This window comes from Shewanella maritima, assembly GCF_043643735.1.
In the GTDB taxonomy this organism is placed as follows: domain Bacteria; phylum Pseudomonadota; class Gammaproteobacteria; order Enterobacterales; family Shewanellaceae; genus Shewanella; species Shewanella maritima_A.
This window is the reverse complement of sequence record NZ_JBHZSM010000012.1, coordinates 57,672-141,630: the sequence shown is the minus strand read 5'-3', so window position 1 is coordinate 141,630 and position 83,959 is coordinate 57,672. Positions and strand designations below refer to the sequence as shown.

The 83,959-nt window shown below is 41.8% G+C and carries 64 protein-coding genes (1 of these 64 running past the window's edge); 35 read left to right on the top strand and 29 right to left on the bottom strand.

What is annotated here, in order from left to right; genetic code table 11:
* Positions 1-263: 263 nt before the first annotated feature.
* Both ACHUGF_RS13580 and ACHUGF_RS13575 read right to left on the bottom strand, forming a co-directional pair.
* The gene (locus ACHUGF_RS13580; protein WP_394131984.1) at positions 264-512 is read right to left on the bottom strand and encodes a type II toxin-antitoxin system RelE/ParE family toxin; all 249 of its coding nucleotides are present in this window, start codon (positions 510-512) and stop codon (positions 264-266) included.
* Between the two features lie 6 nt (positions 513-518).
* Entirely contained in the window at positions 519-761 is a 243-nt protein-coding gene (locus tag ACHUGF_RS13575) for a type II toxin-antitoxin system Phd/YefM family antitoxin (protein WP_394131983.1), read from the bottom strand.
* Positions 762-944: 183 nt separating this feature from the next.
* On the opposite strand from ACHUGF_RS13575, the gene ACHUGF_RS13570 reads away from it, so the two are divergent.
* Positions 945-1,274, top strand: coding sequence for a hypothetical protein (locus ACHUGF_RS13570; protein ID WP_394131981.1), 330 nt, complete (start codon positions 945-947; stop codon positions 1,272-1,274).
* A gap of 102 nt (positions 1,275-1,376) precedes the next feature.
* Here the strand turns inward: ACHUGF_RS13570 and ACHUGF_RS13565 are convergent, their stop codons facing one another.
* The 5 genes from ACHUGF_RS13565 to ACHUGF_RS13545 all read right to left on the bottom strand — a co-directional run bounded on the left by ACHUGF_RS13565 (position 1,377) and on the right by ACHUGF_RS13545 (position 12,804).
* The gene (locus ACHUGF_RS13565; RefSeq protein WP_394131980.1) at positions 1,377-1,751 is read right to left on the bottom strand and encodes a hypothetical protein; all 375 of its coding nucleotides are present in this window, start codon (positions 1,749-1,751) and stop codon (positions 1,377-1,379) included.
* Between the two features lie 89 nt (positions 1,752-1,840).
* Complete coding sequence (locus tag ACHUGF_RS13560; protein WP_394131978.1) at positions 1,841-2,626, bottom strand: alpha/beta fold hydrolase; 786 nt, start codon at positions 2,624-2,626, stop codon at positions 1,841-1,843.
* Positions 2,627-3,137: 511 nt separating this feature from the next.
* Positions 3,138-6,710, bottom strand: a complete 3,573-nt coding sequence (locus ACHUGF_RS13555) for a S8 family serine peptidase (RefSeq protein WP_394131976.1) — start codon at positions 6,708-6,710, stop codon at positions 3,138-3,140.
* A 55-nt stretch (positions 6,711-6,765) separates the two neighbouring features.
* Entirely contained in the window at positions 6,766-10,551 is a 3,786-nt protein-coding gene (locus ACHUGF_RS13550; RefSeq protein ID WP_394131974.1) for a S8 family serine peptidase, read from the bottom strand.
* Between the two features lie 186 nt (positions 10,552-10,737).
* Positions 10,738-12,804: a winged helix-turn-helix domain-containing protein gene (locus ACHUGF_RS13545; protein WP_394131972.1), complete on the bottom strand. Its 2,067-nt coding sequence runs from the start codon at positions 12,802-12,804 to the stop codon at positions 10,738-10,740.
* A 594-nt stretch (positions 12,805-13,398) separates the two neighbouring features.
* On the opposite strand from ACHUGF_RS13545, the gene pdxY reads away from it, so the two are divergent.
* On the top strand, positions 13,399-14,253 hold the full coding sequence (gene pdxY, locus ACHUGF_RS13540; protein ID WP_394131970.1) for a pyridoxal kinase PdxY: 855 nt from the start codon (positions 13,399-13,401) through the stop codon (positions 14,251-14,253).
* Between the two features lie 51 nt (positions 14,254-14,304).
* On the opposite strand, the gene ACHUGF_RS13535 is transcribed toward pdxY, so the two are convergent.
* The 3 genes from ACHUGF_RS13535 to ACHUGF_RS13525 all read right to left on the bottom strand — a co-directional run bounded on the left by ACHUGF_RS13535 (position 14,305) and on the right by ACHUGF_RS13525 (position 19,101).
* Positions 14,305-14,748: a hypothetical protein gene (locus ACHUGF_RS13535; protein WP_394131968.1), complete on the bottom strand. Its 444-nt coding sequence runs from the start codon at positions 14,746-14,748 to the stop codon at positions 14,305-14,307.
* Between the two features lie 82 nt (positions 14,749-14,830).
* Positions 14,831-17,947 (bottom strand): multidrug efflux RND transporter permease subunit, encoded by a 3,117-nt coding sequence (locus ACHUGF_RS13530; RefSeq protein ID WP_394131966.1) that lies wholly within the window; start codon positions 17,945-17,947, stop codon positions 14,831-14,833.
* The gene (locus ACHUGF_RS13525) at positions 17,947-19,101 is read right to left on the bottom strand and encodes an efflux RND transporter periplasmic adaptor subunit (protein WP_394131964.1); all 1,155 of its coding nucleotides are present in this window, start codon (positions 19,099-19,101) and stop codon (positions 17,947-17,949) included. The genes ACHUGF_RS13530 and ACHUGF_RS13525 overlap by 1 nt, the downstream gene beginning before the upstream one ends.
* Before the next feature lie 635 nt (positions 19,102-19,736).
* On the opposite strand from ACHUGF_RS13525, the gene ACHUGF_RS13520 reads away from it, so the two are divergent.
* On the top strand, positions 19,737-20,162 hold the full coding sequence (locus ACHUGF_RS13520) for a DUF4339 domain-containing protein (RefSeq protein WP_394131962.1): 426 nt from the start codon (positions 19,737-19,739) through the stop codon (positions 20,160-20,162).
* 64 nt (positions 20,163-20,226) lie between these two features.
* Positions 20,227-21,198 carry a DUF4339 domain-containing protein gene (locus tag ACHUGF_RS13515; RefSeq protein WP_394131960.1) on the top strand — a complete coding sequence of 324 codons (972 nt, stop codon included), beginning with the start codon at positions 20,227-20,229 and terminating at the stop codon, positions 21,196-21,198.
* Between the two features lie 158 nt (positions 21,199-21,356).
* Here ACHUGF_RS13515 and ACHUGF_RS13510 read toward each other — a convergent pair whose 3' ends face one another.
* Positions 21,357-23,003: a putative bifunctional diguanylate cyclase/phosphodiesterase gene (locus ACHUGF_RS13510; protein WP_394131959.1), complete on the bottom strand. Its 1,647-nt coding sequence runs from the start codon at positions 23,001-23,003 to the stop codon at positions 21,357-21,359.
* A gap of 598 nt (positions 23,004-23,601) precedes the next feature.
* Between ACHUGF_RS13510 and ACHUGF_RS13505 the strand changes: the two genes are divergently transcribed.
* The 7 genes from ACHUGF_RS13505 to ACHUGF_RS13475 all read left to right on the top strand — a co-directional run bounded on the left by ACHUGF_RS13505 (position 23,602) and on the right by ACHUGF_RS13475 (position 34,870).
* Complete coding sequence (locus ACHUGF_RS13505; protein WP_394131957.1) at positions 23,602-25,659, top strand: TonB-dependent receptor plug domain-containing protein; 2,058 nt, start codon at positions 23,602-23,604, stop codon at positions 25,657-25,659.
* Between the two features lie 19 nt (positions 25,660-25,678).
* Positions 25,679-26,194 (top strand): YfiR family protein, encoded by a 516-nt coding sequence (locus ACHUGF_RS13500; RefSeq protein WP_394131955.1) that lies wholly within the window; start codon positions 25,679-25,681, stop codon positions 26,192-26,194.
* Between the two features lie 2 nt (positions 26,195-26,196).
* Positions 26,197-28,284 carry a putative bifunctional diguanylate cyclase/phosphodiesterase gene (locus tag ACHUGF_RS13495; RefSeq protein WP_394131953.1) on the top strand — a complete coding sequence of 696 codons (2,088 nt, stop codon included), beginning with the start codon at positions 26,197-26,199 and terminating at the stop codon, positions 28,282-28,284.
* A gap of 224 nt (positions 28,285-28,508) precedes the next feature.
* Complete coding sequence (locus ACHUGF_RS13490) at positions 28,509-29,921, top strand: DEAD/DEAH box helicase (RefSeq protein ID WP_394131951.1); 1,413 nt, start codon at positions 28,509-28,511, stop codon at positions 29,919-29,921.
* A gap of 535 nt (positions 29,922-30,456) precedes the next feature.
* On the top strand, positions 30,457-33,855 hold the full coding sequence (locus ACHUGF_RS13485) for a hypothetical protein (RefSeq protein ID WP_394131949.1): 3,399 nt from the start codon (positions 30,457-30,459) through the stop codon (positions 33,853-33,855).
* A gap of 155 nt (positions 33,856-34,010) precedes the next feature.
* On the top strand, positions 34,011-34,253 hold the full coding sequence (locus ACHUGF_RS13480) for a YdcH family protein (RefSeq protein WP_394131947.1): 243 nt from the start codon (positions 34,011-34,013) through the stop codon (positions 34,251-34,253).
* Between the two features lie 389 nt (positions 34,254-34,642).
* Positions 34,643-34,870 carry a hypothetical protein gene (locus tag ACHUGF_RS13475; protein ID WP_394131945.1) on the top strand — a complete coding sequence of 76 codons (228 nt, stop codon included), beginning with the start codon at positions 34,643-34,645 and terminating at the stop codon, positions 34,868-34,870.
* 181 nt (positions 34,871-35,051) lie between these two features.
* Here the strand turns inward: ACHUGF_RS13475 and ACHUGF_RS13470 are convergent, their stop codons facing one another.
* On the bottom strand, positions 35,052-36,023 hold the full coding sequence (locus ACHUGF_RS13470; protein ID WP_394131943.1) for an aldo/keto reductase: 972 nt from the start codon (positions 36,021-36,023) through the stop codon (positions 35,052-35,054).
* A 562-nt stretch (positions 36,024-36,585) separates the two neighbouring features.
* Here ACHUGF_RS13470 and ACHUGF_RS13465 point away from each other — a divergent pair.
* Positions 36,586-36,876 (top strand): putative quinol monooxygenase, encoded by a 291-nt coding sequence (locus tag ACHUGF_RS13465; RefSeq protein WP_394131941.1) that lies wholly within the window; start codon positions 36,586-36,588, stop codon positions 36,874-36,876.
* A 158-nt stretch (positions 36,877-37,034) separates the two neighbouring features.
* Here the strand turns inward: ACHUGF_RS13465 and ACHUGF_RS13460 are convergent, their stop codons facing one another.
* Positions 37,035-37,649: an energy transducer TonB gene (locus ACHUGF_RS13460; RefSeq protein WP_394131939.1), complete on the bottom strand. Its 615-nt coding sequence runs from the start codon at positions 37,647-37,649 to the stop codon at positions 37,035-37,037.
* A gap of 561 nt (positions 37,650-38,210) precedes the next feature.
* On the opposite strand from ACHUGF_RS13460, the gene ACHUGF_RS13455 reads away from it, so the two are divergent.
* From ACHUGF_RS13455 to ACHUGF_RS13440, 4 genes are all read left to right on the top strand, one after another.
* A complete protein-coding gene (locus ACHUGF_RS13455) occupies positions 38,211-38,387 on the top strand; it encodes a PA3496 family putative envelope integrity protein (protein WP_394131937.1) in 177 nt (58 codons plus the stop codon).
* Positions 38,388-38,849: 462 nt separating this feature from the next.
* Complete coding sequence (locus ACHUGF_RS13450; RefSeq protein WP_394131935.1) at positions 38,850-40,919, top strand: M13 family metallopeptidase; 2,070 nt, start codon at positions 38,850-38,852, stop codon at positions 40,917-40,919.
* Positions 40,920-41,380: 461 nt separating this feature from the next.
* The gene (locus ACHUGF_RS13445) at positions 41,381-41,524 is read left to right on the top strand and encodes a hypothetical protein (RefSeq protein ID WP_394131934.1); all 144 of its coding nucleotides are present in this window, start codon (positions 41,381-41,383) and stop codon (positions 41,522-41,524) included.
* On the top strand, positions 41,517-42,116 hold the full coding sequence (locus ACHUGF_RS13440; RefSeq protein ID WP_394131932.1) for a hypothetical protein: 600 nt from the start codon (positions 41,517-41,519) through the stop codon (positions 42,114-42,116). The genes ACHUGF_RS13445 and ACHUGF_RS13440 overlap by 8 nt, the downstream gene beginning before the upstream one ends.
* A 163-nt stretch (positions 42,117-42,279) precedes the next feature.
* On the opposite strand, the gene ACHUGF_RS13435 is transcribed toward ACHUGF_RS13440, so the two are convergent.
* Positions 42,280-43,929, bottom strand: a complete 1,650-nt coding sequence (locus ACHUGF_RS13435) for an AMP-binding protein (RefSeq protein ID WP_394131930.1) — start codon at positions 43,927-43,929, stop codon at positions 42,280-42,282.
* Between the two features lie 796 nt (positions 43,930-44,725).
* On the opposite strand from ACHUGF_RS13435, the gene trmH reads away from it, so the two are divergent.
* Positions 44,726-45,430 (top strand): tRNA (guanosine(18)-2'-O)-methyltransferase TrmH, encoded by a 705-nt coding sequence (gene trmH, locus ACHUGF_RS13430; protein ID WP_394131928.1) that lies wholly within the window; start codon positions 44,726-44,728, stop codon positions 45,428-45,430.
* 15 nt (positions 45,431-45,445) lie between these two features.
* Here trmH and ACHUGF_RS13425 read toward each other — a convergent pair whose 3' ends face one another.
* Together ACHUGF_RS13425 and kynA are read right to left on the bottom strand one after the other, a co-directional pair.
* On the bottom strand, positions 45,446-46,636 hold the full coding sequence (locus ACHUGF_RS13425; protein WP_394131926.1) for an aminotransferase class V-fold PLP-dependent enzyme: 1,191 nt from the start codon (positions 46,634-46,636) through the stop codon (positions 45,446-45,448).
* A gap of 33 nt (positions 46,637-46,669) precedes the next feature.
* Complete coding sequence (gene kynA / locus ACHUGF_RS13420; protein ID WP_394131924.1) at positions 46,670-47,566, bottom strand: tryptophan 2,3-dioxygenase; 897 nt, start codon at positions 47,564-47,566, stop codon at positions 46,670-46,672.
* Positions 47,567-47,957: 391 nt separating this feature from the next.
* Between kynA and ACHUGF_RS13415 the strand changes: the two genes are divergently transcribed.
* On the top strand, positions 47,958-48,566 hold the full coding sequence (locus ACHUGF_RS13415) for a protein-disulfide isomerase (protein ID WP_394131992.1): 609 nt from the start codon (positions 47,958-47,960) through the stop codon (positions 48,564-48,566).
* Between the two features lie 509 nt (positions 48,567-49,075).
* On the top strand, positions 49,076-50,167 hold the full coding sequence (locus tag ACHUGF_RS13410) for a flavin-containing monooxygenase (protein ID WP_394131922.1): 1,092 nt from the start codon (positions 49,076-49,078) through the stop codon (positions 50,165-50,167).
* 101 nt (positions 50,168-50,268) lie between these two features.
* Here ACHUGF_RS13410 and ACHUGF_RS13405 read toward each other — a convergent pair whose 3' ends face one another.
* Positions 50,269-50,904 (bottom strand): LysE family translocator, encoded by a 636-nt coding sequence (locus ACHUGF_RS13405; protein ID WP_394131920.1) that lies wholly within the window; start codon positions 50,902-50,904, stop codon positions 50,269-50,271.
* 402 nt (positions 50,905-51,306) lie between these two features.
* Here ACHUGF_RS13405 and ACHUGF_RS13400 point away from each other — a divergent pair, with 402 nt between their 5' ends.
* Positions 51,307-53,349: a metallophosphoesterase gene (locus tag ACHUGF_RS13400; protein WP_394131918.1), complete on the top strand. Its 2,043-nt coding sequence runs from the start codon at positions 51,307-51,309 to the stop codon at positions 53,347-53,349.
* A gap of 459 nt (positions 53,350-53,808) precedes the next feature.
* Positions 53,809-54,366, top strand: a complete 558-nt coding sequence (locus ACHUGF_RS13395) for a hypothetical protein (RefSeq protein WP_394131916.1) — start codon at positions 53,809-53,811, stop codon at positions 54,364-54,366.
* A gap of 149 nt (positions 54,367-54,515) precedes the next feature.
* Here the strand turns inward: ACHUGF_RS13395 and ACHUGF_RS13390 are convergent, their stop codons facing one another.
* A complete protein-coding gene (locus ACHUGF_RS13390; protein WP_394131914.1) occupies positions 54,516-54,761 on the bottom strand; it encodes a DUF3297 family protein in 246 nt (81 codons plus the stop codon).
* A 154-nt stretch (positions 54,762-54,915) separates the two neighbouring features.
* Positions 54,916-55,890, bottom strand: a complete 975-nt coding sequence (locus ACHUGF_RS13385) for a LysR family transcriptional regulator (RefSeq protein ID WP_394131912.1) — start codon at positions 55,888-55,890, stop codon at positions 54,916-54,918.
* 203 nt (positions 55,891-56,093) lie between these two features.
* Here ACHUGF_RS13385 and ACHUGF_RS13380 point away from each other — a divergent pair, with 203 nt between their 5' ends.
* From ACHUGF_RS13380 to ACHUGF_RS13370, 3 genes are read left to right on the top strand one after another with little or no spacing between them, the layout of a single operon-like run.
* Positions 56,094-56,504, top strand: a complete 411-nt coding sequence (locus ACHUGF_RS13380) for a DoxX family protein (RefSeq protein WP_394131910.1) — start codon at positions 56,094-56,096, stop codon at positions 56,502-56,504.
* Positions 56,505-56,556: 52 nt separating this feature from the next.
* Positions 56,557-57,429 (top strand): pirin family protein, encoded by an 873-nt coding sequence (locus ACHUGF_RS13375; RefSeq protein ID WP_394131908.1) that lies wholly within the window; start codon positions 56,557-56,559, stop codon positions 57,427-57,429.
* Positions 57,430-57,463: 34 nt separating this feature from the next.
* The gene (locus ACHUGF_RS13370; RefSeq protein WP_394131906.1) at positions 57,464-58,441 is read left to right on the top strand and encodes a glutathione S-transferase family protein; all 978 of its coding nucleotides are present in this window, start codon (positions 57,464-57,466) and stop codon (positions 58,439-58,441) included.
* A 573-nt stretch (positions 58,442-59,014) separates the two neighbouring features.
* Here the strand turns inward: ACHUGF_RS13370 and ACHUGF_RS13365 are convergent.
* Both ACHUGF_RS13365 and ACHUGF_RS13360 read right to left on the bottom strand, forming a co-directional pair.
* On the bottom strand, positions 59,015-59,440 hold the full coding sequence (locus tag ACHUGF_RS13365) for a CBS domain-containing protein (RefSeq protein WP_394131904.1): 426 nt from the start codon (positions 59,438-59,440) through the stop codon (positions 59,015-59,017).
* Between the two features lie 221 nt (positions 59,441-59,661).
* Entirely contained in the window at positions 59,662-60,552 is an 891-nt protein-coding gene (locus ACHUGF_RS13360) for an AraC family transcriptional regulator (protein ID WP_394131990.1), read from the bottom strand.
* Between the two features lie 226 nt (positions 60,553-60,778).
* Here ACHUGF_RS13360 and ACHUGF_RS13355 point away from each other — a divergent pair, with 226 nt between their 5' ends.
* The 9 genes from ACHUGF_RS13355 to ACHUGF_RS13315 all read left to right on the top strand — a co-directional run bounded on the left by ACHUGF_RS13355 (position 60,779) and on the right by ACHUGF_RS13315 (position 68,818).
* A complete protein-coding gene (locus ACHUGF_RS13355; protein ID WP_394131902.1) occupies positions 60,779-61,729 on the top strand; it encodes an SDR family oxidoreductase in 951 nt (316 codons plus the stop codon).
* 35 nt (positions 61,730-61,764) lie between these two features.
* Entirely contained in the window at positions 61,765-62,478 is a 714-nt protein-coding gene (locus ACHUGF_RS13350; protein ID WP_394131900.1) for a fibrobacter succinogenes major paralogous domain-containing protein, read from the top strand.
* A 36-nt stretch (positions 62,479-62,514) separates the two neighbouring features.
* Entirely contained in the window at positions 62,515-63,267 is a 753-nt protein-coding gene (locus ACHUGF_RS13345) for an alpha/beta hydrolase (protein ID WP_394131898.1), read from the top strand.
* A 224-nt stretch (positions 63,268-63,491) separates the two neighbouring features.
* Positions 63,492-64,379: a dienelactone hydrolase family protein gene (locus tag ACHUGF_RS13340; protein WP_394131896.1), complete on the top strand. Its 888-nt coding sequence runs from the start codon at positions 63,492-63,494 to the stop codon at positions 64,377-64,379.
* Positions 64,380-64,408: 29 nt separating this feature from the next.
* Positions 64,409-64,783 (top strand): DUF6363 domain-containing protein, encoded by a 375-nt coding sequence (locus ACHUGF_RS13335; protein ID WP_394131894.1) that lies wholly within the window; start codon positions 64,409-64,411, stop codon positions 64,781-64,783.
* 329 nt (positions 64,784-65,112) lie between these two features.
* Positions 65,113-65,661, top strand: coding sequence for a BUD32 family EKC/KEOPS complex subunit (locus ACHUGF_RS13330; protein ID WP_394131892.1), 549 nt, complete (start codon positions 65,113-65,115; stop codon positions 65,659-65,661).
* Positions 65,662-65,747: 86 nt separating this feature from the next.
* Positions 65,748-66,440 carry a transposase gene (locus ACHUGF_RS13325; RefSeq protein WP_394131890.1) on the top strand — a complete coding sequence of 231 codons (693 nt, stop codon included), beginning with the start codon at positions 65,748-65,750 and terminating at the stop codon, positions 66,438-66,440.
* A 380-nt stretch (positions 66,441-66,820) separates the two neighbouring features.
* Positions 66,821-67,840, top strand: coding sequence for a hypothetical protein (locus ACHUGF_RS13320; RefSeq protein ID WP_394131889.1), 1,020 nt, complete (start codon positions 66,821-66,823; stop codon positions 67,838-67,840).
* Between the two features lie 339 nt (positions 67,841-68,179).
* The gene (locus ACHUGF_RS13315) at positions 68,180-68,818 is read left to right on the top strand and encodes a DUF3313 family protein (RefSeq protein WP_394131887.1); all 639 of its coding nucleotides are present in this window, start codon (positions 68,180-68,182) and stop codon (positions 68,816-68,818) included.
* A 55-nt stretch (positions 68,819-68,873) separates the two neighbouring features.
* Here ACHUGF_RS13315 and ACHUGF_RS13310 read toward each other — a convergent pair whose 3' ends face one another.
* Both ACHUGF_RS13310 and ACHUGF_RS13305 read right to left on the bottom strand, forming a co-directional pair.
* Positions 68,874-69,026: a hypothetical protein gene (locus ACHUGF_RS13310; protein ID WP_394131885.1), complete on the bottom strand. Its 153-nt coding sequence runs from the start codon at positions 69,024-69,026 to the stop codon at positions 68,874-68,876.
* A 352-nt stretch (positions 69,027-69,378) separates the two neighbouring features.
* Entirely contained in the window at positions 69,379-70,887 is a 1,509-nt protein-coding gene (locus ACHUGF_RS13305; protein WP_394131883.1) for a DUF3360 family protein, read from the bottom strand.
* A gap of 480 nt (positions 70,888-71,367) precedes the next feature.
* Between ACHUGF_RS13305 and ACHUGF_RS13300 the strand changes: the two genes are divergently transcribed.
* Complete coding sequence (locus ACHUGF_RS13300) at positions 71,368-72,033, top strand: GAF domain-containing protein (protein ID WP_394131881.1); 666 nt, start codon at positions 71,368-71,370, stop codon at positions 72,031-72,033.
* Positions 72,034-72,601: 568 nt separating this feature from the next.
* Positions 72,602-75,511: a hypothetical protein gene (locus ACHUGF_RS13295; protein WP_394131879.1), complete on the top strand. Its 2,910-nt coding sequence runs from the start codon at positions 72,602-72,604 to the stop codon at positions 75,509-75,511.
* A 370-nt stretch (positions 75,512-75,881) separates the two neighbouring features.
* Here the strand turns inward: ACHUGF_RS13295 and gcvP are convergent, their stop codons facing one another.
* From gcvP to ACHUGF_RS13265, 6 genes are all read right to left on the bottom strand, one after another.
* Positions 75,882-78,785, bottom strand: coding sequence for an aminomethyl-transferring glycine dehydrogenase (gcvP, locus tag ACHUGF_RS13290; RefSeq protein ID WP_394131877.1), 2,904 nt, complete (start codon positions 78,783-78,785; stop codon positions 75,882-75,884).
* Between the two features lie 197 nt (positions 78,786-78,982).
* Entirely contained in the window at positions 78,983-79,372 is a 390-nt protein-coding gene (gene gcvH / locus ACHUGF_RS13285) for a glycine cleavage system protein GcvH (RefSeq protein WP_394131875.1), read from the bottom strand.
* Between the two features lie 117 nt (positions 79,373-79,489).
* The gene (gene gcvT, locus ACHUGF_RS13280) at positions 79,490-80,584 is read right to left on the bottom strand and encodes a glycine cleavage system aminomethyltransferase GcvT (protein WP_394131873.1); all 1,095 of its coding nucleotides are present in this window, start codon (positions 80,582-80,584) and stop codon (positions 79,490-79,492) included.
* 282 nt (positions 80,585-80,866) lie between these two features.
* A complete protein-coding gene (locus ACHUGF_RS13275) occupies positions 80,867-82,090 on the bottom strand; it encodes an FAD-dependent oxidoreductase (protein WP_394131871.1) in 1,224 nt (407 codons plus the stop codon).
* A 29-nt stretch (positions 82,091-82,119) separates the two neighbouring features.
* Positions 82,120-83,385, bottom strand: coding sequence for a 2-octaprenyl-6-methoxyphenyl hydroxylase (gene ubiH, locus ACHUGF_RS13270; protein ID WP_394131869.1), 1,266 nt, complete (start codon positions 83,383-83,385; stop codon positions 82,120-82,122).
* Positions 83,386-83,481: 96 nt separating this feature from the next.
* On the bottom strand, positions 83,482-83,959 hold the 3' portion of the coding sequence (locus tag ACHUGF_RS13265) for a UPF0149 family protein (protein WP_394131867.1). 92 nt of this gene lie beyond the right edge of the window; only the last 478 of its 570 coding nucleotides appear in the window; the start codon falls outside the window, past its right edge — the gene reads right to left on this strand; the stop codon is at positions 83,482-83,484.

Below are 83,959 nucleotides of genomic sequence, written 5' to 3'. Positions count from 1 at the left end.
TGCAGCTAAAGCCTGGGTCTCACATTACCCGAAATAGGGAATTAATTGTTAATTAGGTGGGTTTATTATCCATACAAGCGCATCAAGTGATGGGACTGCTAACAGTTTGCTCGATTCCGCTTCGCTACACATTTTAGCAAACTATTATCAGCCCCTTATGCGGGCGTTACCAATCCAACTCATCACCCTAGTGCTAATTTCAGTGTGATGTTTAAGTTATATATGGTTTTGTGGGAGTTGCGATTGTCCAAGTACAGCGACAACTAAAATGAAGCCATCTTCTTTTGTGAAATACGCCGTGTGTTGCCCACAGGAAAATAAAAACCACTTGGATAGATTTCATTGCAACTAAGGCCTACGGCTGGATTATCGGCAAGCATTTGAAATCCGATTAGTAATGTATCTTTGTAGTTGCGCCACTGAGCTTCAGAGAAATTACTGACGGTATATTTTTTGATTTTTCTTAAATGAGCCTGAGCTAATTTACCAAGTTTGTAGCTATTCTTTTGCATAACAAATTATAAGTTGCTCAAGAAATCTTCACCATCAACTGCATTGCCTTGTGCTAAGTCTTGTTTGGCAGTCTCGAAACAATGTTTAAGGTGTTCAGCTTTCAATGCCTCTAGCTCCTCGTAATCCTTGATAGACATTACGACCAAGGCATCTTTACCGTTTTTGCTAATCTTCACTGGCTCACGTTGGGCGCTAAGAAGCAGCTCACCAAAATTACGTTTGGCGTCATTTGCTGTTAGTGTATGCATAATCAATCTCCAAACTTGGAATCACGTATGATTATAACTTGCCGTGCTAAATGGTCAATATGATTAAATCGTGCGATTTAACTAAAAGATAAGCTAACAATTGGTTTGTCTGCATTCTTAGGTCGTTTAATTGGTCATCGAGATGTCGATGGAGCCCATAGATAGCACTTAAAAGGAAATGAGATGTCTTCAGTACCAGAAAGTGATTGGAAACTATTTAGAAAGATACAACCGGCTTTATTATCAAAAGCTTGTAATGACATATTTGAGAAAGTTGATGTGTTATCAAAGTCTCGAGCAAGCTCAGAGCATGAGGCATATTTAAAGCTTTATGATTTGGTACAAAGTGGTAATGATTCAATCGCAGAAATGTTCGATAACCCAACAAGAAATAATCTATTTTTCAAAATTGTCGCGCTTCGGAAAAATCAGGTTTTTACTGATGAGCAGTTTGCACAATTTACAGAAGAAACGACAAGCAGGGTCACCGAACTCGTCAACTTACCGAGCTAACAAGTCAATAATAAAGTGAATGCAAAACGTTAGGCTTACATGACTTAGTCACAAATTATAGCTCAGCCTTTATGCTCATATTGGCTATTAGTCCATTTGCCCTTAATCCATTGGCGCTATCGTTAACCTTTCTTGATTCGACAATCGAATTTGCAGCCCATCTACTGTGGTGATTTGATTCACGTCGATGTCTTTTTTACGCACTAAATACGTATCAGACTGTCCTTCTAACGGCGATGCTATCGTGACTCTGACGATGGTATTACTGTCGTACCAATTCCAGCCCCAGTAGCTAATAGTGCCGACTAAACAGATGGCAATCAGGCCAAATACACTTAACTTGGCGGCAAAGGGCTTTTGCTGATATTGCTCGGTAACTACTTTAGCGGTATGACTTTGCTTTGACCGACGTTGATGACGTAGATAAGTCATAGCGACCACTATTACCAAAATCGTAATCAATATTTGTGTTAACACGCATCGCCCCATTGACCTGTAAAGAGGCTTATCTTACCTGTTATTAACCTAAAAAACTGTTACGTATCACAAGTATCCGCTACCCATTGCTAATTAAGTAAACGTTGTGCCACTTCATTTGGGTAATCCAGGCTCGCATCATGGCCACAATCTGAAATTTCTTCTAGAGGTGCTTGATAAAATTGCGCTAACGCGTAACTGCAATTTGCCGAGACTAATTTGTCGTTATTAGCCACAATGACCTGTACAGGGCATTCAATCGCTGGCGCGACAAACTTAGCGGAGGCATATAATTGTCTAGCACCATTGCCCATAGACGTGGTGTTTCGACGACGGTAGCGACTCCACTGCTCAACTAATTTCACATCATGTTGATGCTGATGCGACACTAATGCCAATGTATACGCTTCAAGGCGGCTAAAATGTGCAATATGAGATGGCACTTTAATACTGCTTACCCAGTTATGGGTGAGTGCAGATAACAAACCTGAAAATTTAAACCTTTGATACCAAGGCGATAAGTTTGCAGCGCTGCTATTGATCACACTAACCTTACTTACGCGTGCTGGGCGGTATTGCGCCAGTAGCAAAGCCAACATGCCGCCCATAGATAAACCAACCAGATGGACACTGATATGTTGAGCGCGATCCATACCAAAGTCGGCTTCAAGTTGAGCTTCAACTTGTTGCCATAAATGCGGACAGTAACTCTGTAAGCTTGTTGGGCTTGGTAAGTGATGCAAGCGTCCACTACCGGGCACATCCACCGTAATCACTCTGACGTCTTTAGAACGCAGCATATTGTCAAAACCTGCCCAGTGGCGGCTATCTCGCATCAAGCCTCGGATCAGTACAATTACTTTAGAATGCTCCATGACATTACCCTTTGTGTTCATCTTTACCAGTGTAGCAGCCGCAAAAATAACCGAGTCAAGGTGCTGAATAGGCTTATTACAACGCATTATTGAACAGATTAGAAAGCTGACATTGCAAAGCTGTGACTTGAATAAGACAAGTTGATGACACACAAACAAAAAAGGCTAGCATTGCTGAAAGGGCGTGTTTATCTTTGTTGATAAATTATGCAGTTGGCTATTTTTCTGACAGGCAATCACAAATGAGCGCTATTTAGCCCGCTAAATAAGTGAATTTGTGGGCAGTATGGCTGGAAAATAGCTACTGCCCGCAGGGTTGAGGCTAAAATGGCTTTATGCGGTGTTGGATAATCTCGACGTAGGAAAACTATGCCTGCAATTATCCGCCTTGCCTAAAGCCATTTTATCTCTCAACATAAAAAATAAACAAAGATAAACACGCCCTAACCAAAAGTGGTTTTACTTCCCCCTTATTTACAACTCACAATAAACAAAGGGGCGGGATTAGTATTTACATTAAGCGCTGACGCCTCGCCAAACCTAAGCCCACAAGCATTAACCACAAGCCACCTAAGGCACCACCGCTGTCAGTATCAGCCGGTGGCTCAACAGGATCTGTTGGCGTAACAACGGGCGCGGCTTCTACAGTGATTGTCATTGAATCGCTCACACTCAGTTCACCATCGCTGGCTGTTACGACGAGTTCGATTACTTGCTCACTGGTGACTGTGCCAGATAGCACGCCATCGGTGATTGAGAATAACTCACTACCCGTGACACTTAAGGTCAATTCATCACCTTCAGCATCACTAAATACGCCTTCAAGATTGACACTAAAGCTAGCCGAACCTGAGTCTGATAATTGCTGTGACATATCAGTCAATGGACTGGCCACCACAGGCGCAGTATTTGGCGTTATCTCAACTGGCGCAAGCCCTGTTACGTTAATGAGTGTTGCCCCTACATTACGTTTAAGATTGCTCTTAGTTCCAAGCTCTAGCAGGCCATAATATTGCTGACCTTCAACGAGTGCTTCCACTTGCTCATTGTCAGTTAAGTAACCGTTGATAGTGAGTTCAACATCAAACGCTTCATCTTGAGCAACAGCTGTCGGTGCTTCAATATCAAAGCTCGCTTCGTTGGTATAAGTTATTTGCGTTAAACGAATGGTCACGTCATCCGCTTCACCATCAGTTGTACCTTGATAGTTATGTGCGTAAATCCAGTAATTACCCGTTGGCGGCGTTTCAACAACACAACGTTCATTGGAATCAATCGCACCACTAATACAAATCAATGAGTAGTAGTTCTCTGTTGCATCTGGTAAACCGTCACCATTTTCATCAATGCCCACATATAAATCCATGTCAGGAGCGGTGGTGCCGACAATTTCTGCAATTAAGCGCTTGGTGTAAGGTTTTACCACTGTTGAGATACTGAAAATTGTATCTTGGTATAACCAGCTACTGGCACGTTCTGAATCGTTAGCTGCACCAACTGCACTGCCTTCATGCAAGGTTGACGGGTATAACCCAAAGCCTTTCACTTGTAGCTCATTGGTACCCGATGTGGTGATATCTTTAATGGTGATAGTGTTATCTAGGTTGTTCAAACTGGCTGAAGTCTCTTCGATAATTTGACCGGCTTTGAAGCCGACAGTAGCCTGCAAGTGGGTATCACTCATTGACTGATCACTGTTAACCAAATTGATATAACCATGCACCCACTCTTGCTCAAGGTCGATATTAGCTGTAGCCGTAATCGTTAACACTTGAGTTTCGCCTGCCGCTAAACTGAAGCTTGCAGGTGATACCTCAAGGGTGAAACCCGTATTAAGGTACTCATAGTTCGCCGCCCAGCTACTGGCTTGAGTCGCTGTTACTGTACGCTGCCAGCTACAGCTTGAAATACACTCAGTTTGCACCATTGAGGTTGAGTTCAATGTGCTTGGGTCACCACCTTCATCTGGTGATGCCGCCACATAATCAGCTTTGCTGATATCTAGAACCAAACCTGCGTTCACCGCTCTTGATACGCGTATACTACCAGCGCCTTGATCAAAGAAGTCTGAACGCAACTTATTACCTGAGTAATCGTCATCTTTGTAAGTGGTTTGATGTGCCGTACTCATGACTGCAGATTGCACCTCGGCTGGTGTCCAATCAGGACGTACCGCATGAATTAATGCTAATGCTCCCGCCACATGTGGACTTGCCATAGAAGTACCAGACATTGTCACATAAGGAATATGCCCTGCGCCTGCAACAAATGGACGGTCCTGCGCATTGGCTGCATAAATATCAACACCTGGTGCGGCAATATCTGGCGCAAAGATATTCGGAAACGGTAAGTTAGGCCCACGCGAGGTAAATACCCCAGCAATGTCACCCACGTCAGCATCAGTAGTTAACTCTGAACCACCTATCGTGGCTTGATGCCCTGTGCCTGACAATAACCAATCAACAACCAACTGACCGTCAGCTGCAGACAGGTGAATAGCAGGTAATAAATGGCTGTCAGCATCAACGGTTTCAGCGCCGCCTTCAACATTAATGAGTATCAGGCCACCAGCGCCACCTTCCAGCACGTTTAAGCCTTTACGCACACGGGCGATTTCGCCGCGCTCACACACCACAATTTCACCATTGAATGTGCCAGCTTCAAACGGAGTTAAACATTGGCCATCGCCATAGCTGTCGGCTAATACCACACTGGCTTGAATACCATCTGTAGCGCCTTTACCGGTTAAAGTAGCAGGCGCATTATCACCGCCAATAAAGTCACTGATTTGCTTGTCGGTAAATGCACGGTCATGGGTATAAGCGGCAACGGTGGTGATCCAAGGCGAGTTACCTGGAGAGCCAATTGTTTCAGCTTCTGGGCCACTATTACCAGCAGATGTTGCGACATGAATACCCGCTTCACGTGCATTCAAAAACGCTAATGAATCAGCACTGGTCCAAGGGTCACGAGCCGCGCCACCTACCGAGTAGTTCAACACATCAACACCATTGGCAATAGCGTGCTCAATGGCCAAAATAGTCAGCTCTGGGTAGCAACTACCATTGTAGTTACACACTTGGTACGACACGATATTGGCATGTGGCGCTACACCACTGATGTCGTCAAATACGAAATCGCTTTCGCCCGCAATCACGCCTTCTTCATCTTGAACCGCAAGGTAGTAATTCACATTGTGAACGATATTACCCGCTGCGGTTGATGCAACGTGTGAACCGTGGCCGTTAAAGTCATAACCGACTTTGAGTTTGTCATCGATATCATCATAAATATCTTCAACAATACTTGGGCGATAATCGACAATCTCAGGGTAACTCACTACGCCGATTAGCTTGTCATTACAGAATTTATTAAACGTTTGGCAGTCACCTAAATAATTGCCTTCGCCAAGCGGGTTGACATGCTCATAGCCATCATCACCTTTTGCGGCGAATGATGGATGTAATGCATTGATACCACTATCGATAATACCAACAATGACACCTTCACCTTTGGTGGCAACACCACCGCTAGTGCCATCCCATACTTGTTTTGAGCCGATAAACGCAGGGCCTGAAGAAGTGTGCAACTGATGCATGCCAACCGGTTCAACACCTGCGACTTCTGGATCTTGTGCAATCATCGCGGCTTCTGCTGCAGTAAGCTCTAAAGCAACCGCATTAAGCACAACTTTATATTGATGTGTAGGCTGTAGACTACGTTTAACTGTTTGCCCGAGCTTAGTTGTCATTCGTTGTTGTTGCTGCTCAAGGTATCGGCCGTAATTAATACTCACCGCTGACTTTAAATTAAGCTGGCCAGTACTGGTTTTATTATGCTTTGCGACTTGAATATTGGTTGCACTATAACCACTAACATCACCTTGGTAACTGGCGATGGGTGCTTGATTAAAGCGCACAAAGTACAAATTATCTTGACGTTGTTTTTGAGAATGGGCTTGTTTGATTTTTTCTTTGCCCGCAATGATGCTGTTCACAGGTGTGGCGTCATCAGCCATAACTGAACCGCTAAATGCAGCACTGACTGTCAAACCCACAAGTAAACTAATACGACTTAATTTCATTGGAATTCCTTATGAAATAAAAAGGGAAAGCCGCTAGCGACTTTCCCAACATCCATTAATGACGGCGACGAGCCGCAACAAAACCCGCTAACAATAGTGACAACCAGCCTAAGCTACCGCCATCATCATCTTCAGGTTCAAATTCAGCATTAACAGACACACTGTGGCTAGCTTCGAACTCGCCATCAGTGGCAGTGACTGTAAAGCTAAAGTTACCTTCTTCAGCCAATTCACCTACTACATTCATGCCATCCATTGCTAGCGAATTAAAACCTGTGCCAGTAACAGAGTAATCCAGAGCATCACCTTCTGTTTCGATGAATAATCCAGATACATCTACAGAGAACGAAGCTGTACTGCCTTTTTTGAAGGTCATTGCTGGTACCGAAATCGCGTCAGCAACAGCAGAGTTAACCATAGGCGCGATGTCATTGACATTATTCACCTTGATGGTAACCACTTCTGTTTCACCTACGCTGTTACCGGATTTAGCCACTATTTTCAGTTGGTATTCAGACATGCTCTCAAAATCAAGCGCATCAGGGTTAGTGACATAAATTGAGTTATCAGTGCTATCAATAGCAAAAGGGGTGCCCGGAAGCGTGTTGACAATGATCAACTCGAATTCTTCCCAATCCGACTCACCTAAACTAAAGAAGCCTTGAGTATCAAGTTCAAGCTGACCTAGATTAGTACCTGCTTCAGCATCTTCATCAACCATTAGCATTTGATCTACCGCCACTTTTGCTAAAATAGTGCCGTCATCATCGAGGTATGCGTTGTAACCGACTTCAAAGTAATCATCATTACTGCTCATCACCATGAATCCTTTTGGTGCTTGTGGTCCAGATAGACCAAACACCTCTGGTGCACTGACAGATGCAATGTAGATTTCTTCCCCAGGTTGAGCGGTGTAACTTTGAGAGAACATCATGGTGCTTAGATCATCATCTTCACCTTTTGCAGCAAAACCGGCATGAACTGAAAGATCGTTCACAATGGTTTCGCAGTACTGATTACCAAACCAATCCGTGCCACACACTTCTTCAGAGCTGTAATAACCATTTTTAACAGGGTTGAACTGTACGATAGGCTCGCCCTTTTCACGGCCAGAGTCTCTATCAGTTTCAATGTGGAAACCTAAGTTTTGGTCAAAGTCTTCAACTGAATCCAGTTCATGATGGTATAAATCTTCAACACATAACTGCGATACAATGTTACGACCATCATTGGCAAAGTAGGTCGGTAAGCTTGACTCGGTATAACGACCCGTAGGGTTATTCCAGTCATATTCTTTGTTGTAATCGATGTAATAGGTAGTTGGTTGGCCTTCATTGTTTAACGTCACAAAAGGCTGGTTAATCATTTCTGATTCAGCTACGCCGTAAGCGCCATAAAACCCTTCATCCCAACCTTCTGCCATCACGCGTTCTTCAGGGAATAAGTCATAGAAAAACAACAATGGACCAATTTTGTCACTGAAGTTTGCAATACTCATCTGTGCAGGTTGAAAGAAGTTCACCGCAACCGAGATTTTTTTGCCGGTTACCGTACACATGGCATCGTCAAACATACCACCGCCCACGGCGCGGATTTTATGACCCTTAACTTCCTCTTTGCCAACAGGCTCTGCACGGTTATGGATCAGTAATGGAAACGCTTGAAACTGAGTTTCTGTTTTTGATTCATTAACAAAACTAGCAACCAGACTGTAGTAACTCACATCTGACAGCTCTGTAGGTGGGTAAATGCTATGCCCCCAAGCTAAGTGGGTATACTCAGTTTGGAACGTTTCTGGGTTCCAACCTAAGTAAGTAGGAAACTCTGTGGCACGAGGCTTTTTAGTCACGCGAGTATTATTTCGCGCTTTGACCATCCAACCTAAATTAAGCTCAGGCTTACCTTCAGCCGTCAGCGTAATGTAACCATTTAATTCAGTTAGTTTCAGGTTTGCATCAGTATGCTGCGCACTCATCACAAGTGGCCAATCAGGCAAAGCATTACCATCAATCGTAACCGTCACAGGTACAACAACGCTTGAATTAGCCGGTACGCTTACCATTTGCGGTAAGTTGACAGATAATGCGGCATGGGCAGGCTTGTCACCGTTGAAATTAAACGCCACTTCATAGCTTTGGGCTGTATCTGACACGTTTTTTATCATCACTTGCTTGTGTAGCACTTTAACGTCGTTAACTTCGTGCATACCAAACTGTAAATAAGGCTGGTGATTTTCTGTGTCCCACATGACGACGGGTGATGCAATTGCCGCTTCTACATTTTCAACACCATGACCGCTGGCAATCAATTCTGCTAACGTTGCGCCATCGCTTTCTAATATGCCGTCATTGACAGCTGAGTTAGTCAGTAACGCCTTAATTTCTGTCGGGCCAAATGAAGGATGATGACTTTTAATCACTGCTGCAGCGGCTGCAATACGTGCGGCACCAGATATTGCATCTGAACGTGTTGCAGTTGTCGGTGCATCTGCATCGGCATTTGAAATAGTGATAACCGGTTGATTATCGGTATAAGTCAGTAGCTCTGGCTTAAGAGCTTTAGAACCACGAACAGGCCCCAATGGCGCCCAAGTTGGGATAACTAAACTCTCACCATCACGCTCAACTGCACCAACAGTAATCGCTGATGTTGGGCTACCTTCGTGAGAAATCCAACTACGGTGCTTCACATCTGTTTCATCATAAATACCGTATTCAGCTAGCTCACCGGCATGGGTCACAATCGTCATCCCTTGAGCAGAGGCTTTTTCAATCATTAACTGCATCAAGCTTGGGCTAGCAACACCATCTATATCAAAGAAAGCACCAGCTCCTGATGCTTCTAATAACGCAACGTCGATGCGGTCAGACATATCGCCATCTTGGTCAGGATCTAATGCGTGCTCCAATGCTTGTACGATTTTATCTAAAGTGGGTCCCTGAGCTGAAATATAAGTTGGATCCCAACTTGCGCCTGATACGTTGTAAACTTTATATGCATGCAGCTCTGCACCTGGTGCTAGTTGACGAACAATACTCGCAAGCTCTGTTCCCATGCCTGTTGGGTATTCCCAACCATTCCAGTGTACATATTCTAGGTTTTGATCAATTGGATTGGCATCGTTACCATAGTTTTCACTTGAAAAGTCCCAACCGCCCACAACGACATCATTTGGGAAACCACTATATTCAATTGCACCATTAGCTAAGGCATCAAGGTAACTACCTGCTGCAGGTGGTACTTCTGGATCGGAATTATCACCATAGACACCTGAGCCACCAAATTGCGTTAAGGTGTAATCAATACCTGTAGAGATAATGGCAACACTCACACCCGAGCCTGCCGTGGCTTCACCCGTGTATGGCGTCATTAGCTCAACAGCTTCAGCTTGAGAAACCGTAGTGGTATTTATGTCACTGTTTTTAAGCGCGAGATTATGCTCATTAGAAACCATGGAGCTCGCTGATGAATTAAACGTATGCTTAACCGACACCAAAGACTTAATCACATCGAGCTGCTGTTCAGAGATATCTAAAGTGACAATGTTTGCCAGTAAGTGAGAGCGAGAAATGACTTTCGCTTCAGGATCAATTTGTTTGATTTGGCTAATAAAGGCATCTTGCTCCGCTACAATCCGTTTCACTTTTTCTGCTTGTGAAGCCGAATTTGGCGTCAACGCGCTCGGTTGCTGCAAGTTGAATGTGTAGCTGCTTCTCTCGCTACTTTCTGCTTTAACAAGCTGATGTGCCGATTTTACTTCTGACTGAACACTGGCAAAGGCCGCGCCCGACAAAATTGCAGAAGTCACGCACATGGCGATGGTACATTTCCTGAATTTCATTTCTATTCCTTCTCATTATTGTTGTTAGCAAACCTCGTAACAAGGCTGTAACTAAGTAATAACGTTTGAAGAAACAGGTCACAATCAACTGAGTCTCAGTTAATCGTCAAATTTAAATCTAGGTATATCTAATTCACCTCTATTTTTTATCTAAAACAATTAATAACAATTACTTAGACTAATAAATCAAAATGTAAACTGATTAACGTCGGCCTCATTTGCTACCTTTAACGTGAGCAATAATGAATCATTTGTTGCTTGTGATAAGCCAAAGAATTTACGCACTGTGTTAGCAGGAAAACTCATTACAGTATCAAGTTCACCATTGATTGACTGTCGCTCAATTTTATCGAGATCATTTGTTCTGCTGATGAAATAAACATGATTATCTTGATAGTAAAAAGAACCAAAGTCGTATTTAGCCAATGCATTAGTAAACAAGCTGATTTGTTCCGTTTGCGTATCTAGCCGCCAAATGCCATTTTGATTAAAGCGAGACAAGTACAGAATATGCGGCGCTTCACCTTCTACTACATAGTTACCGTCACCCGCATAAACAAGCGTTTGCTGTTGAGTATCAAATTCATAGCGATAGATGGCGATGCTATCGCCTTTAGTGCCTTTAAAGTAGATAGCTTTTCCATCGCGACTCCATGACAAGTTTTCAGCTGAAATGCCACCAAGGTCGATTTCTTCAAATAATGAAGATTGTAAATCCCCCAAATATAAGGTGTGCTGATCATTGTTGTTTACCGATACAACAAACTCAGTGCTAACAGGTGAGACACTCGGAATACCTGCATTACCCATTTCTTTGGTGAGATTCTTACTACTCGCACCGTTATTTTTCCAAACTCCCCAGAGTTTTGCACGATTAGAAATAAATAAAATGTCATCAGTTTCTAGTGAGTAACGAGCATACATATCGCGCGAGGATGACGAGATAGCCCGCAGCTTTTGTCCGGTTTGAAGATCAAATTGTGCAATGTACTCTTTAGAAATGTGCATGCTGATATACAGTGCCTGATTAGTATCAGAGAAGCTTAAATTACTGGGCATGCCAGAATGAGGCACTTGATACAACACCTCACCCTGTGGGTTCATTTTGCTTACTAATAAATTTGAACCATCGAAATAATTAACATAAAAATGACCACCTTGGCGACTATAGTCAAAATCGACAATCGTGACGCGATTTTCCACCAAAGGGTGAGTAACTTGATTGACACCTTGCACCAACAAGCTCATTTGCATTGAGGCACTTTTCTCACGAATAAAGGCGATATCTTGTGCGCTTTGTAATTCGTGCGGGGCAAAATCCACTTCATTTTTACCGGGGAATGATATTTGCTGTGCTTCTCCACTTGCCAATGAATGGCTTACCAGTGCAACTCTATCGGGTAATTGTTTAGCGTAAATCAGTGTATCGACATCTTGATGTGACCAGCTAAGCACGCGTTTAAAGGGCAAGTAAAAACAATCAGATGCAATTAAATCATCAGTGTTATTGGTTAGATGACGCACCCTCACTTCACACACACCTGATGGCGCAACACGAACATACGCTAACTTGTCATCAGCAGCAGACCATGCTGGTGATGCTTCTTCATGGGCTTCCAGCGATATTTGATTTAGCGGCGCATTGGGGCGTGATAAATCTTTGATGTAAATTTTGCCGGGTAAATCCCCTGCTCGCCATTGCATGGCAAGCAACTGGCCATTATTAGACACGGCAGTATGTTCTTCAACACCTTCAAAGTTGGTCACTTTTTGTTTTAATAGCTGCTTAGCCGGTGTGGGGGTTGCAAGCGGTTGTGTTTGTTGTGAATAAAAAAACTGCCCTAAGATGATAGTGAATAATATTAATACCAGCGCCAAGGTTAACACTTGTGGGTTTGACATTGCAGGTACTGAGATATCTGTCGTTTCGGCGTGCTGTTGATTGGGTAAAATTAACTGATAGCCCACTTTTGGTAAGGTTAAAAAGATATCTTCTTCAATCCCCAACTCTTTAAAGTTTTTTCGGATCACCCATACTGCGTTAGTGAAGCCTTTTTCACCCACACCTTGGTTACCTTGCCAAACAGTTTCAATAGCATCTTGGCGAGAAACAATATTATCTGGGCTGTTGAGAAACAGAATTAGTAGTTCATAGACTTTAGCGGAGAGCTTGACGCTATTTTCACCACGACTAAGTGACATCAGTTTGGTGTCTAAAACACAGTTGCCAATCTGGTACTTTTCTCCCGCCATTAAGGTTCCTTGGTAAATATTAATGAATGGTAATAATAATAATGATTTTAATTTGAGCTCAACTAAACATGTTTCATCATGTTGCAATGTAAGCATAAAACACTGTTAAATAACACATTTGCAGAAGTTACAACTTGTATCATCGATTGTATATTCGATTTTTAAAAGAAAAACCAAGCTGCATTGTTAGCAATTTGTTAATGTCAGTTCAAGTACTGATGATGTAAAGCTGGGTAAAGAACCCAAACGGCTTGATGGTTTCTGTCGTCAATATCACTGTGTCCCCCCTATATTTGATTACTAATTCAACATGATTGACTCACTCTGACTTACTTCCCAAACTGATAAACCTGCCACTGACTGATTAGCCATGTCATTTGCGAAATAAATTAAATAGCCAGTAAAGCAAACTGCTCGCTTTCAAGTCATGACCGACAAGATTCATTTCACAGGGCGTATCACTGCAGCTAAGTGCATTCCTTTTTGCAGATCACAATCTATCGTTAGCAAGATTGCTATCTGTAGCAATAGGCACTATAAGCTACGGCAAAGTGCAACTTAGATGTAAAACAGCAAAATTAAGGTGGATAGGCAATGCAAGGTATTATTTCAATTCAATCTCATGTGGTTTATGGACACGCGGGCAATAGCTCAGCGGTATTTCCGCTACAACGTATGGGAATAGAAGTATGGCCAATCCACACTGTGCAGTTCTCTAACCACACTCAGTATCAAGCTGGCTGGAAAGGACGTGCTTTTGAAGCGGAAGACATCAATCAATTAATTGCTGGCCTAGAAAACATAGGTAAACTGAATGACTGCCAAGCAGTGTTGTCAGGTTATCAAGGCAGTGCAGCACAATGTCAGGCCATTATTGATACCGTTGCCAAGGTAAAAGCCAGCAACCCAAACGCAATTTATGTGTGCGACCCTGTGATGGGCGATCCTCAAAAAGGCTGTATTGTCGCCGAGGGGATCACTGAGCAGTTAACCGGATCAGTGATGCCAATTGCCGATGTAATTGTACCGAATCAGTTTGAACTAAGTCAGTTCACGGGAATGGCTATTACCGATCTTGAGCAGGCTAAAAAAGCCTGTGCTAAAGCATTATCACTTGGTCCTAAAATGGTACTGGTGAAGCATTTACATAGCCTGTCAGATGAACAGTTTTCTATGATGCTGGCCACTGAAGATGCATGTTACTTAATCCAACGCCCACACCTCGCATTTGATAAGCAGCCTGTCGGCGTCGGTGATTTGATTTCAGCTTTGTTCACAGGTGCGCTATTACAAGGTAATAGCCCTGTCGCGGCATTCGAACATGCTACTAATGCAAGCTTTGGGGTATTGACCTTAACTCAAAAGCTTCAGCAATGGGAACTGCAAACCATTGCAGCTCAACAAGAGCTGGTGACACCATCATCAAACTATCAAGCGCTAGAAGTGTAATGTTTAGTGTCTAGTATGTAGCGTGTATAGGAGGGGGTAACTGAAAAAGGATTAAATGCGGCCTAACTCTTTGCGCCAAAGCGCACGCTGCTGCGCTTCATTTAACTGCATCTGCCCTGAATAAAATCCAACAGCAAAAGTAATAGGTACTGTGAGCAGTGAAATGGCATCATCTTGTAATGCCATAACTAATAGGCAATGACTGACACTTGCGATTACTGCAGGGATCAACGCGTATTTTCGCTGATATAAACAACCCCATTGCCCGGCTAAGTGGCCAATAAACCACGCTGGAATAAAAAACATCCACACAAACATATAGCCATAAAACGCGATAAAAGACACTGACATCATTGCCAGCAGCGAACCAATCATCGAGCCAATAACGGCGCGCTTAGGCGATTGACGCTGCTGCATATCAGCAAACGCATTAATCGCTTGTCGAGTAAGGAAACGCTCATGCGCTTCACTATTGGCAGGTGCTGTTCTTGGCAAACCAAGTTCCTTGGTAACTTTTTAGGCTCTAAAAAGTTACCAAAAAAGCACGGAAAATACCACGTCAGCTAAGGGTATTGTGTTAACCCTTTGCCTGTTGAGATTTCTGCTCTTGCAACGCGATGGCATCTTGCAACTGCTGCTCAACGTACCCAGGAGAATGCGTCATACCAGAGATTAATCGGTACATAGCAGGGATGACTATCAAGGTCACCAAGGTGGCAAATGCCATACCGAAAAATACCACTGTACCCACTGCAATTCGGCTTTCAGAACCTGCACCTGTTGATAAAATCAACGGCAGCGCGCCAAATAATGTGGTAAATGCTGTCATCAAAATAGGACGTAACCTTCGGGCTGCGGCGTCTGTTACCGCTTGCTCCATCTCAAGGCCTTTATCGCGCAACTGGTTGGCAAACTCAACAATCAAAATACCGTTTTTGGTCACCATACCAATCAACATAATCATGCCAATTTGGCTGTAAATACTTAAGCCTTGCCCGGTTAAGTACAAACCTAAAAAGCCACCAAAAACGCCCATCGGGACAGTGAACATAACAACCAATGGATTGATGAAGCTTTCAAACTGCGCGGCCAAGACTAAGTAAGCCACTAATAATGCCAATCCAAATACAATAAACACACTGGATTGATTTTCTTTAAAGTCCTTTGATTCACCGGTATAGCCAATTGTGATATCACTCGGTAACAGTTCAATGGCTTGCTGGTCAAGAAAGTCTAACGCTTCACCAAGGGTATAACCTTCACCTAAGTTACCGCTGAGGGTAATCGCTTTTTGCTTGTTAACGTGACTGAGCTTTTGCGCCGATGCCACCTCTTCAATATGGGTGATTGCATCTAACGTAATCAGCTCACCTTTTGCTGTGCGCATGTATATCTGACTTAAATCAGAGACACTATTAAATTTATTCTCGTTACCACGCAGGTATACATCATACTCTTCACCACGCTCAATAAAGGTCGTTTCACTGCGGCCACCCAACATGATTTCAAGGGTATCTGATACTTCTGAGACACTGATCCCTAACTCGCCAGCTCGTTGTCTATCAACCGTCACGACTAGTTCTGGGGTGGTCTCAGCATAATCTAAATCCGCACCTTCAATGATTGGGCTTTCTATCGCTTTTTCTTTTAGAATCTGTGCCCATTTGAATAGCTCGTCATAGTTGCTGCCACCTAATACGAATTGAATAGCCTCACTTGAGCCACCTCTAAAACCTGGGAGCAAAGGACGCACCATGACATCAGGAATGCCAGCCAGTGCTTGCGAGACCATATTCAAAGCCTGTTGTGCATTGAGATCACGTTCCTTCCACGGTTCTAATTGAATAATCACAAAACCGGTTTGATCGCCTGCTCGCCCACCAAATGCTGGCGCTTGAGTGCTAAAGGCTTTAATCACACCATTACCTAATAGTGGCATGAGTCGCTGCTCAACAATGTCCATATTGGCTGTCATACGGTTATAGCTTGTCCCTTCAGCCCCTTTAACAAAGGCAAAAATGACGCCGCGATCTTCTTTAGGAGCAAGTTGCGCTGGTACTTGTTGTAATAACCAGCCCGATCCTAACACACAGGCAACAATGACTATCGGTGCAAGGTATCGCCACTTTAGAGCATGAGACAATACCACTCGGTATCGACGTTCCAAGCCATTAAAAATGCCATCGACAAATAGATTAAAACGATTCGGTTTAACATTGGCCTTCAATATTTTACTGCCAAGCACTGGCGTGAGTGTTAATGCAATCAGTGAAGAAAACATCACTGACACAGCCAGCATCACCGAAAACTCAGTAAATAGCAGGCCGACCATGCCTTCCATAAATGAAATGGGTAAGAACACCATTACCAGCACAGCTGTAGTCGCAACAACAGCGAAGCCCACTTCTTGTGCGCCTTTGTAGGCAGCGAGTAAAGGCGGTTCACCTCGCTCAATATGATGGAAAATGTTTTCAACCACCACAATCGCATCATCAACCACCAAGCCAATGGCTAAGATTAGCGCCATTAATGTCAGTAAATTAACCGAATAGCCAAGGCTATTGGCAGCAATAAATGCGGCGATTAATGATACGGGAACAGTGACAGCAGGAATGAGTGTTGCTCTTGCTTGCCCGATAAATACATATAAAACTAAAACAACTAAACCCGCGGTAATTAAGACTGTGTTGTACACCTCACTAATTGATTGCGAGATAAATACAGTGGAGTCATAGTCAACAATCAGTTCTGTACCTTCAGGTAAGAAGGCTTGTAAGCGCTCGACTTCTTGATGAACCAACTTGGCAACGTCTAATGGATTGGCGTCAGACTGCGCAACGATACCTAAGCTTAAATTAGGTACACCATTACTTTTAAAACTCGAGTTCTCATTTTGTGCCCCGATATAAACCTTAGCAACATCCTTTAGGTAAATAGGTGTGCCATCTTCAGCACTTCGGATCAGCAGGTATTCAAATTCATCCGCTTGATGATACAACCTTGCTGTACGAACAGTCATGACTGTGGTGTCATTACGCACCTCACCACCCGGTGTTTCTACATTTTCTAATCTTAATGCGTTAACAATGTCATTGGCCGATACGTTTCTCCCAGCCATTAACTCAGGGTTTAATTCAAGATACATCACTCTGTCTAGGCTACCAGTCAGAGTAATTGAACTGACCCCAGTCAACAGGCTGAACCTATCTTCAAGTACACGCTTGGAGTAATCTGTTAGCTGAGTGCGGTCCATAGAAGTAGAGCTTAAATTAACGTATACAGAAGGCTCACCAGTACCATTATCTTTTGACACAATAGGGTCATCAGCTTCATCAGGTAAACGACGTTGGCCTCTGGCAACAGCATCACGCACATCACTGACCGCTTCAGTTAGGTTCCACCCGAGTAAGAAAGTGACGGTAATACGTGACATACCATTACGGGTGACAGAGGTAATTTCATCAATACCACTGATCCCTGTCAGCTCATCCTCTAATACTGTGGTGATCTGACTTTCCATAATGGTGGCAGATGCACCTGAGTATGTGGTTGAAACCGTCACAACAGGGTTTTCTACATCAGGCATTTCCCTAATCGACAACTTTGATAATGACACAATGCCAAAAACAGTAAGCAGTAAACTCAGTACGATTGCGACTACAGGACGTTTTACTGAAAAATCAGATAACCACATTAGCTGCTCTCCTGCGCTGTGCTGGCTTGAGTATTAATGGCTGGGTTATTATTGGCTTGTTTACTACTAGCCTGATTGTTGCTCGTTGGACTTTGGATATCCATAGGTATGATATCCAGCGCTAAACCATCACGCATATTTACCAAACCTTGCACCACCAACTGGTCGCCAATATCAACACCTGATGAGATCAATACTTGATCGCCAATACGCGCGCCTAGGATAACTTCTGTACGTTTTGCATGGCCTGTTGAATCCACCAAGTAAACAAATCGTTTAGTACCAGAGTATTCAATTGCTTGCACTGGGATCATAGGCTCTGAGATTGGGGCAAATGCCAAAGTAGCCGACATCATCATGCCAGGCTTGAGTAACTGCTGCTGATTATCAAATACGATGCGAACTCTAAGGTGAAGCGTGTCTGGATTCACGCGAGAATCGATCGCTAAAATCGTGCCGGTAAATATTTTGTCAGGCCATGCCCGGCTTGAAGCAGAGACTTGCATATCAGTTTCAATCAACGACAAATATTCTTCTGGAACTTGTAGATCTAATCGCATTAAACTCAGATCGTCTAACGCAAGCAATTGACTGCCCTGACTCACCATTTTTCCAACACTAAAATCAACTAGGCCTGCTGTGCCACTAAATGGTGCGGTTAAACCATGATAATCTAAATCAGCTTGAGCTGAAGCTAATCTTGCTCTCGCCATATCGACACTGGCTTTTTGTGCCTCAATTTCAGTTTGCGTGATGGCATTTTTAACGATAAGCGCCTGATACTCATTAAGTTTACGTTCTTCATCTACCAGATATGCTTTGGCTTCAGACACTGCTGCCTTTGCTTTCGCATCATCAAGTTGAATAACCACGCTACCTTGCGAGACTTCATTATTAACCCCGAGGTTGATCTCACTGATCAATCCACTGACTTGGGGAGATAGATATACCGCGCGATCGGCTTCTAATTTGCCGATCAAGGAAAGTTCTTGTGACGCTTGATGCAATGCGACTTCTGAAGTGATCACTGGAACCACTCGACTAGCCGGTTTCTGTCCATTCTGGTTATCTCTACCTGCAAACAGATCGCGATTAACCAAAACGCTCAATAAGATAACACTGACGATAACAGTGAAGATGAATAACTTTTTCATGCGGTAAACCCAAGCCTTGAATGCATAACTTGGGGCTATTCTAACGAATAGCACAACTAACTAAAGTAAACCAAAGTAAAGGTTTGAAAAGGTAATTGTAACAGCAAGTTATTGAAACAAAACACTAACAAAACAACAAACACAAACCCACATTCCCCCTAATACCATCACAATTCACAATCCAATATCATTTTGGGTATAAATCAACCAATCGCTCCCACCTAAAATGGGGTAACAAAATACGATCAATTTTAACAAATACAATTTAGCTATGAATATTTTTGCAGCAAAATTCAAAATATGATCATTTTTTTGATCGCAATAAAGATCCAATATTAATAATTTACGATCTTTACCAATGGCAGTGTTTACCTAGGGTTGCGCCTATCGAGAGTTTCAAAGGTGTAAAACTAAAACTAAATTTTCATGAATTAACACAAAAAAAATTCACTTGAAAAGGCTTCAAGTGTAGATGTGTTAATAAATATGAGTTAATGTAATCAGCTGTATCGGTGCAATATGTGTGACCTTACCTAAATAGTTTACGTTATTCATAAATGTGTCATTCCAAAGCACCACAGTAACCTGATTTATTTAAGTTTTAGTAGAACACTATTAAGGATAAGAGTGGAACTATGAAAGAGTGGTATTTCTCAAATAATGGTGAGATTAGCGGCCCATTAGGGTTGGAAGAATCGAACAAATTTATTAAAGAACACCCTGAGAGCTACGCCTGGCATCAATCGTACGCACAATGGGTTCCTATCAGCGACGTGGAAGAGTTTGAGGTTGCCATTACCCCACCTCCTCCACCGATCGAAATTCCGCAAGAGCTAATCGAACGATATCTTGCAAAGGAACAAGACTTAAATTCAGCATTGAATCGAATTGAAGGCACACTGCAAACCATAACGGGTTCTTTGGCCGATTTAGATCGTGATACCAATCGTTGTAAAACCACGACGCAGAATTTAAATGAGCAAGTTAAAACAACTCTTCGCAGTGTTAATGAACAGTACGCAGCTTTGCAAAAGAACTTAGCTGGCGTATCAGAAAATTAATGTTCAGCAATATGACTGTAAAGGTTTAACACATACTGATTAACCCAAAATAAGAATTATGACTATGACTAAATGGTTTTTTTCAAAAAATGGCGATGTCACTGGACCATTATCAGAAGCAGAAGCAAAAGCTTTCGTTCAAAATGATCCTGAGTGCTACGGATGGCATCCATCTTTTACTCACTGGAAGCCAGTTGGTAAAATAAACGAATTTGCTGAGCTTGTGCCTGAAATTGCGCCACCAGCTCAAATACCTCAATCTTTAATTGATGATTTTGTTGCTAAAAAGCAAGATATAGCCAACAAAGTTGAATCAATGAATGACAGCATTAAGTTCACTAAAACTTACCTTTATGAACTTGAGCAAGAAATAAATATCTATAAGCGGTTAACAAACAGCTTAACTGATGAAGTGAAAGGTAATATCAGACCTTTTGAGCAAAAGTATGAAGCGTTCAATAGCACTTTTGAAGAACTCGCTAACGCCCTCGCTATTGCAAAGGGTGAATCTGAAGAAGTGATTGCAGAATTTGATAAGCGTGTTGCTGAACGTGAAGCTGAAGCACTTGCTAGTATCAGCGTGCCTCCAGCAGCAGTCCCGAGTATCGCAGATTTACATGATAATGTTGCTGAAATAAAACCTAAATCAGCTTCATCATTAGATAATGTCGCGGTAAGGGTTAAGCCAAAAGACGTGGCAGCCAGCCTAGATCCTGTTGCTGAAACGCCTAAAGCACCTTCATTGGATGCAACAGCGTCCAAGCCGAAGCCTAAAATTGATAAAATTGAGTTCACTGAAGAAACAACAGCAGAATCATCTAACAAAGATGACAAATTAGGAGTAAGTAGCATCCTAAAGTCTGTATTCAAAGGTGATGCAAAAAAGTCGGATAGCCACGTCGAGAGCAACGTCACTAAGTTAACGACTGGCAATGACAAAAAACCGACCCCTGAGAAAAATCAAAGCGAAGAAGTAGCTGAAGAAACGGAAGCGGAGCGCGAAAATCGTATGCGTCGCCGTAGAAGACGTCGTTAATTTTGCTTGTGCTAGTGACTAGTGTAAGGGCTAACCTAATGGGTTAGCCTTTTTTGTTCCGACAAGTGCTATTTACCGCTAAAACCGTTTGCTGAAGGAGAGAAGGAGATGTCAGAATTATTTTACTTACTAATCAATAAGTTTTGATACAGCGGGGATTAATCTAACTTTTTCAAACGTTGCTCAACTTGTGCTTTTGGTAAGGCTTTATCGAAATAATAACCTTGTGCAAAATGACAACCAAGCTGTGCGAGTAAGCTCGCTTGCTCAGCAGTTTCTACCCCTTCAGCCAATACCTTCAATTTCAATATCTTGCCCAAATCAATGATTTGAGCAACAAACAGGCGATCTATTTCAGTATTACAAATATGCTCGATCAAACTGCGATCTAACTTAACTACATTAAAGAAATCATGATAGCTACGAATAATATTGAGCGATGAGTATCCTGTTCCAAAGTCGTCAATCGCAATACGAAAACCTAACTGTTGTAGTGCAGCAATATTGTGTCTCATTGCTTGTTCATTATTGACCTGTGCAGTTTCTGTGATTTCAATTTCTAAACATTGCACGTCACAACCTGTTTTGAGCAATATATCCTGAAGTCGATCTACGAAGTTTACCATTTCTGCTGTCTTAAATGACACATTGATGGCGACCTTTTCAAACTGAAGCTGTTGTCTCTGCCACTCCATTACCTGCTGGCAAACCTGCTGAAACACCCACAAATCAAACTCAAAATGAAAACCAATATCTTCACCGATACCAATAAAAACATCAGGTGCAACAACCCCCAGTTGTGGATGTTGCCAGCGAGATAACGCCTCTAAACCAATTAACTGATGTGTTTGCAGATCATACTGCGGTTGATAATGTACTTCTATTTGCTGCTCAGCGAGTGCATTGGGGAACTCATCAATAATCAGCTTTTGTGCCATCAAGCTATTCGCCATTTTTTCATCAGCTAAAACAAAAGACGACACACTTTGTTTTTTGGCATTTTCAATGGCGGTTTCAGCAGCAACCTCCATTGCATGGTAATTGTCATAAACCACACGCGGGGCACTCACGCCGATACTAAAAGACTTTCGAATCACAATATCATCTGACAAATAAACAGGCGCATTGCCTAAGTCACACAAACTTTGGCAAACCGTGATGACTTGTTGCTCAAACTGTTTATTCGACAATCCAGCAGTATTTTCATAAAGCACACCAAACTTCGCATTTGAGAAACGAATAACGAGATGATCCTCTGTCACTGTTTGTTTGAGTAACTGCCCCACAATCTTCAAATACTGATCACCGATATCAAAGTTATAGCGATAATTGATGGTGGAAAAATTATCTACATTAATTGCAATCACAACAAAGTTACGTTGAACAGCGTCATAATGGTCAATGATATAGTTTGCACGAGAACTAATAGCCCAGCCGTTTGGCAGACCTGTAATCGGATCTCTGGATTTATTATTGAACGCTTGGAAATAAGCGATGAAGTCTTTTTTGTCATGGGAGGTAAATTGAATATGAATCGTCACTGGTAATTTAAACTGATTACCATCGACTAACACGGCTTCAAAGTACAAATCGTCTTGCACAGAAGCTTGTAGGCTGATTAATTGATACAATGATGCTATATGTTGTTCATTCCAAACGATATCACTCAATTTACTGGAAAAGCTACTACCCAACACATGCTTATCCACATAACCCGATAATTCTTTAAACGAGTTATTAATAGAGACAATCGAACCATCGACTACTTTTATTGATGGTAGAAAGGGATGCAAATGGGTATTCATGTATAAACGTCTCAATACTTAAGTTTGTCTTACATCCATATACAGACAGGGTAACAATAAATTATCACTGCCACAAAAGGCACTCTGCCTCGCAATTTATTCAGCTCAGCAACTTGAAACTTAATCAGCTTGCCAAGTATGAAGCACAATGTAAAAGCAGCTCACATACCATTTAGTCAAATGATAACTGTAACAACAGTGACATACGAGTTAATCAGCCATAAAAACACATCAAACAGCTACAAAATACATCGATAATAGACAACGCAAGCAGATATATAGACTACATAAGCCTATGTTGACTCACAATATTGTATCTGGCCAACTAGCAGAAAGATTGATTTAGCTGCTTTTCAATGAATGGAGTATGCAGCTAAAGAAACAGCCTCTTATCGTTAACTTATTACCGATGAATCACTACTTATATTTAGAGAGCATATAAATCATAGACTTACCTTGAGAAGCTCGCCAACTAATCGTTATCTATTATGCGACAGGTCAAACTTTAGCCATACAAAACATCATTTTTTTAACCTTGTGTTAAAATTACCCTTACAAAGTTCATTATCAAATTGAAGATGCTGTACTGGAGGCGTTAATGAAGCGAGTTATCTGTTTTCTTTGGTTAGCATACTGCTTTCCCAGCACATTGATGGCTTCAGCAGAATTTGCCGATCTCGATCTTGAATCTTTAATGGAAATGGATGTTCAGGTCACCTCAGCGATGCGTCGCTCTCAGTCAACATTCGACTCAGCAAGTTCCATCTATGTTATCACTCAAGAACGTATACAACACTCAGGCGCCGCAAGTGTTCCTGAGGTGTTAAAAATGGTACCTGGACTGATTGTAAGACAGTTAGACAACAACCAATGGGCCATAACCACACGAGGTATTGCATCACGGTTTTCCAGTAAAATGTTGGTGATGATCAATGGCCAAAGCCTTTACACCCCCAAATTTGCTGCGGTTTATTGGGAAACAATTAATGTACCGCTATATGATATTGAACGTATTGAAGTTATTCGAGGCCAAGGCGGCTTATTATGGGCAAGTAATGCTAATAATGGCGTGATTAATATTATCACCAAAAATAGCTTGGATAGTCGCGGCTTATATTCAGATGTCAGTACGGGGAATCAAACCAAGTTAAATGCCAACTTACGCTATGGTGATGTCATCGGTGAAAACAGTAGCTACCGAGTTTTTGGCCATTACAAAGAAGGTGAAGAGTCAGATCGCGGCATAGAATTCCCTCCCAATGACTCCACTGAGCAATACTCCTACGGATTTAGATTTGACTACTCACCCACAGACGACTGGTTTGGGTTTATACAAGCCGACACGACCCACTCGAAGTTAGGTCAAAACTTTCGCGGTGTGATAGATGACAGTAACGAAAATACTGAACTTGCGGGTTTATTTGAGCGCGAAGATTTCAGAGTAATGGGTCGACTGGAACACAGAATTAACGACCAAGCCAACCAAATGTTACAAACATCATTATTAAAACAAAAAGGTTCGCAAGCCTATCTAAAAGAAAAGTTTAGGTCGATTGATATCGACTACCAAATGAACTTTCTTCTGCAAAAATGGCAGTTAGATTGGGGTCTAAATTTTCGCGATAGCAAAATCCATTTTGAAGATTCCTCTTTTATCCACAGTGATAAAAACTTAGATGATTTACAACAATATGGCGGTTTCTTACAAGCTCAATATAGCGTGATTCCAGAGCAGCTACATCTTATTTTGGGTGTTCGTTATGAACATAATGATCTTACTGATTGGGAAAGTCAGCCCCTCGCCAAAGTCGTTTGGAAACCACTAGACAACCGCATTTTCTGGGGGTCTATTTCTAAAAGTGCTCGTATCCCTTCTTTAATAGAATTTAATGATAACTATGCCATACAAGGGGTACAACTGTCCGACCAATTACCTGCTCCAACTGGGGTCGAGCTGATAGACGAATATCACGTGAAAACCTTTCTCAATGGTAATGACGAAGTTAAAGCAGAGCAATCGACCTCATTTGAATTAGGCTATCGAGAAACAAAGCCTAATTGGAGCTTAGATGTCTCACTCTATTACACTGAATCAGAAGACGTAGCAGTCATTCAAGTCAACCCTAACCTACCCCAATTTGTGCCAGCATTTACTTTGCTACAACAAGGGCTTATTGCACAGGCTTTTCAAGCTCTGCAAGCGACAACAGTTAACTTTGACATAGTGTCGCAGGGAGAACTCACTTCCTACGGTGGTGATGCTGTTATAGCCTGGTTCCCTAATGACAGCTTCAATGCTGAATTTGGCTACAGTTACAATGATTTTGAATATACCTTGCCCGATGACACATTCCCAGCTATTGGCGATACTTCAACAACTGACCAGATTTTTGTCAAAACTGATTGGCACATATTCCAACAGCACAATATATTTGCTGTTTTAAGGGTTGAAGATGGTGAAGCTTATAATACCGATGATTTTACTTCATTAGACATCACATGGAATTGGCAGCTTAATGAAAACTTATCTTTGGCCCTAACAGGTACCAATCTATTTGCAGGTACCCACATTGAGTATAAAAATACAGGAGAGACCTATACCATTCCAAACTATATTGACGAAAGTTACAGCCTAAAATTCAAAATGCAGTTTTAGTCAGTGACATGAATTCACTATGAAACACTTCGTCAGAGCCTTCACTATCATCCTTACGCTCTTTGCAAGTGTGACGACCATGGCTGCTGAAAAAGAATATGCAATTAAAGCCGGATTTTTGTATAACTTCGCTCGCTATAGCCAATGGCAATCACTTGAAGACTCAGTCGACAATTTCAATATTTGCAGCCCTGATGCCACATTTATTGAGATAGCTGACGAAGTATTATCAAGCCAAACGATTAAAGGTAAACCAGTCACGACTCAGATTATCGCTCCACTCCCCAATGAGCCGACAAACCAATGTCATATCGTATTTATCACGGCAGAGACTTTTTCTCCTCCTCTTTCTGATTTTGGACACAATGCCATGCTAGTTGGCGAATCAGACGGATTTATTGAAAGTGGTGGGCATATTCGCTTTTTCCTATCAGGCGGAAAAATACGCTTCGAAGTGTCACCTGATCACTTAAAACACTCGGCAATCAACATCAGCTCAAAAGTACTTCGCCTCGGCAAAGTGGTAGGAAGGTGAGTATGGTGTCATTTTTTAACATAAACAGTATCAGTAAAAAGCTTTTATTCATTTTAATGAGTGTTGCGGTTTCATCCATTGCTACCATTACTTTCATTTTTAGTGCTTATGAATATACCACAGCGAAACGCGAGCATGCGGCAGGGTTAGACACCTTAATAAACGTACTTACGCCTCATATTACAGCCGCGGTATTATTTGATGATGCAGAAGCCGTTGAAGAGTTTATTCATCCGTTATTTCTTCGCACTGATGTGGTCGAGGTGATTGTAGAAGACAATGATGGCGCCGTTATTGCGCAAGTGACGAGAGAAGCAGAGAACTACGCAAAAACCATACACGAACATACGACTATGCAGGGTGACTATCCTGTAACTATCAATAGCGCAAACAAAGAATATACCCAGAGAGAGACCCTATTAACGCTAGATGGACAAACTTATGGAACTGTGGCCATAGTTACTGATAATAGCTACCTCAGCAATCGCATAACATTCTATAGCTACTTTATTGCGGTGCTTTTATTATTTACCATTGGATTTAGCTATTTCCTTTCACTATTTCTGCGAAAACGCTTTCTCACACCAATATTACATTTATCAGAAGTCGCTCAATCAGTGAGCCAATCGAACAATTACAGTCTCAGGGTTCAGAACTTACCCAATGATGAAGTTGGCGAGCTAGCAAGCTGTATTAATGGCATGCTTACTACCATCGAGCAGCGTGACAAACAGCTCGAGAACAAGGTGAAAGTTCGTACTCAAGAGTTACAGAATGCTAATAAGAAGCTACATGAGTTTGCTTATAACGATGGTCTCACACAGCTGCCAAATCGACGCTATTTTTATGAGCACTTACAACAGTTAATTGACAGAGGAAATAATAAGTTTTCATTAATATTTTTAGACCTAGATGGGTTTAAAGAAATCAACGATTCGCTGGGTCACGATTATGGTGATACTTTGCTCGCTCAAGTAGCCAAACGCTTACGCAATTGTGTACGCAGCCAAGATGTTGTCGCTCGCTTAGGTGGCGATGAGTTCACTTTAATTGTGGAGGGGGTTAACGATTTTGACCGAGCAGGGCAAATTGCTGAAATGATCCGTAAAGCACTTACGGGGCCATTTACCCTAAAAAATCAACAAGCCAATGTCTCCGCCAGTATTGGGATTACTTTTTATCCTCAAGACGGAAACGACATAGAAACACTGATAAAACACGCCGATCAAGCAATGTACTTGGCGAAAAACAAAGGCCGTAATTGTTTTGAGTTTTTCTCAAATAATATTGAACAGCAAGCGCTCGCTAAGCGCGAGTTGTTAGACGATTTACGTCAAGCGATTGCAAAACAACAGTTTGAGCTTTTTTACCAGCCAATATTCCGGGTCGCAGATAAGAAAATATGGAAATTAGAAGCACTGATCCGATGGCAACATCCAGTAAACGGCTTGATGTTACCCAACCAATTTATTGCTGCTGCAGAAGATAGCGGTTTAATCGCAGATATTGGCCAGTGGGTCAGGCAGCAAGCATTGAGCGATTGGCAACAATTTAGTCAGCTATCTCAAAGCGAATTACAAATCACGGTCAATACTTCTCCATTAGAAATAGAACTACTTGAAGATTGGTCACAAAGCTGGATTGATGCTATTTCGGATATCGATAATGATAATCAGCAAAAGCCAAACATACTGATTGAAATAACTGAAAATATCTTGATGAAACCAGGCTCTTCAGCCCAGCAGCAAGTTGCAAAATTGGGCAAAAATGGCATCCATGTTGCCATTGATGATTTTGGTGTGGGTTATTCATCATTGAGCTATTTGCAGCAACTTGATATTGATATTTTGAAGATTGACCGTTCGTTTATTACAGATATGCACAATAATGAACATAGCATCTCATTAATAAGTGCCATCATCAGCATGGCTCACAGTCTAGGCGTTGAAGTGGTTGCTGAAGGTGTAGAAACTCAGCAACAATTTGATTTATTAAGTCAGTTAGATTGCAACTATCTACAAGGATTTTTACTATCCAAGCCAATGAGTAAATCAGACTTGATTAAGCAATATTTCAATAACGCTACTTAATAGCATTAATCATGTATAATTTGGGCAATATATTTACGATCTAGTCTTTATTGGTAGTTTGATACTTTATCTATATTTTGAACTAGATAGATAAATACATGCCCTGCACTTTTTATTGAGTGATAGGCTACCCATTAGTTAACCTTGTGATGATGCCCTATTAACAGAATAGCGATTAAAGCTCATAAGATTAAGACTGAACACCGCCATTAATGAGAACCACTATGCCCTTTGCGCAACTCGGATTGAGTTCATCTATTACCAATAACTTAGCAAAACTAGGTTACCATTCTCCAACACCAATACAGCAGCAAGCCATTCCAGCTGCATTATCTGGGAAAAACATATTAGCCAGTGCGCAAACAGGTACAGGTAAAACCGCTGCATTTGTGCTGCCCATTATTGAGCAATTAAAGTCAATCGACCAAGTCAGGCCTAAACGGGCCAAAGCAATTATTATTGCGCCTACAAGAGAGCTGGTATCTCAGGTTGATAAAGCGATTCAGCAGTACTGTCTGGGAATGAATATCAACACCTTAGCTATGTATGGTGGCGTGGCATCTGGGCCACAAAAACAAGCACTGTTAAAAGGTATTCACATTTTAGTTGCCACCCCTGGCAGACTACTGGATATGTATACCCAAAGGGCCATTCGTTTCGATGAAACCCAAACACTCGTGCTAGATGAAGCGGATAAAATGCTCGACATGGGATTCATTGATGACATCAACAGTGTCATTGAGAAATTACCTGATGAACGCCAAAACCTGCTGTTTTCGGCCACTTTATCGCATCAAGTAAAAGCGCTTGCTAAATCAGCAATGCAGAAACCACTCGAAATTTCTGTTGTTCATCAAGCAGAGGCAAAGCCCGATATTGAGCAATGGTTAACCACCGTTGATAAAGACAAAAAGTCTGCATTACTGGCCCACCTGATTCAAACTAACCAATGGCCACAGGCACTTATTTTTATTGAGACTAAGCATGGCGCAGCTAAATTAGTCAGCCAATTAGAAAAACGTGGTATTGAAGCTCAAGCTTTCCATAGTGGCCGTAGCCAAGCCATAAGAGAACAGTTATTGGCGGAGTTTAAATCAGGTGACGTAAAATACATTATTGCCACAGGCGTTGCTGCACGCGGTATTGATATTGATGGCTTGCCAATAGTGATTAATTACGACCTCCCCTTCCCAGCTGACGATTATGTTCATCGCATTGGTCGAACAGGCCGAGCCGGAGCAAAGGGTGAAGCGATTTCTTTTGTGTCTAAAGATGATTTCAAAAATCTCATCGCCATAGAACGCAAATTAAATAAACTCATTGAACGACGTGTTATTGAAGGCTTTGAGCCCAAAAAAGTGGTACCTGACACCGTGCTAGATTATGTACCTAAAAAACCAAAACAAAAACCTCTGCAAAAGACAAGGGAAGAGAAACCCGCTTTATCAAGAGGAAAATCTGACGCCAAACCTTATAAATCTACGAATAAAAAGCAAACCATAAGTAATCGACAAGAACCACACTCAAGCGCACCACGTAAACCAACAGCCGTCAATAAACAGGGCCAGAATAAACCCGACACAAGTCAGCAAGCTATTCCTAACGGTGATGGCAGCTTCAACCCATGGAAAAAATAAGTCCATAACAGCTTATAAGTTGCTGTAAATAAGCGTCTACGTACCGTCTTATTACAGCAACTTTGCGTGAAAAACAGGATTAATCTCACTCAATATGAGCTAGCTAAACAACTCTAAATAAACGCCTTTTTATAAAATTAGACAACCCGAAAACCCAAATGCTATCAAATTGTTAAAAACATTTGATAGTTATCACCAAGATGGGTTATCTTGTAGCCAGCGAGGGAAGCGCTGCGCAGTAACCTCCAGGCCAAACTATCTCCGCAATAAAGCATTCCACGAGGTTACGGCGAAAAAAGCTTAAACAAGCATCTTTTGGCGAATACGCTTTTGCCCAATAAGAGCTCCAGTAATAAATACGGGTAGTATCCCTGCTGGGAAAATAACGATAATTATATTAGCTTTTGTTTTTAAAGGAATAAATAATGAAAACCAATTACAGTCTTTGCCGCTCTCCTGCTGCCAAATTAGCCGATAAAAACTAAAACCAACATCGCATCAGTTAAGACAAAAAATTAAGCAAGGAAGAACCGCAATGAATGCCGCAAGCGCTAACCAGAGTAGCCAACAGAATGCCATTGTCGATGAAATTAAAAACCGCGTACTAGAAATAGATGCATTGCGCCATGGCAACAAGCACCCTGAGCATATTGATTTGCCCCTCGATTACATTGAAGCGCTCGATGAAATTACAGTGCTCGATCGTCAAGAGATTGAAGAAATCGCCAGAAGTGTTATCGCTAAACACAAGAATATCGTGCGTCCTACGGCCAATAAGAAGAAAAATAAAACCAAGGAACGTGGGATAAATGAATGGCTAATAAACATCTCATTCATATTAGTTTTCTCTGTATTTGTAAAAGTCGTTTTCTTAACAGATGACACTCCAAGAGACCCCAATGAAAAGTCTCTGTTTACCCGCATCGCTTCATATGACTATAAAGGCACCTCTGAAAGTGTCAGTAACACTGTAAGCTCCGCCTTTACTTCGGTTAAATCCTTAATCCCTGAGTCCCCTCAAGACGAACCACTATTGGCAAATGAAGAGACAGAAGCACAAATTCAAAATATAGTTCAACAAGTCATAACTAAGGAAGAAAGTGTTGCGATTGTAATAGATGCAGAACAGGTTAACTCGCTTGCTTTCGAAGATGCGAGAGAGCTCCTTACAAAGCAATCTGAAACATATACACAGCCTTCATCTGAGTCTTTAGAAAATGATCAAATCAGCCAGACGCAACTTATTGCAAGCATTGATGACACGATAGCTGATGAATTAGTCGTTGTCGCAACTGATACAGATATCAATCAGCAAACCACTGATATTATGACTACTGACCAAATAGATACAGACAGTAGCATTACAAGTACTGCTACTGTCTCTGAAGCGGCATTATTCACCCAAGCTGATGTAAACCTTAGCAACTCAATTGATTCAGTGTCAGTTGAAACCGTTTTAGAACCTACACAAGAGGTGTCAGCAGAGCTCATTGCAGAACCGCTAATTGCAGAACCGCTCATTGCAAAAGAGGTTACTTCTACTGAAGCTGCTTCTGTTTCTAAAAAAGATCTTCAAATTGAAAACGACACTTCTGAGTTCGCATCAGCCCAAGCCACCAATGATATTGTTCAAGAAAGTACAAGCATTACAGCTGCTGTAAGCACAATAGCGACGTCTGACGTGGCTAACTTTAACGTTACAACCATTGAAGTCACAGACACTGATGTGCTTGGCGCAGAAATGACTGGTGCTGAGAGCATTACCTCAGAATTAGCACAAATTGACATTGACACAGCCCCATCAAACTCTGCTGAAACAAATGCAATTGAAGCAAGTAGCATTGAAACAAAGACCCCTGAATCAATCATTATTGCAGCAGAAACAGTAACAACCACACCTGCTGAATTAGCCACAATTAAAGCCGTTGAAAATGAAGAACCAAGCTTTTTCGAGCAACTAAAACAAGCTTACAATGAATTTATGGCCGATGAGCCTGAGGTAGAAATTGCACAGAACGAAACTAGCTTATCTCACTCTGAAGTCAATATAGAAGCATTAGAAATAGAGCTAAGTGCGATAGTCGCTGACGACGAAACCAGTATTAAAACAATTGACTCAGACACGGTTAACTCCAAAATAGCGACTTCAATCGTTGCATCTACTGAAGCCGAAGTACCAGAAGCAACAGCGCCAACAGATGTTGTCATTTCAGAACAATTAATCGCTGAAGTGATCAGTTCAGATGAGTTAAACACTATTGAAAGCAGCTCTGATGAAAGCGGTTTTGTTGAAAGTAGCTCACTTGAAAACAACTCAGATAAAATAGCCTCAATTGATCCTCGGCCTGCTGAAGTTAACGTTTCCGAAGTTGCCATTCCTGAAGACATCACACTTGATATGACAGCTCAAGCCAACTCTTCTTCAAACCAGGTAGAACCGAGTGTTGAAGAAATCATTGAACAGCAAACTGAAGAAGTCGTTGAGCTAGCTCAAGTGCAGTCTAACCCTACAGACCCTACTGAAACGGTAGAGCTTGATACATCTATTATTGGTGCGAACGACATTGCTCAAGTTAACAGAACTAATGATGCAGATGTCATCTCGGCTGAAGCTGAGGTCTCACAAGCTCTCACTCCTCAATTAGAGCAAGAGCAAATCTCTCAGTTAGCAACAGATTCAATAACAAATAGCAGCACAATTACAAGCACAACTAGCACAAGTGAGCCAGCCATTACTTCGGTAAACTCTGAATTGGAAGCTCAGCCTGAACTAACGGCAAGCCTTGAAAATTCAAATGATGTTTCAACTACTCACGCCTTAGGTAATGATTCAACAATCAGTGCCGATGACGAAATGTTGGCAATACTGTCCCCTTCAGCTGAAGAGCTTATTATTAATCAAGCGTCAAACGAAGAAATTGCATTACTTGAAGCGCACCAAGTCGCTAACAATCAAGTTGCTAACGATAGCCAACAAAAGTTACCTGACCCGAGCGCTGAGTATGAAGCCGAAATAACCAGCGATATAATGCAAGCTAGGTTGGCCCCTGAAGATAATATTGATGATGTAACCGAAACTATTATCGCGAGCGCTCTTGAGAAAGAACCTGCACCAGCACTTACGCCTGAAATAAATCAAACTGAGAGTGCATTAGTTGCCACATCAAACACTAAACCTGAACTGACACAAGCATATGCTCCTATATCAACCGCACCACCAGAGGTTGAGCAGCAGACTGCAGCAGTCGTTGCACAAGTAGCTGATAATCACCTAACAGAGGCGAAAGAATCTGATATTGAACAATCTGTTTCAGAAAATATCAGTGTGAGTAATACAGAAACAATGGTAGCGATGACGCCTACAACGACAGCAAGCCAGGAAACTCAAGAGCAATTTTTAGATGATGTACTCGCCATTGAAACTGCGAGTATCAACGCTACTGACAATGAACAGCTGCAGCCAATCTTACTTGAGCAGCCAAATAATGAACAACAGTTTAGCCAAGTACCACAAACTGATGATGAAGTTATTGCCAAGGATATGACCGATCAATTAGCCGCAATCGTTGAACTTACTCAATTAGCGAAGATGTCTGTATCAGAGTTTTATATGCAGCAAAGTCGCTTACCAACACCTGATGATCAGATTGTGCTACCTGTGAATTATTTCCGTGCTCACCCGATGATCACCGGTATTCACCTTGCTGAGAATAGTGAATTGATAGTTAAACTGGAAGATGAGTTTGGTATGGGCACGCAAGTGACATTGACTCCTTCAATCTCCAGCACAGGGAGCTTTGTTAACTGGCATTGTGGAACCAACGTTAATCCGAACATCATTGCACGTCCAAATGACTCCAATTGCGAGTTTTCAACCAATATTAAAGCTGCAAGTGCCGTAACCAGTGACAATCGCAACACATCATTGAAATGATAAGATAATCAGCGGTGTAAAAAACGAGGCCATAAGCCTCGTTTTTTTGTGCTTACTCGCAAAATTCATGCTCACGACTTGTCACTCCCCTCTTTAAGGTCTTTAATTACTTTTGTGTATAATTTGTACAACTATTTACATCACAAGGAGTGACTATGTTGGGTGAAAACCATTCTCTTACGCACGAATTTCCTGAGCACGAAAATAAAATATTATTACTATGTAAGCAAGACCCTTCTTTCGCTCAAGAAACCAATAAATACAATGCCTTAGATAAAGAAATACGCGAGCTTGAATTGAATAGTGCTCCCATTAGTGATGAAGATATGCACCAGTTAAAGCATGACAGAGCTGAGCTAAAAGATATGCTGTTCCAACGCTTACAATCAGAAGCGTAAGGTGTAACAAATAGCTGAATTAGCAAACTTTAGTCATTTTGTAATTCAATGCATATAAATATGATCTAGCTCTAATATTTAGTTTAAGTCTCTGCGTGGCTTCATAAAAAACTAGTGTTAAAATCATTTTTAAGGTTCAATTAAGCATTCTTGTTAAAAATTGCTTAAATGAGCCTTAAGTTTGATTGGATTGCTTTTTATTCAAGCAATACTTGTTAAACTTGTACGCTTTACCTTAAACTAATTTATTAAGTGCTAACCAAGATCCAGTGTCCATTGTTGCTAAATAACGGATTTATTTATTTGGATATGTTTCATGGCCCGCACAGATGATGAAGCTATTTGCTTTTGGACTATTCGTCCAACAAACTGATGAGACTGGAGTTACTATGAAATATTTAGCTATGATCGCAGCCCTAGCATTTGCAGGTTCTGCATACGCCGTTGACTGTACTGAATGTCACGAGAAGATCAATGTAGAAGAGCACGCTGAAATGGAAGCGACTATCGGTACTTGTAATGACTGTCATGACTTTGGCAGCATGCACGAGCCAGATCCAGAAATCCACACTCCTGAGCTATCTATCAAAGAGTGTGCTGATTGCCACGAGCTATAATAGCGCGTGATATCACTGATGCAAAAACCAGCCTTTAGGCTGGTTTTTTTGTGCTTGTAAGTTAAATCACTTGCTCTTTACTATGTTGCCACCGTATGTCTTGTATGCCCAACAACTCACCTCCTTCAACATCGAACGCTATAATGAGACTGAACAAATGCGGTTCACACTAACTCAGGCATTATGGTAGCTCTAACCCTTTAGCTGATACAAAAAGAGCATACCAATGCTCCCTTGATAGCTGTACTTTACTCGCTTGTGAACATGCGAGGATCCGCTGAGGTGAAGTGGTACCAATTACGGGTTGTATATTAGCAGGATGTCGCATTAGCCATGCTAGAACGATAGCTTCTGGGCTAACTTGATACTCATTTGATAGTTGTTCAACTAATTTAGCGGTTGCCTGAGTCGCCTGACTTTCACCTTCAAGACTGGCACCAGAGAATAAACCTTGGGCTAGACTCCCCCAAGATTGCAATTGCACCTTATGCTGGTTGCAATACTCAACAGTGCCTGGAGAGAAATGAATGCAGCTTCCCTGAGATTCTCCAGCATAAAGTGTCTCATCTACCCATGCATGATTGTGCAAGCTCATATGCATTTGATTGACAACGATGGGCGCATTAATCGCACGTTGTAACTGTTGTACTTGTGGCCAATGCATATTAGATACGCCTAAGTAACGCACCTTACCGGCTTGTTTTAGCGCGTTAAAAGCATCAGCGACCTCTGACACTTGCATTAAAGGGTCGGGTCTATGCAAGAGTAAAATATCTAAGTAATCAGTGCTTAATCTTTGTAAGCTTTGCTCAACACTGGAAGTTATCCAAGCTGCTGATAGATCATAACGTTTAGGCCCTAAATCATCATCGAATCGAATCCCACATTTACTTTGAATAAATATCGAACCACGATCGCCGCGCTGCTTAAGAGCCTCACCAAAGACGGTTTCAGCTTTCGAGCCTCGATATATATCAGCATGATCAAATAAATTAATACCCGCAGTTAATGCGCTATCTATCACTGTATTGGCCTGTTTTACATGACTGGCATCGTAGAGGTTATCATCCCAATTCCCTCCCAATCCCATACAACCATAAACGAGGTCACTGACCTCAGGTAAATATTCACCAAGCGGTAATTTACGCTTCATTTGGTCTTATCCTGCGTTGTTTTTTATAGGGCATGTTGGTCTTTCAAGATTATTTTTGCAGCGACTTATTGGAAATTTTTACAAGGCAGCGACTTTAATATGTGGTTATTCCACATGATAAGTCGTTAACGCAGTAGAAATGACAACAAGTGCAGCCTGTAAGGTTCATTTAAAAGTACCTACGCTCTTTGCAAAGAGTCCAGTTCGTTGGGAGCGGGTTTGTCTAAATGGCTAGACGTCATCGCTCACGCCTCGATTAAAGTGCTTTTAATTCGAACAAATTCTGCTCAGCAAAGATCAACAAGCCCTAGTCTAAAACAAGTTGAAAATAATAGAACCGAATATTTTAAAAATATTATTTGTTATAGCGAGCAACTGAACATGACGCAGGCACTTAAGTGTTGAAGTTCGCATTCAGGCCTACAGAAAATCATATAACCCGCAGCAGTTATTCAAAATATTTTTGATAATAATTCAATTATTACTCTGTTTATCTATACATGATTGCCCCGCTATACTTACTCCATCAATGACATACATAACCATTCAATAGGTAAATATTATGAGCAAGTTAACCATCATCGCGAACATCATTGCTAAACAAGATAACATTGAGCATGTGAAAGCTGAATTGATCAAACTCATCGCAATCACCCGCCAAGAGCAAGGGTGCATTAATTATGATTTGCATCAAGATAATGAAAATCCTGCTCATTTTACTTTCTATGAAAACTGGACAAGCAGGGAGTTGTGGCAAACTCACATGAACAACCAACACTTAGCAAACTATATGGCAGCGACAGACGGTTGTGTCGAACAATTTACATTGAATGAAATGAAACAAATTGGCTAGACGGTTTTTTGGTATAAAAGTAATAAGTGCTAGCGCATAATATTAGTGCGCTAGCACTTATTCATTCTCTATTAACACTCTGATTTATCACACATTTAACACACTGACTTAATCATCGTCACAGCGTGATGAAGTTATGATTGAAATAGCATCTAGCTTCAATTGGCTTTGTCTAGTTGAAAGTCTAATCTAACTTGTACACCAGTCTGATTGATTACCTTACCTTCAACCATTTTCGGTTTGTATTTCCAGTTATTGATTGCCTGAATAGCTGCTCGATTAAAGATCCGCTTTGGCTGTGCTTCTACTACTTGGGCGTTAATCACCTCACCTGAAGCAGCAATATCAAACATCACCACCACATAACCTTCTTTACCATCTCTAGCAGCATCCATAGGGTATTGCGGTGAGATTTGCACAACTGGCAATGCCTCTGCATTATTACGCGAACTATCTACCCACTCGTTTGTCGTGGGAATTTCTGGCGGAATAATGTCTATAGGTGAAAATGACTCCTCGCTTTCTGTTGCTGTAGGCGGCGCAACTCTTGCCACTTGTGGCACATCTGGCTTAGGTTTTATTCTGTCTTTTTTAATGACTTCAGCCTCTTTGGGAGGCTTAAAAAATAATTGCAGATCCCCTAGATGGTCAGGGGCATTTTGATAAACATGATCGGTTTTAATTAGCTGCGACATAAACACAAATAAAGCGAAGGTAATGCAGGCGCCCGTAAATACAATCGTAGATTGGCTTAACAAGTTTTGTTGGTTCATAGACAGTCCTTTTGTTTATGATAGGTGCCTTTTTAGCTTTAGCAGTGTTTCTTATAAAACAGCAAACATTTTGTTACATATAGCATCCACAGCAGCCACCTTTTACACCCAGCAAACTATTTGTTAACATTTTAAATACATATATATGCAGTTAAGCGATGCTATTCTGGTATAGCAACTTAGAGAGGCTTCTTGAGAAAAACAGAAAGTAATTAAATAGCCAAACCAATAAAGTGCTTTTAATCAGCGACCTATAATATCGAGCTAAGCAACTTAAGTAGACTGAGTGGTAAAAGTTAGAATTAAACGTGCGCCAAGTCTCAATTTCACCTGAAGAATATGCACTTTATATGCATTAGATACATTTTGTTACCCAGATCTCAAAACTGTCTATAACAGCCTGATAAATTACCAATTAAGCACTCACTAATTTAGCGTTTAGCCAGCATAGTGAGCAATTTAGGTGAACTAGAAGTATCAGCACATTTTCTTTCTTACCAGCTAATCAGTAGCAAGAAGTGACGAGCAAGAAAATGGATACTCAATTATGAGGAATTCGTTATGGCTCAATTACTCGACATGGTTCCAAATGATGCCGAAATCGCAGCATTTACTCAGCCCACCAACAAACAAAAAGCGGCTGAACTACAACAGCGTAAACAAGTAAAAAAGCGTCTCGAAGCACTACTCGAAAGGCAGCAATTGCAACGAGCCGTGGGTGATGACTTATTTGCCTAATCACCACTCACTTACCGGTGATAAGTCAATCACAAGCAAGCTAATTGCCTTAATGTGACGCAAAATATTTAGTTGAAATTAGCAAATACTTTCATCTAGGCGACACTGCACCTCTCCCCAAGCGAAAATAGCCACTATTTTCGCTTGTTTATCATTACAATCCTAACTGCTAATCATGGCATAATCACAACTAGGTTATGACTTAAAGAGTCGTGATAATTTGCCAGTAATAGTTAATATCACCCGGCAAAACTCAGCACCAAACCCACCATCAAGGTTGGTATGCAATTGAAATCTAGCATGTCGTTACAATTAAAAAGTTGACTTTTTTTTCAGGTCTAACAATATAAATCACTTAAAAATTATAAATGTAGATTCTGTACACTTTGCTTATTGTTGATGAATAACCCCCTTATATTGTCAATATAAAGCACACTTCAAGGATGCAAGGACCCCATAACAATGAAAAAATCACTAATAGCCATCGCCCTAGCCTCAAGTTTTTTGAGTGCATGTGGTACTTCTGATGTGGCACAAACTCAAAATGAAACTCAGCAGGCTGTCACCTCTGGCAAAGCAGAACTTGGCAGCTTTGGTATTGATCTCAGCGCACGCAACGAAGCGGTTAAGCCTGGCGACGACTTCTTCATGTATGCAAGTGGTACTTGGTATGACAATTTTAAAATGCCAGCCGACAAAACTCGCTACGGTGCATTTAATGCATTAGCTGAGCGCAGTGAAAAACAAGTTAAAGAGATTATTGATGACATCACCAGTCGCAGTGATTTAAATGCTGAAGAACAACTTATTGCTGACTTTTATCATGCATACATGGATGTTGAAACCATCAACAAGTTAGGTTTATCACCAATCAAACCCACTTTAGATGATATTAATGCCATCAAATCTACTGACGATTTAACTAAGGTATTTGGTCAAGCATGGCTAACAGGTGCATCTTCACCTATTGCTGGCGGCATGTGGTTTAACCGTCTTGACCCGAACAAGTATGAAATGTCATTAGGTGCCAGTGGTTTAGGTTTACCAGACCGTTCGTACTACCTTGAAGAAAGTGAGCGTTTTGCAAATATTAGAACCGCATATGTTGAACATATTGCTGAAATGCTGAAATATGCTGGTATTGAAGATGGTCAAGCACGTGCAAAAGCGATTGTTGATTTAGAAACTAAGATTGCTCAAGGTCAATGGCCACGTGAAAAACGTCGTAACCGCGATTTAACTCTTAACCAAATTGCACGCGGTGATTTAGCTAAGTCATACCCTGACTTCAATTGGGACCTATTTATCGAGCAAACAGGTTACCAACTACCACAAGTTAACATGACTCAACCTGAGCCAATCAATGCCATGATTGCCTTAGTTAACAGTGAGCCACTTTCTGTATGGCAGGACTACCTGACTTTCCACACAATCAGTAATAACGCCGGTTACTTACCTGAAGAAGTGTATAACACTAACTTTGCGTTCTTTGGCAAAACCTTAAGTGGTCAAGAAGAACCTCGTCCTCGTTGGAAGCGCGCAGTATCAGAAATGTCGGGTACGCAATCGTTAGGGTTTGCTATCGGTAAAGTCTACGTATCACGCTACTTCCCTGAGACTTCTAAGAAGCAAATGGCTGAATTGGTTGAAAACTTACGCACGGCATTAGGTCAACGTATTGATGGTTTAGATTGGATGGGTGATGAAACCAAAGTCAATGCCCGAGCTAAGTTAGCCGCTTTCAACCCGAAAATTGGCTACCCTGATGTATGGCAAGGGCTCGACGGACTTGAGCTAACGAACAAAGACTTACTTGGCAACATCCACAATTTACGTCAGTTCTTCCACGCAGATAGCGTTGCAAAAGAGCTACAAAAAACTGACCGCAATCGTTGGGGCATGACACCACAACGCGTTAATGCTTACTACAACAGTTCATTTAATGAAATTGTATTCCCAGCAGCGATTCTGCAACCACCATTTTTCGACCCAAATGCTGATCCAGCAGTGAACTATGGCGGCATCGGTGCAGTGATTGGCCATGAAATGGGTCATGGTTTTGATGACCAAGGCTCAAAATCAGATGCCAATGGTATCCAGCGTAATTGGTGGACTGATCAAGACCGCTCAGCATTTGAAGCAAAAGCCGATATGCTAGCAGCCCAGTACAGCAAGTATGAGCCAATCCCAGATAACTTTGTGAATGGTCGCAATAGCTTAGGCGAAAATATTGGTGATGTAGGTGGACTAGCAATGGCTTACCATGCATACCAGCTTAGCCTAAATGGAAAAGAAGCCCCTGTTATTGATGGCTTAACAGGCGACCAACGCTTCTTCCTAGCTTGGGCACAAGTATGGAAAGAAAAACGCACCGAGCAAAGCATGCTTAGCCAGTTACGTGCTGGTACGCATGCACCAGGTCGCTACCGTGCATTAGCACCGCGCAACCATGACGCGTGGTACAAAGCATTTGATGTAAAACCAGGTGACAAGTTATATCTTCCAGAAGATCAACGTGTGCGCATTTGGTAATCTAACCTCTCAGCGTTAACTAAAAGTGCCAACCACCTAGGTTGGCATTTTTGTTTTCAGCCCTAAATCACTTTGCTAAGTGGTTATCATCAAATAGGCTTTGCCTGACACGTCAATTTTGCTTGGCATACTCGTTTCAGACTCCTCCAACTACACAATGAGATCTAAAGTACACAGTAAGCACTTATCCACTTTCACGCTAAAGTACCTTTGACAAGCCCCCCTAACCAATTCAATACACCCCGTTAATTTATAAATAAAAACTAGCAAGATTTGGTCAGTACTAATTGATATTGAATAGGTCAACTTTAGTTAATGTGTTACTAAGATCTCAAATATTATGATGACCTCAACCATAAAATTGACACAAAGATATACACCTGTACAATTGCACCGAAATATACACCTGTACATACCTATGTATTGGTTTATTCAATGCTTTGCTAAATCAGGCGAACAACATGAGTTGGAGTGTAAAGAAGATGCTAAACCAAGGCGACCTATGCCCTCATTGCAGTTTAATCATTACTTTGCCACCTAACTTACAACCAAACTGTTTAGGCTGTGGTAAGCCACTAACGCAACAAGAGGAAGATGATGAATAGTAATACCAAACCTATGTCTGTTTTCTTTAGCGAAAATCTTCGAGCGCCACTGAGCAATGTTCAATGGTCTTGGGGGGCTGAGAATCAAGACTCTGTGTTCTTGCGTATTTGGGATGAGGAAGTCAAAAACAAACATGGATTGGTTTACTTAAATAATGGTGACAAACGACTGGGTCAAGCAGAGCGCTATCGTCATATTCAGTCAATTAAACGCGGTAAACCAGGCTATGTTGTGGTTATTCTATCTGGCCATGAAAGCAGTAATGGCACGTGGCGAATCGACACTTATAAAGAATGCGTGTATCAAATTGTTGATATTACGACTGATGAGCAAGGTAATATATACGCTAAGATTGATTTCGATACACCTATCTACCCGCCTTATATCCGAACAGAATTAGATCCATATTTACTGCAAGCTGCAGTACATCATATTCCAAGATCTGCAGAGTTGTTAAAACGGGCTACTGAAAAGTTCGGCTGGCGCGCAACGCGTTACAACTCCGACATTGGTATCATTGATTTAATCAGTCAAAACGGTAAACAACATGCCTCACTGAATGTCTCTACCAGTCAATGGATTAGACACTAAATCAGTAACAACAAACTCAAGCAGTTATGTCGACGTATAAAATAATGCCGAGAAAAGCTGTAGCCTTTTGTGAATGGAATAGTCGCTAATAATCGCCATAAAAAAGACCTGCCAATACTCAATGTAATCACAGGTCTTTTTCATTTGAACCTTGGTTAGCTATTTAAGCGACATGCTTTGACTCCCAAACGAGCGGATCCTTGAAGCGTGCCGTTAATAAATGATTGAAGCGCGCTTCAATCTGCTCACGCTTCAGTTTAAGTGTTGGCGTTAATAGCCCGTTTTCGGTGCTCCAAGGCTCATCAACAATAATCAAATGATCAAGACGCTGATGTGCTTCAAGCTCACTATTAACTTCAGTCAATGTCTCTTGTAATTGCACTTTTAGTTCAGCCTCATCATTCGATGCACCTTCTCCTAATACAACGATGGCAATGGGCTGAGAACGGCCACTGCCCATCACACACACTTGCTCAATGTCTGGATTACGGCCAAGATCAGACTCAATGGGTACAGGGGCTACGTACTTACCTTTGCTGGTTTTAAATTGTTCTTTCACTCGACCAATAATTTTCCATGAACCATCATCAAGGATTTCGGCCTTATCACCCGTTCTGAACCAGCCATCCACAAATGCAGCTTCTGTTGCTTCCGGATTTTTATAGTAACCAGAAAATACCGCCTCGCCCCTTACGAGTATCTCACCTTGCTCAGACAAGCTCATTTCAACACAATCTTGCGGCGTACCAATGGTGCCGATATGGTCAAGGTCAAAAGGAATATTTGAGCAAGAAAGTCCTGCTGTTTCTGTCATTCCCCAGCCTTCGCCTAAACTGATGCCAATTTTGTGATACCAACGCAACACTTCTGGCGAAATAGGTGCACTGCCAGAGCCAAATAAACTCGCTTTATGGAGTCCCAATTTAGTGCGGATTTTCTTTGCAACAAATTTACCTAACAACGGGACTTTTAAAATACGCTGTAATCTACGATTAGGAATAGTGGCAAGAATTTGCGACTGGAATTTAGTCCATAGTCTAGGTACTGAAATAAAACTGGTTGGTTCTGCGTATCTCACATCATCAATAAAACTATCTAGTGATTCAACAAAGTAAATGTCAGCAGACTGGTACAGTGAAGGTAGTTCAATCACGCAGCGCTCTGTCACATGCGCTAGAGGCAGATATGACATTAGCCTTTGTTGAATACCACCTGACATTAAACGTGCTGCGCTGCTGGCTGAAGCGGCCACGTTTTTATGACTAATCACCACACCTTTCGCTAAACCAGTACTTCCTGACGTGTAAATCAAAGAGAAAATGTCATCGGCTTGAGCTTGATGTAATTCATTGATGGGTTCGTATTTACCGATCCAGTCTTGCCATTGTTGCTGACAAGCCAAAGTAGGATAAGGGAATGCGATGGACAGTATGTCATCAGGCATGGCTTTGGCAATTGCATCTGTGCTATCGAGTTTACCGATGAAAATCGCTTTCGCCTGACTATGGCTCAACACATGCCCAATATTATTGGCACAAGCCGTTGGGTAAATAGGCACGCTAACCATCCCAGCCATCATGAGTGCCATATCTAAAATGAACCACTCAGCAGAGTTTTTAGCAATAATGGCGACTTTGTCACCTTGGGTTAACCCTTGGTCAAACAGCCCTTGGGCAATTTTACGCGCCTGAACATCCACTTCTGCCCATGTGTAAGTGTGCCATTTGCGATTAACAGGTTGATGAAGCCAGATTTTATCTGGGTGAGAGGCAACATTATGCTGCATCTGCACTAAAGGAAGACGGTAATCCATATTGTTATTATGTCCTTTTTTATGTGATCACAGTGAAGTAAAGCTGATCCCTCCACCCTTGATACTGCTGCATTACTTTGTGATTGTGATAAAGGCTTTGTGTTAAAAGTGTCGAGTAAAAGTGCTGTACTAAAGCACCTTCTAAAACACCTAGCTAAACCACAACTTGCAACAGCTCATTGGTTATTACTCCATATCCCCGCGCAACTTAGTAGGTTAATTGAATTAATGTCATTGGTAAGCTGCAAAAAATAACAGTCCAAAGACACCACACAGATCCCATTGCATATAGAGTAATAACTTTAGATTTAAACTTAACTTGCCATTGCTAGGGCATAATATCCAGCCATGCAGTGACCATAAATCAAGCTCTCCTATAGGATTTTGGCGAACACCTGTTCAGTAAATGACCGCATTTCAAACGCTGGATTAAAACACCGAAAGCGCGATACATACAACAAAGCATAGTATTCAAACAAACGTATGAATAATTTTATTGTCGTTTTTTACGCGAACAGCTAGACATCGTACCAGTCAAATATTTTCAAAAATGGCTATAAAGTATGCCAATCACCATCTTTTTTAAGGTAACTAAGCTTATCTTTCTTGCTAAGTAATGACCCATTAGTCTCTACACAATGTGTATGACCAAAGATTATCGTGACAAGATGATTGATTATCACAATCTACACTGAGTTAACTGTCGAGTTTACGTGTCATTTGGCGCTATAATCACGCCCTTATTGAATGTTTGTGATCCACAAACCCGTTTGACCTTTTGCTATTAAGAACTGACATGAGCCCAGAACGTTTTGCACGCATCAATCAGATGCTCGATAATCGCCAAGTTGATTTAACCCTTTGTCTCGATCAGGTCCATAAAGCCAATAATGTTGCTGCGGTGGTTCGCACAGCCGATAGCGTAGGGATCCACCAGATTCACGCCATTTGGCCTGATCATGAAATGTGGCTATCAGGTAATACCGCATCGGGTAGTCAGCAATGGGTAAGTACTAAGCGCCATGCTAATTTTGCAGAAGCTAAACAGGCTTTAAAATCACAAGACATGCAAATCCTGGCAACCACATTTTCAGACTCAGCTGTCGACTTTAGAGAGATTGATTACACTAAGCCCACAGCTATCTTGTTAGGTAATGAGAGAGACGGAGTGAGTCCAGAGGCCGTTGCTGGCGCCGATCAACACATCATTATTCCCATGATAGGCATGGTGCAATCACTGAATGTATCAGTGGCGGGTGCGCTAATCATGTATGAAGCACAACGACAACGTCAGCTAGCGGGCATGTATGGCACTCGCAAACTTGATGAACAATACTGCCAAACTCTGCTGTTTGAGCAGGGACACCCAATTTACGCCAAAGCCTGTCGTCGCAAAAAAATTCCGTATCCTGCAATAGATGAACAAGGTCAAATTGTGGCAAATGAGCAATGGTGGGATAGAATGCGCGCGCCAGATCCCGACGCGCCCATTGAAGTGTAAAGCTAAGTCATTGCCTTAAAATGTATGTTGCAAATGCTCAATAATATTTAGCGCTTCATCGATTTGAGTATTTGTAACATAAGGCGCACTGCCTAAACGTAATTGATCGCCGCGGCTATCACACAACACATTATGCCCACCGAGGCGTTTTACCCAATTTGCCGCTTGAGGTGTGGTCAAAGATAGGAATCCGCCGTTATGACTCAACTCATGACTTGGCAACTGTAAGCTCGCAGCATCTGATGGCGCATTCAAGCTTGCAATTCCCTGCCACAACCGGCCAATTTGTTGTTGATTAATCTCACGTAGCTGGATGTCAGTTAATTGCTGCTGATTAAAGAAATCAAACACGGCAACTGCGCGGTAATGGCTGGTAGGATCGTACGTAGAGCCAGCAAATGCAGACTGCCCTTGACCATAACCCACTTTCCCCGGTGCTTGGTCTAACACATCAAATTCAGCGTACCAACCTGTGATAATCGGACTGCCCTGATAATCAGCAGGTATGCGCATCATGCAGTTGCCCTCACCCGCCTGACAATACTTATAGCCACCAGCTACCACAAATGCAGATTCCAATTGCCATGTGGCTAGATTAAACGGCACTACATTCAGTGCATGATAAGCATCAACAAGGCAAGGTACATTCAGTGATTTAGCGGCGGCAGCGACCTGACTAACATCATAAAATATTTCGCTAGAATTGAAGAACACCGCTGATAACATGACAGCATCAGTGTCGCTATCTAACTTATCAATGACTCGCTGCGCTAATGTCTCGCTCGGCTGTACTGGCACAACCTCGATATGACAATTAAGCTCTTGTAAGCGCTGTAATTGACGACGCAGTGAATGAAACTCGCCATCGGTAGTGACTATTTTTAATGGCCGCTTTGGGCTTTGCTTAAAATAATCGAGATCTGATAAGAAGCGTAAGATCAATTCATGGGTTGATGAGCCCAGCGCAATTTGAGCGTGTTTTTCACCCAATAAACCTCGGTAAAAATCACGAACTTGGTCTGCTTTTGCTAAAGCTAATCCCCATTTCTCATCAATGTGTTTTGCAGCATCATCATAGCTTTGCAACACACCTTGTTTAGCCACATCAGGCCAAGCTTGGTGTGAGTGGCCAGATAATAAAATGCGCTCACTGACTTTAAATGCTTGATAGTGAGATTGCAGTGCTTGGGCGTTAAATGTCGTCATAACAGTTCTCTTAAAGATTCAATCGTCAGCTAATTAAAGATGAGTACGCAGCTCGAACAGCTCAGGGAAAAAGCTAATATCCAGTGACTTTTTCAAAAATGCCACGCCAGATGAGCCTCCCGTACCTGATTTGTTACCTATGATACGTTGCACTGTATACATGTGTTTAAAGCGCCACTGCTGGAAACTGTCTTCTATATCCACTAGCTTTTCAGCCAGTTCATATAACTCAAAATGACTATCGGCATCTTGATAAACTTTAATCCAAGCATCCAATACACTTTGCTGCATTTGATATGGCTGACTCACATCTCGCGCAAGCACTGCTTCATCACTAAGTAAACCTTTTTGCTTAAGTGCCTGTAGTGATACATCATACAAGCTTGGTGCGTTAAGAATGTCTGATAGCTCTTGATGAACCGCCGGATTACTCTGATGCACTGCTAACAAGTCAGCATTTTTGTTACCCAATAAGAATTCTATTTTACGATAGCCATATGACTGAAACCCAGATGAATGCCCTAATGCATCTCGAAATTTCAAGTAGTCAACAGGGGTCAACGTCGCCAAAATCGCCCAAGATTGGGTCAGTTGATTGAGGATTTGTTTTACACGGGAAATTACTTTGAACGCATGACCAAAGTCGCCGCTTTTAATATTTTCAACGGCGCAACTAAGCTCATGCCCAGCTAACTTTAACCATAATTCACTGGCTTGATGAATAACAATAAACAGCATTTCATCATGTTCTGATGACAAAGGCTGCTGCGCTGACAATACCTTTTCTAGCTTAAGGTAATCGCCATAAGACATGTCATCGTTAAAATTAGTATGAATGGAATCTTCAAGAGGACGAAAGTTCGCGTTTTCGGGCTCTGAACCTGCAGACGTTGTGGCGTCTGAAGATTGATGGCCTAAAGGGCATTTCATAATTAAATCCTTTTCTCCGCTGCCACCACGTTCAAAATATATCGTCTCTCGCTAAAATAGCGTTTAGGGAAATGACCATCAGACATGAACGGCAATGCAACGTTTATTATTGTCATTTTAGTTAAGGCATGCTTAACCTAGCATGTCAGGCTTATGTTGACTATTGAGTGAATAAATCCTCTGTCATGATTGATTTACAACCTCATCTCCCTGTTAACACCGCTGTTATCGACATCAAGGCAGTAGGCGAGCAATCTTGTGCATCTTTGGCAGACAGGCTTTACAGTACGCCGTCTTAACGTTTGTCAGTTATCAATTTAGCCGCTAATAATTGAATCTCACCGCTAAACTGATTAGGATTGCCCTATCTGAATTGGAACACCGTTTATCTATGTCTACCGAGCTATATTTTATTTACGACTCTCATTGTCCATGGAGCTATGCGACCACCCAAGTGGTCAATGCCTTACATCAAGCATTTCCGAAAATGACACTCAATTTACTGCACTGCGCCCATTATATTGGCAAAGACGGTGCTAGTGCCGAGCAGGTCTCTGCGGTCACTGACAATAGCGATGTGCCTGTGAGCAAAGGTTATATATCCGCAATCAGCCAAGCTAAAGACTCAATCAAAACCGCTAACTTCATGAGTTGGTTGCAAGACAAACAACCAGAAAAACAATTGGATGTGCTTAATGCGCTGCAACATGCTCACTTTGTTGATGGCAACCCGCTCAATGATAAGCGTGACTTTAAATCAATTATTGAGCGATTTAAGCTGTCGCCGTCTAATAAAGTGTTCAAAGCAGAATTAAGTATTGATGCAGAGCAGGCGCTCAATGATATCTGTGAGATCCAACAAATTATTGGAACTCAACATTTCCCCGCACTGATTATGGTTGTCGATGATAACGCTATCTTCATTGACCACTCACAGCACTTATCTCACCCTAAATCTGTTGTTGAAGCGGTAAAGCAAGAAATTGCAGCATTGAAATAAAACGCCCTAAAGTCGCTTTAAATAGTCACAAGGCCATATATCTATTGTTCATTATTGATCTTTCATTTACTGGATATGGCCTTATTATTTTCAGCCCTAAACCACCTACTTCAGTAGGTGGTTATCATCAATTAGGGTTTGCCTGTATCTTTGTTTGTATGGCATGCCAGCTTGAGGTTGATTCAGCTATGCAATGATATTTAAAGCACGCAGCAAGCACATCCCTGTGGGCTCGACGAAAACATCCATGTTTTCAACGGCTTTAAATATCATTACTCATAGATGCTACTGAGGCTACAAAATAACTGAAACGCCCCCTTTTAGGGGGCTGAATGAAAGCCACCTTATTCAGAAGGTGGATTCTTTACTTGTGCAGCTTTTCATATCAAGCTTTTCAGTGCTGCAGAGTTTACAGGCCAAAGATGTATAGTTTTGTGCTAGCCCACTATTCAGTAGCGAACTCTGGTAGAATGTGCGCCACATCACACAATCATCAGTAGTTGGGTTTAATGAAAGATTTTATCATCATCGGTGCAGGACAGTCTGGACTCTCCATGGCGTACAACTTAACCCAACACAACAAAGATTATCTGATCCTCGACGCTAATGACGCTATTGGTGCGCCGTGGTTAAAGCGCTGGGATTCATTAACCTTATTTACCCCAACCGAATATAACCATTTACCGAGTATGCCGTTCCCTTTTCCAAAAGGCTTTTATCCGAATAAATACCAAGTGGCTGATTACTTAAAACAATACGTGGAAAAGTTTGCCATCCCAATTGAATTTAACCAGAAGATCATCTCCATTAAAAAGGTGAATGGTGTATTTGAAATCACCAGTAACACCGCCCAATACCAAGCCAAGCAGGTCATTGTAGCCACTGGGCCGTTTCATACGCCTTTCACCCCAGCATGTCACACGGATATCGCCGAAGACATTATTCAAATTCATAGTGAAAACTATAAAAACCCAAGCCAATTACAAACTGGTGATTGTTTAGTTGTCGGCGCTGGCGACTCTGGTGTACAGATTTTATCTGAGATAGCTGATACCGGCGCTAATGTGTATTTTTCTGGCAGTGACAAGATCAAAGCCATTCCACAGACATTTCTCGGTAAAACCTTATGGTGGTGGTTTAGCAAAATAGGCTTTTTGAGTGTTAACCGTTACAGCAGAATAGGTAAATGGCTGAGCAAAGGTGTTCAGCCCGTAATTGGCACTGACGTTAAATCGTTATTAGCCAAAACCAATGTCACTCATATGGGCAGAACCTTGTCTGCCGACCAGCACAGCATCACTTTCCAAAAAGGCACTGTTAGCTCGATTAAAAACATCATTTGGGCAACGGGGTTTAAACCAAACTTCTTCTGGATTGATGGTATTTCATTTGATGAAATGAATTACCCAAGTAACTACCGTGGCGTGAGCAACGATATTGAAGGCTTGTATTTCATCGGTCTACCTTGGTTATATACGCGTGGCTCGGCTACATTAGGTGGCGTATGGAAAGATGCCGAATACTTAATGAATTACATTGAGTGTAATCAACTACAAAATCCATCACAATACACTGAGGTCAAGGTAACTCAAGCGGCCTAAAGCTTGCACTGTGTAGAACACTACGTCGATTATCGCTTTCACCTCGCGTTAATCGACGTATAGAGATACCTTCGTGCTACTCGTTGTAGTTTAAAAAGAAATTAGACGACGAGTTGAGATGAAAGCAACCACACAGCTAACACCATGAAAATAATCCCCATAAACTTATTTTGATTCTGCCTAAAGCGCGTGTTTTGCAATAATGGCCGGCCTAAACTGCCCACTAACACCACCAGCAATAAGTTGAATATAAGCCCCATCACATTAAGCAATAAGCCAAGTGCTAACATTTGTTCACCAGAGCTTGCCGTTAATTGGGTCGATACAAATTGCGGTAGAAACAATACAAAAAACACTAAGGCCTTAGGGTTGAGCAAGTTACTGAACACTGCACGCTTATAAAGCAGCTTTGCAAGATTGTCCTGTTGCTGCACATCAGGGGCACTTGCCGCTTCTGCTCTTAAGCAGTCCCATCCCATTTTCAACAAATAAGCGCCGCCCAATATACGTAATATATCTAAGGCAAGTGGGTTCATGGCCACTAATGCAGAGACTCCCATGGCGGCAAGCAAGGTCAAAATCACGCCTGAAGTCGCATTACCAAAGCTAGCGTATACGCCCACTTTACGGCCGTAGCTTAAACTCGAGCTGGCAATCAGCAACATATCAGGGCCTGGGATCAGCAATAGCGCTATCACAGTGGTTAAGTACAAAGGCAGTAAAGCAAAATCAATCATGGTTTTCGCGACTAAAAAGAATGAATAAAATCAACAAGGCGCGGATTTTACAGCTATCTAACTTGAAGAAAAGTAAAGCGGGATTTAATTGATACATCTCAGCGGCAGCGATTGTTTACAGCCACCCTATTCCGGCAAAACACCAGCACGAGTATGACAACTTTGCCAAATTTACCGCCACTGCTAATGAGATAGTTTAATTGTTCCGCTTATAGAACAAGCTTTAAAAAAATTGACCCACGCGGTTGATACCAAGTAAACAAATTCAATCTAAACAGTTAATAAATAGATAAAAACCCTCGAAATAGTATTTTTTATTTTAAGTTTAACCAAAGTGAAATATCAGCAAAATAAGGTTCGGTTTCCCAAGATTATTTTGTAACTGAAGCGGAACCAAAGACAATGAAACTGAATAAAGATATTTCTCGACGCTCTTTCCTTGGTGGCAGCATGAAAGTCGCCACCGTTGCCACTGCGGCTCCTATCCTTTCAGCGTGTAACAGTGATAGCTCAAGTCCTGAGAAACCTGATATTTCAGGCGTTCAAGTAGCCATGCTTGCAGATGTGCATTTTCACGATGTATTTGGTGACTATGAGTTCGCAAACTATCACAGCGAAGTGACAATCCGCAGCATGCAAGACTCATGTGAATCTACTCGCATGTTTAACGAGAACTACTTTGCATTTATTTCGGCATTAGAAGAGCTTGGCGAGCAAGGTGTTAAATACATCTGTCTATTAGGCGACTTTTCAGATGATGGCCAAGTAGACACCCTAAAAGGGTTTAATCGAGTTGTTCAACCATTCATTGAAAAGTATCAATTTGAGTTTTTCATCACCAATGGTAACCACGACCCAGTTAGACCCTACGGTCGTGATGAAACCAAGCGATTCCTACATCACACAGGTGCAAGTGTAGAAGTCACCAGTGATGAGAACCGTGGTTTTACCCCTGGAAATGTTGTCATATCACAGCACGTTACCCAAGGCATGTGGGGCACGGGTTACCAAGAAATGTTTGAAGTACTGGGTGAGTACGGTTTCCAAAATAAACCATCTTACTTTTACTATGAAACACCATGGGGTAGCGATGAGTTTGACAAGCGTGGCTTGATGATAGCCAAAGAAGAAGGCGGTACTGAATACTGGTGTCCTGACGCGTCATACTTAGCTGAACCCATTGAAGGACTGTGGATTGTATCTGTCGATATGAACGTTTACTTGCCTGATGAAGACGGTAATTGGAGTCATGCATCAGTTGGTTGGGAAGAAGGAAAGCACTACAAGCCACAAGTCATGGATTGGTTAACGGATGTCACTTCTAGAGCAGAGCAGCTAGGTAAAACCTTGGTTGTATTCAGCCATTACCCTGCGACTGAATACTTAAATAGCAGTGCTAATGATTTTTACTATGTCTTCAACGATGGTTCGTATAACAACACTCGCGTTCCTTCAACAGATACTGCTGAGCAAGTCATTGAAACAGGTGTAAAGGTACATTTTGGGGGCCATATTCATGTCAACGACACAGCGGTACATCATAGTAAAAAAGGCACCTTGGTAAACATTCAAGCGCCCTCTTTAGCCGCTTATACGCCTTCCTACAAACTCGTGACGTGTCATACAGCAAGCTTATTTGAAGTTGAAACAAAAACACTGACACAAGTGAAAGACTTTGATGCACTATTCCCATATTACCAACAAGAATTAGAGCACCGTGAATGGGTAGGTGAAGCTGTGCTTTGGAAGCAAATGCTTGAAGCAACTGACTATCGTGACTTTATGTTCCGCCACTTAGATGTATTAATGAATATGCGTCTAAAAAATGGCTGGGGAGCCGATATCTCAACACTTTTCGAGCTGAAAACACCACTTTACTGGCTAATGGCATTATCTGCGCTCGATGCAGAACTCTCAAATCAGCAGGCTTTATTGGCTCTTGAGTCAATGACTGAAACCGCCAGCAACAATGACATCATTGCACTGTTTGACGACTTCAATTTATCATCACAAATGACAGCAGCGTTAGCAATTGTAGATAGCCACATTTCGGATTACTCACTCAGCCGCGACCACTTTATCTCCCTTGGCTTTAACACGGTTTGCTTAACCAGTTTGTATCAACGAAACGGCGATGAGCTGGCCTTCGAAGATGTCACTTACCAATTAATGACGCCTATATATGTGGCAATGGACCTATTCGCCGCCAATGATGCCGATGGCGACTTAGACAATATTAATTGGGAAACTGATTATGTCGACCAAAACCCAGCCAGTGGTGGCAGTATCAAAATTGATGAATTTGACTTATCAACGTTAAAAACGCGATTTGCTTCATTGGCACGTATGTACCATCAATTCCGTAAAGCACAACCTGCTGACCACTTCTATATCAATCTCAATTCAGGCATTGTTGAAGACTTAGCGGGTAACAAATTGTTCTAAAACGATGATGACAAAATGACATGTGAACGTATGGGGTAACGCTACTCAATAAGCGTTCAATGTAAGTTTTAAAACCACAGGCGTAGACACGCTTCAAGTTTTATTAGCGATAAAAAAAGCCATTCATAACGAATGGCTTTTTAATCATTTTACGACATCAGCTGATATCAATTTCCAGCTTCATTTAAAAGATCATTTATAAGTATTAACAGATTCAAAGCCAGCATACTCCTATCGTGCGACTCCTCACCCCGCCACTAGCAACATCATTGCAACACTTGATTCAAATAAGAGCTAGATCAAGCTTTTATACCAAGTAACTCGCTATGATTTACTAATAAGTACTCCGTAATGATATTCGGCTTGGTTAGGCGTCAAAACACATGCCGTGAATGCAGATTATTGCTCATTACAGGTGTACTGATTTCATTTATTAGTGGCGATAAAAGGAGTGAAAATATGAACAAATTTCGCCGATTTAGCAGACTCGTTCAAAGCATTGTAATTAGACTGTCAATTTTGTGCACAATATTGCTGACACCACAGGTTTTAGCCCAAGCTACTGACAACAACCCAACAGCCAACATGACTACAGGTAATGTGGAAGTCATGGACGAGTATCACTTTCGACTGTGCATAATGTTAGAACAGCGCTTAAAGGATAAACAACAAGATCATTCATCACACTTCATAGATGGAAGGAACTTTGCCATGCAAGGCAACCAAGCTTTGTCAGAATTACTCAAGCATAGAGATGAACTGTCGGAAGCACGTATCAAAGAGTTGAATGATATCATTGCTAAATCCAATGAAATGAGTGCTTATCACGAAAATAGAATGAACAGTGATGAGGAAACTATTGAGTTTTTTCAAAAAGATTTTAGCGAAACCTGTGATAACAGACGTGCTGAAGATGACATCGTTATCAAGCACTGTGATGGGCCACTGGCGTCTATTTTAAATGGTGAGTTTTGCAAAACACACTTAAATGCTGTTAAAACTAAAGCTAGCCACTAATAGTTAACGCAAAAGAATTAAAGTAAAAACAGCTGAACTTAAGTTAGGCCAAAGGCGTCACTGACAAAAAGCCATTCATAACGAATGGCTTTTATTCAATAAATATAATAACTTAATGTATTAACTATAGCGCATTAAGCTAGATAAGGTTACTTATAGAAAGCTTCTACAGTGCCTTTTACTGTCATTAATAACGGCTGACCACGACGGTCTAACGCTTTTGGTGAAGGAATTTTCACCCAGCCTTCACTCACGCAATACTCTTCTACATCAAAACGTTCTTTATCATTCACTTTGATACCAATATCGTGCTGAAAAATTTCAGCAATATGATGCGGGCTACGTGGGTTAATTGAAAGGCGATCTGGTAGTGCAGGCTTGCTTGTATCCGTCATGGTTTTGTCCAATGATAAAAATATTAGGCCTATTTTAGGCAATGTCGGCATATTGCTCAATCATTGCCAGCAGTTATCTTTAACTTACGTGCAATAAATCACTTGTAACTGCTCAGTCACTTGGTGAGTTTGTTGATTTCATGCTGCTTTATCATCACCCACTTAGGTTACTATGCGATGATATCGCCTGATCCCAATAAGGCGTGTCACCAAAGTAATCGACTAAGAAATCAATTAATAAACGGCTTTTTTGTGGTAAATATCGGGTTGAGGGGTACACAACATAGGCCTTAGTTTCATGTAATTGATAATCTGGCAACAAAGGCACTAATTTTCCACTATTTAATGCCCGCCAAATGATAAATGTCGGCTGAATAGTAATGCCATGACCTGCAATGGCCATGTCTTTTAAAAAATCACCATTATTAGCCACTAGATGCACATTGATTGGCGCAAGATAGGTTGTGTTATCAGGCGCTATAAATGGAATGCCTGAAGAAGAGAATTGGTTGTACTTTAAGAACTGATGCTGCTGGATATCAGCAGGTGACTCTATAGGGGGGTGCTTTTCTAAATAAACTGGGCTTGCGCATAACAGATGCCGAATAGTCGTAATGGCTTTAGCCTTTAACGATGAATCATCTAACACTCCAATACGCAGTGCGAGATCAATACCATCTTCAACTAAATTGACTCGCTTGTCAGAAAAATCGATCTCCAGCTTTAATCGAGGGTGAAGCTGACAGAACTTATCTAACGCCGGAGTGAGGTGTTCGATACCGAACGAAAGTGGAGCAGAAATTTTCAACCGGCCACTTAGCTGCTGTTGCGATTGACTCAACTGCGCATTCAGCTCATCCAACTCTTCGGCAATTAACTTACTTTTATTAAAGTAGCGATGCCCAGCCTCGGTTAAACTTGAGCTGCGTGTTGTACGGTTAATCAGTTTCACACCCAATTGGGATTCCAGCTCACCTAAACGTTTACTTACAGCCGACTTAGCAATCCCTAATCGCTCTGAAGCTTTAGTAATACTGCCGGTTTCAACCACGGTGATAAAAATACGAATACTTTCTAACTGTCCCATGTCACCTTCATTCCCCATCACGGAATTAGTTCTTCGAGCCATTAAAGCAATACAGCCCAGTGGTATTGTTCTAATGAACTATCAGCCTAACAACCAAAAGTTCTCAAAACCTATTGTTCTCATTTTGAGAACTATCATTGCTCATTATCAATGTTTATCACGTTTCCATCAACAGGTAGCATCATTGCTATTGAAATAGTCATTGAAACTGTCATTGCATTTAGCTTATTTAAACGGAGATACCCATGTTCGCAATTCAACAACTTTCAGCCCCGATTGGCCGCTTTTTACTATCACTAATTTTTGTCATGTCAGGTGTGAACAAACTCGGTGAATTTGAAGCGACTCAAGGTTACATGGACGCAATGGGCGTGCCGGGCATACTACTACCGATAGTGATAATCACAGAAATAGTCGGTGGCATCGCCATCATATTGGGTTGGAAAACCAAAATTGCCGCCTTTGGCTTAGCGGGTTTCACCTTCCTATCAGCAGTGCTGTTCCATGCTGATTTTAGTAACACAACAGACATAATCAGCTTTATGAAAAATCTTGCCATTACTGGTGCTTTTTTATTGCTGGTTGCACAAGGTGCTGGTGCTTACTCACTCGATAACAGAGCAACACGCCACATCAAAAAGCAAGAGGCTCAATAACCCGTTTCCAAGTACTTCTAACAAATTCATCAGTAAAGGGTAGGAGTTCGTCATGCAAAAAATAGTTAATCGACACCTTGTTGCGGTGCACTCTGGGCAAGCTACATCGGATGGTGATGGCGTTAAGCTCACTCGAATTATTGGTAATCAATATATCAATATGCTGGATCCATTTTTGTTACTGGATTGTTTTGAAAGTGACGATGCAGCAGATTATATCGGCGGCTTCCCTACCCACCCTCATCGCGGATTTGAAACTGTCACTTATATGCTGCACGGTAAAATGCGACACAAAGACAGTGCAGGCCACGAAGGTGTAGTGACTCCTGGCGGAGTGCAATGGATGACAGCAGGAAAAGGCGTGCTTCATTCTGAAATGCCAGAGCAAGATTTTGGTCGAATGCAGGGCTTTCAGCTTTGGGTAAACTTGCCGAAACATGCCAAAATGATTGCGCCTGATTATCAAGAATTTCCACCAGAAAATACACCTGTTGAACGCCATCTGAATGGCTCAAGCATAAGAGTGATTGCTGGCACCACAGCAAAGGGAACAGTTGGCCCAGTCACCAACCGCTATACTGAACCCACTTATATGGATATCACTTTAGTAGCCAATACCAGCCTACAACAACCTCTATCAGCTGAGCACAATGCTTTTATCTATGTGGTTAACGGTGAAATTCACGTGACTGATAGTGAGAATCGTCAACAAACCTTAGCTCAGCAGCAAATTGGCATACTCAGTAAGAGTAGTAATTTTGACTCTTCTCAAGTGGAAATTAGCACCTCGGATTCAGCAAGAGTGTTACTCATTGCAGGTAAACCATTAAATGAAAGCGTTGCCCGTGGCGGCCCTTTCGTGATGAACACACAAGCTGAAGTGCTACAAGCCTATAGAGATTATCAAAATGGGCTTTTTGCCTAACTTATTATCAAACCAACACATAAGGACTGACATTATGGGACAACTCATTGAAGGCAAGTGGCACGACGATTGGTATGACACCAAATCAACAGGTGGAAAATTTGTCCGAAAGTCCTCAAGTTTTCGCCACTGGATCACCAAAGACGGTAGTGCAGGTCCAAGTGGTGATGCAGGCTTTAAAGCAGAAGCTAACCGCTATCACCTGTATGTTTCTCTGGCTTGCCCTTGGGCACACAGAACATTGATTTATCGCAGCTTAAAAGGCCTAGAAGAGATGATATCTGTTTCGGTCGTCAACAGTTACATGGCAGAAAATGGGTGGACATTTGCCCCAGCTGATGGGGTGATTGCAGATCCTATTCATCAAGCACAATTTCTACATCAGATATACACCAAAGCCGATAGCAATTACTCAGGTCGTGTCACTGTGCCGGTATTGTGGGATAAACACACGCAAACCATTGTGAGTAATGAGTCTGCCGATATTATTCGCATGTTTAATGAAGCTTTTGACGACATAGGTGCGAGTGCCATTGATTTTTACCCCGCCGATAAACAAGCTCAAATTGACGAATTAAATGGGTATATCTACCCCAATATCAATAACGGTGTATATCGCGCAGGCTTTGCAACGACCCAAGCAGCCTATGATGAGGCTGTGGCTGAACTGTTTGACGCGCTTGATAATCTAGAGCAGCGCTTAGCCAATCAACGCTATTTAACCGGCAATACCATTTCCGAAGCTGACTGGCGCTTATTCACCACTTTAGTCAGATTTGATGCTGTGTATGTCGGCCACTTTAAATGCAATATCAAACGAATAGTCGACTACCCTAACCTTTGGGATTACTTAAAAGACCTTTACCAAGTACCACATGTAGCCGAGACGGTGAATATGCAACATATCAAAGCGCATTATTACCAAAGTCATGGCACCATAAACCCAACCGGCGTGGTACCTAAAGGCCCTGAATTAGATTTTACCAAGCCCCATGACCGTGCGTGTTTATAAAAATGGGCGTGTTTATAAAATTGATATTTATGGCTGTGATTACAGATCATTTAAGGGTTAAACCGTGACAATATTGCTGTTATCAGGGTTTTAATTTTATTGAAAATAAACTTGATGATTTTGGTGCCGAAAAGCACGACTGAACCAATCACAAAATAAGAAACAAAGGTTTGCCAAGAGTCAGCCTGGATAAAAAGGAAGGCGAGAACCGCCAATGGAATAGACAGCAAAAGTGCAATCTTTAAATAGTATTTAGTGTCCATAATTGTATTATTCTGTGATTAAAAACCTTAACCAACTATTCGTGTTCAACATGCATGTTCAGTGAGCTCTGAACACACATGACTTAGCAATTATTTGCGTTGGGAAAGGTAAGGCTATTGATAGTTAGCCCAGATAATACAAAAGGGGTTACTGAGATGACATATGCTAAGAACAAAACGCACAATTACGCTGTTTATCATACAAATAGCAGAATTTAATCGGCTAAATAGGGTAATACACCTAACAAAAAAGCGGTGTATTCTAACCAACGAGATGGTAAACAAATTCACGCTGTAAAAACGCTTACCCCTAACCCTTAACAAGCAAAAGTCGTTGGCACAATTTGACAAAATCTGATGAGGTTACAATACCAAGCACTTTATTATCCTCATCCAATACCGGTAAACAGCCCAATTTATTATCAATAAAGTACTGCACCACAATCGTTAAGGGCTCATCTAATCCGAGTATCTGCGCATCATTTTCCATAATCTCAGCAATGGGCTGGTAACGCTCTTTTCGATCTAACGCGCCTTGGCCATATTTATTCAAGGTAGTAAGCACTGTTGCAATCATTTTTTTATGGGTTAGTAGGCCAACAAACTCACCAGTGGTTTCTGAAATTACCGGTAAATGACGCACATTACGAGTCTGCATCAACAAATGTGCGTCTTTTAAACTGGCTTGATCACTAATACACACAGGGTTGTGGGTCATGATTTCACTGACATTCATCGCATTATCCTCATACTGATACTCAGCCTTAAAATGACACTTGACTCATTATCTGACTAGGTTAGTGCCATTAGCAAATACAGTTAATATGTTAATTGTTAGCCTGTTATGAGTATAACCAACTATAAACAGTTACGTGAATAAGCTCATAACAGCTTCATGCACTTTGCCCTGTTCACAGATGTGGTCATTATTTCATCGCAAATAAAATGTCTTCATTATTACGCTTGGGCTGCCAATGTTTTGGTTTGACGCCACTGCTTAGGGGACTGGCCGTACATACGTTTAAATTCACGGCTAAATTGTGAAGAGCTCACATAACCCACGTCCATTGCCGCGACATTCACATTGATGCCTTCAGCAATTTTCATTGCCGCCTTATTCAATCGCATCGATTTAATGAATTGGATCGGCGACATGTTCGTCGCCTGCTTAAATTTTCGATGGAACACTGCCCTGCTCATCCCAATTTGATTAGCCATATCGTCAATAGTAATTGGCTGTTTCAGGTTGGAAGACAAAAACTCAATAGAGCGGACAATATCGTTACCCACATCAAATGTCCGCCTGACAGATTCCCCAGAATCACCAGTTAAAATGGCATAGTAAAGCTCACGTAAACGGCTTTGCCCCAATATGGCAATGTCAGTCGGCTTATCAATGAGCTGCAATAGTCGATATAACGCATCAGTAAACGCATCATCCCACCTTGCTGTTGATAAACCTTGTGCTTGAATGCCATTTTTTAGACCTCGATTGCGATACGAAGAGTGCGACATTTCAATCACAAGTTCAGTCATTAGTCGTGTATCTAAGGTAATGTAGACACCAAGCAAAGGGTTATCGGGCGAAGCCTCAGGTGTCCCAGTTTCTATTGGCATAGACAAGGTACAACAAATGTATTTGCTGGCGTCATATTCATGCCTATTACCGTCAACAATGGCTTCTTTGCTGCCGCTGACTAATGCGGTTACCGAGGGTTCATACACTGCTGGCGCACATTCAATCGGGGCGGTTACCTTAAACAATTGCACACCTTTGATGCCCGTTTCTATCATGACACTGTCATTCACCTGAGTCTCTACTATCTGCTTGATCTGCTGTTTACTCATCATCACTACACCATCAAAAAATGAACTTACACGCTAACAAGCCAAACAACACCACTCAAGCAACTGAGACAATTAGGCATGTTTTAGCGAGTATATCGCCTATTTATATACCATATTGACATATATAGTTCACTCATCAAGTTTTAACAGTCAATAATGCTTAGCCATTTCGTCTAACGTTATTACTCGCCAAAGCACCGAATAATCCATCATAGGAAGCCATACCATGACTCAGCAAAACCAATTTGGCCCAAAGGGTTGGACACCAGATTTACTGACCTCTCTAACAAGTAAAACTTACCTCATCACAGGGGCGAATACTGGTGCGGGCTTTCAAGCAAGCCGCCTTTTACTTTCAAAAGGCGCATCGGTGGTCATGCTCAACCGCAATCCGAGTAAATCTCAATCGGCAATAAATGAACTCAAAAGCGAGTTTGGGCAACAGGCCAACGTGAGCTATGTCAGCATGGATTTAGCTGTTCTCACTTCCATTCGTACTGCCGCGAATGAAATATTATCGAAAGTACCAATAATATATGCACTGATTTGTAATGGTGCCATTGCTCAGGTTGCCCAGCAATCGTTCACTAAAGATGGCTTTGAAAGTCAATTAGGGGTGAATCATTACGGCCACTTCTTATTATCAGGATTATTGTTTGAGCGCATTGAAGCATCACAAGGTCGCATTGTAGTGGTTGCCAGTGAAGGACATAAATTAGGGTTGAAAACCATCCAATTCAACGACATGAACTGGGACAAAAACTATCATCCCAACAAGGTTTATAGCCAAAGCAAACTTGCCCAAATGATGTTTGCCTATGAGTTACAAGACAAAATTAACGCAGCAGGTAAACACGTTGAGGTCTATGTATGCCACCCTGGCGCGTCAAATACTTCATTGATCCGAGAAAGCGCCAGCTTAGCAACCCGCTTATCATGGTCATTGATGGTTAAACTAGGGCTCGCCCAAACGGCAGAAAAAGGCGCTTACCCCGAGGTGATGTGTGCCACGCAAACAGGGTTAACTCAACGCGCTTATTATGGCCCAACAGGCGTGATGAACTTTGGCGGCCCTGTTGGCGAATGTCATCTTGCCCCTTTTGTGTTGGAAAAAAATACCCTAACTAGGTTATGGGCATTATCGGAACAACAAACCGCATTTAATTGGTCAATTTAACGATTGGCCAAAGGTTAATACCAAGGTTAAAACAGATGAATACAATCACATTTTTATTAGGGGTGCTTATGCTAACGCCAACAGAATCGATCAATCATGCCAAACTTGTCGAAGCTGAGCCTGCAGAAGTCGTGGTCGATGCCCAAGGAAACCAATATCGCACGGTAAAAATCGGCCTACAAACTTGGTTAGCTGAAAATCTCAGAAGTACCCAATTTCAAGACGGTACACCAGTCAACACCGGGTTCATTCCAAATGACGATGAAACCTTACTTAACCAATATGGTCGAGTGTATAGCTGGGAAGATGTAAGCAACCCAAATAATTTATGTCCAGTAGGATGGCGAGTTGCGACAGATGAAGACTGGAAACAGCTTGAAAGAACCATTGGTATTGAAGAAGATGCAGTGAACAGCGAGGGCTGGCGAGGTGACAAAGATATCGCCAATACTATCAAAACTGCTCAGCCTAATACCTTATTCAAATCATTTGATCAGTCTTTAGTGAACAAGTACCAATTCTTTGCCACGCCCGCAGGTGTCAAAATTGGTAACTGGTATATTGCACAAGGCAAGTATACAGAGTTCTGGACCGCCACTAACGTCAGTGAAAAGAAGGCTTTTGCTCGAACGCTAGCCTATGCTTGGTGGAATCCACACAAGGGTGAAATTCGTCGAGCACCTTTAAACAAAAAATACATGTTTTCAGTAAGGTGCGTGAAAAATGAGACGCAAAAGCTCAATAAATAACAAGGCCAAAACCAGTAAAAAGTGAACAATTTTGATATGAAAAAAATCCTGCTAGTGATGATTAGCCTTGCCAGTCTTTTATTGTTTGGCTGCGCAGGTTCTGTAGACTCGACAACACAGTTCAACAAAGATGATCAAATTGTGGTACTCGCCCATGGGTTAGGCCGCAGTGATACAGCAATGTGGCGCTTTACTCAACGACTTGAGAACGCAGGCTACCTCGTTTGCACACTCAATTACGCTAGCATTGGTGAAACCGTGCAAGGTGTGTTTGACAACACGACAACTCAAATAGATCAATGCATATCCTCTGCGCCATCAGTACACTTTATCGGCCACTCATTGGGTGGTTTGGTGATCCGAAATTATTTACAAAACCACACAGACTTTGCTGCCAGTGAACGTCTAGGTCAAGTTATATTAATTGGCACTCCCAATAAAGGCAGTGAACTGGCCGATCATTTTCAAGACTCTTGGCTAATGAAAGTGGCTGGAGAAGTGAGTCAATCACTGATTACAGGCAATACTAGCCTAGGTAATCAGATTGAAGAGCTGCCTATAGATATTGGCGTCATTGCAGGTACGAAAAGTTCGATACTTACAAATGATGCTTTCACAGGCCCTAATGATGGCTTAGTGTCTGTAGACTCGACCAAGCTTGATCAGAGCTCAGATTTCATTGCGCTTGATGTTGGCCATTCGGGCATGCGTTATAACAAGCAAGTAGCGGAACAAGCTATCTTTTACCTCAAACATGGCCGTTTTAATCACTCTGAGATACAGCATTAACTAGGTACGGATAAGATAGCTTTTGCATACATTCAGTGATACATCAGGGTGCTTTGTCTCTTGCAGTTGAGTGGCTTTGTAAATGTTTGGCTAAAAGTTATACAGTCTGAAATATTTGATCTAAAGTGGTTAGGTTCTTATTCATTAGCGAGTAAAAAAAGTGTGCAGCTCAAAAGGGTGCCCATTTTTTATAAGGGAAACAATAAAATAGTAAGGGATAAAGAATGACTATCAACAAAAACCATATTCCCCAAGAAGCATTTGACTGGTATGACGAATACGCCCATGGCGGAATGGACAGACGTACTTTTATGAAAAAGCTCGGCTCACTTGTTGCCTTGGGTTATTCAATGACGGTGCTCACTTCAGCCCTATTACCGAATTACGCATTAGCTGAGCAAGTCTCATTTAATGATGACGATATTCATGCCACTTATGAAGAGTTTGACTCACCAGAAGGTCACGGAAAAGGCCGAGGTTATTTAGTCAAACCCACTAAAGAGCAGCAAAACTACCCTGTCGTGTTAGTTATCCATGAAAACAGAGGCTTAAACCCTTACGTTAAGGACGTAGCAAGACGTCTAGCGAAAGCAGGCTTTGTTGCCTTCGCGCCAGATGCGCTATTTCCTGTAGGCGGATATCCTGGTAATGATGATGAAGGTAGAGCCTTACAAAGAGAGCTTGATAGAGCAAAAATTCAAAATGACTTTGTTGCCGCCGCCAATTTCTTAAAATCGCACCCACTGAGTAATGGCAAGCTAGGGGCGGTTGGGTTTTGTTTTGGTGGTTATATGGTTAACTACCTAGCCGCTGTTGATAGTCAATTACTGTCAGCGGGCGTGCCTTTTTATGGCACACCAGCAAGCAAAGAATTAAGAAAGAATATTAAAGCACCACTGGTTATTCAACTAGGTGAACTTGATGAACGCGTCAATAAGTCTTGGCCCGAATACGAGCAAGACCTTAAAGCTGCTAATGTCGAATTTACAATGCACATGTATAAAGGTGCGAAGCATGGTTTCCATAATGACTCTACTGCTCGATTCGACCAAGAAAATGCCGATCTAGCTTGGCAGCGCACGTTAGACTTCTTTAATGAGAAACTCAGTTAATCAAACGCGAAGCTTTATGTTCGGTTTATTTGAATAACATCATCGGTTTTTCAAATTTCATTGAACATAAAGCTAAACCCATCATTACCTTTAGAACCACCGTATACACAAATAACTTAGTTCCGAAATCGATAAAAAGCTTAAAAACTCTCGTTTGTAATAATGGCAACTGCCCTACTTTCATAAAACTTGTGGATGAATATGAAGACGCTTATTTGAAAGCTGAAGCATTTATTAGCTCGCCACCTAAAGAATTGTATGTACTCGAAATTAAACCGCAAAAGCCTCTGCAAACCACCATTTTAGGTAGCTCAGAACAAAGCATTGTGGCCGACTATAAACACGGCTTCGAGTTAGGTATGCAGTTTATTAACGAGCATAAAATACAAGCGTATTTACAATAAATAGACGAGTGAATTCACAAGGTAAAGGCTAGCTTTGTTACACTTATTTGACCCATTCGAGTCAAACTGAAAAGTGGGGTCAGAGTAAACTTTTCTATTCGGTTATACTTCCACATGATTCGCCTTTGCAAATGGAACGTGCGCATACCTAGACAACCTAGAATTAGCCCTATTTCGTTCATAAAGTGAGATTTATTGAGTTGAATTAAGGAGGCGGAAGAAATAAAGCTTAATCTGCCACACATATGGATAAGTTTAAATCGGTCCCACTACATAAAAATGTTAGAGTTAAAACAAGTTAATACTACTCATGCAAACAAATAACCTAAATGAAAGTTGAAACAGAAATCGTCAATGGTGTATATGAAACGGGAAAAGTGCACCTAACCATTGGTGAAGATTCCGTAACTAAGCATTTCAAACCGTGCAGCAAATACATTAAGCGTTACAATATCGAAAAAGAGTCATTAATTCGGCTTGGCAATATTAGTAATATCCCGAATTTAATCCATTCTGATGATGATACAACAACGCTAGTAATGTCGAGGTTACATGGCAACACCCCCACTCATTTGAATGAGGCGAATTTACAAGAATTAATCGTAATAGTGCAAAAAATGTTGGATGCGGGTGTTGCACGCCACGCATTACCGCTTCGTGATATTCTTGTTGATACTAACAACAAGGTGAGTTTAGTCGATTTTGAGCGCGCTACCCTTCAAGGCTCATTTTTACGTGTTGACTGGCTGATAGCGAAGAAAGTATCTCACTATCACTTGTATCGTTTAACCTCTCAATTCCAACCACAATTACTAACCAAGAAACAAGCATTTAAACTCAATTTAGTGACCCAAATAAGGCGAATATTTAAACGATAATCATCTTAATAAAGTGGGGTCAGAGTAAACTTTTTCAATTCAACTATACTTTTGGTTTGATACGCCTTTGCAAATGGAACTTGCACATGCCTAGACTGCCTAGAATTAGCCCTATTGGGGTTCCTCAACACATTATTCAACGTGGCAATAATCGCCAAGCATGCTTTACCTCTGAACAAGACTTTACTGCCTATACTGGGTGGCTCAAGGATTACTCAACAAAGTTTCAAGTTGAAGTCCACGCTTGGGTATTCATGACTAATCATGTTCACCTGCTTTGCACCCCATTGCAGCCAAGAGCAATTAGCCAGATGATGCAATCCCTCGGTCGACAATATGTGAGATACTTCAATGTCACCTATAAGCGAACAGGGACACTATGGGAAGGAAGGTTTAAGTCTTGTCTGGTGCAAACAGAAGACTATTTATTGCAGTTATACCGCTATATAGAGCTCAACCCTGTGAGAGCAAACATGGTTAACGATCCTGCTCATTACAAATGGTCTAGCTATCAGATTAACGCCCTAGGAAAAAAATCCAAGCTTTGTACACCTCATCAAACTTACCTTTCAATTGACCGCCAAACAAAATCGAGACAAGCAGCTTATCGTGACTTGTTCAAACACCAACTCGATACCAAAGTCATTGATGATATTCGTCAAGCAACTAACAAAGGGTCGGTAATTGGAAGTGAACAGTTTAAGGATGAGATAGAGAAAATAACTGGCATGAGCATAAAACCAAAGAAAATCGGGCGACCTTATAAAACTAGAAATTAAGTTTACTCTGACCCCACTTAATTAACTCACCTATTACAATCTCCAAGCCAGTCAAAAGTACTCATTATTGAGGTCAGACCATTACAGTTAGATTATTAAGTCAATAGGCCTTCTGTTATTTAGCACTAACTAAAGTGACTGAAACAATTAACTAAAGTTGTTCCCTGATGCTTTCATCAAGCGTGTTATATATGCAAAAGTACCGATATTCCAGCAATATTGAAATCAAATGAAGTCCACAGTTCAAGTGAAAAAATGATTCTTTCCTATACTCAAGCCGATCAGGAACTTTCAGAAAAGTTTATGTAAAAGTGAACTTAGTTTTCATTCTTAAAGTTTGCTTCAAATACTCATATCATTTTCAAATAAGGAATATTGAAATGAAAGCACTTCTATATGGCATAGTCTTGGTTGCCATAATGATTAGCCATGCACATGCCAAAGATAATCCCAATGGAAAACCCTTTATCGCTTTAGAAGAACAAATTGCAGCCACGAATGCTGCTATTGATGCAACCAATGAAGCTTTGGATGCATCCGATGCTGCTACAGAAGCATCTATTCAAGCTTTAAATGCGGCCGATGCGGCATTAACAGCACGAGACGACTTACTACAAAGTCAAATAGATCTATTAAATATGACTTTATCAGAGCAGTTGGTCATCATTAATGCACGTTTTGATGAGTTAGACGCAAAAATTGATACAGTTGACGCCCAAAGTAAAGAAGCCGATGCGTTAATGGCTGAAAAAATTGAGCTCAACATGGTGGCAATCGATTTATTATCGGGTCAAGTCGAATCACAAGAGTTACTCAACAACTTACAAGTGAACCTAATAAATACGCTATACAGCCGCGTTAATTCACTTGATATGACGGTTGCAAGCAATCAATACCGGGCTCTTCAACAATACCAAACCATCGCCAATCAAATTAGGACACTGCAAAACAGAGACTCGTATACCAGTTCTCAAATCAGTAATCTTCAAAGTCAATTGAATACTGCAATCAATAGAATTAACACCCTATCAACATCTTTAGGAGATGAATGTAACGAAGGATATTATGTGGCAGGCATTCGCACAGATGGACGATTGCTATGTAGAGAGGCATCAGACATTGTAATCGTATCTCAACCTTTAACTAAAACCCGTACCTGTGTATCAGAGTTCATTGGTTGTTTAGATTATGAATATTGGCAATATGGCAGCGCGTACTGCCCAGGAGGCTATAAGAGAACAGCCACTAGCTATAGCACACCAGGTGGACTAGCAGTGAATTATAATTACTATTCTTCAGCCTATGTGAGAACCAATCGTACTGACAGTGAATCCACTGCAACTGGGTATGTTCGTATAACCTGCTCTAATACACCACTTTATGAATACTCTCCATACTAGTGTTTAAGGGCAAGTTCAACTTGCCCGTATTTTGATACCAGTAAAAACTGTGATGCTTCCCAAACACGTTTAAAACACATTATTAAAATACAAAAAGCGACTCTAATGTCGCTTTTTTATTGGAATTAAGTTTACTCTGACCCCACTTAAGACCTCACTTAATTAATGAACTGAAAGCCCTTGATTCCAAAGGTGAAATGAGAGGCGGTAAATAAAGCAAATATTTAACTCAAAATAGACTATGATCCACTTAATACCTTCAATAACAAGATTGATATTAAAATCAAAGTAAGCAAATTTTTCAAATAGTTAGACACAAAAACCAACAGGAAATAAACAATGGAACGACTTATTAAACTGTCTCGAATTCCACTCGTCCTAGGCTTAGTTGGCCTACTCGCGGCCTGTGGTGCTAAACCAGTTCAAGTACAAGGATATGACCCAGTCGCTGACACTGAAGGCTTAGAGCGTGATACAAGCGAAGCCCCCGGTGTCGTTCTTGTAAGACCTGGAGCTCCAAATCTCAATGAATACGAACGCTTTATTATTGACCCAGTGATCCTCATTGATGCTGATTACAACAACGACGATCTCGATAAAGAGAAAGCTGAAAAAATGCAGCAATACCTGCAACAAGCTGTGATTAAAGAGCTTGAGCAAGCAGGTTATCAAGTTGGTGGTGATGTAGATAAAGCCATGCGCATCACCTTTAAAATCTCTGGGTTAAAAGTCCCTTCTGCCGCAGCAAACATTACAACTGTGCTGGCTCCTTTTGCTCTTAGCGTGGGAGAAGTCACCATTGAAACAGTGTTCCGCGAGGCTGCGACAGACCGAATTGATGCTGTCGCAATTATGCAATCAAGAGGCTCACGTTTCTTTAATGCGACACCTTGGTCAACTTGGGAAGATATTAAGCAAACATTTGATAACTGGGCGGAATCTTTTCGCAAGTCTGTAGACAAAGCCCATAAAAAGTAACAATTGACTACACCAGCATTAACTGACATCTGACCCTATTTTTATCCCACCATTGTTAGGAGATAAATGGGGTCAGTTCATGTTCTAGATACGCCTCGCGTGACTCAAATGTTGAACTGGCTCGGTGTTGCTTCTGATAACTTTGACCATCTCCCGCCCCGTGCTTTGCACCTGTAGGTGAATGCACTGACTTTGAATGACTGCTCATATCAACCCTATAACTCTCCCGCTACCGAGTGGATTACTTAATACATTAGAGACACCTTAACTGAAGGGTGCAGGCAGGGTGAATAATGAAAACGGATTCAACCCAGGCATTAGTCGTTTACAAACAATAATTTACCAGCGAAATCACAATTATTTATAAAAGTTTACTCTGACCCTACTTAATTTATGAGACCAAAAAGAATGGGACCCCTTTCAAAGCCAAAAATTAAGTTTACTCTGACCCCACTTATTTGACCCCACTTATTTAACCCGTTACCTCCCAATGCCCTGTTTTGCATTGGGAGTACGAGCATGTCAGCCCTAACCTGTGCTCGCTAACCTGTAGACTTAGGTTATTTAAGCCCCAAAATTAGCGGTGGAATGCCGGGTAGCAAGCCAACCATCGCCATCACCCCAGTAAGGATAACAAACATAATACTCGGCGCTATCCAGCGATTCATTTTGGTGAGTTTAGCGCTTCTGTCTTTGCAGCCAATTAAACCTAAGTTATCTAGCAACATAGTCAATGACCAACCAAAGGCCGGGTTAACCAATACCGACGAGAACACCACAATAGCCGCAGATTGAGTGGTTTTACCCTCACGAGTCATCTCCATCCCCGCTTCAAGTAACGGAATAAACCCCCCAACAACTAGTGCCACACACAGAACTGGCTCCCATATGGCCAGATCCATTGGGTAACCCCATAACGCAGCAATCACACAAAACAGCGCCGTAAGCAGTGCGCCAGCAGGAATAGGCCGCTTGGCAATTGCCGCCGGTACAATGTAAGTGCCCCAAGATGAGGTAAAGTTGGCCCCACCAAGCAAAGAGCCCAAGGTTTGACGAATAGATGCGCTGGTCATGGTATCGTCAATGTTCATATGCACTTTTTCAGTACGCGGTGGGTAGTTAATCTTTTGAAAAACTTGATGGCCTAAAAAGTCAGGCGACCACATAGCAACCGCTAAAATGGCAAACGGTAGCACCACCATAAAGCTTTCAATAGTGGGCAAACCTAACATCCAGCCAGAATCTTCGCCCCACCAATACATGGGGTTCATGTTTGGCAAACCAGGCGCAGTTTGAAACTCAAAAGGCGCGCCCATAGCAAACGCTAACGTACCACCAAGCAAACAACTTAAGGGCACAGCCAGCCAACGTTTACGCCAATGCTCAAGCAACGCGTATAAGATAATGGTGCAAAATATCACCACAAACGCAATATGCGCCATACCAATACCTTCAGCCCACGCATAAAGCTTTTTCACCTGCGAGGCGGTGCCAACAAAACCGAGGTACAGCAGTAATCCCCCGCACACGCCTTTACTGGTCAGGTTGGCCAACATACTGCCACCTTTGCTGATGGCCAATATTAAGCCTAGCGCACCAATCAGCAAGCCAAATGCCATAGGATGGCCACCGGCTGCCACCACAATGGGAATGATAGGGATCAGCGGACCATGAGTACCCGCCAAATTGGCAGTAGGTAAAAGAAAACCGGAAAAAACCACAATGAAAAACGCGGCAATGATCAGCTCGTAACGAACGTTTTCTAAAATAAAGCTTTCTTGCAAGCCAAGCGAGGTGGCAAAGGTTGTGGCAATGGCACCAACCATCACCACCTTACCGATTGTCGCGGCCATAGCTGCAATCGAATCTTCTGCCTCAAAGCGATAATCTCGCCCCGGTAAATTGGCCCGCCAACGCTTGGGATTCATGATGGTCAGTTCATGTTCTAGATACGCTTCGCGTGACTCAAACGTTGAACTCGCTCGGTGTTGCTGCTGATAACTTTGACCGTCACCCGCCCCGTGCTCTGCACCTGTAGGCGAATGCACTGACTTTGAACTACTGCTCATATCAACCCTATTACTCACCCGCTTTCGAGTGGACTACAAAATAGATTAGAGGCACCTTAACTGAAGGGCGCAGGCATAGCGAACAATAAAAGCGGAATAGGACTCAGACATTAGTCGTAGATAAACAATAATTTACAAGAAAAAGTGCAATAATTTAGAAAAGTTTACTATCCCCCTCTTATTTAGAAAATGGGACGACCATACAAACAGAAAATTAAGTTTACTCTGACCCCACTTATTAAGTTTACTCTGACCCCACTTATTTGACCCCACTTATTCACACCTGCATCCAGCACCAAAACTCCCACTTTTGATCTTCAACAATATCTACCTTCGATTTAGTTAATAGTATTGACAAAATGATCTAACACACTTGCTATAGGCTAAGTTAAAATTCGCTACCTTTGATACCTTTAAACTTGGTATAAGTTAAAGCGACGTTTTAACAAAATAGCTCCGCCACTTAGGACAAAAACTTTTATGCGTTTATTCGATATTTTGTCGGTTCTTTATGAGCCAGTAAACCAACTGGATAATCATGAACATTTGCTGTCATATGTTCAGCCAAAGCTCAATGAAGATGGCACTTGCCCAATTTTTAAAGAGCCGGGCGATACTTATGATCTACGACAGTATGCAGATTCACCTGAGCAACAGGAAAACTTGCTTGATTTAGTCACTCGACTAAATCGTTTAGTGCGCTGGATCCACTTAAAAACCGATGTCATGTGGTTTGGTATTTACCTGTCTCATGGCGACAAGCTTGTGAAGTATGTGTACAACGGTGAAATGTCGAAAGCAGAGTTTCCTATTGCACCAGAGTATTTAGACAAGTCGATAAATACGCGCGTGATCATGGAAAAACAGCATTACTATATTCCCAATGTAGAAAAACACACAGGCCCTTATTATCGCTGTGATGCTAAGGTTAAGTCTGAGTTATGTTGTCCAATATTTGATCCGGAAGGTGACGTGATTGGCATTTTTGATTGCGAAGATCATCGTGAAAACTTTTTTGATGAGAAAATTGACTTTATCCGCTACAAAGTCAAAAAAGCGATTGAGATATTCCTTGAAGATCACCCTTATATTACGCACATGGGTTATAGCCATTTCAATCCAAATGAATACAACCCGCCTGCTTAAATAGCTTAATAGGTCAGTGATAAGTTCAAAATTGCATTTGAATATCACTGACCGCTTTGCAGATAGTCTCTCTTAACCAATATCCGATAGCTTAGGCTCACTTTTATCGGTTAATTGAGAAATAATGACCAACAGAAACAAACGCAGGCCAAGCTCTTAATCCGATAAGAGCACGCCTTTCAGGGAAGAAAAAGCCAATCATTCGCTTGTAAAATCTATTTGATTTTTAACCACACAAGCACCAAGTGAAAAGCTTACTCTGACCCCAGTTATTCCCTGACCCCACTTATTCTACATTAGCGATACAGCATATAACACCCTGCTTTACATAACATTATTCAAAAAATACATACGAGAAACTATTGCAAGAATCAGACAGAATAGCGTAATGTATAGCCAATTGAACAAAATGCAGGCCGAGCTCTTAATCAGATAAGAGTACGCCTTTCAGGGAAGAAAAAGCCAATCATTTGCTTGTAAAAAGTCAGTTCAATTGAACCACACAAGCACAAAATGAATAGTTTACTCTGACCTCATTTATTTAACTTACTTATTCTGAGGAATTAGTTTGCCATTAACATCAAATAAAGAGACTGCTTCAAAAAAAATAAGAAGCTTAGCCGAAAATTATGAAGCTAAAAAACTCGAAGTACATACTGCTAATGAAGCAAATACTAGATTAATACTCATTGATGAAGTGCTTAAAATACTTGGTTGGAAAACTGAAGAATTCAACCCTGAAAGTCATACCTCCTCAAACGGCTACATCGATTATTTACTGAAGCATGACAATACTCCAAAATTAGTTGTTGAAGCCAAAAAAATCGGCATTACTTTCGCTTCCCCTATCAACAAGAAGCTATCAAACCATGAGTACACTGTATCTTATTTCAAACAGGCATTTAAAAAATCACTAACAGAAACAATTCAGCAGGCCACTGATTACTGCACTGATAAGAGAGTAACTCACGCAGTTTTAACTAATGGCGCAGAATGGTTTGTACTACAACTTATCCCAAAACCAGGAAAAACTATAGATGGAATGAAAGGGATATATTTTGGTAATATTTTTTCAGGTCACTTTTACTTTGATTTATTCTACGATTTACTATCAAAGGAAAATGTAGTTTCAGGGAATTTAGAAAGTTACATTTCTGAAATAAACTATGCTCCCTCTCCAATTTGTAAAATATTAAGATCAGATTATGGCTCATTAACTTGGAGAAAATATAATCAAGAAAAACATTTGGATGAATTTTACAAGAATTTTTTTGATGAAATAATAAATAGTAATCAGCAAAAAATGCTCGAACATTGTTTTGTAAGTGATTCAAAACTTGAACAATATAAAGGTGATCTTAAAAGGCTTCTGAAAGATACTGCACCGAGTTACCTTCCATCGGATACTGAAGACCTTGAACCAGGTGAAAGTGCAGCAACGATAATCGATGATAAAGGGACAGGTAAAGTGATTCTAATAACTGGGTCAGTTGGTTGTGGGAAAACAACTCTAGTACGAAAGGTATTATATGAAACTCGAAGGTATCACAAATCAAACACAGTCCCAATCATTGTTGACCTAATCAATGACGTTTCAAAAAATATAAAAATTGCCAGCGGCATAATATTCAAAAGAATTAATGAAACATTTTTAGAAAAATTCCCAGAAATACATAACTACGAAGAATTAAAAAGCACTTATACCGCAGAAATTAATGCATTAAAAAATGGACCTTATAAAGAGGTATTTTCAACAGATAGGTCAAAATATATTGAAAAAGAAGCTGAATTATTAGAAGGGCTGAAATCAAATATTGAAGACTTTGTTATTAAATCACTTAAGAATCAGAAGAAAAAAAAGAATAATGTAATTTTAATCATAGATAATGTTGACAGGGCATCAGAAGACTTTCAAGAAGAGACTTATATATTAGCTCATAGAATTTCTAAGGAATCAGGAGCTACCGTTATCATCACCATGAGAGAGTTCACATATTTCAAAAACAAAGATAAAGGTTGGCTAGATGTCAGAAGTGGCGATCGAGTAATTCACTTAAAAGCACCAGACTTTAACAAAATGATATCTAAGAGAATTAAATATATTGAAAACCATTTTGATGATGATCACAGAGTAAAAGAGTGGAGACAAAACCACTCTTTAATTGATTTTAAAACATCATGCTTAAGGTATACCACAACATTGAAAAAAAGTTTGCAAGATAAAATATCAGGCCAAAGAACATTAGAAACTTTATCGTGTATATCATGGCATAACATAAGATTATTCCATGTTCTATTGAGGAAAGTACACAAACAACTAGGTGAAAAAAAATGGAAGTTTGAAGAGGTTATCTCTACTTTAATGATAAGCCAAGAAAATGGTGAATCTGCGATACTCCCAAACATTTTTATACCTAACCAAAATGTAAACCAGTCTTATTTCTTAAAAATTAGAATTCTATACTTATTAAATTATTCACTTAAGCAAAGTGAAAGAACTCACGGGATCCCACTCAATCGAATCGTTAACTTCTCAAAAATGTATGGATATCGTAGTAACTGGTCTGCTTCGGCAATCGAAGATTGCGTTAAGTTACGACTTATAGAGTGTGTAGAAATACCTGCTGATGGCGATGATATTGTTAATTTTAATATAAATGAAGGTGAAACTTTCAGGATATCCCCGCTAGGTGCTATTTTATTACAAGAAATACTTAAGGAAAAAACATATTTATCATTAATATCCACAGACTTACCATTCCATGATGAAGAATCATTCAATAATGTAAAAAAAGAGTATGAAGAGCTTTTCTCATATATGGGCGACAATAACAAAAATGAAATTTTGAGGGATGGAATAGATTTACTAAAAAACTCCCAACTTTCAAATGCAGTCTGTTCATACTTATCAAAACAGTTTAAAAGAGAAGAGATAACATCCTCACTAGAAAATGTTGACTCAGAAATAAAATCAGCTGAAGATAAACTAAAAAGTTTTATTTACTCATTAAAAGGCAACTATAAAAACAACCATTCATTTAATGAGAAATACATTCAAACTACCATGAGCTTTAATGATGACGACAGGATATCTGCATTTGAAAATATCCATGAAAGCAATGAATTAGATAATCAAGAACTTATTAGAGAGCTTATACCCAATAACTTTTACAATATAAAAATTGACAACTCGGAATATATAACCTTAGTTTTTGCAGCCATTGTAATTAGAAGCTTACAAGGGTTTGAATATAGCAAAGGCATTGAGATAACATCTACGATTAATAATTTTATTGTTGATGAAACAAATAAAAAAGAACCAACTAATGTTTCTAGAGCATTACGTTCATCTAAATTCTCAAGCCTTCCTTGGTTATTGATTAGAAAAGATATGCATCCTAAATTCAGCATGTTCTCATTAAAAGCTGATTGGAAGCTACATTGGGAAAAATACTTCAATGAAACTCCTAAACTTTAGTCTGCGGTTTATGCTAAATAAATTCGTGGGGCCAGAGTAAACTTTATCAACACCAACAAAAAAGCGACCCAAGGTCGCTTTCTTTATCCCCAGATTCCCGCTCAAAAGCGTTGCGGGAATGACATTAGAATAAATGGGGTCAGTAGAATAAATGGGGTCAGAGTAAACTTTATCGACACCAACAAAAAAGCGACCCTAGGTCGCTTTTTCTCTTTATGAACAACTAAACTTCAATGAGGTCAGCTACTCGATAATGGCGTCGCTGGCGTAGCTAGTACAAGGCGAACCGAAGGCTATAGCGCGGAGTTGACTGTTGTCAATGAGCACTGGAGCCGAGGTTCAACGCAGTAATAGCGAGACTAAGCAGCAATTATTCGTAGTCCGATAGAGGGACACACGAGCACATTAAGTTGCGATCACCAAACACATCATCAATACGATTCACGGTCGGCCAGAACTTATTCGCTCTCACCGCTTCACATGGGAACACGGCTTCTTCACGGCTGTAAGGGCGTGAATCAAACTCAGGGTCCATAATGTCTGCCATGGTATGAGGTGCATTGTGTAGCGGGTTGTTGTCCGCTGGCCACTCTCCTGCTTCTACTTTGGCAATCTCACCACGGATGGCAATCATGGCTTCAACAAAGCGGTCTAGTTCAACTTTTGACTCAGATTCAGTTGGCTCAATCATCAGCGTACCTGCAACAGGGAAGCTCATGGTTGGCGCGTGGAAGCCATAGTCGTTTAGACGCTTAGCGATATCCATTTCAGTGACGCCTGATGATTCTTTCAGTGGGCGTAAATCTAAAATACATTCGTGAGCAACACGGTCATTACGACCAGTAAACAATACTGGGTAGTGCCCTGCTAGCTTCTTAGTCACGTAGTTGGCGTTTAATAGCGCCATTTGCGTCGACTTTTTCAGGCCTTGGTTGCCAAGTAGCTTAATGTACATCCAGCTGATAGGTAGGATGCTCGCACTGCCGTATGGTGCGGCTGAAACTGCGCCATTGTTGTCGCTTTCACGACCTGGCTTAACCACAACGTGACCGGCTACAAACGGTGCTAAATGCTGTTTAATACCGATTGGGCCCATACCTGGTCCACCGCCACCGTGCGGGATAGCAAAGGTTTTGTGTAGGTTTAAGTGCGATACGTCTGCGCCGATAAAGCCTGGTGATGTGAGACCAACCTGTGCGTTCATGTTCGCGCCATCTAGGTATACTTGACCGCCGTGCTGGTGCACGATGTCGCATACTTCGCGGATAGACTCTTCATACACACCGTGAGTCGATGGGTACGTGATCATGATACACGATAGGTTGTCAGCAAGCTCAGCCGCTTTCGCTCTTAGGTCTTCTAAATCAACGTTACCTTGCTTATCACATGCGGTAACGACAACCTTCATACCTGCAAGCTGCGCTGATGCTGGGTTAGTGCCGTGCGCTGATTGTGGGATTAAGCAAATATCACGATGCGCTTCACCGCGTGACTCGTGGTACTTTTGAATCGCTAATAGACCAGCGTACTCACCTTGGGCACCAGAGTTAGGCTGGATACATACCGCATCGTAACCTGTGATGTTCACAAGGAAATCCGATAGCTCATTGATTAGCTGGGTGTAACCTTCAGCTTGATCAAGTGGGCAGAATGGGTGCATGTTAGCAAATTCTGGCCAGCTGACTGGGTTCATCTCAACCGCAGCGTTAAGCTTCATGGTGCACGAACCTAATGAAATCATTGAGTGGTTTAGTGCTAAATCTTTGTTTTCTAGACGCTTGATGTAACGCATCATTTCAGTTTCGCTTTGGTAGCGATTGAAAGTTGGGTGCGTCAAGATGGCATCTTTACGGATAAGCTCTGCTGGAATTGAGCCTTGGCCATTGGCAAAAGCGTTACCGGCAATGATGTCAGCGTCAATGGCAGCAACATCTAAACTGTGGCCTTCACCTAGAATGACATCAAATAATTGGGCGATGTCTTCACGAGTAGTGGTTTCATCAAAAGATAAACCGATAATGCCGTCTGCATCAAAGCGTAAGTTCATTTGTGCATTCAGTGCACGTGCACGCACTGCTTCAACATCTAAGCCTTTAAATGACAACGTGTCGAACCAAGTATTGTTAACCAGCTCAACGCCTTTGGTTTGTAAACCATGAGCAAGAATGTCAGTTAAGCGGTTAATACGGCTAGCAATGGTTTTAAGGCCCACTGCGCCGTGGAATACTGCGTAGAATGACGCCATGTTCGCGAGCAAGATCTGCGCAGTACAAATGTTTGAGTTGGCTTTTTCGCGGCGGATGTGTTGCTCACGGGTTTGCATTGCCATACGCAGAGCGCTGTTACCGCGCGCATCTTTTGATACACCAATAATACGGCCAGGCATAGAGCGTTTGTGTGCGTCACGTGCCACGAAGAATGCTGCGTGTGGTCCGCCATAGCCCATTGGTACACCAAAGCGCTGTGCACTACCGAATACCACGTCTGCGCCCATTTCACCTGGTGATTTCAGTAGCACTAATGACATGATGTCAGTGGCCACAGTCACGATGGCTTTCTTTTCTTTCAGCGCGGCAAAGATGTCGCTGTAATCGCTGATTTGACCGTGGCGGTTTGTGTATTGGAATAAGGCACCGAATAGCTCGTAATTAACGGCCTCGTTTGCTGGGCCAACCACGATGTCAAAACCAAAGCATTCTGCACGGGTTTTTACTACGTCTAATGTTTGTGGGAATACGTCGTCTGCCACAAAGAAGATGTTGGCTTTTTTGGCTTTCGATACACGCTTAGCTAATGCCATGGCTTCAGCCGCTGCGGTGGCTTCATCTAATAGTGAAGCTGAAGCAAGGTCGAGACCGGTTAAGTCCATCGACATTTGCTGGAAGTTAAGAATCGCTTCTAAACGACCTTGGGCAATTTCTGGCTGATATGGCGTGTACGCTGTGTACCAACCTGGGTTTTCAAATACGTTACGTTTGACCACATTTGGGACGTCAGTACCGTAGTAGCCCATACCGATGTAGCTTTTAAATACTTTGTTTTTATCAGCTAAGGTGCGGATATAAGCCGTGCCTTCTGATTCGCCGCATGCGTGACCAATGGCAAGCTCTTTTTCTAAACGAATTGCACCAGGTACAGTTTGCTCAGTTAAGTCTTCGAGCGATTCAGCGCCAATAAAGTTGAGCATATCTTGTTGCTGTTGCTCATCTGGGCCAATATGACGAGTCAAAAATAACTCATGCTGCTCTAATTGTGTCAGTGTTTGCTTGGTCATGATAAATCGTGTTCCCAATCGTCCGGAAGTCATGCTGTAGGGCACAGAGCCGGAATAGTGTAAGTAAATGGTGGCTGCCTAACCCGTAAGACAAAATGCCAAAAAACGCACGATGGCGTTTGTACTATGAGCAAAATTATGGTTATTTGCGCCATAGCAAAGAAGCTCCCGAGGGAGCTTCTTTTAAGCGCCGACGATTATTCTTCGTCGATCACTTCTTGGTAACCGTCAGCATCTAATAGGCCGTCGATTTCTGATTCGTCTGTTGGCATTACGCGGAAGAACCAACCGTCGCCAAATGCGTCGCTGTTCACTAGCTCAGGTGAATCTTCTAATGATTCGTTAATGGCAACAACTTCACCAGAGATAGGCGCGTAGATGTCTGATGCTGCTTTTACAGACTCAGCCACGGCGCAATCTTCACCTGCTGATACTGAATCGCCGACTTCTGGTAATTCAACAAATACCATATCACCAAGTAGCTCTTGCGCGTGCTCAGTAATACCCACTGTGTAGCTACCGTCAGCTTCTTTACGGATCCACTCGTGAGAAGAAGCATATTTTAATTCTGCTGGAATGTTGCTCATTGTTGATATTCCTATATTTAATCGTTCAAAACTGAAACTGTTATTCTGGGTACCGCTTTGCTAGATCAATATAACGCGAATGCGACCTAGCAATATATTATCCTTTGGTTGTTAACCTTAAAATGCTTGCTTACCGTTACGTACAAAGCTTGGGGCAATCACTTTTACAGGTACGCGCTTCTTGCGCATCTCAACTTCAGCCACTTCACCGATACCGTTTGGTACACGCGCCATTGCAATAGAATAGCCTAATGTTGGTGAAAAGGTGCCGCTGGTAATTTTACCTTGATGCTCAACGCCGTCTGCATCAGTAAAAAATACTGCCATATCATGGCGTAAAACACCTTTCGCTTCCATGACCAAACCGACTAATTTGTCAGTTCCCAGTGCTTTTATGGCACTTAATGCTTCACGGCCGATAAAGTCACGGTCGCTTGGTTCCCACGCCACAGTCCACCCCATGTTGGCGGCTAGTGGGTTAATAGTTTCGTCCATGTCTTGACCATACAAGTTCATGCCCGCTTCTAAACGTAATGTGTCACGTGCACCTAAACCACATGGGCGAACACCGGCATCAAGCAATTTTTGCCAAAGGTCAGCGGCTTGCGCTTCAGGGACGATAATCTCGTAACCGGCTTCACCTGTGTAACCTGTGGTGGCAATAAATAAAGAGTCAGCTTGCACGCCGAAGAACATTTTCATGCCTTCAACCGCCGCTTTTTGGGTTTCATTGAAGACTTCAGCCGCTTTTGCTTTGGCATTTGGCCCTTGTACGGCAATCATCGCAAGCTCTGGTCGCTCGGTGATAGCAACATCGAAATCTGCTGCTTGCTTGTTGATCCAAGCGAGATCTTTAACACGCGTGGCTGAGTTAACCACGACGCGGTAATGCGTGTCAGATAAGTAGTATGTGATTAAGTCGTCAATCACACCTGCGCTTTCATCTAACATGCCACCGTACAGCGCTTTGCCCGGTACGGTTAATTTAGCGACATCATTTGCCAGCAATTTACGTAAAAACGCACAAGCGTCAGTGCCAGTGACATCCACAACGGTCATGTGTGATACATCAAACATACCTGCGTCTTGGCGCACGGCGTGATGTTCTTCGATTTGAGAGCCATAGTTAATTGGCATTTCCCAACCGTGAAAGTCTACCATTTTGGCATTTGATTCTAGGTGCTTGGTGTAGAGTACAGTTTTGCTAGCCATTTATTATCCCTTGTTATTGGGGCTATATCAGCTCGAATGAAATTCGAAAACGTGATCTAGTTAATCAGCTCGAATAATATTCGAAAACGTGATCTAGTTATTTGATAAAATGCGGCGAAAATTATACTCAACCATGTTGAATTGTATACAAAAAAATTTTCTAATCTGAGAAACTTCGCATTAGCTTAGCTAATGCGAAACTTTTTAGCTATTTGTGTGACTTTTAACTCAACAAATGTAAGCAGGCTGTATCGACTGATATATAACCATTTTCTTTAAAAATCAGCGCGATTTAGGTGGCTGGCATAATTTGGGTAAATTAATTTTATTACCAACGGCCTGTTTGATGAACACTGTTTTCAGGCTTGAGATATTATCAACCAGTGATAACCCGATGTCTCGTACCATTTTTTTCAGTGGATTGCTGCCAGCGAATAATCGTTTTAGCGCTTCCATTGAAGCAATCATTTCCATCGCCTCGGCTTTACGCCACCTTTCAAGTGAGCGTAAATTAGCATAATCGCCAATGTCTTTCGCTTCATTATGCAATTCGCTAACGGTTTGCACTATGCTCGCAGCATCTAAAAAGCCAAGATTCACCCCCTGCCCAGCTAATGGGTGAATCGTATGAGCTGCATCCCCTGCTAACACTAATCTATGGCGAGCAAAATGACGGGCATAACGCATTCGCAATGGGAAAGATTGACGTTCACTTTCAACCTGACACAGACCTAAACGACTATCAAAGGCTGCAGTAAGCGCCTTATTAAATTCAGTATCATCTTTGGCTAATAAAGTTTGCGCTTGTTCAGGTGTCACCGACCATACAATCGAGTGAAGATTAGCTTCGTTTAACGGTAGTAGTGCTAATGGGCCGTCTGGTAAAAATGCCTGACGCGCTGTGGCATCATGGGGCAATTCAGTGCGCACTGTAGCAACAATGGCATGGTGGCCATAATCCCAGAATGTGAGTGGGATTTGGCATTGTTGACGCACCCAAGAGTTAGCGCCATCAGCACCTACAACGAGCGCAGCCGATACGTTATCGCCGTTTTCTAGGGTTAACCAAGCTTCACGCTCACCAAAGGCGATGCGTTCTAGCCGTTGCCCTTCAAGGTGAGTAATATTGTCAAATTCACTGGCACGTTTTGCTAAGGCGTAGCTAATTGCTTGGTTTTCAATGATAGTGCCTAAGCTGGCTTCATTAATACTATTAGCATCGAAGTGGATTTTACCTAAACCGTCTTTGTCCCACACAGCCATTTGTTGGTATGGGCCTGTGCGTTCAAGGTCGATATATGGCCACGCACCAAGGTTAGTCAGTAATTGCTGACTGGCTTTATTAATCGCGCTAACACGTAATTTAGGCTCGCCCAAGGGCGCACTTACTTCGCCTGCGTCAATGACGACGACATTTAATTGTTGCTGCGCTAAACCGATAGCAGTGGCTAGACCAACCATCCCTCCACCGACTATGGCGACATCAAAGGTTTGGGTTTGATACATAATAAATCCCTACTTAAAAAGATAACGTACTAACGCCAGCCCATGGCAATTTCAGCCACTGGGCGTTTGAGCGGTGGTAACCAAGATAATAGTCGCAAGCCTAGGCTGCGACCGGCTACCAGCGGCCAATGCTGGTTGGAAAAACCACGCACTAAGAACTCAATATGCGTAATGGTTAAGTCTCGGTCAGACTGCCTTGCTTGATAATACTGATGCAGCCATTGTGTATTGCCAACATCAACTGGGCCTTCATCAGCATGAGTCACAGCCAGTTGGATAGTACTCACTAACTGGGCAATGTCTCGCAGACCAAGGTTAAAGCCTTGCCCAGCTATAGGGTGTAAGGTTTGTGCGGCATTGCCAACAAACACACATCGATGATAAAACGGCCTTGGCATGTACGTTAATGTTAGTGGGTAGCTGACGCGTTCACTGACATCAATAAACTGACCACAGCGATGGCCAAATGCCTGTTGTAACTCGGCAGTAAATGCTGGCTTATCTAACGCTTTCACCCGAGAAATTTGTTCAGGTTGCATTGCCCATACCAGTGACATTCTCGCTTTGCCTTGGCTATCTGCCATCGGCAATAATGCAATTGGACCATGTTCTGTAAAGCGCTCATAAGCCCAGCCTTGGTGGGCTTTATCGGTCAACACGTTGGCGACAATTGCCGATTGACCAAAATCGATTTGCTCACAAGGTTGAGACAATTGTTGACGCACTACAGAGTTAGCGCCATCAGCCGCCACAACTAACTTGGCACAAAGCTGCTCTCCAGTAGTGAGCGTAATGTGATGATGCTCGCTTCGAGCCGTCACCTGACTCACACTTGATGGGCAAAATAATTGCAGTTGCTGAGGCTGAGTTTTCGCTAATTGTTCAAGTTGCTGCATTAATGCCTGCCCAACGGGCGCCAGCTCAACCACTTGGCCAAACTCGGTTAAATTTAGGGGTTCAGATAACAGCTCGGTCATCCCAAAATGGCCACGATCTGACACATGAATATTGTTGATGGCTGTGCCCAAATGAGCGATGTGCTGCCAAACGCCTAACTGCTTGAGCGCAAAGATACTGCCACTGGCGATAGCGATTGAGCGAGCGTCAAAACCGGGGTGCTGCTTAGAAATGGTTTGGGCTTCAATCAATGCCACTTTTAGCGGGCGGGTAAGTTGTTGATTGGCGCGCATCAGTGCAAATGCTAATGTCGCACCCGCCATCGCGCCGCCAACAATGACAATATCAAAGCTATGTGGTGTTACGGTATGTGGTGTTGCGGTATCTTGTGTTTCCAATGCCCAGATCCACTCTAAAGATGATACTTGTAAATGATAGGTGTATGAGTCAATTCAGCCAATACGTTACCTCGTTAGCTGAATCACTCAACCAAATTAGTGAATAATGGGTGCATCAGCTTTATTATCTGGTTGTGGGCCAAACTCGGCATAGCACAGAATGGCAGCCATTTTGACGAACTCTTGTAACTCAATGTACGCTGCTTCAGACTCGTCATCATCAGACACATCAAACTCAACTTGTGCGATTTCAGATAAATCCTTGATCACTTCTTTGACATCTTTAGATGCGCTATTAAGTTTTGACTGCACCACAGCAATTGCCGTTAAAAAGCTTTGCGTCCATAAAGCTAACGCTTCGACACGATGACTAAGTGACACTTCTTCTTCTGGTAACAATAAGCTAAAGCCAAACTCAAAATCCGCTAAACGTGTCACGGTATCTTGATAAAGCTCGCTGATCAGTTGCTGCAAATCAGCAGGTAAAGCTTGGCCATCATTCATCAGTTCAAGTAAAGGTTTCACCCATGCTTGACCTGTTTGAGATACGCCACCGCAAATTAAGCCGACTAAT

What these genes read in the sequence shown, in the direction of transcription:
- ACHUGF_RS13315 (WP_394131887.1), top strand. Translation starts at nt 68,180, where the DNA reads ATGGAACGACTTATTAAACTGTCTCGAATTCCACTCGTCCTAGGCTTA.
- ACHUGF_RS13390 (WP_394131914.1), bottom strand. Translation starts at nt 54,761, where the DNA reads ATGACGGATACAAGCAAGCCTGCACTACCAGATCGCCTTTCAATTAAC.
- ACHUGF_RS13520 (WP_394131962.1), top strand. Translation starts at nt 19,737, where the DNA reads ATGAAAGAGTGGTATTTCTCAAATAATGGTGAGATTAGCGGCCCATTA.
- ACHUGF_RS13575 (WP_394131983.1), bottom strand. Translation starts at nt 761, where the DNA reads ATGCATACACTAACAGCAAATGACGCCAAACGTAATTTTGGTGAGCTG.
- ACHUGF_RS13360 (WP_394131990.1), bottom strand. Translation starts at nt 60,552, where the DNA reads ATGAGTAAACAGCAGATCAAGCAGATAGTAGAGACTCAGGTGAATGAC.
- ACHUGF_RS13355 (WP_394131902.1), top strand. Translation starts at nt 60,779, where the DNA reads ATGACTCAGCAAAACCAATTTGGCCCAAAGGGTTGGACACCAGATTTA.
- ACHUGF_RS13345 (WP_394131898.1), top strand. Translation starts at nt 62,515, where the DNA reads ATGAAAAAAATCCTGCTAGTGATGATTAGCCTTGCCAGTCTTTTATTG.
- ACHUGF_RS13530 (WP_394131966.1), bottom strand. Translation starts at nt 17,947, where the DNA reads ATGTGGTTATCTGATTTTTCAGTAAAACGTCCTGTAGTCGCAATCGTA.
- ACHUGF_RS13300 (WP_394131881.1), top strand. Translation starts at nt 71,368, where the DNA reads ATGCGTTTATTCGATATTTTGTCGGTTCTTTATGAGCCAGTAAACCAA.
- ACHUGF_RS13515 (WP_394131960.1), top strand. Translation starts at nt 20,227, where the DNA reads ATGACTAAATGGTTTTTTTCAAAAAATGGCGATGTCACTGGACCATTA.
- ACHUGF_RS13570 (WP_394131981.1), top strand. Translation starts at nt 945, where the DNA reads ATGTCTTCAGTACCAGAAAGTGATTGGAAACTATTTAGAAAGATACAA.
- ACHUGF_RS13325 (WP_394131890.1), top strand. Translation starts at nt 65,748, where the DNA reads ATGCCTAGACTGCCTAGAATTAGCCCTATTGGGGTTCCTCAACACATT.
- ACHUGF_RS13385 (WP_394131912.1), bottom strand. Translation starts at nt 55,890, where the DNA reads ATGGCTCGAAGAACTAATTCCGTGATGGGGAATGAAGGTGACATGGGA.
- trmH (WP_394131928.1), top strand. Translation starts at nt 44,726, where the DNA reads ATGAGCCCAGAACGTTTTGCACGCATCAATCAGATGCTCGATAATCGC.
- ACHUGF_RS13370 (WP_394131906.1), top strand. Translation starts at nt 57,464, where the DNA reads ATGGGACAACTCATTGAAGGCAAGTGGCACGACGATTGGTATGACACC.
- ACHUGF_RS13415 (WP_394131992.1), top strand. Translation starts at nt 47,958, where the DNA reads ATGTCTACCGAGCTATATTTTATTTACGACTCTCATTGTCCATGGAGC.
- ACHUGF_RS13500 (WP_394131955.1), top strand. Translation starts at nt 25,679, where the DNA reads ATGAAACACTTCGTCAGAGCCTTCACTATCATCCTTACGCTCTTTGCA.
- ACHUGF_RS13365 (WP_394131904.1), bottom strand. Translation starts at nt 59,440, where the DNA reads ATGAATGTCAGTGAAATCATGACCCACAACCCTGTGTGTATTAGTGAT.
- ACHUGF_RS13435 (WP_394131930.1), bottom strand. Translation starts at nt 43,929, where the DNA reads ATGGATTACCGTCTTCCTTTAGTGCAGATGCAGCATAATGTTGCCTCT.
- ACHUGF_RS13550 (WP_394131974.1), bottom strand. Translation starts at nt 10,551, where the DNA reads ATGAAATTCAGGAAATGTACCATCGCCATGTGCGTGACTTCTGCAATT.
- ACHUGF_RS13395 (WP_394131916.1), top strand. Translation starts at nt 53,809, where the DNA reads ATGAACAAATTTCGCCGATTTAGCAGACTCGTTCAAAGCATTGTAATT.
- ACHUGF_RS13350 (WP_394131900.1), top strand. Translation starts at nt 61,765, where the DNA reads ATGAATACAATCACATTTTTATTAGGGGTGCTTATGCTAACGCCAACA.
- ACHUGF_RS13275 (WP_394131871.1), bottom strand. Translation starts at nt 82,090, where the DNA reads ATGTATCAAACCCAAACCTTTGATGTCGCCATAGTCGGTGGAGGGATG.
- ACHUGF_RS13510 (WP_394131959.1), bottom strand. Translation starts at nt 23,003, where the DNA reads ATGAATACCCATTTGCATCCCTTTCTACCATCAATAAAAGTAGTCGAT.
- ACHUGF_RS13320 (WP_394131889.1), top strand. Translation starts at nt 66,821, where the DNA reads ATGAAAGCACTTCTATATGGCATAGTCTTGGTTGCCATAATGATTAGC.
- ACHUGF_RS13410 (WP_394131922.1), top strand. Translation starts at nt 49,076, where the DNA reads ATGAAAGATTTTATCATCATCGGTGCAGGACAGTCTGGACTCTCCATG.
- ACHUGF_RS13470 (WP_394131943.1), bottom strand. Translation starts at nt 36,023, where the DNA reads ATGAAGCGTAAATTACCGCTTGGTGAATATTTACCTGAGGTCAGTGAC.
- ACHUGF_RS13460 (WP_394131939.1), bottom strand. Translation starts at nt 37,649, where the DNA reads ATGAACCAACAAAACTTGTTAAGCCAATCTACGATTGTATTTACGGGC.
- ACHUGF_RS13465 (WP_394131941.1), top strand. Translation starts at nt 36,586, where the DNA reads ATGAGCAAGTTAACCATCATCGCGAACATCATTGCTAAACAAGATAAC.
- ACHUGF_RS13450 (WP_394131935.1), top strand. Translation starts at nt 38,850, where the DNA reads ATGAAAAAATCACTAATAGCCATCGCCCTAGCCTCAAGTTTTTTGAGT.
- ACHUGF_RS13305 (WP_394131883.1), bottom strand. Translation starts at nt 70,887, where the DNA reads ATGAGCAGTAGTTCAAAGTCAGTGCATTCGCCTACAGGTGCAGAGCAC.
- ACHUGF_RS13310 (WP_394131885.1), bottom strand. Translation starts at nt 69,026, where the DNA reads ATGAGCAGTCATTCAAAGTCAGTGCATTCACCTACAGGTGCAAAGCAC.
- ACHUGF_RS13485 (WP_394131949.1), top strand. Translation starts at nt 30,457, where the DNA reads ATGAATGCCGCAAGCGCTAACCAGAGTAGCCAACAGAATGCCATTGTC.
- kynA (WP_394131924.1), bottom strand. Translation starts at nt 47,566, where the DNA reads ATGAAATGCCCTTTAGGCCATCAATCTTCAGACGCCACAACGTCTGCA.
- ACHUGF_RS13560 (WP_394131978.1), bottom strand. Translation starts at nt 2,626, where the DNA reads ATGGAGCATTCTAAAGTAATTGTACTGATCCGAGGCTTGATGCGAGAT.
- ACHUGF_RS13545 (WP_394131972.1), bottom strand. Translation starts at nt 12,804, where the DNA reads ATGGCGGGAGAAAAGTACCAGATTGGCAACTGTGTTTTAGACACCAAA.
- ACHUGF_RS13480 (WP_394131947.1), top strand. Translation starts at nt 34,011, where the DNA reads ATGTTGGGTGAAAACCATTCTCTTACGCACGAATTTCCTGAGCACGAA.
- gcvT (WP_394131873.1), bottom strand. Translation starts at nt 80,584, where the DNA reads ATGGCTAGCAAAACTGTACTCTACACCAAGCACCTAGAATCAAATGCC.
- ACHUGF_RS13495 (WP_394131953.1), top strand. Translation starts at nt 26,197, where the DNA reads ATGGTGTCATTTTTTAACATAAACAGTATCAGTAAAAAGCTTTTATTC.
- ACHUGF_RS13505 (WP_394131957.1), top strand. Translation starts at nt 23,602, where the DNA reads ATGAAGCGAGTTATCTGTTTTCTTTGGTTAGCATACTGCTTTCCCAGC.
- gcvH (WP_394131875.1), bottom strand. Translation starts at nt 79,372, where the DNA reads ATGAGCAACATTCCAGCAGAATTAAAATATGCTTCTTCTCACGAGTGG.
- ACHUGF_RS13405 (WP_394131920.1), bottom strand. Translation starts at nt 50,904, where the DNA reads ATGATTGATTTTGCTTTACTGCCTTTGTACTTAACCACTGTGATAGCG.
- ACHUGF_RS13555 (WP_394131976.1), bottom strand. Translation starts at nt 6,710, where the DNA reads ATGAAATTAAGTCGTATTAGTTTACTTGTGGGTTTGACAGTCAGTGCT.
- ACHUGF_RS13375 (WP_394131908.1), top strand. Translation starts at nt 56,557, where the DNA reads ATGCAAAAAATAGTTAATCGACACCTTGTTGCGGTGCACTCTGGGCAA.
- gcvP (WP_394131877.1), bottom strand. Translation starts at nt 78,785, where the DNA reads ATGACCAAGCAAACACTGACACAATTAGAGCAGCATGAGTTATTTTTG.
- pdxY (WP_394131970.1), top strand. Translation starts at nt 13,399, where the DNA reads ATGCAAGGTATTATTTCAATTCAATCTCATGTGGTTTATGGACACGCG.
- ACHUGF_RS13580 (WP_394131984.1), bottom strand. Translation starts at nt 512, where the DNA reads ATGCAAAAGAATAGCTACAAACTTGGTAAATTAGCTCAGGCTCATTTA.
- ACHUGF_RS13525 (WP_394131964.1), bottom strand. Translation starts at nt 19,101, where the DNA reads ATGAAAAAGTTATTCATCTTCACTGTTATCGTCAGTGTTATCTTATTG.
- ACHUGF_RS13475 (WP_394131945.1), top strand. Translation starts at nt 34,643, where the DNA reads ATGAAATATTTAGCTATGATCGCAGCCCTAGCATTTGCAGGTTCTGCA.
- ACHUGF_RS13440 (WP_394131932.1), top strand. Translation starts at nt 41,517, where the DNA reads ATGAATAGTAATACCAAACCTATGTCTGTTTTCTTTAGCGAAAATCTT.
- ACHUGF_RS13425 (WP_394131926.1), bottom strand. Translation starts at nt 46,636, where the DNA reads ATGACGACATTTAACGCCCAAGCACTGCAATCTCACTATCAAGCATTT.
- ACHUGF_RS13400 (WP_394131918.1), top strand. Translation starts at nt 51,307, where the DNA reads ATGAAACTGAATAAAGATATTTCTCGACGCTCTTTCCTTGGTGGCAGC.
- ACHUGF_RS13380 (WP_394131910.1), top strand. Translation starts at nt 56,094, where the DNA reads ATGTTCGCAATTCAACAACTTTCAGCCCCGATTGGCCGCTTTTTACTA.
- ACHUGF_RS13490 (WP_394131951.1), top strand. Translation starts at nt 28,509, where the DNA reads ATGCCCTTTGCGCAACTCGGATTGAGTTCATCTATTACCAATAACTTA.
- ACHUGF_RS13455 (WP_394131937.1), top strand. Translation starts at nt 38,211, where the DNA reads ATGGCTCAATTACTCGACATGGTTCCAAATGATGCCGAAATCGCAGCA.
- ACHUGF_RS13340 (WP_394131896.1), top strand. Translation starts at nt 63,492, where the DNA reads ATGACTATCAACAAAAACCATATTCCCCAAGAAGCATTTGACTGGTAT.
- ACHUGF_RS13445 (WP_394131934.1), top strand. Translation starts at nt 41,381, where the DNA reads ATGAGTTGGAGTGTAAAGAAGATGCTAAACCAAGGCGACCTATGCCCT.
- ACHUGF_RS13330 (WP_394131892.1), top strand. Translation starts at nt 65,113, where the DNA reads ATGAAAGTTGAAACAGAAATCGTCAATGGTGTATATGAAACGGGAAAA.